Source organism: Bacillus massiliigorillae (genome assembly GCF_000380245.2).
GTDB classification, from domain to species: Bacteria; Bacillota; Bacilli; order Bacillales; family DSM-1321; genus Bacillus_AD; species Bacillus_AD massiliigorillae.
In genome coordinates this window covers 377,271-492,613 of the sequence record NZ_HG428741.1, presented here as the reverse complement: position 1 = coordinate 492,613, position 115,343 = coordinate 377,271, and the positions used below count along the sequence as shown (strand labels likewise).

General features: G+C 35.9%; 114 protein-coding genes, 1 other RNA gene, 3 pseudogenes and 3 other annotated features (1 of these 121 only partly in view). Of the genes and pseudogenes, 13 read left to right on the top strand and 105 right to left on the bottom strand.

Going from position 1 to position 115,343, the window contains the following annotated elements:
* From rpoD to rpsU, 23 genes are all read right to left on the bottom strand, one after another.
* On the bottom strand, window positions 1–1,087 hold the 5' portion of the coding sequence (gene rpoD, locus TX86_RS02265) for an RNA polymerase sigma factor RpoD (protein ID WP_042345861.1). The gene continues 41 nt to the left of window position 1, outside the view; the window shows 1,087 of its 1,128 coding nt (coding positions 1–1,087); the start codon lies at window positions 1,085–1,087; the stop codon falls past the left edge of the window.
* Between the two features lie 51 nt (window positions 1,088–1,138).
* Window positions 1,139–2,968, bottom strand: a complete 1,830-nt coding sequence (gene dnaG, locus TX86_RS02260) for a DNA primase (protein WP_042345859.1) — start codon at window positions 2,966–2,968, stop codon at window positions 1,139–1,141.
* A gap of 53 nt (window positions 2,969–3,021) precedes the next feature.
* Window positions 3,022–3,480, bottom strand: a complete 459-nt coding sequence (locus TX86_RS02255; protein ID WP_042345857.1) for a YaiI/YqxD family protein — start codon at window positions 3,478–3,480, stop codon at window positions 3,022–3,024.
* Window positions 3,481–3,887: 407 nt separating this feature from the next.
* Window positions 3,888–4,697 carry a pyruvate, water dikinase regulatory protein gene (locus TX86_RS02250; protein ID WP_042345856.1) on the bottom strand — a complete coding sequence of 270 codons (810 nt, stop codon included), beginning with the start codon at window positions 4,695–4,697 and terminating at the stop codon, window positions 3,888–3,890.
* A 19-nt stretch (window positions 4,698–4,716) separates the two neighbouring features.
* Window positions 4,717–5,352 carry a transcriptional regulator CcpN gene (gene ccpN / locus TX86_RS02245; protein WP_195892850.1) on the bottom strand — a complete coding sequence of 212 codons (636 nt, stop codon included), beginning with the start codon at window positions 5,350–5,352 and terminating at the stop codon, window positions 4,717–4,719.
* A 191-nt stretch (window positions 5,353–5,543) separates the two neighbouring features.
* Window positions 5,544–7,616: a glycine--tRNA ligase subunit beta gene (glyS, locus tag TX86_RS02240; RefSeq protein WP_042345852.1), complete on the bottom strand. Its 2,073-nt coding sequence runs from the start codon at window positions 7,614–7,616 to the stop codon at window positions 5,544–5,546.
* A complete protein-coding gene (gene glyQ / locus TX86_RS02235) occupies window positions 7,609–8,499 on the bottom strand; it encodes a glycine--tRNA ligase subunit alpha (protein ID WP_042345850.1) in 891 nt (296 codons plus the stop codon). The genes glyS and glyQ overlap by 8 nt, the downstream gene beginning before the upstream one ends.
* A gap of 68 nt (window positions 8,500–8,567) precedes the next feature.
* Window positions 8,568–8,747, bottom strand: a binding site (T-box leader).
* A gap of 96 nt (window positions 8,748–8,843) precedes the next feature.
* On the bottom strand, window positions 8,844–9,596 hold the full coding sequence (recO, locus tag TX86_RS02230; protein ID WP_042345848.1) for a DNA repair protein RecO: 753 nt from the start codon (window positions 9,594–9,596) through the stop codon (window positions 8,844–8,846).
* Window positions 9,597–9,632: 36 nt separating this feature from the next.
* Window positions 9,633–9,776 carry a YqzL family protein gene (locus TX86_RS26045; RefSeq protein WP_081707535.1) on the bottom strand — a complete coding sequence of 48 codons (144 nt, stop codon included), beginning with the start codon at window positions 9,774–9,776 and terminating at the stop codon, window positions 9,633–9,635.
* Window positions 9,777–9,877: 101 nt separating this feature from the next.
* Entirely contained in the window at window positions 9,878–10,798 is a 921-nt protein-coding gene (gene era / locus TX86_RS02225) for a GTPase Era (RefSeq protein WP_042345846.1), read from the bottom strand.
* Window positions 10,788–11,189, bottom strand: a complete 402-nt coding sequence (locus tag TX86_RS02220) for a cytidine deaminase (RefSeq protein ID WP_042345843.1) — start codon at window positions 11,187–11,189, stop codon at window positions 10,788–10,790. The genes era and TX86_RS02220 overlap by 11 nt, the downstream gene beginning before the upstream one ends.
* 213 nt (window positions 11,190–11,402) lie before the next feature.
* Window positions 11,403–12,002, bottom strand: a complete 600-nt coding sequence (locus tag TX86_RS02215; RefSeq protein ID WP_042345840.1) for a hypothetical protein — start codon at window positions 12,000–12,002, stop codon at window positions 11,403–11,405.
* 77 nt (window positions 12,003–12,079) lie between these two features.
* Window positions 12,080–12,460, bottom strand: coding sequence for a diacylglycerol kinase family protein (locus TX86_RS02210; protein ID WP_042345838.1), 381 nt, complete (start codon window positions 12,458–12,460; stop codon window positions 12,080–12,082).
* The gene (gene ybeY / locus TX86_RS02205) at window positions 12,441–12,911 is read right to left on the bottom strand and encodes an rRNA maturation RNase YbeY (RefSeq protein WP_042345834.1); all 471 of its coding nucleotides are present in this window, start codon (window positions 12,909–12,911) and stop codon (window positions 12,441–12,443) included. The genes TX86_RS02210 and ybeY overlap by 20 nt, the downstream gene beginning before the upstream one ends.
* Window positions 12,912–15,065: an HD family phosphohydrolase gene (locus TX86_RS02200; protein WP_042345831.1), complete on the bottom strand. Its 2,154-nt coding sequence runs from the start codon at window positions 15,063–15,065 to the stop codon at window positions 12,912–12,914.
* Window positions 15,066–15,511: 446 nt separating this feature from the next.
* On the bottom strand, window positions 15,512–16,474 hold the full coding sequence (locus tag TX86_RS02195; RefSeq protein ID WP_042345829.1) for a PhoH family protein: 963 nt from the start codon (window positions 16,472–16,474) through the stop codon (window positions 15,512–15,514).
* Between the two features lie 3 nt (window positions 16,475–16,477).
* Window positions 16,478–17,668 carry a sporulation protein YqfD gene (yqfD, locus tag TX86_RS02190; protein WP_042345827.1) on the bottom strand — a complete coding sequence of 397 codons (1,191 nt, stop codon included), beginning with the start codon at window positions 17,666–17,668 and terminating at the stop codon, window positions 16,478–16,480.
* A 196-nt stretch (window positions 17,669–17,864) separates the two neighbouring features.
* Window positions 17,865–18,149 (bottom strand): sporulation protein YqfC, encoded by a 285-nt coding sequence (yqfC, locus tag TX86_RS02185; RefSeq protein WP_042345824.1) that lies wholly within the window; start codon window positions 18,147–18,149, stop codon window positions 17,865–17,867.
* Between the two features lie 73 nt (window positions 18,150–18,222).
* On the bottom strand, window positions 18,223–18,765 hold the full coding sequence (locus TX86_RS02180; RefSeq protein WP_042345821.1) for a YqfB family membrane protein: 543 nt from the start codon (window positions 18,763–18,765) through the stop codon (window positions 18,223–18,225).
* A gap of 40 nt (window positions 18,766–18,805) precedes the next feature.
* Window positions 18,806–19,786 (bottom strand): flotillin-like protein FloA, encoded by a 981-nt coding sequence (gene floA, locus TX86_RS02175; RefSeq protein WP_042350061.1) that lies wholly within the window; start codon window positions 19,784–19,786, stop codon window positions 18,806–18,808.
* A gap of 8 nt (window positions 19,787–19,794) precedes the next feature.
* Window positions 19,795–21,117 (bottom strand): NfeD family protein, encoded by a 1,323-nt coding sequence (locus TX86_RS02170; protein ID WP_042345819.1) that lies wholly within the window; start codon window positions 21,115–21,117, stop codon window positions 19,795–19,797.
* 233 nt (window positions 21,118–21,350) lie between these two features.
* Window positions 21,351–21,797: a GatB/YqeY domain-containing protein gene (locus TX86_RS02165; RefSeq protein WP_042345817.1), complete on the bottom strand. Its 447-nt coding sequence runs from the start codon at window positions 21,795–21,797 to the stop codon at window positions 21,351–21,353.
* Window positions 21,798–21,811: 14 nt separating this feature from the next.
* Complete coding sequence (gene rpsU / locus TX86_RS02160) at window positions 21,812–21,985, bottom strand: 30S ribosomal protein S21 (protein WP_003152957.1); 174 nt, start codon at window positions 21,983–21,985, stop codon at window positions 21,812–21,814.
* A 220-nt stretch (window positions 21,986–22,205) separates the two neighbouring features.
* Between rpsU and TX86_RS02155 the strand changes: the two genes are divergently transcribed.
* Window positions 22,206–23,126 (top strand): Na/Pi symporter, encoded by a 921-nt coding sequence (locus TX86_RS02155; RefSeq protein ID WP_042345815.1) that lies wholly within the window; start codon window positions 22,206–22,208, stop codon window positions 23,124–23,126.
* A gap of 286 nt (window positions 23,127–23,412) precedes the next feature.
* Here TX86_RS02155 and TX86_RS02150 read toward each other — a convergent pair whose 3' ends face one another.
* The 14 genes from TX86_RS02150 to gpr all read right to left on the bottom strand — a co-directional run bounded on the left by TX86_RS02150 (window position 23,413) and on the right by gpr (window position 39,677).
* Window positions 23,413–23,742 carry a DUF4190 domain-containing protein gene (locus TX86_RS02150; RefSeq protein WP_154663032.1) on the bottom strand — a complete coding sequence of 110 codons (330 nt, stop codon included), beginning with the start codon at window positions 23,740–23,742 and terminating at the stop codon, window positions 23,413–23,415.
* Between the two features lie 187 nt (window positions 23,743–23,929).
* The gene (gene deoC / locus TX86_RS02145) at window positions 23,930–24,601 is read right to left on the bottom strand and encodes a deoxyribose-phosphate aldolase (protein ID WP_042345812.1); all 672 of its coding nucleotides are present in this window, start codon (window positions 24,599–24,601) and stop codon (window positions 23,930–23,932) included.
* A gap of 27 nt (window positions 24,602–24,628) precedes the next feature.
* A complete protein-coding gene (gene mtaB / locus TX86_RS02140) occupies window positions 24,629–25,984 on the bottom strand; it encodes a tRNA (N(6)-L-threonylcarbamoyladenosine(37)-C(2))-methylthiotransferase MtaB (protein ID WP_042345811.1) in 1,356 nt (451 codons plus the stop codon).
* Window positions 25,985–25,990: 6 nt separating this feature from the next.
* Window positions 25,991–26,743 carry a 16S rRNA (uracil(1498)-N(3))-methyltransferase gene (locus TX86_RS02135; RefSeq protein ID WP_042345810.1) on the bottom strand — a complete coding sequence of 251 codons (753 nt, stop codon included), beginning with the start codon at window positions 26,741–26,743 and terminating at the stop codon, window positions 25,991–25,993.
* 388 nt (window positions 26,744–27,131) lie between these two features.
* Entirely contained in the window at window positions 27,132–28,070 is a 939-nt protein-coding gene (gene prmA, locus TX86_RS02125) for a 50S ribosomal protein L11 methyltransferase (RefSeq protein WP_042345807.1), read from the bottom strand.
* A 22-nt stretch (window positions 28,071–28,092) separates the two neighbouring features.
* Window positions 28,093–29,226: a molecular chaperone DnaJ gene (gene dnaJ / locus TX86_RS02120; RefSeq protein WP_042345806.1), complete on the bottom strand. Its 1,134-nt coding sequence runs from the start codon at window positions 29,224–29,226 to the stop codon at window positions 28,093–28,095.
* Between the two features lie 413 nt (window positions 29,227–29,639).
* Window positions 29,640–31,481 carry a molecular chaperone DnaK gene (gene dnaK / locus TX86_RS02115; protein ID WP_042345805.1) on the bottom strand — a complete coding sequence of 614 codons (1,842 nt, stop codon included), beginning with the start codon at window positions 31,479–31,481 and terminating at the stop codon, window positions 29,640–29,642.
* Between the two features lie 36 nt (window positions 31,482–31,517).
* The gene (gene grpE, locus TX86_RS02110) at window positions 31,518–32,117 is read right to left on the bottom strand and encodes a nucleotide exchange factor GrpE (protein ID WP_042345803.1); all 600 of its coding nucleotides are present in this window, start codon (window positions 32,115–32,117) and stop codon (window positions 31,518–31,520) included.
* Window positions 32,118–32,283: 166 nt separating this feature from the next.
* Window positions 32,284–33,315, bottom strand: a complete 1,032-nt coding sequence (gene hrcA, locus TX86_RS02105) for a heat-inducible transcriptional repressor HrcA (RefSeq protein ID WP_042345801.1) — start codon at window positions 33,313–33,315, stop codon at window positions 32,284–32,286.
* Between the two features lie 87 nt (window positions 33,316–33,402).
* On the bottom strand, window positions 33,403–34,542 hold the full coding sequence (hemW, locus tag TX86_RS02100) for a radical SAM family heme chaperone HemW (RefSeq protein ID WP_042345799.1): 1,140 nt from the start codon (window positions 34,540–34,542) through the stop codon (window positions 33,403–33,405).
* Window positions 34,543–34,621: 79 nt separating this feature from the next.
* Window positions 34,622–36,457 carry a translation elongation factor 4 gene (gene lepA, locus TX86_RS02095; protein ID WP_042345798.1) on the bottom strand — a complete coding sequence of 612 codons (1,836 nt, stop codon included), beginning with the start codon at window positions 36,455–36,457 and terminating at the stop codon, window positions 34,622–34,624.
* 422 nt (window positions 36,458–36,879) lie between these two features.
* Window positions 36,880–37,209, bottom strand: a complete 330-nt coding sequence (locus tag TX86_RS02090; RefSeq protein ID WP_042345793.1) for a YqxA family protein — start codon at window positions 37,207–37,209, stop codon at window positions 36,880–36,882.
* A 29-nt stretch (window positions 37,210–37,238) separates the two neighbouring features.
* On the bottom strand, window positions 37,239–38,441 hold the full coding sequence (gene spoIIP, locus TX86_RS02085; protein ID WP_336469843.1) for a stage II sporulation protein P: 1,203 nt from the start codon (window positions 38,439–38,441) through the stop codon (window positions 37,239–37,241).
* 117 nt (window positions 38,442–38,558) lie between these two features.
* On the bottom strand, window positions 38,559–39,677 hold the full coding sequence (gene gpr, locus TX86_RS02080; protein ID WP_042345789.1) for a GPR endopeptidase: 1,119 nt from the start codon (window positions 39,675–39,677) through the stop codon (window positions 38,559–38,561).
* Window positions 39,678–39,929: 252 nt separating this feature from the next.
* Here gpr and rpsT point away from each other — a divergent pair, with 252 nt between their 5' ends.
* Window positions 39,930–40,193: a 30S ribosomal protein S20 gene (rpsT, locus tag TX86_RS02075; RefSeq protein WP_042345788.1), complete on the top strand. Its 264-nt coding sequence runs from the start codon at window positions 39,930–39,932 to the stop codon at window positions 40,191–40,193.
* Between the two features lie 80 nt (window positions 40,194–40,273).
* On the opposite strand, the gene holA is transcribed toward rpsT, so the two are convergent.
* Entirely contained in the window at window positions 40,274–41,305 is a 1,032-nt protein-coding gene (gene holA / locus TX86_RS02070) for a DNA polymerase III subunit delta (RefSeq protein ID WP_081707534.1), read from the bottom strand.
* A gap of 369 nt (window positions 41,306–41,674) precedes the next feature.
* Between holA and TX86_RS26040 the strand changes: the two genes are divergently transcribed.
* Window positions 41,675–41,809, top strand: a complete 135-nt coding sequence (locus TX86_RS26040) for a YqzM family protein (RefSeq protein ID WP_042345785.1) — start codon at window positions 41,675–41,677, stop codon at window positions 41,807–41,809.
* A 76-nt stretch (window positions 41,810–41,885) separates the two neighbouring features.
* On the opposite strand, the gene TX86_RS02060 is transcribed toward TX86_RS26040, so the two are convergent.
* The 3 genes from TX86_RS02060 to TX86_RS02050 form a co-directional block, all read right to left on the bottom strand.
* On the bottom strand, window positions 41,886–44,183 hold the full coding sequence (locus TX86_RS02060) for a DNA internalization-related competence protein ComEC/Rec2 (protein ID WP_042345783.1): 2,298 nt from the start codon (window positions 44,181–44,183) through the stop codon (window positions 41,886–41,888).
* 15 nt (window positions 44,184–44,198) lie between these two features.
* Window positions 44,199–44,759, bottom strand: a complete 561-nt coding sequence (locus TX86_RS02055) for a ComE operon protein 2 (protein WP_042345782.1) — start codon at window positions 44,757–44,759, stop codon at window positions 44,199–44,201.
* A gap of 95 nt (window positions 44,760–44,854) precedes the next feature.
* Window positions 44,855–45,472, bottom strand: coding sequence for a helix-hairpin-helix domain-containing protein (locus TX86_RS02050; RefSeq protein ID WP_230203633.1), 618 nt, complete (start codon window positions 45,470–45,472; stop codon window positions 44,855–44,857).
* A gap of 104 nt (window positions 45,473–45,576) precedes the next feature.
* Between TX86_RS02050 and comER the strand changes: the two genes are divergently transcribed.
* The gene (gene comER / locus TX86_RS02045) at window positions 45,577–46,404 is read left to right on the top strand and encodes a late competence protein ComER (RefSeq protein WP_042345780.1); all 828 of its coding nucleotides are present in this window, start codon (window positions 45,577–45,579) and stop codon (window positions 46,402–46,404) included.
* A gap of 171 nt (window positions 46,405–46,575) precedes the next feature.
* On the opposite strand, the gene TX86_RS02040 is transcribed toward comER, so the two are convergent.
* Genes TX86_RS02040 through TX86_RS02005 form a run of 8 tightly spaced genes read right to left on the bottom strand, consistent with a single transcriptional unit; the run spans window position 46,576 to window position 51,619 of the window.
* Window positions 46,576–47,322: a class I SAM-dependent DNA methyltransferase gene (locus tag TX86_RS02040; RefSeq protein WP_042345777.1), complete on the bottom strand. Its 747-nt coding sequence runs from the start codon at window positions 47,320–47,322 to the stop codon at window positions 46,576–46,578.
* A complete protein-coding gene (gene rsfS / locus TX86_RS02035) occupies window positions 47,319–47,678 on the bottom strand; it encodes a ribosome silencing factor (protein WP_042345774.1) in 360 nt (119 codons plus the stop codon). The genes TX86_RS02040 and rsfS overlap by 4 nt, the downstream gene beginning before the upstream one ends.
* A 2-nt stretch (window positions 47,679–47,680) precedes the next feature.
* Window positions 47,681–48,253 carry a bis(5'-nucleosyl)-tetraphosphatase (symmetrical) YqeK gene (gene yqeK, locus TX86_RS02030; protein ID WP_042345772.1) on the bottom strand — a complete coding sequence of 191 codons (573 nt, stop codon included), beginning with the start codon at window positions 48,251–48,253 and terminating at the stop codon, window positions 47,681–47,683.
* Window positions 48,243–48,812 carry a nicotinate-nucleotide adenylyltransferase gene (locus tag TX86_RS02025; protein WP_042345770.1) on the bottom strand — a complete coding sequence of 190 codons (570 nt, stop codon included), beginning with the start codon at window positions 48,810–48,812 and terminating at the stop codon, window positions 48,243–48,245. Before TX86_RS02025 ends, yqeK begins: the two co-directional genes overlap by 11 nt.
* Complete coding sequence (yhbY, locus tag TX86_RS02020) at window positions 48,809–49,108, bottom strand: ribosome assembly RNA-binding protein YhbY (RefSeq protein ID WP_042345768.1); 300 nt, start codon at window positions 49,106–49,108, stop codon at window positions 48,809–48,811. The genes TX86_RS02025 and yhbY overlap by 4 nt, the downstream gene beginning before the upstream one ends.
* 2 nt (window positions 49,109–49,110) lie before the next feature.
* Entirely contained in the window at window positions 49,111–49,944 is an 834-nt protein-coding gene (aroE, locus tag TX86_RS02015; protein WP_042345766.1) for a shikimate dehydrogenase, read from the bottom strand.
* A 47-nt stretch (window positions 49,945–49,991) separates the two neighbouring features.
* Entirely contained in the window at window positions 49,992–51,101 is a 1,110-nt protein-coding gene (yqeH, locus tag TX86_RS02010) for a ribosome biogenesis GTPase YqeH (RefSeq protein ID WP_042345763.1), read from the bottom strand.
* On the bottom strand, window positions 51,098–51,619 hold the full coding sequence (locus TX86_RS02005; RefSeq protein WP_042345761.1) for a YqeG family HAD IIIA-type phosphatase: 522 nt from the start codon (window positions 51,617–51,619) through the stop codon (window positions 51,098–51,100). The genes yqeH and TX86_RS02005 overlap by 4 nt, the downstream gene beginning before the upstream one ends.
* Before the next feature lie 381 nt (window positions 51,620–52,000).
* Here TX86_RS02005 and TX86_RS02000 point away from each other — a divergent pair, with 381 nt between their 5' ends.
* The gene (locus tag TX86_RS02000) at window positions 52,001–52,141 is read left to right on the top strand and encodes a sporulation histidine kinase inhibitor Sda (RefSeq protein ID WP_042345759.1); all 141 of its coding nucleotides are present in this window, start codon (window positions 52,001–52,003) and stop codon (window positions 52,139–52,141) included.
* A gap of 67 nt (window positions 52,142–52,208) precedes the next feature.
* On the opposite strand, the gene TX86_RS01995 is transcribed toward TX86_RS02000, so the two are convergent.
* Window positions 52,209–52,988, bottom strand: a complete 780-nt coding sequence (locus TX86_RS01995; RefSeq protein ID WP_154663031.1) for a phosphatidylserine decarboxylase — start codon at window positions 52,986–52,988, stop codon at window positions 52,209–52,211.
* A 128-nt stretch (window positions 52,989–53,116) separates the two neighbouring features.
* Here TX86_RS01995 and pssA point away from each other — a divergent pair, with 128 nt between their 5' ends.
* Entirely contained in the window at window positions 53,117–53,656 is a 540-nt protein-coding gene (gene pssA, locus TX86_RS01990; protein ID WP_042345756.1) for a CDP-diacylglycerol--serine O-phosphatidyltransferase, read from the top strand.
* A 139-nt stretch (window positions 53,657–53,795) separates the two neighbouring features.
* Here pssA and TX86_RS01985 read toward each other — a convergent pair whose 3' ends face one another.
* Window positions 53,796–55,583 (bottom strand): M3 family oligoendopeptidase, encoded by a 1,788-nt coding sequence (locus TX86_RS01985; RefSeq protein ID WP_042345754.1) that lies wholly within the window; start codon window positions 55,581–55,583, stop codon window positions 53,796–53,798.
* Window positions 55,584–55,719: 136 nt separating this feature from the next.
* Entirely contained in the window at window positions 55,720–55,956 is a 237-nt protein-coding gene (locus TX86_RS01980; RefSeq protein WP_042345752.1) for a hypothetical protein, read from the bottom strand.
* Window positions 55,957–56,148: 192 nt separating this feature from the next.
* On the opposite strand from TX86_RS01980, the gene sigK reads away from it, so the two are divergent.
* Complete coding sequence (gene sigK / locus TX86_RS01975; protein ID WP_042345750.1) at window positions 56,149–56,862, top strand: RNA polymerase sporulation sigma factor SigK; 714 nt, start codon at window positions 56,149–56,151, stop codon at window positions 56,860–56,862.
* 347 nt (window positions 56,863–57,209) lie between these two features.
* Here sigK and mtnN read toward each other — a convergent pair whose 3' ends face one another.
* Both mtnN and TX86_RS01965 read right to left on the bottom strand, forming a co-directional pair.
* Complete coding sequence (gene mtnN, locus TX86_RS01970; protein ID WP_042345748.1) at window positions 57,210–57,908, bottom strand: 5'-methylthioadenosine/S-adenosylhomocysteine nucleosidase; 699 nt, start codon at window positions 57,906–57,908, stop codon at window positions 57,210–57,212.
* A gap of 20 nt (window positions 57,909–57,928) precedes the next feature.
* On the bottom strand, window positions 57,929–58,570 hold the full coding sequence (locus TX86_RS01965) for a class I SAM-dependent methyltransferase (RefSeq protein ID WP_042345746.1): 642 nt from the start codon (window positions 58,568–58,570) through the stop codon (window positions 57,929–57,931).
* Window positions 58,571–58,697: 127 nt separating this feature from the next.
* Between TX86_RS01965 and TX86_RS01960 the strand changes: the two genes are divergently transcribed.
* Window positions 58,698–58,907 carry a DUF2536 family protein gene (locus tag TX86_RS01960; RefSeq protein ID WP_042345744.1) on the top strand — a complete coding sequence of 70 codons (210 nt, stop codon included), beginning with the start codon at window positions 58,698–58,700 and terminating at the stop codon, window positions 58,905–58,907.
* A gap of 37 nt (window positions 58,908–58,944) precedes the next feature.
* Here the strand turns inward: TX86_RS01960 and TX86_RS01955 are convergent, their stop codons facing one another.
* The 17 genes from TX86_RS01955 to TX86_RS01880 form a co-directional block, all read right to left on the bottom strand.
* Complete coding sequence (locus TX86_RS01955; protein ID WP_042350053.1) at window positions 58,945–59,628, bottom strand: YrrS family protein; 684 nt, start codon at window positions 59,626–59,628, stop codon at window positions 58,945–58,947.
* 98 nt (window positions 59,629–59,726) lie between these two features.
* Window positions 59,727–61,490, bottom strand: coding sequence for a peptidoglycan D,D-transpeptidase FtsI family protein (locus tag TX86_RS01950; protein WP_042345742.1), 1,764 nt, complete (start codon window positions 61,488–61,490; stop codon window positions 59,727–59,729).
* 51 nt (window positions 61,491–61,541) lie between these two features.
* Complete coding sequence (gene greA, locus TX86_RS01945) at window positions 61,542–62,018, bottom strand: transcription elongation factor GreA (RefSeq protein WP_042350051.1); 477 nt, start codon at window positions 62,016–62,018, stop codon at window positions 61,542–61,544.
* Between the two features lie 183 nt (window positions 62,019–62,201).
* Complete coding sequence (gene udk, locus TX86_RS01940) at window positions 62,202–62,837, bottom strand: uridine kinase (RefSeq protein ID WP_042345741.1); 636 nt, start codon at window positions 62,835–62,837, stop codon at window positions 62,202–62,204.
* Between the two features lie 3 nt (window positions 62,838–62,840).
* Entirely contained in the window at window positions 62,841–64,109 is a 1,269-nt protein-coding gene (locus TX86_RS01935; protein WP_042345739.1) for a peptidase U32 family protein, read from the bottom strand.
* A 31-nt stretch (window positions 64,110–64,140) separates the two neighbouring features.
* On the bottom strand, window positions 64,141–65,070 hold the full coding sequence (locus TX86_RS01930; protein ID WP_042345737.1) for a peptidase U32 family protein: 930 nt from the start codon (window positions 65,068–65,070) through the stop codon (window positions 64,141–64,143).
* Between the two features lie 79 nt (window positions 65,071–65,149).
* Window positions 65,150–65,794 carry an O-methyltransferase gene (locus TX86_RS01925; RefSeq protein WP_042345735.1) on the bottom strand — a complete coding sequence of 215 codons (645 nt, stop codon included), beginning with the start codon at window positions 65,792–65,794 and terminating at the stop codon, window positions 65,150–65,152.
* A 195-nt stretch (window positions 65,795–65,989) separates the two neighbouring features.
* Window positions 65,990–67,120: an endolytic transglycosylase MltG gene (mltG, locus tag TX86_RS01920; RefSeq protein ID WP_042345733.1), complete on the bottom strand. Its 1,131-nt coding sequence runs from the start codon at window positions 67,118–67,120 to the stop codon at window positions 65,990–65,992.
* Window positions 67,121–67,371: 251 nt separating this feature from the next.
* Window positions 67,372–68,028: an HAD family hydrolase gene (locus TX86_RS01915; protein ID WP_042345732.1), complete on the bottom strand. Its 657-nt coding sequence runs from the start codon at window positions 68,026–68,028 to the stop codon at window positions 67,372–67,374.
* A gap of 190 nt (window positions 68,029–68,218) precedes the next feature.
* Entirely contained in the window at window positions 68,219–68,533 is a 315-nt protein-coding gene (locus TX86_RS01910; RefSeq protein ID WP_042345729.1) for a DUF1292 domain-containing protein, read from the bottom strand.
* A gap of 15 nt (window positions 68,534–68,548) precedes the next feature.
* Complete coding sequence (gene ruvX, locus TX86_RS01905) at window positions 68,549–68,968, bottom strand: Holliday junction resolvase RuvX (protein WP_042345727.1); 420 nt, start codon at window positions 68,966–68,968, stop codon at window positions 68,549–68,551.
* A 2-nt stretch (window positions 68,969–68,970) separates the two neighbouring features.
* Window positions 68,971–69,240 (bottom strand): IreB family regulatory phosphoprotein, encoded by a 270-nt coding sequence (locus TX86_RS01900; protein WP_042345725.1) that lies wholly within the window; start codon window positions 69,238–69,240, stop codon window positions 68,971–68,973.
* An 84-nt stretch (window positions 69,241–69,324) separates the two neighbouring features.
* Entirely contained in the window at window positions 69,325–71,958 is a 2,634-nt protein-coding gene (gene alaS / locus TX86_RS01895; RefSeq protein ID WP_042345722.1) for an alanine--tRNA ligase, read from the bottom strand.
* Window positions 71,959–72,034: 76 nt separating this feature from the next.
* Window positions 72,035–72,271, bottom strand: a binding site (T-box leader).
* A 53-nt stretch (window positions 72,272–72,324) separates the two neighbouring features.
* Window positions 72,325–73,395: an AI-2E family transporter gene (locus TX86_RS01890; protein WP_042345719.1), complete on the bottom strand. Its 1,071-nt coding sequence runs from the start codon at window positions 73,393–73,395 to the stop codon at window positions 72,325–72,327.
* Window positions 73,396–73,525: 130 nt separating this feature from the next.
* Window positions 73,526–73,657, bottom strand: coding sequence for a DUF3918 family protein (locus tag TX86_RS26035; protein ID WP_195892849.1), 132 nt, complete (start codon window positions 73,655–73,657; stop codon window positions 73,526–73,528).
* A gap of 18 nt (window positions 73,658–73,675) precedes the next feature.
* The gene (locus TX86_RS01885; protein ID WP_042345717.1) at window positions 73,676–73,864 is read right to left on the bottom strand and encodes a YrzR-like zinc ribbon domain; all 189 of its coding nucleotides are present in this window, start codon (window positions 73,862–73,864) and stop codon (window positions 73,676–73,678) included.
* 13 nt (window positions 73,865–73,877) lie between these two features.
* Window positions 73,878–74,351: a PRC-barrel domain-containing protein gene (locus TX86_RS01880; RefSeq protein WP_042345715.1), complete on the bottom strand. Its 474-nt coding sequence runs from the start codon at window positions 74,349–74,351 to the stop codon at window positions 73,878–73,880.
* 250 nt (window positions 74,352–74,601) lie between these two features.
* On the opposite strand from TX86_RS01880, the gene TX86_RS01875 reads away from it, so the two are divergent.
* Window positions 74,602–75,651 carry a Cj0069 family protein gene (locus tag TX86_RS01875; protein WP_042345713.1) on the top strand — a complete coding sequence of 350 codons (1,050 nt, stop codon included), beginning with the start codon at window positions 74,602–74,604 and terminating at the stop codon, window positions 75,649–75,651.
* A gap of 383 nt (window positions 75,652–76,034) precedes the next feature.
* Here the strand turns inward: TX86_RS01875 and recD2 are convergent, their stop codons facing one another.
* From recD2 to TX86_RS26940, 13 genes are all read right to left on the bottom strand, one after another.
* Window positions 76,035–78,449 carry an SF1B family DNA helicase RecD2 gene (gene recD2, locus TX86_RS01870; protein ID WP_042350049.1) on the bottom strand — a complete coding sequence of 805 codons (2,415 nt, stop codon included), beginning with the start codon at window positions 78,447–78,449 and terminating at the stop codon, window positions 76,035–76,037.
* A gap of 34 nt (window positions 78,450–78,483) precedes the next feature.
* Window positions 78,484–79,149, bottom strand: a complete 666-nt coding sequence (locus TX86_RS01865) for a tetratricopeptide repeat protein (protein WP_042345710.1) — start codon at window positions 79,147–79,149, stop codon at window positions 78,484–78,486.
* Between the two features lie 84 nt (window positions 79,150–79,233).
* Window positions 79,234–79,797: a DUF4825 domain-containing protein gene (locus tag TX86_RS01860; RefSeq protein WP_042345708.1), complete on the bottom strand. Its 564-nt coding sequence runs from the start codon at window positions 79,795–79,797 to the stop codon at window positions 79,234–79,236.
* A 112-nt stretch (window positions 79,798–79,909) separates the two neighbouring features.
* Window positions 79,910–81,025, bottom strand: coding sequence for a tRNA 2-thiouridine(34) synthase MnmA (gene mnmA, locus TX86_RS01855; protein ID WP_042345706.1), 1,116 nt, complete (start codon window positions 81,023–81,025; stop codon window positions 79,910–79,912).
* A gap of 21 nt (window positions 81,026–81,046) precedes the next feature.
* Window positions 81,047–82,192, bottom strand: coding sequence for a cysteine desulfurase family protein (locus TX86_RS01850; RefSeq protein WP_042345704.1), 1,146 nt, complete (start codon window positions 82,190–82,192; stop codon window positions 81,047–81,049).
* Window positions 82,193–82,419: 227 nt separating this feature from the next.
* Window positions 82,420–82,839: a cysteine metabolism transcriptional regulator CymR gene (gene cymR / locus TX86_RS01845; RefSeq protein ID WP_042345702.1), complete on the bottom strand. Its 420-nt coding sequence runs from the start codon at window positions 82,837–82,839 to the stop codon at window positions 82,420–82,422.
* Window positions 82,840–83,118: 279 nt separating this feature from the next.
* Window positions 83,119–84,441: an S-layer homology domain-containing protein gene (locus TX86_RS01840; RefSeq protein ID WP_042345699.1), complete on the bottom strand. Its 1,323-nt coding sequence runs from the start codon at window positions 84,439–84,441 to the stop codon at window positions 83,119–83,121.
* Window positions 84,442–84,634: 193 nt separating this feature from the next.
* Window positions 84,635–85,918: a replication-associated recombination protein A gene (locus TX86_RS01835; protein ID WP_042345697.1), complete on the bottom strand. Its 1,284-nt coding sequence runs from the start codon at window positions 85,916–85,918 to the stop codon at window positions 84,635–84,637.
* 36 nt (window positions 85,919–85,954) lie between these two features.
* Window positions 85,955–86,722: a tRNA threonylcarbamoyladenosine dehydratase gene (locus tag TX86_RS01830; protein ID WP_042345695.1), complete on the bottom strand. Its 768-nt coding sequence runs from the start codon at window positions 86,720–86,722 to the stop codon at window positions 85,955–85,957.
* 311 nt (window positions 86,723–87,033) lie between these two features.
* Window positions 87,034–87,219: non-coding RNA, 6S RNA (gene ssrS / locus TX86_RS26030), on the bottom strand.
* 62 nt (window positions 87,220–87,281) lie between these two features.
* Window positions 87,282–89,057: an aspartate--tRNA ligase gene (gene aspS / locus TX86_RS01825; protein WP_042345693.1), complete on the bottom strand. Its 1,776-nt coding sequence runs from the start codon at window positions 89,055–89,057 to the stop codon at window positions 87,282–87,284.
* 15 nt (window positions 89,058–89,072) lie between these two features.
* On the bottom strand, window positions 89,073–90,344 hold the full coding sequence (gene hisS / locus TX86_RS01820; protein ID WP_042345690.1) for a histidine--tRNA ligase: 1,272 nt from the start codon (window positions 90,342–90,344) through the stop codon (window positions 89,073–89,075).
* A gap of 66 nt (window positions 90,345–90,410) precedes the next feature.
* Window positions 90,411–90,652 (bottom strand) — a binding site (T-box leader).
* A gap of 309 nt (window positions 90,653–90,961) precedes the next feature.
* The gene (locus TX86_RS26940; protein ID WP_042345689.1) at window positions 90,962–91,138 is read right to left on the bottom strand and encodes a hypothetical protein; all 177 of its coding nucleotides are present in this window, start codon (window positions 91,136–91,138) and stop codon (window positions 90,962–90,964) included.
* Window positions 91,139–91,267: 129 nt separating this feature from the next.
* On the opposite strand from TX86_RS26940, the gene TX86_RS01810 reads away from it, so the two are divergent.
* Window positions 91,268–92,542 carry an N-acetylmuramoyl-L-alanine amidase family protein gene (locus TX86_RS01810; RefSeq protein WP_052343506.1) on the top strand — a complete coding sequence of 425 codons (1,275 nt, stop codon included), beginning with the start codon at window positions 91,268–91,270 and terminating at the stop codon, window positions 92,540–92,542.
* 246 nt (window positions 92,543–92,788) lie between these two features.
* Here the strand turns inward: TX86_RS01810 and dtd are convergent, their stop codons facing one another.
* From dtd to TX86_RS01775, 7 genes are all read right to left on the bottom strand, one after another.
* Window positions 92,789–93,226 carry a D-aminoacyl-tRNA deacylase gene (gene dtd / locus TX86_RS01805; protein WP_042345686.1) on the bottom strand — a complete coding sequence of 146 codons (438 nt, stop codon included), beginning with the start codon at window positions 93,224–93,226 and terminating at the stop codon, window positions 92,789–92,791.
* 10 nt (window positions 93,227–93,236) lie between these two features.
* On the bottom strand, window positions 93,237–95,432 hold the full coding sequence (locus TX86_RS01800) for a RelA/SpoT family protein (RefSeq protein WP_042345684.1): 2,196 nt from the start codon (window positions 95,430–95,432) through the stop codon (window positions 93,237–93,239).
* 386 nt (window positions 95,433–95,818) lie between these two features.
* A complete protein-coding gene (locus TX86_RS01795; RefSeq protein ID WP_042345682.1) occupies window positions 95,819–96,331 on the bottom strand; it encodes an adenine phosphoribosyltransferase in 513 nt (170 codons plus the stop codon).
* The gene (gene recJ / locus TX86_RS01790; RefSeq protein ID WP_042345679.1) at window positions 96,322–98,685 is read right to left on the bottom strand and encodes a single-stranded-DNA-specific exonuclease RecJ; all 2,364 of its coding nucleotides are present in this window, start codon (window positions 98,683–98,685) and stop codon (window positions 96,322–96,324) included. Before recJ ends, TX86_RS01795 begins: the two co-directional genes overlap by 10 nt.
* Window positions 98,686–98,780: 95 nt before the next feature.
* Window positions 98,781–99,674: a cation diffusion facilitator family transporter gene (locus tag TX86_RS01785; protein ID WP_042345677.1), complete on the bottom strand. Its 894-nt coding sequence runs from the start codon at window positions 99,672–99,674 to the stop codon at window positions 98,781–98,783.
* A gap of 103 nt (window positions 99,675–99,777) precedes the next feature.
* Window positions 99,778–102,036: a protein translocase subunit SecDF gene (gene secDF, locus TX86_RS01780; protein WP_042345676.1), complete on the bottom strand. Its 2,259-nt coding sequence runs from the start codon at window positions 102,034–102,036 to the stop codon at window positions 99,778–99,780.
* Between the two features lie 504 nt (window positions 102,037–102,540).
* Complete coding sequence (locus TX86_RS01775; RefSeq protein ID WP_042345674.1) at window positions 102,541–102,840, bottom strand: post-transcriptional regulator; 300 nt, start codon at window positions 102,838–102,840, stop codon at window positions 102,541–102,543.
* A gap of 121 nt (window positions 102,841–102,961) precedes the next feature.
* Between TX86_RS01775 and spoVB the strand changes: the two are divergent.
* A pseudogene (gene spoVB, locus TX86_RS01770) lies at window positions 102,962–104,489 on the top strand (stage V sporulation protein B).
* Between the two features lie 3 nt (window positions 104,490–104,492).
* Here the strand turns inward: spoVB and TX86_RS01765 are convergent.
* Entirely contained in the window at window positions 104,493–105,146 is a 654-nt protein-coding gene (locus tag TX86_RS01765; RefSeq protein WP_042345672.1) for a DUF421 domain-containing protein, read from the bottom strand.
* 137 nt (window positions 105,147–105,283) lie between these two features.
* Between TX86_RS01765 and TX86_RS01760 the strand changes: the two genes are divergently transcribed.
* Entirely contained in the window at window positions 105,284–105,670 is a 387-nt protein-coding gene (locus tag TX86_RS01760) for a TIGR04086 family membrane protein (RefSeq protein WP_042345670.1), read from the top strand.
* A 55-nt stretch (window positions 105,671–105,725) separates the two neighbouring features.
* Here the strand turns inward: TX86_RS01760 and yajC are convergent, their stop codons facing one another.
* The 13 genes and pseudogenes from yajC to TX86_RS27115 form a co-directional block, all read right to left on the bottom strand.
* Window positions 105,726–106,001, bottom strand: coding sequence for a preprotein translocase subunit YajC (gene yajC, locus TX86_RS01755; protein ID WP_042345669.1), 276 nt, complete (start codon window positions 105,999–106,001; stop codon window positions 105,726–105,728).
* Window positions 106,002–106,040: 39 nt separating this feature from the next.
* The gene (gene tgt, locus TX86_RS01750) at window positions 106,041–107,180 is read right to left on the bottom strand and encodes a tRNA guanosine(34) transglycosylase Tgt (protein WP_042345666.1); all 1,140 of its coding nucleotides are present in this window, start codon (window positions 107,178–107,180) and stop codon (window positions 106,041–106,043) included.
* Window positions 107,181–107,209: 29 nt separating this feature from the next.
* Entirely contained in the window at window positions 107,210–108,238 is a 1,029-nt protein-coding gene (gene queA / locus TX86_RS01745; RefSeq protein ID WP_042345663.1) for a tRNA preQ1(34) S-adenosylmethionine ribosyltransferase-isomerase QueA, read from the bottom strand.
* Window positions 108,239–108,294: 56 nt separating this feature from the next.
* Window positions 108,295–108,501 (bottom strand): DUF2905 domain-containing protein, encoded by a 207-nt coding sequence (locus TX86_RS01740; protein WP_042345661.1) that lies wholly within the window; start codon window positions 108,499–108,501, stop codon window positions 108,295–108,297.
* Window positions 108,498–109,499, bottom strand: a complete 1,002-nt coding sequence (gene ruvB / locus TX86_RS01735) for a Holliday junction branch migration DNA helicase RuvB (protein WP_042345659.1) — start codon at window positions 109,497–109,499, stop codon at window positions 108,498–108,500. The genes TX86_RS01740 and ruvB overlap by 4 nt, the downstream gene beginning before the upstream one ends.
* A 12-nt stretch (window positions 109,500–109,511) precedes the next feature.
* A complete protein-coding gene (gene ruvA, locus TX86_RS01730; RefSeq protein WP_042345657.1) occupies window positions 109,512–110,114 on the bottom strand; it encodes a Holliday junction branch migration protein RuvA in 603 nt (200 codons plus the stop codon).
* Window positions 110,115–110,248: 134 nt separating this feature from the next.
* Window positions 110,249–110,758 carry a BofC C-terminal domain-containing protein gene (locus TX86_RS01725; protein WP_042345655.1) on the bottom strand — a complete coding sequence of 170 codons (510 nt, stop codon included), beginning with the start codon at window positions 110,756–110,758 and terminating at the stop codon, window positions 110,249–110,251.
* Between the two features lie 120 nt (window positions 110,759–110,878).
* Window positions 110,879–111,196, bottom strand: a complete 318-nt coding sequence (locus TX86_RS27700; RefSeq protein WP_439096836.1) for a CZB domain-containing protein — start codon at window positions 111,194–111,196, stop codon at window positions 110,879–110,881.
* A 165-nt stretch (window positions 111,197–111,361) separates the two neighbouring features.
* A pseudogene (locus tag TX86_RS27695) lies at window positions 111,362–111,829 on the bottom strand (methyl-accepting chemotaxis protein); the annotation flags it as partial.
* Window positions 111,830–112,336: 507 nt separating this feature from the next.
* The gene (locus TX86_RS27690; RefSeq protein WP_439096835.1) at window positions 112,337–112,681 is read right to left on the bottom strand and encodes a CZB domain-containing protein; all 345 of its coding nucleotides are present in this window, start codon (window positions 112,679–112,681) and stop codon (window positions 112,337–112,339) included.
* 147 nt (window positions 112,682–112,828) lie between these two features.
* Window positions 112,829–113,284 (bottom strand): annotated as a pseudogene (locus TX86_RS27685) (methyl-accepting chemotaxis protein); the annotation flags it as partial.
* Window positions 113,285–113,811: 527 nt separating this feature from the next.
* Window positions 113,812–114,768: a phosphotransferase gene (locus TX86_RS01710; RefSeq protein WP_195892848.1), complete on the bottom strand. Its 957-nt coding sequence runs from the start codon at window positions 114,766–114,768 to the stop codon at window positions 113,812–113,814.
* The gene (locus TX86_RS27115; protein ID WP_230203667.1) at window positions 114,758–114,952 is read right to left on the bottom strand and encodes a hypothetical protein; all 195 of its coding nucleotides are present in this window, start codon (window positions 114,950–114,952) and stop codon (window positions 114,758–114,760) included. The genes TX86_RS01710 and TX86_RS27115 overlap by 11 nt, the downstream gene beginning before the upstream one ends.
* A gap of 5 nt (window positions 114,953–114,957) precedes the next feature.
* On the opposite strand from TX86_RS27115, the gene TX86_RS27680 reads away from it, so the two are divergent.
* A partial coding sequence (locus TX86_RS27680; RefSeq protein ID WP_439096717.1) for a hypothetical protein occupies window positions 114,958–115,343 on the top strand: 386 nt, incomplete at its 3' end.

Sequence of the window (115,343 nt, the reverse complement as noted above, 5' to 3'; positions counted from 1 at the left end):
GTCTTAACTTTCTTAATGCTTTCGCTTCAATTTGTCGAATACGTTCACGAGTTACACCGAAAACTTTACCAACTTCTTCAAGTGTACGTGTTCTACCATCATCAAGACCGAAACGTAAACGTAATACGTTCTCTTCACGATCTGTTAATGTATCCAGTACATCTTCTAATTGCTCTTTTAATAATTCGTATGCTGCATGTTCAGATGGAGACGTTGCATCTTGATCCTCAATGAAATCACCTAAATGTGAATCGTCTTCTTCACCAATTGGTGTTTCTAACGATACAGGCTCTTGAGCGATTTTTAAGATTTCACGTACTTTATCTGGAGTAAGATCCATATCTTCAGCAATTTCTTCTGGAGAAGGTTCTCTACCTAAGTCCTGAAGTAACTGACGTTGAACACGAATCAATTTATTGATTGTTTCAACCATATGAACTGGAATACGAATTGTACGAGCTTGGTCAGCTATTGCACGAGTGATTGCTTGACGAATCCACCAAGTTGCATACGTACTAAATTTAAATCCTTTACGATAATCGAACTTTTCAACCGCTTTAATTAAGCCCATATTACCTTCTTGAATTAAATCTAGGAATAGCATACCTCTACCCACGTATCTCTTCGCAATACTTACTACTAGTCGAAGGTTAGCTTCTGCAAGACGACGTTTCGCTTCCTCGTCACCTTCTTCAATTCTTTCTGCAAGAGCAATTTCCTCTTCACCTGAAAGAAGATCCACACGACCAATTTCCTTTAAGTACATACGAACAGGATCATTAATCTTAACTCCTGGAGGAACACTTAAATCATTTAAGTCAAACTCTTCTTCTTTAGCTAATTCTTTCATATTCGGATCACTTTCATCATCATCGTCATCAGAAAGAACTTCAACGCCTTGTTCTTGTAGGTAATCAAAATACTCTTCGATAGCCTCAGAGTCTAATTCAAATGTTGATAACTTTTCACTTGCTTCTTCATAAGTTAGACGACCAGTTTTCTTACCTTTCTCAAGTAATTGTTCTTTCACCTGTTCAAGTGTAAGTTCATTTTCTACGTCTTTGGAACGAGCTGATTTATCAGCCATGTGTTCCCCTCCTTCCAAACTTTCGACACATCATACGATAATTCATATATTTTACAAACTTTTAAGTTGTTGTCTCTCTAAAGCAATTTCAGAAGCAATTTTTGCTGCTTCGATATGTTCACCTAATCGAATAGCCTCAGCCTTTTTTGCTTCTTTTTCTTTTATCATTAACAACTTTTGCTGTTTCAACACCACATTCACATAATCTTTTAGCTCTTGATCGGATGGATCTGGAGAAATAGACATCATTTCTATCTGTGATACTATTTTTCGCAATTGCTGATCAGGAATGTACGATAGGAAAAGACTTACGTCTGGGCTTTCACTATCTTCATAATAACCATACAGATAAGTAATTATGGCTTGATGATCATCAACATTTAATAAAGTATCACCTAAGAACTGTTTAATCTTATATGCTGTTTCCTTACTTTGCAACATATGCGCAATAAGCATTAGCTCTGCTTTCATGTGAGCTGGATAAAGTTTTTGCTCACGTTGCAAAACAATACCGCTACTTGAAGGCTCACGACTATTAGTTTGCGGCAAATTTCCTCGTTTTTTTTCAGCAAAGAAAATATTCTTTGCTTGAGCATTTAAAGCATCAAGAGATAATGAGAACTCAGAAGAAATTTGGCGCAAATAATGCTCTCTTTCTACCGCATTCGGAATTTTGGTGATTTCCTTTAATACCTGTTCAATATAAGCTATCCGATCTCCTTCATTATTCATGTTTCGACCTTTACGTAAATATCTCATTTTGAACGATATATAAGTGTGGCTATCACCGATAATTTCCTGCATAAAACTCTTAGATCCGTACTTTTTTATATATTCATCCGGGTCTAATTCGTCAGGCATAATCGCTACTCTTACAGTTAATCCAGCTTGCGAAATTAATTCTGCAGCGCGATTTGCCGCTTCAAAACCTGGTTTATCAGAATCGTAACAAATCAGAACTTCATTGCAATTTTTTTTCAGCAGATGTATGTGATCTTCAGTAAGCGACGTACCCATAGTAGCTAAACCATTCATAACGCCTGCTCTAGAAGCAGATATCGTATCTGCAAAACCCTCAAATAAGACGGCTTGTTCTTTTTTTCGAATAGTAGGCCTTGCCTGATGAAAATTAAACAATACTTTACTTTTATTAAATATTGGCGTTTCAGGACTATTTAAGTATTTTGGTTCATCATCTCCAAGTGCTCTTCCGGAGAAAGCCACAACATCTCCTTGATGATTCCTAATCGGAAACATAATTCGATTACGAAAACGATCAAAGCTTTTTTGATCATCTTCCCTTCTTACAATAACACCTGCTTGATCTAATAAGTTTTCATCAAACCCTCGTTTCGTTAAGAATTTCTGAACGAAATCCCACGAATTGAGCGCATACCCAATTGTATATTTCTCAATATCTTCTCGGGTGAAACCTCGATCAAGTAAATACTGTAAGGCGCTTTCACCTTCCTTTGTATTCACAAGCAAATGATGGTAAAATTTACATAATAGTTCATGCACTTCAATCATCTTTTTATTAGCAGAAGGCTGCTGCTCTGTGTGTGTGGAATTATTCGTTTCAATTTCTAACGGTAAATTCCCTCTATCAGCCAGCTCTTTAGCTGCTTCTAAAAATGAATACCCTTCAATATCCATTAAAAAGGTAAAAACATTACCTCCAGCTCCACAACCAAAACAATGAAAAATTTGTTTATCTGGAGAAACAGAAAAAGAAGGTGTGTTCTCACCATGAAAAGGACAAAGTCCAAAATAATTTCGACCTTGTTTTTTTAGCTGAACGTAGTCGTTAATAACATCAACGATATCAACAGCATCTTTAATCATATTCAATTGTTCTTCAGATATTCTATTGTTAGTCATTGGACCACACCAGTTTCTTTTTAGGTGATAATCTATATATTCGATAAATCTGCTTATTTCCCTGCAAAGTTCGACAAAATTTTCACTAGTGAATTATGGAAATTTTTTCGGTCATTTTCAGTAAAAGCCTTTGGTCCTTTCGAGTAAACACCTTTCCTTCTCTTCTTCGCAGCTGTATGCCGCATAAACAAGAGTGAGTCAATATTGTACTCATTATAAAATATTCCCTTTGGAGAAAGAACACAAACCCCTTTTCCAAGTAATGCTGCCGCCAAACCAATGTCACTAGTTACAGCAATATCATCTTTCTTTGCCATATTCATCATATATAGGTCTGCTGCTTCCTTATCCCAATCAACGTAAATCCAACGTGCCTCAGGATATTTATTCGTTTTGTTCTTAATAGATGCTACGAAAACAACATCCACTTGGAATTCCTTAGCACAGGCTATACATTCATCTTTCACAGGACAAGCATCACCATCTACGATTATGGAAGGTTTATAAGTCATGTTTTCTTATTTCTCCATTTTTCTTCAATTTCCTGCTTAAATTCTCATAAGTTTTTAAAAGAGACTGGAAATGTCGAATTTTTTTTGAAGAATCTCTTGACATTCTTATGATTATTAGTTTATTCCTACATAAGCAACTCTAAACCTAAAGATTATTCTTTTTATCACAATTTTTCATTATAGAACATAATACAGTAAAAATCTAGACATTTAATCGATTTTCCTCAACAAAAAAAGGCGCTATGCAAGGCTTCGGACCATCTGTTATAGAAAACCTATTTTCAGTCTCCAAACAAATCATCTTAATCCCTTAGCATAGCAATGTAAAGTAAAAACTATAGCAGCAAAATAATATACTTTTTCTCCTATAAAAAAGGTACACCTACATGTACCTTTTTTACAGATTATTATCTTTTGTTGTTTTGAATCATTGTGATAATATTATTAGCTGTTTCTTCTACCGCTTTATTCGTTACGTCGATTACTGGGCATTTTAACTTATCAACTATTGTTTCGAAATACTGAAGTTCTTCTTTTATTCTGCCTAGGTTGGCATAAATCGCATGATCGCCCAGACCTAAAGTCTTAAGTCGCTCTTTACGAATATTATTCAATTTTTCTGGACTAATTTTTAAGCCGATACACTTTTCTGGAGCAACAAGGAATAATTCTTCTGGTGGCTCTACTTCAGGCACTAGCGGTACATTGGCAACTTTAAATCGCTTATGTGCTAAGTATTGAGATAGGGGTGTTTTGCACGTTCTAGACACACCAACAAGTACGATATCCGCTCTTAAAATACCTCTTGGATCACGACCATCATCATACTTAACGGCAAATTCAATAGCTTCTACTCGTTTAAAATAATCTTCATCTAGTTTTCTTACCAAACCTGGCTCGTAAACTGGGCTTAAATTCAGCGTATCTTGCAGTGTATCCATTAAAGGACCAATAATATCATATGTGATAATACCTTCCTCAGCAGATCTTTTCTTCATATATTCTCTATCATGAGGTCTAACTAATGTATAAGCAATAATTGCTTCATTTAGTTTAGCTAGTGAAATTACTTCTTCAATGTCCTCACGATGTTCTACATATGGTATACGTTTAATCGTAATATTAGAATTAATAAATTGACTTACAGCTGCTTTTGTAACTAATTCAGCTGTTTCCCCAACTGAATCTGAAACTACATAAATAATTGGTGAACTCATGTATTGTCCTCCCCAAATCTTAAATTTCCTCTGTAGCTAGAGAAACAAGTGCTTTAGTTATATTTGTCTTTGTAATTCTTCCAGTAACTTCATAACCACTTTCCGTTTGTTTCACTACTGGAAGAGCATCGATTTGTTTCTCAATCAATTTCTTTGCAACTTCTATTATTAAATCTTCTTTCATACACATTGCGATGTTCGGCATTCTTGTCATAATAATATTCACAGGAATAGTCGTTAAATCCTGCTTACCAATACTTGCTCGAAGTAGGTCTTTTCTTGATAATACACCTACTAGATGTGCATGTTGATCAACAACAAATAAAGTACCTACATCCTCTAAAAACATCGTACAAATTGCATCGTATACCGAAATACTATCAGAAACGACCACCGGAATCGATTGGAAATCTTTCACATACAATTTAGAAAGATTATCCGTCAAAAGCTGTGTACCAGTTTTCCCACTATAAAAATAACCTACACGTGGTCGAGCTTCAAGAAAGCCTGCCATTGTCAAGATAGCCAAATCAGGTCGTAAAGTCGCTCTCGTTAAATGTAGTTGCTCCGCAATACTTTCACCAGTAATCGGACCGTTTTCTTTTACAATTCGAAGAATATGCTCTTGCCGTTTATTCAGTTCGATTTTATTCACCACCTTACTGCATTACACAGAATTAAGCTATACTATATATAATTATTATATACTAATTATTCATTTGTAAAAAGGGGCTGTGCAAAAAGTGATTTCTCACTTTCCACACCCCCTTTTAGTTTATACTGTTGCTTTATCCCGCTCAACAAATGCTCGGTGAGGATATCCCCACCGAGCAAAGTTTAATTTTATTAGATAGATAATATTTTATTCATATGAGCAAAGCTACTAATAAGATTGCTAATTTCTTTCATTAATGATAAACGGTTATAACGAATTGACTCATCTTCAGCCATTACCATTGTATTCTCGAAATATTGCTCAATGTCACCTTTTAAAGAAACAAGTAACGCAAATTGCTCGCTTTCAGATTGAACAGTTGCGTACTGTTCTTCAACATTTTTAAATGCATTGTAAAGATTTTTTTCTTCTTCATTTTCAAATAGCTCAGGTTTCACAACAGGTACTTCTGTTAGCTTAACAGCGATATTCATGACACGGCTTAATGCTTCCATGCTCTCTTTAAATGTCGCACTATTTTTTTCTTGTTCAAGAACTAACGCACGGTTCACTAATGAAGATACAACACCAACTTCACCTGCTAACACTGCATCTACTAAATCATATCGTACTTCTTTTTCATTTAATAAGTGCTTAATACGAGCATTGAAGAAGTTGATAATTGCTTCTCTAATCTCTTTGACACTGCTTTTGGCAATTCCAGCGCTCTCAACAAGTGCTAATGACAAGTCTACAAGTGTTTCAAGACGAATGCTCCAGTTTTTCTCAACTAAGATTTGTACAATACCACTTGCTTGTCTTCTCAATGCATAAGGATCTTGTGAACCTGTTGGGATATTTCCAATTGCAAAGTTAGACGTAATTGTATCCATTTTCTCCGCTACACTTACGATAGCCCCAACTTCACTCAGCGGAACATCATCTTCAGCGTGACGTGGCATGTAATGCTCATTTACAGCTACTGCTACCGCTTCTTTTTCCCCTTTAATACGAGCGTATCTTTCACCCATATATCCTTGTAATTCAGGGAATTCATATACCATGCCTGTTACTAAATCGAATTTCGCAATCTCAGCCGTACGATCAGCATCTTGTTTTGTTTCTGCATCAACTGAAAGCTCGTCACTCAAGCTATTTGTTAATGCACGTACACGACTTACTTTCTCTGCCAATGTACCAATTTCTTCGTGATACACAATTGTTTCTAACTTCTTCAAGCAAGAAGCAATATCTTTTGTTTGGTCTTCACGATAGAAGAAGTCAGCATCAGCAAGACGAGCACGAAGTACCTTTTCATTACCTCTTGCCACAATGTCAATACCTTCACTATTACCGTTACGCACCGTTACGAAGAAAGGTAGTAATTCACCATTTTGATTCATCACTGGGAAGTATCTTTGGTGCTCCTTCATTGACGTAATTAGCACACGGTCAGGTAATTCTAAGTATTCTTCTTCGAACTTTCCAAATAGTGCTGTAGGATATTCTACCAAGTTATTTACTTCTTCTAGTAAATCTTCATCAACAGGAATAACCCAGCCATTTTCTTGTTCTAATTGTTTTAATTGAGATAGAATCATTTCTTTTCGTTTCGTAGCATCTGCAATAACATATTGCTCTTTTAACATCTCTTCATATGAAGCTGGCGTTTCAATAACAATTTTTTCTCCTAAGAAACGATGACCTAATGTTGTATTACTTGTAGCAACATTTGTAATCTCGAATGGAATTACTTCTTGACCGAACAAAGCAATCATCCACTTAATTGGACGTACAAAGCGTAAATCTTGGTCAGCCCAGCGCATGTTTTTTGGGAAAGAAAGAGATGTAATAATATCTTTCAAATCAACAAGTAGCTCTTTTACTTGTTGGCCCTTTGTAAACTTTTGCACGTGAACGTATTCAACACCTTTAATTTCCTTGAAATAGATGTCTTCTACCGCTACTCCTTGACCTCTTGCAAATCCAATCGCTGCTTTAGACCAATTGCCTTCAGCATCAAGAGCAATTTTCTTAGCTGGTCCTTTTGCTTCCTCTTGTGTATCTTCTTGCATTTCAGTTACATCTGTAACTAAAATCGCAAGACGACGAGGAGTTGAATATTTTTGAACTGCTGTATAACTAATTTTTTTCTCTTTTAACCAAGCTTCTACTTTATTTGATAACTGCTCAATTGAATCAGTAACGAAACGAGCAGGAAGTTCTTCTAAACCAATTTCTAGTAATAAATCTTTCTTATTCATGAGTATTTTCTCCCTTCTGCTTTAAGATTGGGAATCCTAACTTTTCACGCTCATCATAAAATGTTTTCGCTACTTTTCTAGCTAGGTTACGACAACGAGCGATATAACCTGTACGCTCTGTTACTGAAATTGCTCCTTTTGCATCTAGAAGATTAAAAGTATGTGAGCATTTTAGAACATAATCATATGCTGGGTGCACAAGACCTGCTTCCATTTGTGCATGCGCTTCTTTTTCATACATATTGAAAAGCTCAAATAACATTTCTGTATTACTTGTTTGGAAAGTATATTTTGAATGCTCAAATTCAGGTTGACCGAAAATATCACGAATTGTGAAGCCTTCTGTCCACTCAAGATCAAAAACATTTTCTTTATCTTGAATGTAAGAAGCTAGACGCTCAATACCATACGTAATCTCTACAGATACTGGTTTACACTCAAGACCACCAACTTGTTGGAAATACGTAAACTGCGTGATTTCCATTCCATCAAGCCATACTTCCCAGCCAAGACCCGCACAACCTAGTGATGGGTTCTCCCAGTTATCTTCAACGAAACGAATATCATGCTCTAATGGATTAATTCCTAAAGCACGTAAAGAATCTAAGTATAACTCTTGAATGTTATCAGGAGATGGCTTCATGATAACTTGGAACTGATGATGTTGATATAGACGGTTTGGATTCTCACCATAACGACCATCTGCCGGACGGCGTGAAGGCTCTACATAAGCTACACTCCAAGGCTCAGGTCCAATTGCTCTTAAGAACGTATATGGACTCATCGTTCCTGCACCTTTCTCCGTATCGTATGCATTCATTAGAATACATCCTTGATTTGACCAATGTTTTTGTAAAGTTAAAATCATATTTTGTATATTCATACGGCACCTCCGTTTTTATTTACATAGAAAAAAGAACACAAAAAAACTCTCATTCCTATGCTTCTTCGCATAGGGACGAGAGTTACCCGCGGTTCCACCCTAATTGCAGTCTATATAATAAACTGCCTCTTTTCGTGTTTCATTTGCTCCGGAACGCCCTTCTCTGAATATTTATAACTCGGCTTGCACCATACCCGAGCTCGCTTCTATAAAAAATGTCAGATACTCTTTTCCATCATTGCAATATTTACTGTTGTTATTTACATAGCATTTTATCCAAATAACTAACCTTTTGTCAACATTACGATTAAATTTTACCGTTTAGTTTGAACTTTTCTTCACAATCACATTAATCCATCGAGCTTATGCATTTGCTGCAAAAACTTCTTCGACTTTAAATGCAAACCAGAATATTCATCATAATACGATTCAATTATTAGCTTTAATTCTTTTTTCGTTTCGGGTTTTAGTGAAATGCTCCCTAACCTCGAAAGGTCAAAATAATAAAATAAACGCAGCAATTTCACTGTCGTTGGGCTTGTCGGTATACGATAACGATCTTTCTCCTTGCATCGGTGACACAAGAAACCACCTTCTTTTACCGAAAATGAAAATTCTCCTTCTGTTGAATCACAAGAGACACAACGATCAAGTACTGGAGGAATGCCTAACACACTCAGCATTTTCATTTCAAAAATAGCTGTAAGAACCTCTGGATCGTACCCTTCATTAATATAATTCAACATTTGATAAAGCAATTCAAATAAATACGGATTGGACTTCTTATCATCCGTTCCTTTATCAAGTAGCTCAATTATGTAAGAAGCATAAGCTGTACTAATAATATCTTCTCGGATATGCCGGAAAGATTCAATCGACTCTCCTTGAGATAGACTTCCTAATCCAGATGAGGTTTGAACAAGAAAATAGCCATAATAGAAAAGTTGAGTGACGGAAGAGAGCCTACTATTTGGCTTATTAGCCCCTCTTGCCATCACTCCAATCTTACCCCATTCGCGAGTATAAATTGTGATAATTTTATTGTTCTCTCCATAATTCGTTCGGCGAATGACAATGCCTTCACATTTTTGGATCAAGACAAGTCACCTTCTTCGACTAAAGCCAAGACAATATTATGAAAGTGTTGAATTCATTTCTGCTAGTTCGTCATCCTTACTTTCAAATGGGTCTTGATTGTCCAACTGAATTTCTTTAAACAAAAGATACGTGTCTACGCTACCTGTTTCTTTGAAGATCTTCCAGGTAAAATCCAACATCTTAAATCCCACCTTTTTAGTTTTTCACTAGCAATAGTAAATGCAACTATAATATTATCTTGACCTTTCTCTATTTTTTCATGTGCTACAAAAATTACTAATTAATAATCATCATTAAATCCATAGTCTTTTAATACAGACATTTTGTTGCGCCAGTCTTTTTGCACTTTCACCCATAGCTCTAAATAAACTTTTGAGCCTAGTAGAAGTTCAATATCTTTACGTGCTCGTTGACCAATTTCTTTCATCATACTGCCTTGCTTACCAATCACGATTCCTTTTTGTGAACTACGTTCTACAATAATTGTAGCCATAACTTCCACGATTTCTTTGCCTTCTTTTTTCTTAATGGAATCAATAACAACAGCAATGGAATGCGGCACTTCTTCACGAGTTAAATGTAGAACTTTTTCACGAATAAGCTCTGAAATAATAAATCTTTCCGGATGATCTGTTACTTGATCAGCTGGATAGTATTGTGGCCCTTCAGGAAGTTGTTTTTTAATCGTTGTAAGCAGCGTATCAACATTATTACCTTCAAGTGCAGAGATAGGAACAATCGCTTGAAAGTTCAGCTTTTCTTTATATTTGTCGATTAGTGGTAGCAGTTCATCAGGGTGTACTTCATCGATTTTGTTCACAACAAGAAACACTGGTGTTTTAACATCTTGTAGCTTCTCAATGATGAATTCGTCCCCACGTCCAAATCCTTCAACAGCATTTACCATAAATAAAATAACATCTACTTCACGCAAGGCATTAATTGCACTCTTCACCATGAAGTCACCAAGCTTATGCTTTGGCTTATGAATACCTGGTGTATCAATAAAAATCATTTGCGAATCATTTCCTGTTAATACACCTTGTACTTTATTTCTCGTTGTTTGAGGTTTATCACTCATAATCGCAATCTTTTGTCCGATTACACGGTTTAAGAATGTCGATTTCCCCACATTTGGTCTACCTATAATAGAGATAAACCCTGACTTAAATTTTTGTTCTGTATTACTATTACTTGTCATCTAAATCCTCCGGTGAAAATGCTCCTGGTAATAATTGATCAACTGTTATTTCTTGAACATCACCTTCTAAGTTCGTCAAATAGACAACCATATCTTTCGGACAAAGTTCTGAAATAACTTGGCGACAAGCTCCACAAGGTGGTACAGGTCTCTTTGTATCAGCAACTACTGCAAGTGCACTAAATTCTTTATCTTCTTCCGCATAAGCTGCAAATAGTGCAGTTCTCTCTGCACAATTACATAAGCTATAAGCTGCGTTTTCTATATTACAACCATGATATACTTTTCCGTCTTTTGTAAGCAATGCAGCCCCTACCTTGAACTTTGAATAAGGTACATATGCTTTCTCACGTGCTTTTTTTGCTTCTTCCATAAGTTGTTTTGAATCCATAACTAAACTTCCTTTCAAAAAGGGCATATTTTTATTTTACAATATTTTTAATTATCACGGAGTTATTAACTGAAAATGTAATATACTTGTTATACTTTACACACTTTTCAAAATTACTCCAGATAAAAGGCATACATTTTATTTTAACTAATTTTGTGCATATGTACACATAAGACTTTAATTCTTTTCCTTTTCAAAGCAATAAATTACACTTTAACCCTCCAAACCTAACAAATACGTCAAATCATTCTCTATTAACACTTCAGATAAACTTTGAAGATTCTCATCCTTTTCCAGATCTTTGCTGTGCAAACGATAATTATCAAGTGAAATTAATGTTTGATAGCCATCAAACATCAATGTCCTTGCAATGCTAGCAAACGAGCTAACTGTTTTGGTACTTGCGGAAATCGTAGTCGCCATAATTAAATCAATAATCAGCTTATGCTTTGGAATAGTATGAAGACACTCCAAAATTTCATGATAGCATTCCCAAAAGGTTCGCTCATCTAATGCCCTACCTCGTTTATAAGGAAGAATAACCACTTTATCAAACAATGCTTCGTTCTGTAAAAACAAGCTGATTCTGTCTTGATCAAGCCAAATACTATTACAAACGAGAGGGATGGTCGAATCTTTGTCCTTAATACATCTTGCATGATTGATTATGTCCTCTACATCCATTGCCTCAAGCCATACTTCTCCGTTAATCTTAGTTTCCGGAAATACCAGTTTTGTTCCCTTTTTCACATTCAAGCAGCTATCTCCTTTAATAACTAATTCACTTCCATCATACCAGTTAATTTTTTTCAATCTAATTCCCCCCTCATATAAAAAAGAAAGCATTACAAAATCGTAATACTTTCTTTTCATCCAGTTCTTCTATTCAGTCATGATATAAAATCATAAATCTTAGGTAAAAAGATAATGACACCAACAACCATTGAATAGATGGCGTATATTAGCACAGCACCCGCTGCGAGATCTTTTGCCTTTTCAGCAAGTATATGATAATCACTCGTAATTAAATCAACTACTTTTTCAATCGCTGTATTGACCATTTCTAGCACTATGACCCCTGCTATACTTGTGATCACAAATAACCATTCTATAGACGAAATAGAAAAAAATACACCTGCTACTACAGCTACTACAGCTGCAATGTAATGAATGATTATATTCCGCTCTCGAAATGACGTTAAAATCCCCTGTAAGGCAAAACCAACACTGCGTATAAAAGAGATTTTTCGATTATCCCCTGGATAGGCCATAGTTTTCTAATATTTCCTTTTGCTTATTAAACATAACGATTTCATCCTCTTTCTCGATATGATCATAGCCTAATAAGTGCAAAAATCCATGTAAAGCTAGAAATCCAAGTTCACGCTCAAAAGAATGTCCATATTCTTCCGCCTGTTCCTTTGCGCGATCGATAGAAATGATAAGGTCTCCAAGTACTCTAGTCGAATCTCCTCCAATAATCGCTATTTCATCTTCTCCTAGTTCTTCCATAGCAAAAGAAATAACATCTGTAGGAGCATCCTTACCACGATATTCTTTATTAATTTCTCGAATTGCTTCATTATCTACAAAAGTTACTGACACTTCACATTCTTCTTCAATACCTTCTGCTTTTGCAGCAAACGCTAGAATTCCTTGGATTAATTCTATTTCTTCTTCTTTTACTTTATTCAACTCATCTATAAAATCTATAGAAAGCATTTACTTCACCTGTTTCTTTTCATTTTTCACATCTGGATATTCAATTCTTGAATGAAATATACCATTCAATGTTTCACATAGTGTTTTCTCAACAATATCCAATTCTTTAATCGTTATATCACACTCGGAAAATTGATCATCATTCAAACGATCATGAATAATACTCTTAACTAGCATTTCAATTTTCTCACGAGTTGGGCTTTTCATTGATCGTACCGCAGCCTCAACACTGTCAGCAACACTAACAACCGCTGACTCCTTCGTTTGTGGCTTCGGTCCTGGATAACGATAATCTTCTTCTTTCACATCATCGTTCAGTTCTTTCTCTTTGTAGTAGAAAAACTTTAATAGTGTTGTTCCATGATGTTGTTCAGCAATATCAATAATTTCTTGTGGCATTTTATATTTCTTTAATATTTTTGAGCCATCTACCACATGAGCAATTATTATATCCCTGCTTGCTGCAGGCTGTAATTTATCATGTGGATTCTCGATATTCATTTGATTTTCAATAAATAGCTGCGGGCGTTTTGTTTTACCAATGTCATGATAATAACACCCTACTCTCGCCAGAAGGCCATTGGCACCAATGGCTTCACTAGCTGCTTCAGCTAAATTGGCGACCATCACACTATGATGATATGTACCTGGTGCTTCTATTAAAATTTTTCGTAACAAAGGATGATTTGGATTCGATAATTCAATCAATTTCATCGTCGATAGTATTCCAAAACTTCCTTCAAATAACGGTAATAACCCAATGGCTAATATAGACGAAGAAATGCCCGAAACAAATGCAGCTAATATATGAAATACATATTCTAAATTAGCTACTTGCAAATCCATTATTAAAACCACTGCAAAAATAATTAATACATTAACAAGTGATAACAGAAAGCCTGCTTGAAATAACTTTGAACGAAAGTTTTTTGTTGAAAGTAAGAGCAATGAGGCAATTCCACTTAATAATATATAAATACAAATTGAAAAATTAAAATTAGTAGTTGTATTTTCATTAAAAATTATCGCTCCGAATATACTCAAAATAATCGTAAATACAAGAGAATAACGATTATCTAGTAAGATCTTCAGTATCATTGTGCCCATTGCGGCGGGAATAAAGAACCTTAAATCTACACTTTCATTAGAAAATAAACTTACTGTTTTTAATATAGCGATAGCAATAATAAAAACCAAGCTAAAAATCAAGATTTGATTATGTCTTTGCTCATTTTTTATTTCCATTTTATGATAAAAATAAAACATACATCCGAACACTAAAACCACTAAAATACCTAAACCAAGAAACGGCAATACGGAGTGTTCATTGTTTAGTAATCCTGTTAGCTTTAAATTTCGGTAAACTTCACGATCCACTAGTTGCCCTTTTTCAACTAAAATTTGCCCTTGAAGAATTTTAACAGGTTCTACGCTTTCTAACGCAGCTTGTCGCTGTTCTTCCGTTTTCTTAAGATCGAAGAAGTAGTTTTGTGTAATGGCATACCTTGCTAAAGAAAGGGAAGCCTTTTTTAAATCAGTTGGCATTGATATATATTTAATTTCGTCCTCAACAGACTTTTTAGCATTTTCAACTTCTGTAGCTGCTATTTTCTCACGCATTACTGTGTTAATAGCAGTAATCGTTGTATCTTTGGCATTTTGCAGCTCTCTATCAGATGCATTTAAGAGTGCTTTATATACATCATCTGTAAGATCTTTATTTACATCATCAGCCAACTTCTTCTTTAATAAAGTCAAATTATTATTTGATAATTCTTCCTTTTCTTCTTTCGTCAGCACACTAGAAACATTTTTCTTTTCACTTTCTTTTTTAACTTCAGCAGCAGCATCAAAGATGGATGATATTAAATCTACCCGATTTTCTCCATATTCCTTTTTAGTAGTATAAACATCGTCTACTTGCTTAACAGCATCTTGTTTTTCCTGCTTTGTTTTTTCAACATCTTCGACTGTTTTTGGTGCTCTAAGCGTTTCATTCGCAACCTGAAGTAATTGAACATCTACCTTTTCCGGCTTCACATTTGAAAACATAACTCCATAAGAAACGAGAGCAAGAATGACAAAAAGAAGCACTTGGAAAACCGTATGTTGAAGCAATTGCTTCACTTTTGACATTAATTGATTAATATCCATAATCGCAATATTCCTCCAAATCACCTTTTAACATGCCAATACAAAGTCATTAGTGAATTGTTTCATCATAAAAAGCATAGCAGTTTTTAAGCTAACTTTCATTATGAAAAAGAGTTCATTCGATACCTTTATAATAGATTGTTCAAAGTTTGTTGACATTCACAAAGTTGCATATCTAACTTTTTAATAAATTCGAATAACACTTTATTTCGTAAGTACATCAAAGTTTAACATAAATATGAAAATAATGTCATATCAAAAAGAAAAACCGCTTCACTGTATATGAACAGTAAGCGGTTTTTATAGATTATATATTATAAAATTTGGCACACTGTCTAAACTTACACCTGCTATGCTCGTCTTATTTCTGCCTCATAGCTCTTTTTGGATTTGAAGTAGAACAAGAAGTATAAACATCAATCCAAAAAGACCGGTGACGATTTTTCTTATGAATTATGTTTTTGGTAAGCTTCAACAATTCTACCTACTAGTCGGTGACGCACAACATCACTTCCATCAAGATAAATAAAGCTTATACCTTCTACTTCACTTAATATCTCCGTTGCAGCTACTAATCCAGATTTAGCTCCTCTCGGTAAATCAATTTGAGAACGATCACCTGTAATAATCATTTTTGAGCCAAAACCTAATCGAGTTAAAAACATTTTCATTTGTGCTTCTGTTGTATTTTGAGCTTCATCTAGAATAACGAAAGCATCATCTAAAGTTCTTCCACGCATATAAGCTAGTGGTGCTACTTCGATAATACCGCGATCAATTAGACGTTGCGTATGCTCAGCACCTAAAACGTCATGTAAAGCGTCATAAAGTGGTCTTAAGTAAGGATCTACTTTCTCCTTCAAGTCACCTGGTAGGAAGCCTAAGCTTTCTCCCGCTTCAACAGCAGGTCTCGTTAAAATGATTTTATTCACTTTACCATTCTTTAGAGCTGACACGGCCATTACTACTGCTAAATATGTCTTACCAGTACCGGCAGGACCAATTCCAAACACAATATCATGTTTACGAATGGCAGTAATATAATGCTTTTGACCTAACGTCTTAATTCGAATCGGCTTACCCTTTACCGTTTTTGCTATTTCTTCATCATACATATCTTGAAAGTATTCTAAAGTCCCTTTTTTTGCGAGAGAGATTGCATACGAAACATCTCGTGTACTAATTGAGATTCCTTTTCTAATTACTAAAAGAAGCGATTTAATTATGTCATTTGCCAGTTCAACTTTTTCTGAATCTCCACCAATTAAGATGGATTCGCCTCTTGTCACAATGGATATCTCTAGCTCTTCTTCAAGAACCTTTATGTTACTATCACCTGTTCCAAGAAGGGATAACGCTTCATTCGGTGTTTTTAAATTTACTTCAACCATTTTTTGTTCTATTGTCATTCCCTAATCTCCTTGAATAATTGGTCGTTCAATTGCGATATTTTCTAGTACTTGGTAATGTATAGATAATATAACTTTACCACTCTCAAAACTTTCGCGCAAAACTTTTCGACCAATCACTTCACTATTTTTAGGAAGCATTTTTTTTAAATCATTTTCAGCTACTTCGTGCCCTCTTAGAATCGCTTCTTTTTTTGAATATTCCCTAACAACGCTTTCTTTATCACGAAATGTAACTGTTTTATAAGAAAAAGGTAGCTTCCATCCAAGGAAAAATAAGGGCTTATCCGTTATATCTTTCTCATAATTCACAATTGTAGTCTTTTTGAAACCCCAAATTGGCAGGGAAAATGTCTTCATTTTGACATAATGTTTTGTTTCTTCTTTTCCGGAAAATACTGAGAATTCAGTCTTTAAAGGAATTGCCACATCTGACTTATACCAAACCTCTCCCCAAACACTTCCTTTAGCTGGAACAAGCACTGAAGACTTATCATTATTACTAATATTACTCGAAACAAGCACTTGCCCCTTATTAACATAATCATTCACACTAACGGCCGCTTTACCTTTTTCAACAAATATTTTCCGCACGATTGCTTTTTTATTCGCTATAATATTTTGCCGCGAGTCCATCTTGGCTCGTTTAGGCTCTTTCTTTTCTACTACTTGAAGATGGAAGGTTGTCCCTTTCAACTCCACTCCAACCCACGTAATCTCATCTATACTGCTTGATAACTTTTGCTGAATGGTACCAGATTCATCCATGTTAAATTGAAACTTTCCTGTTTCTACACCCATTTTCGTTAATTGTTGCCGTATCTTATGTTCCGTTTCAGGTTTTGCACCTGATATTTCAATACCCCATACTACATTGGATAAGAGAAAAAGACATGTAAGAAAAAGAAAAAAGCCTATTAGAAATCCACTATTAAAAAGCAATCTACGCCACAAAAAAGGTACTCCTGAACGTTTAAGAAAGGTAGCTTTACAATCATATTTACGAATTATTACACGCATTTTCTTCACATTATATAAGGCAATTGTAAAACAAATAGCATCAGTACCCATTTTTTTCATATTCCAAATACGTATCCGTTTTCTTACCATATCATTAACAAACGCTTCAACTTGTTGCCCATATGCTTTTACTTCCACATTTCCCGCATAGAAGTTTGTCCATTGATTCTTCATGGGTTTCCTCCCGAATATATTCATTTCTATTTTTTTCTCTTGTGGGAATTAAGAACTCATCAGAAGACGAATTCTTAATTCATTAAGTTCCATTCTTACAATGGGGATATCGCCCTCTAATGGTGGCTAGAACGTCATTAAATGTCCTTTAATATCCTCTCGTACTCATTTAAAAAGAAAGCTCTTAACGATACCATTAGGACGAAATGAATGTAACTGAGCTAATGACACCTTCTAATAGTATCTCTTCAGGAAGAATGGCTTTAATGACAAAAGTCTCCCCTTTTATCGAAAGTTGCCCTTGACTCAACCCTAACCGAATTTCATTATCTGAAAATGCCACTAATCCTCTATGATTTTCTATATATATATGTAGCTGACCAATCATCGTAATTCGAGGTAGGTCCATCATGACATCCTTTGGAAGATCAATGGTGTTAGTTAGCATTTGTCTGACTTTCTGACTCCATTTTTTTGCCATAAAAAAGAACCCCCTTTCATCTCATATGTATGAAATGAAACGGGGTTCTAGCACTTTTTTATAATATACATCCTTATTTTTTCAAACGCTGAAGCGGCTTCTTACATCTAGGAGGTCCTAACACCTCAGACATAATCATTCCATTTACTAATTCATTTTTATGAAAAGCATTTAATCCATTATTGCTTTGTATAGCTGATGGATTACTTTGCTTAATTGCGTTTGCTTTAGCCTCTAATGCAGCAGCTTGCTTCTCCCACTTCGCTTGTTGCTCAAGCAACTCTTGATACGAATTAGATATCTCTTGTTCAACATCTGGCTTAACATGAGTCGCCGAGCTTACAAGCTCTTTGACCTTCTTTGGATTTAAATCTTCTAATGCTTGTTTTACTTCTTTCATCTTTGGTGCATTTAAATCTTCCAGAACTTGCTTTATTTCTTTCACTTTACGCTTTTGCACAGGTTGAGCAGTAGGTCTTGGCGTAGGATCAAATTCAGGACGTTTATGCTTCGGTTTATCCTTTTTTTCCTTCCCAAACAAGGAACTAACAATACCCAAAATAATGAATAAGAAAAAAATATTTTCACTAAAAAAGGAAATAATCCTTTCTATCATAAGGAGTAAGCCTCCTTTCTAGAAGCGTTTTTTACAACTACTATTTCTTAGGTTGATCAGACAGCTTGCTGATAGAGCCTCTCATGTCTGTATCTGCATTTAAGTTTTGGATATTCATATAATCCATGACACCTAAATTACCTTCTTTAAGCGCTTCAGCCATCGCAAGTGGTACTTGTGATTCAGCTTCCACAACTTTCGCCTTCATTTCTTCTACTTTTGCTCTCATTTCTTGTTCTGTCGCTACAGCCATTGCACGTCTTTCTTCCGCTTTCGCTTGAGCAATCTTTTTATCTGCTTCTGCTTGGTCTGTTTGTAACATCGCACCAATGTTTTTTCCTACATCAACATCGGCAATATCAATCGATAAGATTTCGAATGCTGTACCTGAATCTAAACCTTTAGATAGAACAGTTTGTGAAATGCGATCAGGATTTTCTAAAACTTGCGCATGACTCTCTGAAGAACCAATTGTAGATACAATCCCTTCACCTACACGAGCAACGATTGTTTCTTCACCAGCACCACCGACTAGACGTTCGATGTTTGCACGTACTGTAATTCTTGCTTTGGCTTTTACTTCAATCCCGTTCATTGCTACACCGGCAATAAATGGTGTTTCAATTACTTTAGGGTTAACACTCATTTGAACCGCTTCTAACACGTCACGACCTGCTAAGTCAATAGCAGCTGTTCTTTCAAAGCTCAATTCGATATTCGCACGTTGTGCAGCAATTAAAGCATTTACTACACGATCAACGTTACCACCAGCTAAATAATGACTCTCTAATTGATTTGTCGACACATCTAAACCTGCTTTATGTGCTTTAATAAGTGGATTTACAACTCGACTCGGAATTACACGACGTAATCTCATCCCAATTAAAGTAAAAATACTTACTCGTACACCTGCAGCCAATGCTGAAATCCACAGCATAACCGGTACGAATGTGAAAAATATAGATAAAATTACGATACCAATAAATACTGCAACAATCAGCATAATTGTTTCTGGACCCATTATTTCAATCATCCTTCCTTCTTCTCTACTTGTCTTACAACAATTCTAGAACCTTCTGTTTTAACTACTTTTACAGGTATATCCTTCGCAATGAAGCTACCCTCAGATACTACATCCACTCGCTCATCATCAATTAAAGCGATTCCTGATGGTCTTAGTGGAGTTAATGTAACACCTTCACGCCCGATTAAATCAAGGCGATTCACATTGGACACATAACCACTTTCAGCACTTGTTGAATCAGTTAAAATCATTCTTCTTAAGAATTTCATTTGTTTACCAAACACCTTTACCATTAAGATTGATACTGATAAGGATACCACAAGAGCAATTAAGATCGAAACAGCCATATGTGTATTATTATCACCCGCTATAAACAAGCTACCAATTATACTTAGGCACCCTAATGCCCCAACAATACCGCCCGGTAAAAATAATTCTAAACCGAGAAGTGCGAGCCCAAGAAAAAATAATATAACGGTTTCATAGCCTGTAAGACCAGCGACTAAATGCCCGTAAAAGAATAAACCTAATGATGTAAGTCCGACTAGACCAGGTAATCCAAATCCCGGAGAAAATAATTCAATTACAAGTCCCAATGCACCTATTGTAAGCAGAATCGGAATAACTACAGGGTTTGTTAAGAATCTGGCTGCTTTTTCTGCAAAGCTTTCATCTATACTTCTAACATCGGCATTCTCAAGACCTAAATGCTTCAAGACACCATCCAAATTATCAACTGTACCTTCACTATATCCAACATCAGCCGCTTGTTTATTCGTTAACGTAAGCAACTTACCTTGCCCGGCACCAAGATCTGTTAGTGTATTATTTACATTAGCCATCGCTTCTGCATATTTAGGATCTCTATTATTCAATTCCGCTGCAGACTTCATAGAAGCAAGCCAGCTCGATTGTGCTTTCTTATCCGCTGCATTACCTTCATGATCAATAATTGCAGCTGAACCCATTGTTGAGCCAGGTGACATATAAATCTCACTTGTATTTAACGCAATGTATGCACCTGCAGACAACGCCTGCTTATCAATCCATGCAACCGTTTTTACATTCGAGTTCGCAAAAAGCCCACCTATATCCCATGCGGCATCGACTGCTCCTCCAAGCGTATTAATATGGAAGATTACCGCTTCTGCACCATTCTCTTCTGCAACATTTAATGCCCTTTGTAAAAATGCATGCAATCCTTTTTCAATCGTATCTTCAACAGGCACTACGTATACTTTTGGTTTAGCGGCACTCGTTTCAGTCGGGAAACTGAGCCAAGAAAAAGCTAAAAGTGAAAGTAATACTATGGAGAACCATTTACGCATTCTTATCCCCCCCTTTCAAAGGTTAATATGCGATATGTATGTTTACGTTTACAAACCAAAAAAGGTTTCATATTTTTTAATAAAAAGCATATTTAACAAGACATCCTAAAGAAAAATCCTGTAACTTTAATATTACAGGAATTCCAAATAAAAATATATGCTTTTCACGTGCCAATTACTTGTAAGTCAACATTCAAAAGCCACAAGCAGTTGCTTGTGGCTTTTAAACGAGTTTAAGATAGATGTTGTTGTACTAATTTATTAACAAGAGAGCCATCTGCTTTGCCTTTAACTTTAGGCATAAGTGCTCCCATAACTTTACCCATATCAGCTTTTGAAGTAGCTCCAACGCTTTGAATGGTTTCTTTAACAATTTCAGAGACTTCTGCTTCTGAAAATTGCTGAGGCATATAAGCTTCAACGTATTTAATTTCAGTCTGAATTTTTTCAACGAGGTCATCGCGACCAGCATTTGAAAACTCTTGGAGAGAGTCTTTACGTTGTTTTAATTCGCGAGAAAGGACAGTTAATTCTTCTGCTTCTGTTAATTCTGCATTGCCTAGTTTAATCGCTTCATTTTGAAGTGACGACTTAACCATACGAATAACAGAGAGCTTGTCTTTTTCCTTGTTCTTCATCGCTTGTTTCATGTCAGTGTTCAATCGTTCGAGAAGACTCATATTACCACCCTCTCTTAGAATTTACGTTTTCTAGCAGCTTCAGACTTCTTCTTACGCTTTACGCTTGGCTTTTCATAAAATTCGCGCTTTCTTGCTTCCTGTAATGTACCAGTTTTTGATACAGAACGTTTAAAGCGACGAAGAGCATCTTCAAGTGATTCGTTTTTACGAACTACGGTTTTAGACATCTCTATCCCTCCCTCCGAACACAACACACTAACTCAAGGTGTAACATAATTCATATCATGTACTTATCGATTATAATATAAGGATAATATAAGGTCAACTACTTCTCTAAAAATTGATACACGTAAGTATCTTGCTTTTTTTATTTCTCTAAAAAAACATATGATTTTTAGGCATGTCCTAGAATAAACCACAATATGATTGTCCTAAGGGGTGGGACAGATGCGAGAAATATTTCTTTTTACCGTATACATCATTTTATTTTTATTCGCCATGACAATTTTACGAAATGGGCTCTTTAATCTTACTGGTGAACGTTTAACAAATAAATTACAATCTTTGACGAATACTCCAGTCAAAGGTTTCTTTACAGGTATGCTTTTCACCGCTTTATTGCAAAGTAGCTCCGCCGTTATGGTCATGACTGTAGGGCTTGTTTCTGTTGGTGGTTTAACCTTTCAACAAAGTCTTGGGATCATTTTAGGAAGCAATATAGGAACTACAGTAACAGCGGAATTTATGACTTTTTCGATTGATCAATGGATTCTTCCCGGAATTGTTCTAGGCTTATTGCTCATCATTGTGAAACACCATATCATTCGACATCTCGGCTTTGCTCTACTTGGATTATTTCTCATTTTTTTCGCCATTGAAGGCTTCAAATCACTTTCACAACCATTAGCTACATATGATTTTTTTGCGAGTACATTACAATCTATCGAAAACCATAACTTATACGCTATTTTTATCGGAGCTTGTATAACTGGAATTATTCATTCAAGTACAGCAACAATCGGAATTGCAATGGGATTTATTGCTGGCGACCAACTATCTATTACCGCTGGAATAGCCTTAATGCTTGGCTCAAATATTGGGACATGTGTGACAGGCTATATCGCAAGCCTTGGTGCTGGAAAAGATGCACGACTTACAGCCTATGCACATATTTGGTTAAATATACTTGGCGTTATACTTTTTTACCCTTTTATCGACGAATTGCGTATGGCCGCAGCTTATTTCACTTCTGATGAACAAATACAATTAGCCCATGCCAGTGTTATTTTCAATGTTATTTGTTCATTACTGGTACTACCTTTCGTACATACATTTACGAAGTTTATACTTTTTGTTCATCGGAAATAAGAAAAACCGTAACCGGTCTTTTTGGATTGATGTTTATTCTTCTTGTCCTACTTCAAATCCAAAAAGAGCTATGCGGCAGAAATAAGACAAGCTGTTCTTGAAAACCCGCACTTGGTTTTCAAAACAGGTTGACTTATTTCCGAGCATAGCAGGTGTAAGGTTAGACAACACAAATTTTATATACATTCTATTCTTACAGACACAGACGACGAACAGTTAGAAAAAGAGGAGGCATGACACCATTAGTCACGCCTCCTCTTTATGTTACCTTAAAAATTAAGCACCATTAAAAAAACGGTACAATAAGCATACGAACAATGATTGAGAAAGCACTGATTCCAATGGACCAAGATCCTAAGGCCATACTGCCTCTGCGAATAGCAAGAAATCCTACGATAATCCCTAATGTCCCCCAAACCAATGGAGCATAGAACAATGAAAGAATAGCAAGAATTAAAGCTGAGATACCAAGCCCTTTTCCTCCGACTCTTTCTGTATTATCCGAATCTTCTTGTCCAAGCCTATAAGGAGCTGCTATTTCAGCGGCTGTTTCTTCATTATAATTCTGGTCGTCATTTTTATATTCATCCTCAAATCCATTATTATAATTTCCCACGATGTACCTCCTTAATTTTTTTAGGTGCACCGTTATTATTCACTTCATTTTTTAAAATTAAAGCATTTAAAAGCTGCATAAAAGGGGAAAAATTATTAATTTTAGTAAGATTAGACAACACAAAAAAGGCTCAAATTACACTAGCATAGCGCAATTTGAGCCTTTTTCTTATTTAAAATCCCAAAAATTAATAATCACTATTTGCAGTTAAACCTTTTATGATTGAAACTCCTGCACTAGCACCAATTCTTGTTGCACCTGCAGCAATCATCGTTTCTGCATCTTCTGTATTACGAACTCCACCAGAAGCTTTGACACCGATGTCTGGTCCAACTGTTTTTCTCATTAATGCGATGTCTTCTTTTGTAGCTCCGCCAGTTGAGAAACCAGTAGATGTTTTAACATAATCCGTTCCAGCTTTCACAGCTAATTCACAAGCGCGAACTTTCTCTTCATCAGTAAGAAGGCAAGATTCGATAATAACTTTTGTTAAAGCTTTACCTTTTGCTGCATCTACAACTGCTTTAATATCTCTCTCAACTAGTTCATTATTACCATCTTTTAACGCACCAATGTTGATAACCATATCTACTTCAGTAGCGCCATCTTTAATTGCTTGTGTAGTTTCAAATGCTTTAACTTCTGATGTATTTGCACCTAATGGGAAACCAATTACAGTACATACATCAACGCCTGAGCCTTGAAGTAATTCAGCGCATTTCTTTACCCATGTAGGATTAACACAAACTGAAGCAAATTTATATTCACGAGCTTCCTCACAAAGCGTTACAATTTGCTTTTCAGTAGTATCTGCTTTTAATACAGTGTGATCAATCATTCCTGCGATTTTATTATTCATTGTAGTTCTCCTTTTTAATAAAAATTGTTATTGTGCTTTTGACAATGAAGTCGCTTCTTCGTCTTTCATCACTTTAACAAACTGTCCTTCATTATAAGGATAACCCGCTTTTGTAATCTTTATTTTAACAATTTCCCCAACCATCTCTTCGTTACCAGTGAATACGACTTTCAAATAGTTGTCTGTATAACCAACATATAAATCCTCGTTTTCGCCTTCTGAAAAACGTTCTTCAGGAATGACTTCTAGCACTTCATTTTCAAAGTTAGAAGCATATTCCTTCGCTAATTGATCACTTAGAGCAATTAATCGATGAACACGATCATTCTTCACATCTTCATCCACTTGGTCTTCCATTCTTGCCGCTGGTGTCCCAGTACGTTTTGAATATGGGAATACATGCAGCTCAGAGAATTGATGTTCTTTAATAAAATCGTATGTTTCCATAAACTCTTCTTCTGTTTCCCCTGGGAATCCAACGATTACATCGGAAGTAACAGCAAGTCCAGGAAGTGCATCTTTCAACGCACGTAATCTTTCACCGAAGAATTCCATTGTATATTTTCTACGCATTCTTTTCAATACAGTATCTGAGCCAGATTGAAGCGGTATGTGTAAATGACGCACAACTTTTTTCGACGTTCTTAACACTTCAACTACTTCATCTGAAATCTGACTAGCTTCTATTGAAGAAATACGAATACGTTTTAACCCTACTACATTTTCTTCTAAATCACGTAGTAGCATTGCAAGATTATAATCTTTCATATCCTCACCATATCCACCTGTGTGAATACCTGTTAAAACAATCTCTTTATAACCTGCGTCTACTAGCTGCTGGGCTTGACGAATTACCTCATCTGGTTTTCGAGAACGCATTAATCCACGAGCCCACGGAATAATACAGAATGTACAGAAGTTATTACAACCTTCTTGGATTTTCAATGAAGCACGTGTACGATCTGTAAATGCAGGCACATCTAGCTCTTCATATACACGTGATTTCATGATGTTACCTACACCATTAATCGGCTCTCGCTCTTGTTTAAATTGTTCAATATATGGAATCATTTTGTTTCTGTCTTGTGTTCCAACTACAACATCTACCCCTGGAATTGCTAGAATTTCAGCAGGTGACGTTTGCGCATAACAGCCCGTAACACAAATAACCGCATCAGGGTTTTTACGAATCGCACGACGAATAATTTGACGGCTCTTCTTATCTCCTGTATTGGTAACTGTACACGTATTTATGACATATACGTCTGACTTCGCTTCGAAGTCTACACGTTCATAATTCTCCGCTTTAAACAGCTGCCAAATTGCTTCTGTTTCATAATGATTTACTTTACAACCTAATGTATGAAAAGCAACAGTTGCCATTTATCTTCACCCCATTAATTCTAATTGATATGAAACAGCTGAAAGTACATATAAAGGTGCTGTTTCTGTTCTAAGTATTCTTGGTCCTAAGCCGCATGCTGTAAAACCAGCATCTCTTAATGCTTCAACTTCTAACTCCGTTAAACCGCCTTCAGGGCCAAATACTACTATAACAGAAGCCCCCGGTTTCATCGTTTGAAGCGCCTTACTAAGAGCACTACTTTCATTTTTTTTAGCTTCTTCTTCATAAGCAACAAGAAGCACATCAAACTCTTTTGCTCGTTCAAGCAATTGACGAAGATTGAGTGGTGTTTCAACTTGCGGTACAACAGTACGATGTGATTGCTCGGCAGCTTCTTTCGCAATCTTCTGCAGACGCTCTACTTTCTTCGCTGCTTTCTTCGCATCCCATTTCACAATTGAACGATCAGCAATAAAAGGGATAAAGAAATGAGCTCCTAACTCCGTACCTTTTTGCACAATGTACTCTAATTTATCCCCTTTAGGCAAACCGCTCACGATAGTTACTTGAACAGGTAATTCTTTCTCTTCATTCAACCATTCTATAACAGTCCCCAAAACCTCTTCATTGGTAATGTTTTCAATACGTACTAATGCACTGCCCTTATCTCCAAGTACACAAATAACCTCTTCTCCATCAGTCATTCTTAATACTTTTGCGATATGATGATAATCACTATCTTTAATTGTCACAACATCGTCTTTTATTTGCTCAACTGGAACAAAATATCGTTGCATGCTTCCTACACCTACTCCGTCAAATTTCCGTTTTAAAAAATGAACAAGTGGCACTCTGAAAAACCGTCACCGGTCCTTTTGAATTGAAGATTTCACTTCTTGTTTGACTTCAAATTCAAAAGGAGACATGCGCCAGACATAAGGCGGGCTGTTCTTGAAAACCTGCTTATGGTTTTCAAAACAGCATGACTTATGTCCAAGCATGGCAGGTGTAAGGTTAGACATCGAAAAACCGCCACCGGTCCTTTTTACCCCTTTAAAGCAAAAAGGAGCCACACGCAAGACTAGCCGAGCCGTTCTTGAAAACCCGCTTTTCGATTTTCAAAAACGGATTGGCTCAGGAGACCCTCGTGTGGCAGGTTCATCTTATTATAATTAAAAGAAAAGCTTACTTCTTCTTTGCAATGAAAGCTACCCAATCTTCCATTACCATTGTTTCCATGATTTCGAATCCAGATGCAATAAGAGCTTCTTTCACTTCATCTTTTTTCTGTAAAATAATACCTGAAGAAATAAAGTATCCGCCTTGCTTTAATCCAGTTGCTACATCATCCGTAAATCGCATGATAACTTCAGCTAAGATATTTGCTACAATGACATCTTGAAGTCCAGTTACACCATCTAGCAAGTTATTTTGCGACACATTTACTGTATCTTGTACTTTATTCAACTTAATATTAAGTTTCGCTGATTTAACAGCTACCTCATCTAAATCTAAAGCTTCAACATGAGATGCTCCTAACATAGCCGCAGCAATACTTAATACGCCTGAACCAGTTCCAACATCAACAACCTTGTCTCCACGATTCACCATTTTCTCTAAAGCTTGAATACATAAGACTGTTGTTGGATGCGTTCCTGTTCCAAATGCCATTCCTGGATCAAGTTCAATAATCAATTCATCGCTAGATACAGGTTCGTACTCTTCCCAAGTAGGAACAATAGTGAATCTTTCCGAAATCTTAACAGGGTGATAATATTTCTTCCACGCTGTAGCCCACTCTTCTTCATTCACTTCACTGATTGTTACAGAATTTAATCCTAAATCAATATCATAAAGCATTAAGCTATTAATCGCTTCTTTAATACCTTCCACCGTTTCACCTAAGAAACTATTCACAGGAAGATATGCTTTCATTAAAACGCCTTCTTCAGGATAATCATCAGGATTAAGTTGGTAGATCTCACCAAACTGATCTTCTCTTTCTTTAAAAAGATCTTCCCTATCTTCGATTACAACTCCGCTTGCACCCGCTTCGTGTAAAATATTTGAGATCGGTTCGACCGCTTCACTTGTTGTATGGATTGCTATTTCAGACCATTTCATTTACTACCAACTCCTGTTTGAATTATTCTCCTTTAAAAGCGCGCTTCATTTTTGCAAAGAAGCCCTCTGTATGCTCATCAGTAGTCTCTCCACTAACTTCAGCATACTCTCTTAACAATTGCTTTTGCTTATCACTTAACTTCTTAGGTGTAATCAACTTCACGATAATATGTTGATCTCCTTGACCGTAACCACGAACGTTAGGAATACCTTTTCCTTTTAAACGGAATCTAGTACCTGTTTGCGTACCAGCAGGGATTTTCAATTGAACTTTTCCATGTAATGTTGGAACTTCAATTTCATCTCCTAATGCCGCTTGCACGAACGTTAATGGTACTTCGCAGTACACATCGTCTCCATCTCTTTCAAAGAACTCATGCTCTCTTACATGGAACACAACGAATAAATCACCTGAAGGACCACCATTTACACCTGGTTCACCTTGTCCAGATACACGTAATTGTTGACCATCATCGATACCTGCGGGAATTTTAACGTTGATTTTCTTTCTTTTCTTAACTTTCCCTGTACCAGAACATGTAGTACATTTGTTTGGAATATCTTTACCCGTTCCATGACAGTGACGACAAGTTGTACGGTTTACAATTCTTCCAAATGGGGTATTTTGTTCAATATTAACTTGACCACTTCCACCACAATGAGAACAGTTTTCTACCTTTGTACCTGGTTTAGCCCCAGTACCTTTACATGTATCACAATTTTCCTCGCGAGGAATTTCAATAGTTGTTTCTTTACCAAAAACAGCATCCTCGAATGAAATTGTCATTGTATATTGAAGGTCATTCCCTTTTCGTGGTGCATTTGGATCTCGTCTACTTCCGCCACCGCCAAAGAACGTGCTGAAGATATCTTCAAAACCGCCAAAGCCCCCACCAAAATCTTGACCACCAAAGCCGCCACCACCAAAGCCTTGATTTGGATCAGTATGTCCAAATTGATCATAATGTGCGCGCTTTTGTTCATCGCTTAAGATTTCATAAGCTTCTTTGATTTCTTTGAATTTATCTGCAGCATCCGCTTCTTTATTAATATCAGGATGATATTGTTTTGAAAGTTTACGATATGCTTTTTTTATTTCATCTTTTGAAGCGCTTTTGCTGACCCCTAACACCTCATAATAATCTCTTTTACTCATAAGCTTTCAACTCCCGGTTCTTTCACATAAATGTTATTTTATCACTTACTTTATAGTGGTTGCAATAATGAAAACCGTCACCGGTCCTTTTTCATGAAGCACTTACTTCTTGAATAAACTTCAATGGAAAAGGAGCCACACGGCAGAAATAAGACGAGTCGTTCTTGAAAACCCGCTCTTGGTTTTCAAAACGTATTGGCTTATTTCCAAGTGTGGCAGGTGTAAGGTTAGACACCACGGAAAATTATATACATTCTTTTATCACATGCACTAGTAATATATTGTAAAAATCCAAAAAGTGTTTTCACAAAACGAAGGCTAATATCGCCGGAGAATGATCTAAACTCTAAAAAAAAGTCAAAGCCCTAAACGATGACTTTGACTTTTTTTACATTCGTTGTTACTTACAAAACTTACTTTTTATCTTTATCGTCTACTTCAGTAAACTCAGCATCTACAACGTCATCGTCTGCTTTTGCTTCACCTTGACCAGCTTCAGCACCTTGAGCTGCTTGTTGAGCTTTTGCTGCTTCTTCATAAAGCTTCATAGTAAGATTTTGAACGATTTCTTGAAGAGCATCCTTCTTAGTGCGGATTTCTTCTAAATCATTCTTCTCAATTGCTTCTTTAAGAGCATCTTTAGCAGCAGTTGCAGATTCAATTTCAGAAGCATCTACTTTACCTTCAAGATCTTTCACAGTCTTTTCAGTAGTAAATACTAATTGATCAGCTTCATTGCGTAAGTCTACTTCTTCCTTACGTGCTTTGTCAGCCTCTGCATTTTCTTCAGCTTCTCTAACCATACGTTCTACTTCTTCATCTGATAAGCCTGAAGAAGACTTAATTGTAATAGTTTGCTCTTTGTTAGTACCTAAATCTTTAGCACGAACATTTACGATACCGTTTTTATCAATATCGAATGATACTTCGATTTGTGGAATTCCACGTGGTGCTGGTGGAATATCAGTTAATTGGAAACGACCAAGTGTTTTGTTGTCGTTAGCCATTGGACGCTCACCTTGAAGTACATGGATATCAACAGCTGGTTGGTTATCAGCAGCAGTCGAGAATACTTGAGACTTACTTGTTGGAATTGTTGTATTACGATCAATAAGTTTCGTGAATACGCCACCCATTGTTTCAATTCCTAGAGAAAGTGGAGTTACATCAAGTAATACTACGTCTTTAACATCACCAGTTAAAACGCCACCTTGAATTGCAGCACCCATTGCTACTACTTCATCAGGGTTAACACCTTTATGTGGGTCTTTTCCAGTTTCTTTACGTACCGCTTCAACAACAGCTGGAATACGAGTAGAACCACCAACAAGGATTACTTTATCAATTTCAGATGTGCTTAAGCCAGCATCTTTAACAGCTTGACGAACAGGTCCCATTGTACGCTCGATTAAGCTATGAGATAACTCTTCGAATTTCGCTCTTGATAGAGTTACATCTAAGTGTAATGGACCAGCTGCACCAGCAGTGATGAATGGTAATGAAATTTGCGTAGAAGTTACACCAGAAAGGTCTTTCTTCGCTTTTTCAGCAGCATCTTTTAAACGTTGAAGAGCCATTTTATCTTGACTTAGATCGATAGCATGTTCTTTCTTGAATTCCTCTACTAGGTAATCGATGATTACTTGGTCAAAGTCATCTCCACCAAGACGGTTGTCACCAGCAGTAGATTTAACTTCAAATACACCATCACCAATTTCAAGAATTGAAACGTCGAAAGTACCGCCACCAAGGTCAAATACAAGAATTGTTTGATCTTCGTCTGTTTTATCCATTCCATATGCTAGAGCTGCAGCAGTTGGTTCGTTGATAATACGTTCAACTTCAAGACCTGCGATTTGACCAGCATCTTTCGTAGCTTGACGCTCAGCATCATTGAAGTAAGCAGGAACTGTGATTACAGCTTTCGTTACTTTCTCACCAAGATATTCTTCTGCATAGCCTTTTAAGTGTTGAAGAATGATAGCAGAGATTTCTTGTGGAGAATAGTCTTTGCCTTCAATATTTTCTTTATAAGTAGTACCCATATGACGTTTGATAGACATAATTGTGTTAGGGTTTGTGATTGCTTGACGCTTAGCCACTTCCCCAACTTGTCTTTCACCGTTTTTAAATGCAACAACTGAAGGAGTTGTGCGGTTACCTTCTGGATTTGGGATAACTTTTGCTTCTCCACCTTCAAGTACAGATACGCAAGAGTTAGTAGTACCTAAGTCAATACCGATAATTTTACTCATGTCAAAATTACCTCCTAAATAATATGTAATTCTCTTTTATTGATTTACTTTCACCATTGACGGTCTAAGAACACGATCTTTGAGCTTATACCCTTTTTGAAACTCTTCAACCACAATATTTGCCGCAAAATTTTCATCACTTACTTGCATAACCGCTTGATGGAAATTCGGATCAAATTCTTGGCCAACAGCTTCAATTGGTTCAACGCCTTCTTTTTGAAGTGCATCCATCATACTTTTGTACACCATTTCCAGACCTTGAAGCATACTTTTCGTTTCTTCATTTTCTGTTGGTACAGCAAGGGCTCTTTCGAAATTATCTAACGAAGTAATTAGTTCGCTTGCTAAACTTTGGACTCTATATTTTTGAGCAGCCTCTAAATCTAATTTAGAGCGTCTTCTTGAGTTATCGAAATCAGCTTGTAATCGAAGATAACGGTTTTCCATTTCTTCCATTTTTGCTGTTAAACTACGAGTATTTTCCTCTGCCTTTGCAAGTTGTTGTTCACAAGTTAATTCTTGTTCAACTTCAACTGTATCTTCTGATGAAGTAGTTTCTTCCTCAGCAAAGATTTCTTCTACACCAGCATTGTCAGCTACTGTTTCTTCAACTTCTTTTTTGTTTTGTTCTGACATGATACTCACCTCCCTATGAAAGCCATATCTATGTTTTTTATTTAAAACTTATAGCAACTTGCAGTTTACTAAAAGATTTATATACTAACGGAATCATCTACTTCTTAAATTCTGAACAGAGAAAAAGGCAAAGCGATGCCACGCCCTTCTCTCAATATCTCCACTTCTATCTATTTTGATACAATTTAGTCAAAACAGTAGAGAAGTCTTGTGAGAATAATTTTAAAAGTGAGATAACACGCGAATAGTCCATTCTTGTAGGTCCTAAAATAGCAACTGTGCCAAACTGTTTTTGACCTATCGAATATGTTGCTGTAATTAAGCTGCAATTCTCCATTGCTGGATCATTATTTTCACTACCAATTTTGACATGAACACCGAGTGGATTCTTAACAATCAATTGATACAATTCCTTCTCATGTTCAATCATTGATAATAGAGATCGGACCTTTTCAATATCATTGAACTCTGGTTGACTTAGCATATTCGTTTTTCCGCCGAAGAAGATTTTCTCATCCGGAACCACTTGTAGCGTTTCTGCTAATGATGTAACCATCTGTTCATAATTGTTTATGTGTTGTCTAAATAAGGCTGCAACTTCATTTTGAATTCTTACGCCTAGTTCTACTAAAGGAACACCAACTAATTGATCATTTAATATATTCACGATCTTCTCAATTTGACTTCCGTCTATGGATGTTGGTAACTGAATTAATTTGTTTTCCACATGTCCTGTATCCGTGACGATTAAAGCAACCGCTGTTTCACGATCAATTGGTACAAGTGAAATTTTTTTCAATTTATTATCTCTAACCTTTGGACCTAAAACAATTGCCGTATAATTCGTGATTTCTGATAATATTTGTGCAGATTTTTGGACAACCTTTTCTAATTCATAAATCTTATCAACGAAAACAGACTTTAGCTTTTGCATTTCCTCATTTTGAACTAGTGGAGGAGAGAGCAAATGATCGACATAATATCGATACCCTTTTTCAGAAGGAACTCTTCCTGAAGATGTGTGTGTTTTCTCAATAAAACCTAATTCTTCTAAGTCAGCCATATCATTACGAATAGTTGCAGAACTAAACGTAATATCACTTTTTTTCGATAAACTTCTTGAGCCGACCGGCTGTGCAGAACGAATAAAGTCATCAATGATTACTTGTAGAATTAATAACTGACGATCTGTTAGCATGTTTGATCACCTCTGTTAGCACTCCTACACAACGAGTGCTAAATCTACTTAATAACTTATCAAAATCACTATACAATGTCAACGGTTTTACCCAATTCCTATAAACGATTGAAACACTTCATTTCCGAGCAATTTCCCCGCTCTAGTCAAAGAAATCCGTCCATCCTTAATCACAACTAGTTGCCGCTCTAACAGTTCCTCGATTTGTTCTTTAAATACATCCATTAAATCCAGTTTAAAGCGTTCTTTAAACAGTTGAAGTGAAACACCTTCCATCTTTCTTAACCCTAGAAACATTTCTTCTTCCATACGTTCATTGAGTGGTACTGGATGAACGCTCATACGTGGTAGTTCTCCATTTTCGATAGGAGTCATATATTTTTTCAATGGACCGTAATTCGCGATACGCTCTCCATTCACATAGCTATGAGCACCAGCTCCAAAACCGTAATAATAGTCATTATCCCAATATGTCGTGTTGTGGCGACTTTCATAGCCCTCTTTCGCAAAATTACTAATTTCATAATGATGTCGCCCATGCTCTTCCATTGTATCCATTAGTATTTCATACATTTCCGCTTCTAAATCTTGACTTGGCAATCGAAGAGCATCTTTTTGCATCAAGTTGTAAAATACAGTCTTTGGCTCAACGATTAATGAGTAACTAGAGTAGTGAGGTAAATCTAGCTCTAAAGCTAACCTTAATGACTCTTTAAAGTCTTCCTTCGTTTGTCCAGGTAATCCGTACATTAAATCAATTGTAATATTTTCAAATCCTGCTTCACGTGCTTTCGCAATCGAATCAAATACATCTTCCGGACGATGTGTTCGCCCAATACTCTTCAAGATTTTCTCTTGAAAAGCTTGCACACCAAAACTAATTCGATTTACACCCGCTTGCTTAAGTATACGCATCTTATCGATTGATAAATCTCCAGGATTCGCTTCAAATGTGTATTCCACTGATTGACGATCAAACGGGAGAACTTCCTCAATAGAATCACATAGCACTTGTAATTGCTCTTCATTCAAGGACGTCGGTGTACCACCACCCACATAAATCGTCGAAAGCTGATCTGTTGGTTGCTGTTGTAATGTTAACTCCATTTCCTTTTTCAACATATGCAAATATTTCTCTACTGGCTGCCCTTTTAAAAACATTTTATTAAAGTCACAATAATGACATATATGTTCACAAAACGGGATATGAATGTATGCACTCTTCATTTCTTAACCAACTCCTTCCATTCTCTTCTCTATAGAAAAAAGGCTAGTGAAGGTCAACCTTTTCTAGCCTTTCAAAATTTTATTTTTTTGTATTTGTATCGTCCATTTTTAATACTGCCATAAAAGCTTCTTGCGGAACTTCTACAGAACCAACTTGCTTCATACGTTTTTTACCTTCTTTTTGCTTTTCAAGAAGTTTACGTTTACGTGAAATATCTCCACCATAACATTTTGCAAGTACGTTTTTACGCATCGCTTTAATCGTTGAACGAGCCACGATTTTTTGACCGATTGCTGCTTGGATTGGTACTTCGAATTGTTGTCTTGGAATTAAATCTCTTAACTTATCTACAATTACCTTTCCACGTTCATAAGCAAAGTCACGGTGTACGATAAAGCTTAGTGCATCGACCGTTTCATTATTTAATAGAATATCCATCTTCACTAGTTTAGACGGTTTATATCCAATTAATTCATAGTCAAAAGATGCATATCCTTTCGTACTTGATTTCAATTGGTCGAAGAAGTCATAAACAATTTCAGATAACGGAATTTCGTAAACAATACTAACACGTGTTTCATCTAAATATTGCATATCGATGAAATCACCGCGTTTTTCTTGGCAAATTTCCATAATTGCGCCAACGTAGTCTTTTGGAGCCATCATTGTCGCTTTTACATATGGCTCTTCTACGTTTTCGATTTTTTGAGGATCTGGCATATTAGAAGGGTTATCAACTGTTACAGTAGAACCATCTGTCATTTGTACATGGTAGATAACACTTGGTGCAGTAGTAATCAAATCAATCTTGAATTCTCTTTCGATACGCTCTTGAATAATTTCCATATGAAGCAATCCTAAGAATCCACAACGGAAACCAAATCCAAGTGCTTGTGATGTCTCAGGCTCGAATTGTAATGCTGAGTCATTCAACTGGAGTTTCTCTAATGCTTCACGTAAGTCATTGAAGCGAGCCGAATCAATCGGATATAGACCACAATATACCATTGGATTTAAAGTACGGTAACCAGGAAGAGCTTCAGTAGCACCGTTTTTCGCATTGGTAATGGTATCCCCTACGCGTGTATCACCAACGTTTTTAATAGCGGCTGTTAAGAATCCAACATCCCCTACGTTTAATTCATCCACAATTGTAGACTTCGGAGTGAACACACCTACTTCAATTACTTCAAACTCTTTACCTGTAGCCATCATTTTAATTTTATCTCCAGGCTTAACGCTTCCTTCTACGACACGAATGTATGCAACTACACCACGATATGCATCGTATAAAGAGTCAAAGATTAGAGCTTTTAATGGAGCATCTGGGTCACCTTCTGGCGGTGGCACTTGAAGAACAACTTGCTCTAGAATATCTTCAATTCCAATTCCAGCCTTCGCTGAACATAGAACCGCTTCCGATGCATCCAAACCAATTACTTCTTCAATTTCATTACGAACTCGTTCAGGGTCCGCACTTGGTAAATCAATTTTATTTATAACTGGAAGAATTTCTAAATTATTATCTAAAGCTAAATACACGTTCGCTAATGTCTGAGCTTCAATCCCTTGCGCAGCATCTACGACTAATACAGCACCTTCACATGCAGCTAAACTACGAGATACCTCGTATGTGAAATCGACGTGACCTGGCGTATCTATCAAATGAAAAATATATTCTTCCCCATCAGAAGCTTTATATTTCAATTGTACTGCATTCAACTTAATAGTTATTCCACGCTCACGTTCTAAGTCCATAGAATCGAGCAATTGAGCTTTCATTTCACGCTGAGCTAACGCATTTGTTTTCTCTAAAATACGGTCAGCTAAGGTAGATTTCCCATGATCAATATGAGCGATAATGGAAAAGTTACGGATTTTCGATTGTCGTTTTAATTTTTCTTCTCTATTCATTTAATCCACTCCTGTATGTCGACACAAATACACTATTTTTCATTATAACCTGTCAAAAAGCAACATTCAACATGAAAAGCGGAAAGTGGTCACTTAGCGACGTATGGACCGGAGCACTCTGATACGTGATAAAGGAAACACGAAGAACGTAGTGATTCGATGTTGACTTATCGTAGAGAAGAGTGTGAAGTCCACTAGTCGCTGACCACTTGGAGCTAGACACATCGAAAAGCGGAAGTGCCCCGTTTTGCTCCGTATGAACTGGAACCCGCTGACTTATCGTAGGGAGATAAGCAAAGCCCAAAGCAAAAAGGAGACATGCTCACTCACAAGACGAACTGTTCTTGAAAACCTACTTTTGGTTTTCAAACAGAACGACTTACGACCGAGCATGTCCATTTCACTTATTCAACAATCTCCCACTAATCCGGTACAACAAAATCTAGCGCTTTATTAAATAGAGTTTTCGAACTTTCCGTAATTTTCTTTCCTAGGTTTGAAAACGCATTAAACGCTTTTATTTCTTCTAGCTTCTCTTTCTTCTCTTGTAAATCATAACTATTAATTTCTTTTCCAAGAATAGAAGCATCTATTTCCCCGTCTCGTTGTTCCACAGAGACAGCACTATATAATTTTGGATCATCGTAGCCTCGCATATTCAACATCCCAATATTGGCTTTTTGCATGCCTAATAAAACGCCTACAAAAAATATAATAAGTACCAATAGAAATTTCAAAAAAAAGCGAAACATACAATCACCCTGCTTGTATTATTTAAATTCTAGTTTTGAATTACACCGTTAACTTCCTTTATTCCATTTTCTGCTACATAATAATCACTAAACACGTCAGCAAATGCCTGCATAGATGCTTGTAATTCTTCAAATGTATTATCAACCCCACCTGCTTCAATCAACATCGCGCGCTCTGATAAATCTTGATTATAAACACCATTATTCCCAGGCCCACCTTGTTTAAAAACCCCTCGCGATAAACCAGGGTATTTTTTTTCAAGTGCCTGATGGAGCTTAGATGCTAGAGCAAAATTTTTCTTATATTGAGCATTCTCCCCACCAACTATAAAGGCAAGCTTGGCATACACTTTTCCTTTGATAGTTATTGTAGTATTTTTCTTCGGTGCGGAATCACGATGAACATCAATGAGATAGTTTAAATCCTTATTCTTCGCCATCGCATCTTGTACAACTAGTCTGGATTCAGCATAGGCTTTTGAATACTTTAATCCCTTATTTGACAATCGTTTAATAATATCCGTATCATTCTCAGTTGCACCTATACCATTACTTTCCAAGCTACTTTGTAGTAATTGACCTACTTTGGTTACATTAATTTTCGAATGCTCCGCTCGATCAGCATTCGTTACACCCTTCAAATAAGGAGTATAGGACTCATACGTATGTGTATGATAAATCAAAACAACTTTCTTGCCATTCGTTATATTACTTTTCTTGTTAGAGTTCGAATCTTTCAATGGAGTATCAAGATTATCTACGTTTTGTAAATCAGCATCATTTTCCGCCACAACTTTATCATCTGGTGGAGATGACTCGTAAGGCATATTCGTATAATCCGTTCCTTCACCAGCCACTAATATCTCCGAATCAAAATGAGCAAATCCAGGTAACTCTCGTCCCAATAAACTTCTCGGGTCGTCTAACGAGATATTCGCTGAAAGCTTCAATAACTGTTTTTCCAAAGAGTCTTTCTTGTCAGTCTCTTCTATTGATGCTGCAAAATAACGATTTTCAAATGATAGTAACGAAAATAACATCTTTCCAGAAAAAATACTTGTAGCATCGTTTACTGATTTGGAAGATGGACGATATTCAGGATTCACTGATGTTAGTAAACCACTTAACGAAAACACAAACAGTAAGAGGACTATAACAGCTAGAAATATTTTTACTAGTAGAGATCCTTGAATAATCGTAAACGGGCTATAGTGATAGTGTTTTTTCATCATTTTCCCCTTTCACAGCTTGTCTATTAAATAAATATGACTTTGCTAGAAAAGGTAGAACTAAAAATATCAGCCCTAAAAATTACAATTTCAAGTTAGTATAACCTCATTAATTTTCTATTACTTCGTATGATAGCCCGTATTCTCCTGATTTACTGCCTCATGTAGTGCAGCATTTAATCCGTTTGCAATTAAGTTCGACATATCCTCCATGAAAACATCCACTTCTTTTGGCGTTACCATTAAATTATGACCAAGAGGAGCTAATACTTCATGGATAAATTTTCGCTTTTCTTCTTCCGGAAGAGTTCCAATAACGCCCATAAAGGTTTTTCTTTCCTCTTCTCCCGGTAAATCATCGTCAGTTAATTTTTTTCTTTTTCCAAAGTTTAGTCCGGCAGGAGCAAGTGCTCTTGATGGACGATTTCCTTCTTTCAATTCTTTACCAAAATGCTTCAAAATATAATCAATCGTATCACTCGTAATTGTAACTGCATCTACAACTGTCGGAATTCCAATCGCAATGACAGGAATTCCAAGTGTTTCCTTACTTAATTCTTTTCGCTTATTACCTACACCTGACCCAGGATGAATACCTGCATCAGAAATTTGTATAGTAGCATTCACTCTTTCTAGTGAACGAGCAGCAAGAGCATCAACAGCAATAACAAAATCCGGCTTCGTCTTTTCGATAACGCCAGAAATAATATCACTCGTCTCAACACCCGTAATTCCCATAACACCTGGTGCAATGGCACTAACTGGACGATAACCTTCCTTTACTGTTTCCGGCTCTAGTTTAAATAAATGCCGAGTTATAATTAAATTTTCTACAACTGATGGACCAAGAGCATCGGGGGTAACATTCCAATTTCCCAATCCAACAATAAGAGCACTTGCATCTTCTTTAATTTGTAGCTTTTTTAGAAAATACGAAAACTCTTTGGCAAAAACCTCTTCCACTCGTTGTTGTGTGTCACTATCACCAGAACGAATTCCTTGTACTTCAATCGTTATGTAATTCCCTTCTTTTTTTCCGATTTGTTTTGCACCTTCAGCCGTTACTTCAATTAATGAAACAGTAATATCATTTTCCGTTTTTTCTTTAATAATAACGCCAGCTATTTGTGATATATCCTTCTCTCCAGCTACCGTTCTTTCTTCAATCAACATTTCATTTGCTTCTAATGCTAAATCTGTTCTTATAGCATATTTACTGTAATCTACTTTCTCTTCCATAGGCACTGCCTCCCAAACCAAAGTTCTCTTATTTTTCCATATTTAATTACAATTATTCTTTTGTGGTTATTAAAAAATTTCTTTCAAGAGAAAAACCTTTTACAATCAACAATAAAATAGTGTACAATGCATATTAGTATTGCAATATAAATGTCAGTCTGATAGAATGATTTTTGTTGCTTAAACAAGAAATTTAAAAGTCGAGTTTATTTTATATAGATCTCGATTCCTAATATAGGAGGTGACACCGGAATGCCTAACATTAAATCTGCGATTAAACGTGTAAAAACGAATGAAGTAAAAAGAGCTAACAATATTACTGCTAAGTCTTCAATGCGTACAGCTGTTAAAAACGCTGAAACTGCAATTGCTAACAATGATGCAAACGCTAAAGACACTCTATTAGCTGCTGTAAGAAAATTAGACAAAGCTGCTTCTAAAGGTCTTATCCATAAAAACGCGGCTGCCCGCAAAAAATCTCGCTTAGCTAAAAGACTAAACAGTCTTAACGCATAATTAAAACGATCCTTTGGATCGTTTTTTTTGCAAATAAAAAGACGTGGCATAAACCACATCTTTTTATTCTCTCTTAAATTCTACCGATTATTCACTCGACTTCCACTTTGTAAAATTATCAACTCTAATAATAATGCTTTATCCATTTGCCCTGTTTTCATTTTGTAATCCGCATCCGCAATATTATTTAAGAAAGTCATTAATTCTTTCTCATGGAAATAACGAGCTTTTTCCAATGCTAATTTGACGCGGAAAGGATGAATTTTTAAGTGCGTGGCTATTTTTTGCTGACCGTAACCATTTTGAGCTAAACTTTTTGCCACATACATAATGCGTACTTGCGAAGCCATAAGCGCTAACACTTTAATTGGCTCCTCATTTTGACGCAGTAACGATTGCAATAATTGTATAGCTTGCGATGCCTTACGGTTCATGATGAAATCAATTAATGTGAAAATGTTTTGTTCTAATGATTTTGAAGCTAAATCATTCACTGTTTGTACAGTAATCACTTTCTCTTCAAACACGTATAACGCCATTTTCTCGATTTCATTCGAAAGTAACAACAAGTTCTGTCCCGCTGTCTCCATTAAAGCTTGAATTGCATCACGTTCAATCTGCACACCATGCGTAGCAGCTTGCCCTTCTATCCACTTTATAAGCTCTTGATCTTTTAATTTATTTGCTTCGACAACTGTTGCATATTTCTTCAACTGTTTTGTAATTTTTTTTCGTTCATCTAGTTTTTCATATGGCGCTGCAATAACCACAATAGAAAACGGAGAAGGATTTTCTACATAATCGAGAAATAATTGAATATTATGCTCTACTTTTTCTTTTGTTTTTTCTGCTGTTAAAAAATAAGGATTATGTAAAATCACTAATTTCCGCTCACCCATGAAAGGAAAGGTTTCTGCTTCCTCAAGAGCAATGTGAATCGGTGTTTCTTCTAAATCAAAGTTCGAAACATTAAATTCCACTTCACTTTCTTCTAATGCATTTTCCATTAAAGTCGAAAGTGTTTTTTTTATAATAAATGGCTCAGGGCCATACAGTAAATATAAAGGAGCGAATTGCTTCTTCTTCATTTGTTTCCATACTTCTAATGCCAAACTAATCGCCTCATTTTGCTTGTATTAACATAATGTTAGCGATGATTGTTTTAATTATCAAGTAGGAATAATAGGGAGCATTTTGGACATAAGTATAAAAGTACCTTTATCGAACATAAAGGGGTCATCCTCATCTCATCAAGACGACCCCTAATCTATATAAACGCAGAATGCTAAGCCCCGGGAAAACTTGACTTTCTGCGGTATACCAAATCATTACTAGTAACGGTGGTGTAGTCATTATTCTTTCCAGACAAAATCAAACTATATGTGACAACTCTTACTAGTTGTGGAAAACGATTTAGTGCCGTATAGATTTTTTTAGTGTAATCGCTTATACTATTTAAGAATATATGGGAGGGATGGAAAATGAATACATTTGAACAAGATGTGCAATCAAAGCGTAATGATGCCACTGATTCAGCAGTAGGATTTATAGTTTCTTTCGGGTTTTTCGCCACAATGTTCATCATCGCAACAGTGATTAAATACGTTGCAGGTTAAAACAGTACATAGACCTTCCATTCAATAATGGGGGTCGTTTTTTTATCATCTTGGGCTCTTCGAATACAATCCTATACTATGGCAATGTGACCGAAAAGGTTCCTCTTCCCCATAAATATTTATACTGTATAGCTCCGTTCTGATCCGTGCGTAGAAGGTGGATATTGCGCTCCTGCAACAATTCTAGCACTTCTGGGCTTGGATGATTATAGCGATTGTTTCTCCCGGCCGATACAACCGCTACCCGAGCATTAAGTTGATTTAGAAAAAGAGGCGAACTAGAATGCTTACTTCCATGATGCCCTACCTTCAATACATCCACTTCTAACTGAGGATACCTTCTTATAAGCTCTTGTTCACCTTCCTCACCTAAATCCCCCGTAAATAACCACCTTACTCCATTTATAGTCGCTAACAACACAAGGGAACTTTCATTTGAATTACCTGTGTACTTAACTGGATGCACTACACGAAAAGTATCCTTTCCCCTTCTCCACCCCTCTCCATCTTCTAATAAAGTCATTTTACTTCTCTCTTTAATAGCTCCTTCCCACATCGCAGTAGCAATAAAATCCTTCCTTAATGCTTCCGGAATCACAATCTCTTTTACTCGCATCGCCTTCATGACAGCATTAGCACCACCAATATGATCTTGGTCATCATGCGTCAAAATGAGTTTATCGATTTTACGAATACCTTTGCTTTTCAAAAAAGGAACAACAATATCTTCACCAGGTTCAAAAGACTTTCGCTTCTTCCGCCATTCATCTTGAGAAAATAGTAATACACCGCCTGTATCAATTAAATAGATCCCTTTCCCAAAAGGCCGTTTAATTAAAATGCTATCTCCTTGACCAACATCAATTACAACTACTTCACCAACTGGTGACAAACTCACTTTGTGATAAAACACAAATAAACTTAATAACAACAAAGAAACACAAATAAAGATAGGTTTACGATTCTTTTGTTCCCAAAAGTAAAAGAGCAGCAAAATCACACTCGTCAAAAACATCGTAAATAAAAAGGATGGTTTTCCAAAAGAAAGAGAAGCGAATGGGATACGAGACAGTAACACTGCCGTATCGTTACTGATGATAAAAAAACATTCAAGTAACTTTAACAAAAGAGAAGAAAAAGGAGCATGTAAAACAGAAAAGAGGAATGCAATAAATGTTACTGGTAATAATACAACCGTATACAACGGAATATACACAATATTCGCTAGAAATCCCCATACAGAGAATTCATGAAAGTAATATAAAATGATTGGCAGTGAACATAACTGACAAATAACTGTTACGATTAGTGATTGAACTATTTTATTATGATGCTTAACACTAGCTAATATTTTCGCACTCATTAACAACGCAAAGGTAATAAAAAACGACAACTGAAAACCTACTTGTTGTAAATAAAAAGGATTAATAAACATTAAAAGGAGAAAAATACTACTTAACAAAGAAACGGATGAAACTTTTATTCTGCAAAGAGACAGAATTAGAAATGCCATAACCATTACACATGCACGGACAACAGAAGGAGCACCACCCGCAATCACTCCATATATCGGAAGCAAAACAATTAAAATACTTTGTGTCGTCTCTCTCGTTAATCCTAGGCGTATGCCTATATAAAATAAACAAGCCGTTATAATTGCCACGTGCAAACCTGAAATAGCTAGTATATGAACGAGAGACAATGATTTATAAGCATTGTATGTTTCTTCCTCAATCCAGTCACTTTCTCCGAATAACAACGCTGCTGAAAATCCTTTTGCCTCTGATGGAAAATACCGTTCTATATGCTGTAAGCTTTTTAATCGAATACTTTTGATTTTTTCAATTAGTTTTGGTTTCATATTTTTACATGCTTTCAATGGATTTTGTTCAGACTTAAGAATCCAATTAATCTTTTGATTCCACAAATATTGTCGATAATTAAAAGCATTTTCATTGCGATGATTATCAGGTTGTTCTAACTGCCCTGAAATAGCACAAGTTAAACCAAGCTTATATTGATCAGAAACAGCTTGCTTTTCTTCAGCTGATTTAAAAGAGTAGCGTAATACTATTTTTTCTTCAGAAGAGGTTGTAACAATTGTTTGAAGCGTTGAACCATTGATATCTGGAAGCTCTGTCATCCGAACGATAAGCGATTTATTAGAGGTCGTTACAGTAGTTTGATTAAAATAGGCATGAAGATGCGAGATGAGGAAATATAAAACAATAGTAATGAGTACATACGAAATGACTTTTTTGGATGAGGTAAACAAATAAAGCAGAAGAATAAATAGGAAGATTACAAAAAAGGTTTTCCAATCATAAAAGGCCGAAACACCTAGAATAGCTGCTACGGCCAGTAATAAAATCACAAGCAATCACCTCTGCTATTGAAAAAGTTTTTCCTTTTGTTCTTTTAAAGCACGAAGTTTCTCTTCATCTGCGTGTAGATTTTCTAATTCTTTAAGCATCTCTTCAAACAATTCAACTTTCTCGTGAACTTTTGAATCTAATGCCGCTTGTTCAAACGGAACATGCTCCACTTGAACACCAGCTTGCTGGAATAATTCAATTGCATACGGATGGTTTTTATAATCTTCAGCATAGTAAACAGCTTTAATTCCCGCTTGTATAATCGATTTACAGCATTGTAGACAAGGAAAATGAGTTACATACATTTCTGCCCCACCCGTTGGAACACCAAATTTAGCGCATTGTAACAACGCATTCATTTCAGCATGGACAGTTCTAACACAATGATTATCAATCACATAGCAGCCTTTATCGATACAATGATCGCCTCCTGCAATCGAACCATTATATCCCCCTGCAATAATACGCTTATCACGAACAACTGTAGCGCCAACAGTTAAACGTGTACAAGTACTTCTAAGAGCTAACAAATGACTTTGCGCCATAAAATATTGATGCCAACTAATTCGACTCATCCTGCTTCCCTCTTTTTCTAATAAAAATAAGTTTGTTACAGATTATTCTACAACGTTTGCACGATTTTGAATAGAAGTCTATACGGAGGTACATTTTATATCGTAACTTGATCTTTCAGTTTTTCAAACGTTTTGTCGCCTATTCCACTAATTTCCTTCAATTCGTCAATACTTGAAAAAGAACCTTTTTCTGTACGATACTGGATAATTGCTTTCGCTTTAGCTGGACCAATTCCGGAAATAGTTTGTAAGTCCTCTTCGCTTGCTGAGTTAATATTTACTTTTCCTCCACCTTGTGAGGTGCTAGGGTTACCACCAACGGCTATAGAAGCATTCGTTTGAGGAGGCTGTTCTCCTATATTTGGCACATAAATTAACATTTGATCTTCAACTCGCTGCGCTAAATTAACAGCATTACGATCAGCTTTCGCAGTAAAGCTTCCTGCCTTTTCAATTATATCCAACACTCTGTCATCCTTCCCTGCCATGTATACACCCGGACGATTGACAGCACCTTTTACATCCACTTTCTTAATAACTTCTTCCTGTACATTCGCTTCTTTTGTTACCGCCTCCTTAGCAGGGGCTTGTTCTAATAAATTTTCTGCAGTTAATACATCTTCCTCACGATTAGTAAAAAAATACATCATGACAAGCAGTATGAGAATACCGACAGCACCACCAACTATTAACCATATTTTCTTTTGCGCCATTAACTTCACAAGCTTCACTTCCTTTATTACATGATTATTTCGCATAATTTCCATTTGTATTTCATATTGTTTTATGAAGTAAGTGCGGAAGGGAGGAGGATTACATGATAGTTGGAATCATCGGAACAGGTAATATGGGCTCTATTCTCGCAGATGCCTTACTACAATCAAATTCTGTTCAGGCGTCTTGTTTAAAGGTGTATAATCGTACGCAAACCAAAGCACTCAACTTACAACAACAACATCCACAAATTGAAATTAGCACGAGTATTCGTCAAATCACTCAAGACTGCCAATTGATTTTTGTTTGTGTTAAGCCTGGTGATATGTATCCTCTTTTTGTAGAAATGGAAAAGGTCATTAGTAAAGACAAATGTGTTGTATCCATAACTAGTCCTATTAGTACAAAACAAATGGATACGGTATTATCTTGCAGCACTGCTCGCTTCATACCGAGCATTACTAATAAAGTGTTATCAGGAGTATCATTAATTACATTTGGGGCCTCTTGTAAAGAGGAATGGAGACAAATAATTCGTACGCTTGCTAAAAACATTTCAGAAGGAATTGAAATTGAAAACAATATTACAAGGGTATCTTCAGATATTGTCAGTTGCGGACCAGCATTCTTTAGCTATTTAGCACAATGTTTTATCGATGGTGCGACAGCCACAACAGGCATCGACAAGCAAACAGCTACAATATTAACGGAAAAAATGTTAATTGGATTTGGAGATTTGTTAAAAAGCGGACAATATTCTTTACCCACACTACAAGAGAAGGTTTGTGTAAAAGGAGGTATTACAGGAGAAGGTATCAAAATACTAGAAAGCGAAGTTGGCGATATGTTTCAACAATTATTCCAAACAACACATCATAAATTCGCAGAGGAAATTTCAAAAATCGAAAAACAATTTCACGAACAATATTAAATTTCGACAAAAATCTAACAACTCCTGCTAAATTCCTCAAAAATATTTCAGGAGATAAGATTTCAGAAAAAAAGAGTACATTACAGCATATTTTACGCTTACATCTCATTTGAATTAGCTTTAAGTAGCCTTATAACAAATCAAAAAGGCGTCTTTTAAGACGCCTTTTTTCTATTCTTTCACAGAAACAAACATAATTCTTTCACTATGTTCATTTGGTTCTTCATTCTCAAGATCTGCTATTACTTCTTTAATCGTAAATCCAGCATCTTGTAGCCATTGTTCAAACGTGGAAATTGGATAAGTACGTTGATAATGATCCTCTTCGAAACGATCATAAAGGTCTGTTTCATCATCCCTTACAAAGAATGAAAGTTCATGCTCAACACTGTAAGGCTCTTCACCTTCGAATGAATTCCAAATATACGAAACATCTTCTCCTGCATCTGCAAAAGTTGCATTCGCAAAGATTTCCTCCATCTTATATACGGAATGCACATCGAACATAAATAAGCCGCCAGCTTTCAGTTGCTCAAACACACATTTAAATGTAGATTGCACATCGTGTTCACTTTCTAGGTAATTCAATGAATCACAAAAAATCACAATACTATCGAATGACTCACCCATGTCTAACTCAATCATATTTTGATGATAGAAGGGAATTGTCACATTGTGTCCCTCCGCTTTCGCTCTTGCAATAGAAAGCATTTCTTCGGATAAATCCACACCCGTTACATGATAACCCTTTTCGGCAAGACGAACAGAAAACTCCCCTGTACCACAGGCTACATCTAATACACGATTTCCTTTAATATCATATTGAGCCATCTTTTCAATAAAACGCTCAATCCACTTATCATAGGGTACATCCTGCATCAATGTATCATATACAAAGGCAAAGCGTTCATAACTCATTGTTGTAGCTCTTGCTCAATTGGGAACAATGGAGCATCTCCCCATAAACGTTCTAAATTGTAATAGCTTCTTTCATCACGATGGAAAACATGAGCTACTACATCACCTAAATCAACTAGAACCCACTTCGCTTCATCCATACCTTCAATGCGCTTAACTTCTACACCATTTTCTTCTGCTTTTTCTTTCATTTCACGCGCAATTGCTTGAACTTGCTTATCTGAATTTCCGTGGCAAATTACAAAATAGTCTGCAACAGAAGAAATACCATGCATATCTAACACCATAATATCTTCTGCTCTTTTATCATCAGCAGCTTTCGCCACAGTAACTAATAATTCTTTTTCGTTTAACAAACCTATTCCTCCAATATCTTTTTCTGTACAAGATCATTATATGCATATACTGTATCAGGATAAATGGTAGCGTTTTTCGACATCAGGAAATTGATTGTATTACGCAACGCCGCTACAACCGCCTCATCTAAATCCTTCTTGGCAATTTGACGAACATCATCAACTCCAGGAAACTTTCTCCCTGGCTCAATATAATCCGCTAGAAACACTATCTTCTCTAATTTCGTCATTTGTGCTCGTCCTGTTGTATGGTACAAAATCGCCGATAATACCTCTTTATCCTGTATTCCCGCTTCTTTCTGTACTAAATACGCACCAACAGGAGCATGCCATAATTCATGATGAAAAGAGAGTAGTTCCTTAGCCATTTGTTGTTCTACTATAATTTGTCTCATTTCTTCTTTCGGGCGAAATTTAGCATAATCATGGAAAATACCCGCTAATTCTGCTTTTTCTACATTCGCGCCGTATCTTTCAGCCAATTTAACAGCTGTATCTGCTACTCCTATTGTATGCACATAACGCTTCTCTGTTAATTGCTCTTTTACAATCGCTAAAGCTTGGTCACGTTTCATATAAAGAGTTCTCCTCGATATACTCCTCAACAGCAGGCGCTACTAAATATTTAATAGAAACACCATTTTTTACTTTCTTTCGGATTATCGATGATGATAAATAAATAAGTGGTGCATCAATCAGTTCAATAGGATAAGTCGTATTGGTTGTAAATGGAGGTCTTTGAACTCCTACAAACTGTACTAATCCTACTAGTTCGTCAATTCGATGCCACTTTGGCAAATACTCAATCATATCGGCACCTATTATAAAGTAAAATGCTGTATCAGGTTCTTTTTCTTTTAATTTTTCCATTGTATAAAAGGTATACGAAGCACCTGGTGAATCTAATTCAATAAGCTCTAATGTAAATTTTGGATTATCTTTAATCGAGAGACGCAACATCTCTACGCGATCCTCATTTGAAACTCCTTGGGTTTTCTCTTTGTGAGGAGGCGTATGATTCGGCATAAATCGAATTTCATCTAGTTCTAAAGCTGTTAGAATCTCATTGGCAACGATCACATGTCCAATATGTGGCGGATCAAATGTTCCACCTAGGATTCCTACTTTTTTCATTTTTTCACTGGTAGCTCTAGTTGTTTATTTTCTTTTGACTCTTTATAAAGAACAACAGTAAGACCAATTAATTGTACTAATTCAGCTTTTGTTCCAGCTGCCAGTTCTTGTGCTACTGTATCTTTATCAACATCACAGTTTTGTAAAATACTAACTTTAATTAATTCACGAGCTTCTAGTGCTTCTTGAATTTGTTTAATCATATTTTCATTTACGCCACCTTTTCCTACTTGGAAAATTGGTGTTAAATGATGTGCTTTCGAACGTAAAAATCTTTTTTGCTTTCCTGTTAACATGGTTAACCTCCTAATTTCTTCAAAACAATTGCTTTCATCCTTTCAATATTTGGCTCTACTCCTGTCCAAATACGAAACGCTAAAGCTCCTTGATGTATAAACATTGGCAAACCATTCTGTATAGAAGCACCTTTCTTCTTAGCTTCTGATAAAAATTTCGTTTCCAAAGGATTATAAATAATATCACTAACAAATGCATCATTACGTAAATGTTGAAGAGAAATCGGCATTTCATCCACATTAGGCTTCATACCAATCGATGTTGTGTTAATGATTAAATCATACTCATTCAAACGCTCTGCTGCTGCTTGAATAGTTAAACTATTAGATTTTGCTTCATAAGGATTTTCAATAATAATTTGTTGAGCACGAGAAACAGTGCGATTCGCAATATCAATTTCACGTATACCTTCACTTACTAACGAATAGTAAATCCCTCTCGCAGCCCCACCGGCACCAATAATAAGTGTTCTCTTCTCGATTAATGATTCGTGCAACTCCTCTTTCAAGCCAGCCACAAAACCTAATCCATCTGTATTGTACCCGATAAATTGACCATTTTCATATTTTACCGTATTGACTGCTCCAATTGCAGCAGCAAGCTCATCTACTTGATCAAGAAAAGGGATAATAGCTGTTTTATGTGGAACAGTTATATTAAAACCTTTAACCCCTATTGCTTTCATCCCTTTAACTGCATCTTCTAAATGATCGGGTCTTACATGAAAAGCATTATAATAAGCTTCCAGTTCTTGATCTGTAAATGCATCATTATGCATGTCTGGTGACATTGAATGTGAAATTGGATCACCAATTACCCCGTAAATTTGTTTCAATTCCCCCACCCACTTGTTCATTTATTTATATGAATTCATTGTACATCTTAAATTAATGACTTACGAATCATTACAGATACACCTTTAGGAACATGAGCGACAATCTTAGCGCCTGGTTCATTGATTGTAATCCATCCTAAACCTGAGAATACGATATCCATTTTTCCTTCTTTTAATGAGAAATGGTGTGGAACAAGTTCTGGTATTTCTCCATCTACTCGGTCTAAACTTGGCGTTAATAGTTCACCAGCGTGATCTTGATACAATTGATTTGCTTTTTCTAGCTTTGTACGATGAATACCTAATTCATTTGAAACATAACAAGTAAATGATCTTCTACCACCAGAAAGATAATCAAATCTCGCTAGCCCACCAAAGAACAACGTTTGATTTTCGTTCAATTGATATACCTTAGGTTTAATTTCTTTTTTCGGTGTTATATACTTTAAATCTTTTCCATCTACATAGTGAGCCATTTGATGATGATTAATAATACCTGGTGTATCCATCAATGCGTGTCCATCATCTAGAGGAATTTCAATAATATCTAAAGTAGTACCTGGGAAATGTGAAGTAGTGATAATATTTCCTTCTCCACTAACTTCTTTAATAATGCGATTAATGAACGTTGATTTACCAACATTTGTACAACCAACTACATACACATCTTTACCTTTACGATACTTCTCAATTGCAGCAACTGCATCTGCAATACGAGAACCTTTAGCTGAACTTACAAGCATAACATCAACAGGCTTTAATCCTAGTTCACTTGCGCTGTTCTTCATCCAATGAATTAGCTTATTTGGCTTCACCGATTTAGGCAACAAATCAACTTTATTTCCGATAAGAAGTACTGGATTATTGCCAACAAAGCGATGTAAGCCTGGAAGCCAACTACCATTAAAATCAAAAATATCTACAATTTTTACAATTAGTGCGTCATTCTGACCAATTTCATGAAGAATCTTCAAGAAGTCGTCATCTGTTAACGAAATATCTTGTACTTCATTGTAATTCTTTAAACGAAAACAACGTTGACAAATGATTTGTTCTTTTTCAAGAGCTGATTTTGGCGCATAGCCCATCCCTTTTGGATCATCCGTTTGAATTTGGATGCCACACCCTATACACGATACATGTTCTTGTGCTGTCACTTTTTGTCCTCCCACTGTAATAATCCTTGTTTCTTAAATATAGTAAGAATACGTCTTTCAACCATTCGATTAAATTTTGTCGCTAAGCCATCTGATTGAGCAACTGGTACCACCAAAATTGTGTGAAAACCACCTCGATTACCACCTAGCACATCTGTTAATAATTGATCACCAATTACAACTGACTCTTCCTTTTTTATACCCATATCTAAAATTGCTTTATTAAACGCTCTTACCAAAGGTTTTCTTGCTCTATGAATGAAAGGAATTTGAAGTGGCTCCGAAAACGCACCTACCCTTTTTTCATCATTATTAGAAACGATTGTCACCTTAATACCACTTTCCTCCATCCTTTTAAACCACTCTATTAACTTAGGTGTAGCATTTGGACGGTCCCACTCCACTAAAGTATTATCTAAATCTGTTATGATTCCTTTTATTCCCTTATCAACTAAACTTTGAGGAGTGATCTCAAAGATACTTTTTACGTGCTCATTCGGTAAAAACAACTTAAGCATTATTCTTTACACCTCTACCTATATCATAAAATTCACCGTAATACATCATACCTAATTTTCTCGGTTCTTTCAAAGTAACCTTTTATTATTTTATTCCTGACCAAAAGTATTAAAAAATTTTTCGACAAAATCCATCTATTTACCTACCTGTGGATAAAGTTATGCACAATTCGCACAGCGATTTACTTCAAAAAATTACATATATAAACAAATTAACCACAACTTATCCACCGCAACCTGTGGATAAGAGAACGATTGTTCCAATTGTTTATATTTGGTAAAGTTTCTTTATAGACACTTAAACTATCTAATATATGATGGTTATGGATAAATATGCCTAATATTTTTCAGTGGAGGTGAATAGCCATTTGGCTGACTCAAATGAATAGACTGTCTGATGATTTATTAATTGAATCATATCTAAAAGCTAAACAGCTTAAACTTAGTAAGGAATTTATTCGATTAATTGAAATTGAAATTCACCGACGTGCTTTATCTCACAGGGTTAAAGTATCATCATGATAAATATGAGATATTTTTTATAGATCAAGCCTGATTTGTTCAAAAAAAGAGCAACCAGGCTTTTATTTTATTTAAGAAATCCTAGAACTTCTCCATACTTAACCTGTGAAGATGCCTGCAATTCTTCATTAATTTCGAACGTATTCTTTTCAAATAGAAGAACAACTGTCGATCCAAAACTAAAATAAGCTAATTCTTCCCCTTTTTGTAGCTTATCACTATCATTTGTTATTTCAATACTATTTACAAACATTGCTCCTACTTTTACAACAGAAAGATAACCAAAGGCATGTTTAATCTCTGTAATTACTCGAAAATTCTTAGATAAAGTCGATTTCCCATATTTCAATCCTAATTTATTCACAGGATACGACAGCTTCCCAAGCGACCATCGTTTCACGACTTCACCATCAACTGGAGAATGAATACGATGATAATGACTCGGACTTAAATATAAGATCATATATTTTCCACCGATATACTTCTCAAGGGCAGCATTATCTCCAAGCATTTCTTGAATGGAATATACTTTCCCTTTCACCAAAATATTACGGTCACTTTGAATATCACCATAATCTTCATATACCGCATCCACCGGACTAACGACTGTATTAGTTTCTTGATTTATCTGGCGAGCTCCCTCTTTTAACTGTCTTGTAAATAAATCATGTAGCGTTTCAAAATCGCTTCTATTTCTCTCTACTTCTTCCCAATTCAACTTATATAACTTGTCATAAGAAGGAATAATTGCCCTACTCAATTTCGATTGACTAAATTTCATTAACATCATGGATGACGCCTTATGATTAGTCAAAAAAATAAAAAACCTATACAAAAATGTTTTCAATGAAAAATCCTCCACAAAGTAAAATAAACCTATTACCCCTTGCATAATGTGCAAAGAATAAAATATTATTATACAATAAGCATGTATTAATTGTCTCATCCCATCCGGTTAAAAAAGGAGTGAGCAGATTGTTCTTGTCGGGTGTTTTAGACCAAACCATTAAGAAATTAAAATCTCAGACCGCTAATCTAATGACCTTAATGAATCTTTGTCTGGGTGGTTTTGCCATTTTGACAGGTATTAATGGCCATTTAAATTATAGCTTATTATTAATTTTCGTAGCAGCGCTTGCTGACCGATTCGACGGCATGATTGCCAGAAAATTCAATATAGAATCAGAGCTTGGAAAACAACTTGATTCTATGAGTGATATTATATCATTCGGAGTCGCTCCTGCACTGCTGATTTATCAAGCAGTTCTCGTTCATATGGGAGCGCCGGGAATGTTCTTTACAGTACTATATATTGGTTGCGGAGCTTTTCGCCTTGCCAAATTTAATATTACTGAAAGCAAAGGCTACTTCACTGGTCTACCCATTACAGCAGCTGGCTGTTTAGCAACATTAAGTTACTTAGGAATCCCAGCATTTCCTCCAGTATTTTACCTTTTATTAATGTTCTTATTAGCCCTCTCGATGGTTAGCCCATTTAAAATTAAAAAAGTTTAATATTTATTAAAAAATCGTCTCTTTTATTTAGAGACGATTTTTTTATTTATACATTTTATTATCTACCAAAGCACTGCATTTATTTATCCGTTCAAACTGGCAACTAAAACTTAACAAAGCTTGAACGAGTAATGATATATTACTCGGTTAGTTCTAAAAATAATTCAATATCTTTTACACATGATTGAACTGCACGTTCCCAATAATCAACCTTCGTCATATCTTCTTGGAAATGTTTCATTGCTAAATCTTCCACTGTCATACAACCAGTATCTTTGAGTAAGGCAATATATTTCTCTTCGAATCCTTCCCCAGCATGCAGGGCTTTTTCATAAATCCCGCGAGAAAATAAGAAACCAAAAGTATATGGGAAATTATAAAAAGGAACAGAAGAAATATAAAAATGAAGCTTAGAAGCCCAAAACTGTGGATGATATTCATCAAGTGCATCACAATAAGCCTCTTTTTGTGCTTCCAGCATTAATTCATTCAATCGTTCCGAAGCGACTGTTCCATGTCGACGTTCTTCATAAAATCTCGTTTCAAACAAGAAACGAGCATGAATATTCATAAAGAATGCAATAATTCCTTGAATTTTATTTTCAAGCATCGCTATTTTTTCTTCTTTTTTGGTCGCTTCATTCACTGATGCGTCAGATACAATCATTTCTGCAAATGTAGAAGCTGTTTCCGCTACATTCATCGCGTAATTTCCATTGAGAGGATGTACATCACGCATTGCATAAGAATGGAAAGCATGTCCTAATTCATGAGCCAATGTCGATATATTATCGGGCGTTCCTGAATAAGTCATGAAAATTCGTGATTGCTTACTCTCTGGGAAATCGGTACAAAAACCTCCAGGACGTTTATTAGAACGGTCTTCAGCTTCAATCCATCGATTTTCAAACGCCTTTTCCGTAAAGGATGTCAATTGTTTACCAAATGTTGAAAAGTGCTTAAGAATAAATTTAGCACCTTCATCATACGATAACTGCCCCTCAGACGTTGTTTGTAGCGGCGCATCTAAATCATACCAACTTAACTTATCCACACCTAATAGTTTAGCTTTTCTTTGCAGGAATGCCACCAAATGATGTTTATTTTTCGTAATAGCTTCCCACATACTATTTAATGTTTCTTCTTTCATTCGACTGATCTCAAGTGGTTCTTTTAAAACATTATCCCATCCACGCTTCTCATATACGGTTAAACGATAACCAGCTAAATGATTAAGCGCATGAGCAAATAATTCTTCTTTATCACTCCATGCTTTCTCCCATTCCTTAAAAATCCGCTTTCTTACACTACGATCAGGATGTGAAAATTTATTCGCTGCTTGCCCTACGGATAACATTTCGGTTTTACCATTCTCTTCAAATGGGATGTTTATGAAGCCCACCAAACTGTCATATAATTCACTCCACCCATGATAACCATCAATACCTAGCTGCTCAATTAACGTCTCTTCTATTACAGAAAGCTTTTCTTTCGCATTTCTTCTTCGTTCATTAAGGATAAATTGTAATTCTTGAAAGTTATCATCTTGAAACAACTGTTGAAAAGAATCTTCATCCATTTGCTCCAGCTTTTCATCAAACTTCGCTTGCAAACTTGTATATGTTGCAAATAACGTTGTGATTTGCGAACGCCATCTCTTTGAACCATAATCTTTCATATCCTGTGCTTCCAAGCAACCAACAAAGCTGTCACTTTGATTCAATTTCATTCCAACGCTAGTGTTTAATTGTAAAATAGTATGTAAAACATCTGCATCTTCTTTATTAGAAGCCACTTCCCAAGCCGTAATGGTTTGATCTAATTGCTCCAATTCCACTTTAATTGTTTGTACGTATGCCCCAAATTGTTCAGAACTGCTACCTCCAGGAAAAAACACATTCAAATCCCAAACAGGTGAATAAGTCATTTGCTTCTCCTCCTTATTTTTAGATATATATATTCTATCATTTGCCTTGCATTCACACCAAAAGTAAAAGACACATACACTTGTAACCAATACGCATCTAACAGAAATAAAGCTTATGAGAACATAAGCTTTACGACTAACAACACTCCTCATCCCAACAGCCGACATTCCACAAACCGTTAAACAACCACCAGCCACCAAATATTAGCACAATCACAATAATGATGATAAAAAAGGCGTATCCAACGCCTCCTCCCCCATAATATGGCGTAGGTCCTGGCGGAAATGGTGGTGGAAACGGTGGTGGAAACGGTGTAGGTGGTGGTAAAGGACAGCCATATGCGGCATATCCATAACCATTTCCATATCCCATATCGCAGCCTCCTTATATAATCTTTCTATAATAAAATATGTAACTAAGCCTTCATTGTTCCTATTTTTGCTTGTCCTCACCACATTAAGTACAAGCCTTTTTTCTAAAACAAATATTGTACAGACACGATTACATGCCCAACAACATACTATTGTTTATAGGCGAATATCTGAAATAAGTGGGGGTGATCTTTTGTCAGGATTATTCATAGCACTTGGATATATTTTCAAAGAACTTGTCATACTTGTATCATATGTGAAAAACAACGCTTTTCCACAACCTTTGTCTGCAAAGGACGAACAAAAGTACTTAAAGTTAATGAGTAAAGGAGATTCAGATGCACGCAACATTTTAATTGAACATAATTTACGGCTTGTTGCTCATATTGTAAAAAAATTCGAAAACACAGGCGAAGAAACCGAAGATTTAATTTCAATCGGAACAATTGGACTCATTAAAGCTATAGAAAGCTATTCCGATGGTAAAGGAACAAAGCTAGCAACATACGCTGCGCGTTGTATCGAAAATGAAATTCTTATGCATTTACGAGCCACGAAAAAAACAAAGAAAGACGTTTCCCTTCATGATCCAATCGGGCAGGACAAGGAAGGAAATGAAATTTCCTTAATCGACGTCTTAAAATCCGAATCCGAGGATGTAATTGATACCATTCAATTAAATTTAGAAATTGAAAAGGTCAAAAAATATATCGATGTACTAGACGAAAGAGAAAAAGAGGTCATTGTCAATCGCTTCGGACTTGGTCCTTTCAAAGAAAAAACACAACGAGAGATTGCGAAAGAATTAGGTATTTCCCGAAGCTATGTTTCACGAATCGAAAAGCGTGCACTTATGAAAATGTTTCATGAATTTTATCGAGCGGAGAAAGAACGGAGAAAACTGTAAAGGCGGCTTCAATTTAGATGAAACTACTATAACACCTCGAAAGTCGATTTCTAGGCGTTTATCATTAAAAAAATAGACCCTTATATGTTTTTACAACATATAAGAGTCTATTTTAAATCAAACATTCTATTCATTTTAAACATCAACTACACTAACTTCTGTTGCAATAACAACGCCTATTACCGATGTAATAATTAAAGAAAACACAATCATTAACATATTGAATTCCTCCCATCATTTATGAACATACTTTACCACATTATCCATATATATCCTTAAGTCATTTATGAACAAATTGGTAAAATCCAAATAGAAAAAAGCTACCATAATACGGTAGCTTTTTTTCATTATGCTTTCATTTCATCTAAGAAGTTGATTACAAGTTGTGATGAATTCACTGCTGCTGTTTCTAAGAACTTATCAAATGAAATATTTGATTCCTTACCAGCAATGTCTGATAGAGCACGGATTACTACAAATGGTGTTTTGAATTGATAAGCAACTTGAGCAATAGCTGCCGCTTCCATTTCTACAGCGATTAAATCTTGAAACTTTGTTCTTACGAATTCTACACGCACTGGATCATTCATAAATGAATCTCCTGTTCCGATTTGCCCTTTTGCCACTTGCATCCCTTGAATATTTTTAGCTGCTCTTTCAGCTACTTCAATTAGCTTCTCATCCGCTACGAATGTAGGGGGCATTTGAGGTACTTGACCATATGCATATCCAAAGATTGTAGCATCCACGTCATGATGAACTACATCCGATGAAATAACTACATCTCCAACTTCTAACTCTGATGCATAACCGCCTGCAGAACCTGTATTAATGACAGCTGTTGGCTGATATTTTTCTAATAAAATTGCTGTAGACATTGCTGCATTTACTTTACCGATGCCTGATTTTAATAACACAACATCTACTCCATTTAATGTACCAATGTTAAATTCACAACCAGCGATTACTTCTTGTTGTACATTCTCCATTTTATCTCGTAATATTTGTACTTCTTCTTCCATTGCTCCAATGATTGCGATTCTCATCTAGTTAAAACACCCTTCTCCTATAATTTAATGGCTTCTAAAATCCAAACAAACTGATTGCTTCGTTTGAATGAAACTGTAAATCCATTGTCTTCAAAAACTGTTTGCAAATAAGGAATTGTTGTATAATACTCGGTTTGAAGATCTTTAGCTAATTGCATGAATCCTTGTTTTTTTGCGTCCTCAATAGCTATATAATGAGCTTCTTTACTCTCATACATCGTATCTGCAAACACTATTTTACCATTTACGCCTAGTAACTTACCATATTCTTTCACGGCATCTGCTTTTTCTTGATCTGTTAAATGATGAAAGGCGTACGTACTTACAACCGAATCGATATTTTCTAAACTTGGATATTGCAAAAAGTCACCATCAACAAATTCAATACGCTCACTCTGTAGCTTCTGTTGCGCAATCTCCCTCATCGGGATAGATGGCTCGATAACGATAACTTCATGACCTTTATCAAGTAATTTGGCTGTTAAATTACCCGTCCCTGCACCAAACTCAAGCACTTTACCAACTGAAGCTCTTGCAACTGTATCCAAAATATCATCATACCCACGAAAAACTTCCTTATATTCTTCATCTTTCCCAGAAACTGTTTGATCATAATCCTTTGCCCATTCTTCAAATATATACAAAAATTCTTTTCCCATGTTTTTCTCCTCATCCCCATTTTTCTTATTTACATACTATGATTTAAAACTGTTTTTGCGTTAAGAAAAAACGATTCGAACATGATATAATTTTTTGTAGAATTTATAGTCTTGGAGGAAAAATACAATGAATATTTCATTCGATATGATGGAAGATAAAGTAGAATTTTTTGAAGCAACCAACTTAAAAGATTTAGAAAAACAAATTCAGGCACAAATAGATCTTAATAAAAGCATTCTGCTAAGTGTACATTCCGTATCACATCAAATGTATGTAAGTGAAGATGGACGTAGATTATATAGTGCAGTTGTACATTTCAAAAACAAAAAAGCATAACTACCCTTTATTAGGAAGGAGTAATTATGCTTTTTCCTTATTTTAGTTTTTCAACCTTTGTCGGTTTCCAACCTTCTTTATCAACCCACTCAATGTATACTTTATATTTCGCACTACGATCTTTTGGAGTTATTGTACCTACTGCTTTATTCGGAGCTCCTCCATTCCCTAACCATATTACAGTCATATCGCTTTCAGGAATGCCAGCACCATAAGATAATGCTTTCTCCATCTCTTTCCAATCAACAGAGTTGTCATCATACTTAGTTACATGTTCACCTGTTTGTTCTGTTCCTACAGGCTTCCAGCTATCATTAACTCGAGTTTCCATTACTCCAGGGTCACTGCTATCAACGATTTTATCTTCTTCCTCTGGCTTATTCTCATCTTCTTTATTCTTTTCATCAGATTTGTCTTCATCGTCTTTATCTGATGATTTATCATCGTCATTTACTTTCGACTCATCATTTGATTTGTCATCTTTATCTTTGTTGTCTTTCACAGTGCCTTTATCATTATCGTTGTTTTTTTCTTCATGTGATGTTTTTTCATTTGGAGAAGCTGATTCATTATCATCATTTCCTAAGAAAACATTAGCGCCAACGATAATAATTAAGAGAATCACAACAACAAGAAGAATATTATAAATAGTATTTGCTTTTCTTTTTTTCCCTACCTTTTCAGAACGAGAAGCTACTCTAGAGGGTTTATCGTCTCTCATTCCTATCACCCCACTTTTTAAATTCAAATTATATTGTAACATGGCTTGTTTGCTCTTTTGAAGTAAATATGCATATTCAAATTATTTATGGTCCTTAATTACTTGATTTTCTCTATTTCCATCATTTTTTGAATGTAATCCTTTACTACTTTTGTAGCACTGCCATTTGCTAAATTTTCGTCTGTATCAAGTTTTACAGCTACAATAGCATATTTAGGATTGTCGGCAGGAAAATAGCCACCAAACCAACTATTAACTTTCCCATTCGCTATATCTGTTTGAGCAGTCCCTGTTTTGCCTGCCACTTGAATAGGTAAATTACGCAATTGTAAAGCAGCTGTACCTTTTTCGTTTTGAATAACTCCTCTTAGAAGCTGCTGTAATCGCTTTGCAGTCGCTGGAGCAATTTTATCTCCTTTAATATCCATATCCTCAAATTCAGCCGCTGTCGTGCCATTAGCAAATTCAATCTTACTTACTGCCTTCACCATCTTCTTTTCACCATTACGAGCAATCGTGGCCATCATATTTGCCACTGCTAAAGGTGTAGCTTGCACATCTTTCTGACCAATAGCTGTTTGCGATATGAAATTGAGATCCTTCTTATTCGTTTCATCTAACCAAACACGACCATCGTCTTCTAGAAATAGTTGCTTTATTGAAGAATGATAAATGGGACCGTTCCAACCAGACTCCCCAATTAATTGTAGTCTTTTCGCATACTGTTCAAGCAAATTCGGATCTTTCTTTGATAATCTAATGGCTAAATCTGCAAATGTTCGATTACAACTTTGAGCGAAACTATTCGAGAAATTTAACATACCAAGCGGTTCTGAGCGCCGTTTATCTACCGAGCCATTAATCGTCATATTACAATTGAATAGTTCGTTCTCATCCACTACTTTTTCCTCAAGAGCTGACGCCGCTACAACTGTTTTAAAGACAGAACCAACTGCAGCTTGCTTAAACATAGCATTCTTTGCTCCATCACCCTCATTTGGATCTTTACCTACATGTGGTCGTGAAACAGAAGCAAGGATTTCACTTGATGCTATATCTAATAAAATAATTCCACCTTTTTCAATCTTGTTACTATCGACTATTTCTTCTGCAGCACGCTGTAATTCAAGGTCTATAGTTGTATTCACTTTAACAGGATATAATGGATTACCAGGTGCTAAATATTTCACGTTTATACCAAATAAGGGCCCTCCCATTCCATCAACATGATAAACAAGTCTTGACTCACCTTCAGAAAGTAAAAATTCATCAAGTGTTTGCTGTAAGCCTTTATCACCAATCTTTGTCTTAAGAGAAAGATTCCGATCACCATAACGCTTCTCTTTTAGCTCTGATGAGCCATTTAAGCCTCCAATTAAATGTTCGGCTACTTTTGTCTCTGTCGGCATATCTCGAACAGTAGCAAACACACCAGGCGTTTTTAAATCGTTAATATCATCCATTTGACTTTCGGTAAGAATAATTGGTTTATCTCCAATCGTAAATAGAAACGGTTCTTTTGCCTTTTGGACAGCTTCTTTTAATTCTGTTGGTGAAACATTGATGATTCCAGCTAATTCTTCTACTGGCCAAGTCATCTTCTTCAAGAACGGAAATAAAATGAGTGTATTTACTTGTTCATAATTCAATAAGTTATTAGCTCGATCGTAGAATTTTCCTCTCCCATCATCCAACATAATGCTCTGAACTCTTTGATTAACACTTTCTTCTATTAAATTCACATGATGCTTTGAAAATGATTCTGTGCTCACAAGCTGAATTTGTACAAGTCTTGCTATTAACATACATAACAAAAATAAAAACATACTAGCAATCCCTATAGCTCGTTTTTCCTTCAGCATAAAAAAACACCTCGTCACTAGTCTAGACGAGGTGTTTTCATTTAAAACCTATTATTTAACAGAAACAATACGAACATTCATTTCGCCAGCAGGCGTTTGAACTGTTACTTCATCACCAACAACTTTACCGATTAGGCTTTTTGCGATAGGTGAATCATTTGAGATTTTACCTTCAAATGGATCTGCCTCAGCACTACCTACAATTGTATACGTTTCTTCGTCACCATCAGGAAGCTCTACGAATGTAACAGATTTTCCTAATGCTACATTGTCTGAATCTAATTCGCTTTCTTCAATGATTTTTGCATTACGAATCATATTTTCAATAGTTGTAATACGACCTTCAACAAATGCTTGTTCTTCTTTTGCAGAATCGTATTCTGAGTTCTCTGATAAATCCCCAAAGCTACGTGCAATTTTAATACGTTCTACTACTTCCTTACGCTTGACTGATTTTAAGTTTTCAAGCTCTTGTTCTAATTTTTGTTTACCTTCTTTTGTCATCGGGAAAACCTTTTCAATTGCCAAAACCATTCACTCCTTCTGCGGATTCCAACGAGCCTGCTCGTTTTCTATACAATTATGTAAAAATACATAATTGCGCGTCCTTATAAAAAGGGCGCGCATTTTTACTCTTGATAGAATGACACACAATAACTCAATTACCATAATCATCCTGTAATTAATATATACATTATACAAGTCATGTTATTACAAAATTGTCTTTTGTTCAAGGATTGTTTTAATTTTTGTTACCATTAAATCAATCGCAACATGATTTTGTCCGCCTTCAGGGATAATAATATCTGCATATTTCTTACTTGGCTCAATGAATTCATTATGCATAGGACGTACAGCTGTCACATACTGATCAATAACAGATTCTAATGTACGACCTCTTTCTTGAATATCTCTTACTAATCGACGAAGAATGCGAATATCTGCATCAGTATCCACAAATAGCTTCATGTCCATAAGGTTGCGAAGTCCTTCATCTTCTAGAATAAGAATCCCTTCTAGAATAATTACATCTTTCGGTTCTACTTCAATAACTTCTTTCGAACGAGTATGAAGAGCATAATCATATACAGGCTTTTCAATGCTTTCGTAATTTAAAAGCTTATTAATATGTTGCACTAACAAATCATTGTCAAATGCAAATGGATGATCATAGTTCGTCTTTAATCTTTCCTCAAAAGGTAAATGACTTTGATCCTTATAATAATAATCTTGCTCCAGCATTAAAATAGAACGGCCTGTAAAGCTTTCAATAATTGCTCTTGTAACACTTGTTTTTCCAGAGCCTGAACCTCCCGCAACTCCTATGACGATCGGCTTTTGTTTCATAAATTAGTTCTCCTTCCGCATCATGTTGAATGGATGAACTGGTGTCGTCATCTTAAATTTCACAATTTGTAATGGATGACGCGCTGCATCTAGTTCATTTCCTTTTTCATCCCAGATTTTATCAATTTTATATGTGAAGTTATCAATCTCTGGTCCGAAAAATTCTACCTCATCGCCCGGTTTGAAATAGTTTCTTTGTTGTAAAGTAACCATTTCTGTTTCTTTGTCGTAATCAAGAACCATGCCTACAAACTCAAAAGTCGTCTTCTTGCTATGATTTCCAAACATCTGCTCCTTATACCCTGGGACCCCTTCAAAGAACGCAGGAGCAGTATCACGGTTGGCACATTTATCAAGTTCTTCTAACCACTCTTTTTGTATAACAAAGTTTTCTGGATCAGCGCAATATGCATCAATTACTTTGCGATACACACTTACAACTGTTGCAATATAATGAATAGACTTCATACGTCCTTCAATTTTTAAAGAGTCAATACCAAGCTCAATCATTTGTGGAATCGATTCAACTAGCTTTAAATCTTTCGGACTCATTGCGAAATGCTCATCATCTTCATTGAACAGCGCTTTTTCACCTTCAGCCGTATTTTCATATAAATCATAATCCCAACGGCATGATTGACAGCAACCCCCACGATTTGAATCGCGTGCTGTCATATGGTTTGAAAGAGTACATCTTCCAGAGTAAGCAATGCACATAGCACCGTGGATAAATGTTTCAATTTCAATATCGATTTTCTCTTTCATTTCACGGATATCATCAGCACTTGCTTCACGTGCTAATACAACACGGTGCATACCCGCTTCTTTCCAAAACTCAACAGCTTTCCAGTTAGAAAGTGATTGCTGTGTGCTTAAATGCACTTCTACATTCGGTGCTACTCTACGGCAAGTTTCAATAATTAACGGATCAGCTACAATAATTCCTGTGATACCTGTTTCTTGAAGCCCCTTTAAATATTCTTCCAAGCCATCAATATTTTCATTATGTGCATATATGTTGGTTGTTACATATATTTTTGCACCATAAAGCTTTGCAAATTCTACGCCTTCTTTCATTTCTTCAAATGTAAAGTTACCAGCGTTCGAACGCAATCCATATTCTTGTCCACCAATGTATACAGCATCTGCTCCATACCGAACGGCAATTTTCAACTTTTCTAAGTTTCCTGCTGGAGCTAAAAGCTCAGGCTTTTTCACGATTACTCGTTTTCCATCGATAATCTTTGAAATTTTATCAGTAATAGCTTTCAAGGCTATTCCTCCATTTCATTTATTCATTTCATTAATAAACTGTTTCTTTAAAGAAAAATCCTGTATCTAATTTACGATTCGCTGGCTGTAAGCTTTCTGCTTCTTCTAATAAGCCATCTTTCATATCATCATAAGCATCAGTATCTTCTACACATGTATCGATTGCTTTTCTATAAAGCTTTGTTACAGCTACTAAATATTGTTGGTCTTTTAAAATCCCATCAATCTTAAAGCTATCAATACCTGCCTCAATCATTTCTTGTAACTCATCGATAATACAAATATCGTTTGGACTCATAATGTGAGTTCCGTTGAAATCTTCAAAGATTGGATACTTATTATTACGCTCAGGGTCATGTAAGAACATATTCTTATTCTCTTGACGATTTTCAATCGCTAGAGCTTTTCCTTGATACTCATAATAGTTTCCAATTAATGTACGACGAGACTGGAACATACAAGTCATCCCATGAACTTGTACTTCTAACTCAACCTCAGCATTTTCCTTCATTTCAACAATAGCATCCATGTTAATTTCACGAGCTAGAACAGCACGTTTTGCGCCTTTACTTCCCCAATAATTACATGTGTACCAGTTAGTAGCTGTCGTTTCTGTATTCCAATGAAGCTTCATTTCAGGAGCTACTTCTCTTGCAACCATTAGCACTGCTGGGTCACCAAAGATAATTGCATCTGCTCCCGCATCTTTCACAAAAGCAACATAGTCTGGTAACTCATCGACTAAATTGTTATGGAAGATTGCATTCATCGCAACATAGACTTTTTTACCATGTTGATGAGCAAGCTCAATAGCTTGTACTACATCTTCACGTGAAAACTCGCCAGCAAGACGTAAACCATATCGCTGTTCACCCACAACGAAAGCATCTGCTCCTGCCTCAATTAAAGGCAAAATATCAGCAACACTCGTTGGAGTTACTAATAATTCTGGTGTTTTCATCTTATCCACCTCTTTATTAAATAAAAATTATATATAAAGAAGAACCGAAATAGGTCCTTCTTAATCTAACTCAAGCAAATTAAGCTTTTTTCTTAGAAATTGCCATCCCATCGCCAATTGGCAAAATAACGGTATGATAATCAGCATGATTCATTAACCAGCTATTGTAATTCTTAATTTTACGAATTAATGCTCTTGCTCTACGATGAGATATAGTTTCTTCAGGAACAATAACTTGCCCTTTATATAGGACGTTATCCGAAACAATGATACCACCCTCACGTAAAAGTGGTGAATATAATTCAAAGAACTTCACATACTGTCCTTTAGCTGCATCGATAAAAATAACATCAAATGGACCATATTCCTCTGCACTTGGAGCTAGTTCCAATGCATCACCTTCAAGCAACGTAACGATATTTTCCTTACCTGCTTCTTTTATAAAAGTTCGTGCCATACGAATACGTTCTGGATGTCTTTCTAATGTAACAATCTTTGCATTAGGAAGGGCATCTGACATTCTCAGTGATGAATATCCAATCGCACTTCCAATTTCCAATATAGAAGATGGATTATGAATTCTAAACAGTTGCAGCAATGCTTCGATACCAATCAAATCCATAATCGGAACATGATTCTCCTCCGCATATTGCTCCATCTTCGTAAATAATTCATTTCTAGAAGGTGTAAGATTAACAAGATACTCATTAATGGTTGTACTCATCATAACAGCTCCTTCCTATTGTGTAATTTTCGTATATAGTATAAGCCTCGATATTCATTGTAAATGAGTTATATGTCTATAAACCAAGAAAAAACTCGGCATAGGCCGAGGAAAAGTCATAAGCTATCTCTGTACAAGACAAACTTTTATTATTGTAACATACTCATACTGGAAAAGGGAAATAGACGTTTTAGATTATTTTTTATCTGTTATATGCTCCGCTTTTAATTTCTTATGCTCTTCGAATGTTTTAGCATAGAACACATCACCGTTTTTATTAGCTAAGAAATATAAATAATCTGTATTAGCAGGCTCTAATGCCGCTTGGATAGATGTTTCACCAGCATTGGCAATTGGACCAGGTGTTAAACCTTTATTCACATACGTATTATATGGATCTTCTATTTTTAAGTCCTTCAATAATACTCGGTCCTTATGTTCCCCTTTTGCATACAGAACAGTTGGATCCGTTTGTAATGGCATGCCGACTTTCATACGATTATAAAAAACTGATGAAATCTTACTACGGTCTGTTTGCGATGTAGCTTCTTCTTCAATCAATGAAGCCATCGTTAAAAGCTTATGAGTAGACATTTTCTTCACTTGCATTTGGTCGTGATATTTTACTAAAACAGATTCTGTTTTCTTAATCATATCTGTCACGATTGTTTCTACTGAAGGTTTTTCTTCTGTATACTCATAAGTTGCCGGATATAAGTATCCTTCTAAAGGATATTTAATATCTTTACCCCAAATATCTGCAGTAAGAAGCTCTGGGAATTTCGCTTGCATTTTCTTAATGAACTCTTTATTATTCAATTCATTAAAAACAAATTTTTCATCTTGATTTGTCTTATCAGCAATAATTTTAGCAATTTCTTCAAGCTGCTTTCCTTCAGGTATTAGTATTTTTATTTTTGCTTCATGAACAAGCTTACCTGACTGAATTGTTTTAATGATTTCATCAAACGTCATTGATTGAGATAACTCATAGTTACCAGCTTGGAAATCAGATTCATTTTTAAATTTAATATAATACTTAAATACACGTGCATTTTTTATAATCTCATGATCTTCTAAAATCTGAGAAATGGTTGATGTTCCTGAACCGATAGGAATTTCAACTTGCTTGACCGTTTTATTATCCGGATCTACCGGTTTTAATGCGGAGTTTATATAGAAGAATAAACCAATTCCAACAACCAATATTAGTACAAAAATTGAGATCGCAGTAATCATCACTATTTTTCTCACTGTTTTTGCCTCATCCTGCCTTTCAACCAGCTTTTCCATCATTATTTCCTTTTTCGAATGCTTTTCATCCATTAACGTTCCCCCTAGAATACAAAGGTAACAGTCTTTATTCTCGAATTAATTGATAATGTCGATTTGACTCCCTTCGTTCCAATCACTTCAACATTATACTAAAAATCATACAAAATTACACAGCATTCTACATTTTTTTCGGCAAAGGTTACTTCCATGAAGTACTCTGTACTCACAAAAAAAGAACCACCTTATCATTTTGTGATTCTTTTTCAACGCTTTTTGTGGATGACATGATTACATTACTTCGTCTATTTTTCTTGATTTTGAATTAAGGATATAATATCATGCAACGTCTTTACTTCATGTGTAACAGCCTGCAGAACTGTAGAGCAAGGAGTAACTAAATCTTTCACAAATACCGTTTCGATACCTGCAGCTTGAGCAGCTCGCAAACCGTTTTCACTATCTTCTAATACAATCGCTTCAGATGGTTGCACTCGTAATTTTAAAAGCGCTTGCTCATAAATTTCTGGATGCGGCTTCGAGTGCTCTACTTCATCTCCATAAACAGTCTTGTCAAAGAACTGAAGTACACCCGCCTTTTTTAACATATATTCCGCTTCCTCACGATATGTTGATGTTGCTAATCCAACTAAAACATTTTCCTTTTTAAGATAAGATAATAATTCAACTAAACCAGCCTTCTTTGGCACATCGTAGTCTTCATAATACTTCATTGTCTTTTCACGCTTCTTCAACATAAACTCATCATAAGGAAAGTCTTCATCATATATTTGACAATATTCTTTTCTAGCTAATTCTCTGTTCATACCAATAATTCTTTTATTTAAATCTTTATCATATTCATAAGGATAATCATTCATTACTTCCTCGATTAATCGCAATCCTAACGATTCACTATCGAACATTAATCCATCCATATCAAAAATGACCGCTTTAATCAAAACACTACCTCCAAAACCATTTTTTACACATATGTACAACTATATTCTATGCAAGCATCAAAACCCTATCAATGGGAATTGTAGTAAAGAGATTAAGATAGACGCACCTACAACAAGCTTAGTAAAAGTAAAAAAGGTTGTTCGATAAGCGGTATTCAACCACTTTTCGAACAACCCTTTTGAAATCATTCTATTCTTCGTCTTCTTCGTTCTCAATCATGAAAGTGTTATATACTTCTTCAACAATATCCCACTCAGCATCTGTTTCGATTGGTTGTAAACCAGCTTCACGAGCATCTTCATCATCACTCTCAAGTAGAACCGATGCATGAACCATGATTTCACCATTCTCATCTTCTTCTTCACCAATTGGATAGTATAAGATGTATGTTCTATCAAATTCATCACAGTAGAAAGAGAATAATGTTTGATGAAGCTGTTCGTTACCTTGCTCATCAATAATTGTAATTTGTTCGTTCACTTTATTGTATTTATTGTTGCTCATTTGTTTGCACCTCTGTTAGTTATTTCGACTGTCCAAATATCCTTGTAAAATCATGATTGCCGCCATCTTATCGATTACTTTCTTGCGTTTTCCTCGGCTTACATCAGCCTCTAATAAAACGCGCTCTGCAGCCATCGTTGTTAGGCGCTCATCCCATAATACTACTGGAACTTTAAATTTCTTTTCAATAGTTTTTGCGAACTCTTGGCAGATTTCTCCGCGCGGTCCAATTGTACCATTCATATTTTTAGGTAATCCTACGACTACCTGTGTGACTTCATACTCTTTGATTAGTTCTTTTAATCTTTTATAGCCGAAATCTTGTACTGCCTCATTAATTTTAATTGTTTCGATGCCTTGAGCCGTCCAGCCCATCGCATCACTTATAGCGACCCCAATTGTTTTAGAGCCAACATCTAAACCCATACTACGCATTATTACTTGTCACCACGATTATGCTTTAAATAAGATTTTACTAGCTCTTCAATAATCTCATCTCTTTCAAGCTTTCGGATAATGTTTCTTGCGTCTTGATGTCTAGGAATATAGGCTGGATCACCAGATAACAAGTAGCCAACAATTTGATTAATCGGATTATATCCTTTCTCTTGCAGCGCACTATACACTTGCATCAAAACTTCTTGAACATCTCTTTCAAATGGTTCTTCTTGAAAATGAAACTGCATCGTTTTATCAAAGGAACTCATTTGGAACACCTCGCTTCTTCCGAGCCCTTCTAGTAAAAAGCTCATAAGATTATTAAATTTATTGTACACTAATAATTTACGTATTTAAATTGATTTTACCCATTCTTCTACAAATTTAAGCGCAGAATCTACTTCATTTGGATTTTTTCCGCCAGCTTGTGCCATATCTGGACGACCGCCACCGCCACCGCCGCAACGAGTAGCTACTTCTTTAATTACTTTACCAGCATGGTAGCCTTGTGGAATTAAGTCGCTTGTTACTGCTGCAATGATATTTACTTTTTCACCTTGTACAGATGCTAATACAATGACACCAGATTCGATTTTTTGCTTAAGCTCATCAGCCATTGTACGTAAATTATTCATATCAGTAGCTTGTACTTTAGCTGCTAATACATTTACACCATTAATTTGTTGTACAGAAGAAATAAGGTTACCAGCTTCAATGTTACCTAATTTCGTTTTTAGTGACTCATTTTCACGATGAGCTTCTTTTAGCTCTGCTAATAATGATTCAACACGAGAAGGTACATCTTTCATGTTTGTTTTTAATTCTGTTGCAGCTTCTTTTAAAATATTGATTTGATCATTCATTTGTTTATATGCTGCAGCACCAGTTACTGCTTCAATACGACGAGTTCCTGCTCCGATTCCACTTTCAGAAACGATTTTGAATACGCCGATTGTTGCTGTGTTCTCAACATGGCAACCACCACATAGCTCAATGCTGTAATCAGATACTTGAACAACGCGAACTACATCACCATATTTTTCTCCGAATAGTGCCATTGCACCCATTGCTTTTGCTTCATCGATTTTTTTGCTTTCGATAACTACAGGCATGCTTTCCCAAATCTTTTCGTTTACGATTTGCTCAATTTTCTCTAGCTCATCAGGTTGCACTTGACCAAAGTGAGAGAAGTCAAAACGTAGACGATCTTTTTGTACAAGAGAACCAGCTTGGTTTACGTGAACACCTAAAACATCTTTTAACGCTTGGTGTAAAAGGTGAGTCGCTGTGTGGTTCTTCGTAATGTGACTACGATTATCTTTATCTACAATTGAGATAACTGTAGAGCCTTCTTTTAACGTTCCGCTTTCCACTTTCACTCTATGCAGGTTTTGTCCGTTTGGTGCTTTTTGAACATCAAGTACGTTTGCCTTCACATCTTCACTTGTCATGAAACCAAGGTCTGCGATTTGACCGCCGCTCTCAGCATAGAACGGAGTTGTACTTAAAATCACTTGAACTTCTTCACCCTCATGTGCTTCAGCTAGTTTTTCACCGTCTTTAACGATAGCGATTACTGTACCTTCTGCTTCTAATTGAGAATATCCTACGAACTCACTAGCATCTTTAATATCACCAAGTACGCCGCCTTGAACTTGCATTGAATCTACATCTTGACGAGCTGCACGAGCGCGTTCACGTTGTTCTTCCATTTCTTTTTCAAAGCCAGCATGGTCAACATTCATACCTTCTTCTTCTGCGTACTCTTCTGTTAATTCTACAGGGAATCCGTACGTATCGTATAAACGGAAAATATCCTTACCAGAGATTGTATTGCTACCTTTGGCTTTTTCTTTCTTAATAACTTCACTTAAGATTTGTAAGCCATCATGTAAAGTTTCGTGGAAACGTTCTTCTTCGTTTTTCACTACTTTTGCAATGAAGTCTTTTTTCTCTAGTACTTCTGGGTAGAAATCTTTCATAATTTCGCCTACTACTGGTACTAATTCAAACATAAATGGTTTATGAATACCAATTTGTTTTGCGTAGCGTACCGCTCGACGTAATAGACGGCGTAATACGTATCCACGACCTTCATTTGATGGAAGCGCTCCATCACCAACAGCAAATGTTACAGTACGAATGTGGTCAGCGATTACTTTAAACGCTGTATCTGCTTCAGCATTTTCACGGTATTTTGCACCTGAGATTTCTTCAGTTGCATGGATGATTGGCATGAATAGGTCTGTATCAAAGTTTGTAGGTACATCTTGAACAACAGAAGCCATACGCTCTAGACCCATACCTGTATCAATATTTTTCTTTGGAAGTGGAGTATATGTTCCATCTGGATTATGATTGAATTGTGAGAATACTAAATTCCATACTTCTAAATGACGCTCATTTTCCCCACCTGGGTATAATTCTGGATCGTTAGGGTCATCACCGTATTCAGGTCCACGATCGTAGAAGATTTCCGTATTTGGACCACTTGGACCTTCACCAATATCCCAGAAGTTTTCTTCTAGACGAATGATTCTTTCTTCTGGAATGCCCACTTTCTTATTCCAAATTTCAAATGCTTCATCATCTTCAGGGTGAATTGTTACAGCTAGTTTTTCTGGATCAAAACCAATCCACTTTTCATCTGTAAGGAATTCCCAAGCCCAAAGAATTGCTTCCTCTTTAAAGTAGTCACCAATTGAGAAGTTACCTAGCATTTCGAAGAAAGTATGGTGTCTTGCTGTTTTACCAACGTTTTCAATATCATTTGTACGAATTGATTTTTGAGCGTTTGTAATACGAGGGTTAGTAGGAATAACACGACCATCAAAATATTTCTTCAATGTTGCTACACCTGAGTTAATCCATAATAATGTTGGGTCATCATGTGGCACAAGAGAAGCACTTGGCTCAACACTATGACCTTTTTCTTTAAAGAAATCTAAATACATTTGGCGAATCTGTGCGCCTGTTAATTGTTTCATCTATATTTCCTCCTTATTTTAGAAAAAACCTGCAACGGTTTATGTATTTTTTAAACAAAAAAAACCCTCATCCCAAAAAAGGGACGAGAGTAACTCGCGGTACCACCCTAATTATGAACAAATAACACTCCAAGTATTTGCTCATCACTTTAGACGCTTTAACGCAGCGAACGGTAGGGATTAGCTACACTCCAGACTAGCTTTCTGTTATCCTTCATCTAGAATTTCTTTCAGCCTTAGGAAATTCCTCTCTTTCGCACGAAGTTCACGCTTAAGATGGTCTATAACATACTCTGTCCTTCATCGTTTTTTACAAATTCATCTATATTGGATTATAGGGACAACTTTACTATTTGTCAATTGGGATCATCGTCCGTGTCGTTCCTTCATAAAATGTACTTTTGCGTGTATAATCGCTACCTTTAATATGGCTAATATCGGTACAGCAATGATTAGCCCAATAACTCCACTCACCTCGCCACCAATAAACAAACTCAGCATAATAAGTAGCGGATGCATATGTAAGCTTTTTCCAACAATAAGTGGTGAAAGAATGTTTCCTTCAACAAACTGTAAACCAAATACAATAACAGCAACCCAGATCACATGATTTGGATTTGTCGCAGCTGCAATAATGATAGCTGGAACTGCTCCAATTATAGGACCAAAATACGGAATCACATTAGTTATACCTATAATAATTCCAAGTAACAATGAATATTTCACCTTAATCAACCATAATAATAACGCTGAAATAGCACCGATAATTAAACAAACAATTATTTGACCACGAATATAGTTCCCTAATGATTGTTCCACATCAAGAAGAAATGCTTTACTCTGTTTTCGAATTCTTGCTGGTGTAATATACCAAGCTGCTCTCTTCATTGTTTCCCAATCTTTCAAAAAATAAAACGCTATTAAAGGAACAATTGCAAAAATAATGACATAATCAAATAATCTTACTAAGTAATTCATCATATTCGCTAATAAAGCTTCTACTTTCTTCTCAAAAAAAAGAATTCCTTCTTCAATTCTTCCTTTATATTCAACTGGCCAATTTGATGTTTTTTGATTAATGGATTCTACTAATGATGTATACTTATCTGCAAAATAAGGTGTACTTTTCATTAAATCATCCAATTCATGAATGATGACAGGTATTCCCTTATAAATAGCAAAACCTAAACCACCAAAAAATAAGAGATATATTACCAAAATACTAATACTACGAGGACAGCCTCGCTTATGAAGTTTTTCAACAACAGGATGCAGTAAATACGTAATAAAAGCTGCTAATACAAATGGCAATAAAGAAATTCCAATGATTTCAATTACAGGAAGCCATATTGGTTTCAATTTAAAAAATACTAAAATTACGATGAATAATAATAATAAAAAGCCCAGCCTGTAAAACCACATCATACTCAATTTCATTTACATAGCCTCCTTACCAATAGGTTTTGTAAGTAAACGAATTTCATTCAAAAAAGAAAAAAGGCAACCACTAAAAGAATTTCTTTTAATGGTTGCCTTTCTTCACTAGTCAATGCTTGTTAAAAATGTGTTAGAAAAGTGATCTTACTTTTCTTTTCATTTTTTTCATTGACTTTTTCGAAAAGTTTTTCGAGTTGAAATAGGATGCAGCTGCAATTCCTGCTCCAAAACTCATCATTGAAGAAACTGACATTCTTCGCATGAAATTCACCTCTTCCATTTACATGGTAAATCGGCGATCGTCTTCAGAGAATAAATCATCTAAAGAGCTTAAACTTCCATCCTCTTCAACTTGATGTGTATGAATGACTCCTTTAGCAATTGACAGTTCTATTAAACAATTCCAGCAATAGTATTGGCTAACGCCAATCTTGCCTATATCTTTACTTCCACAATTCGGACACTTCATTAGTACTAACTCCTCAATACATTATTGGAGAAATCTCTATGGTATCTCCCCCTAATGAAGGAGGTTTCCTCGCATGCACTGTTTTTTTACCATCGGTTATATCTGAGAAAAAACCATTGGAAATTTCATATGCTACGATTGTGCCCACTTGCTCAGAAAAATATACATCGTCTAATAGCCCCATTTCTTCTCCATAATCATTCATAATCATTTTATTGGCTATAGCCCGCTGATGCTGAAGAGTATACACCTTATTATGATTCATGGTAGAAGACTTCGGAATCTGCCTTACAGTTATGCCTTTAGAAGCAAACGATACAACATCTCGTAAAGAGACTAAACAAGTTTTCTTGAAAAGGGTTTTCCTATTCATGAGTAAGCCCATAACGGACCCTTCATTAGAAATCACCAAGTCACACACATGACCCTGTACTTTTCCAACTTCATCATAAACCGGCAACCCCTTCAATAATGAGAACGTCCGCAAAGTACACCCCGCCTTTCCGAACATTAATAGTATGGTTTTTCATAGTCATTTTAATGATTGTAAGTTTTACAAAACACCCTAATATTTTCTAACATATTCAAGAAAAAATCTCGTATACAAAAGAGAATTCATAGCAAAAAACTGAATTTACAATTATTCACAACCTTGTCATGAAATAGGTAAATCATACTAACAAAAACAAGTTATGATATGAGTGTAAAGTATATTTTTTGCTAAAGGGGGACCATTAATGAAAAAAAATGTAGTATTTTTCGAAGTACAAGGTGGTAGTGATAAGGGACCAGATGGATATCGCAGAGATACACTGCCTATGGTCAACGCATTGAAAGAACGTGGTTGGGATGCTGAAGTAATCTTCTTTGAGTTAGAAAAGAAAGATGAAATATATAATCACGTTAAAGAGAATGCTTGCTCTTATGTATCAAGAATTAACCCTGGTAATTTAAAGAGCGAATCAGACTATTTCGCTATGCTTCGTCAGCTCTGTGAAGATGGTATCATTGGTATGCCTCATCCAGATGCAATGATTGGCTATGGAGCGAAAGATGCCCTTGCTAAATTAACAGATTTAAGTTTAGTTCCTACTGATACGTATGCTTATTACACAATGGAAACATTTAAAGAGACGTTCCCAAAATCCCTCGTATTAAATGAACGTGTATTAAAACAAAATCGTGGATCAACTGGTGAAGGTATTTGGAGAGTACAACTAATTGACGAATTACCTGAAGGCACCGTAGAAGTCCCCCTTACTGCAAAAATTAAATGTACTGAAGCAAAAGATAATCACGTTGAAACATGGGAATTAGGTACATTCATCGATTTCTGTGAACAATATATTGTTGGTGAAAACGGTATGCTCATCGATATGGCATTCCTACCTCGAATTAAAGAAGGTGAAATTCGTCTGTTCATGCTTCATAATAAACCGATTAATGTCGTTCATAAAAAACCAGCTGATAGTGAAGATGCATTTAGTGCTACATTATTCTCTGGTGCGCAATATCGATACGATTCTCCTGAAGAATGGAAAGACCTTGTTGAAAGCTTCTTAGCACAACTTCCAGACATCACCTCACGTTTAGGCAACTATGACCTCCCACTTATATGGACAGCTGACTTTATTTTAGATTATGATAAAAACGGGAATGATACGTATATTCTCGGTGAAATGAATTGTTCTTGTGTTGGATTTACATCTCAACTAGAGCTTGCAAATAATGTTGCAGATGAAATTATTGAAATTGTTGAAGCAAAAGTAGGCGCACAATTAATTTAATTAGCTCAATTATAGAAAAAACAAAATAAATCTATTCACTTGAACTCCATCTTAATTGGAGTTTTTTTTATTAGAAAAGCGCAAGCGCCCGTTTTGCGACGTATAGATTGGAACACTTCGACTGAGATAAAGGAAACACCGATATGTGGAGAACGCCCGTTTATCGGTGACAAGCATAAGGCAAGCGGGCTAGAAGGTCGCTTTTAACCTTCTGGACTGATTGACTTATGACCTCGAGCCGATGGCGTTCGGAACTAGACAACACGATGAGGCGGTAGCCGTTTCGATGTTGACTTATCGTAGGGAGATGGGCGAAATCTACTAGTCGCTGGGCGCTGGAGCTAGACACCACACAAAAATGTATACATGCTCACTTTGCTTTTTTACTTACTTTCCATAAAATCATAAGGTGTTAAATCCTCCATACCAATCATCGGATCCGTATTTAATAAATCGCGCAAATAATCTTCTGTTGAACTACTTTGCCCTTCTTCTCGTACTACATCAGGAATAGAAGAAGAACTTGATTCAACAGAAAACGCTTGGCGCAATTTCTGTATTAAAGTTGTGTTCCGATCGTGGTCTTGGGTTCTTTCCACACCCATGCGTAACGCTTCTTCTTCACCACATAAAATTAGAAATTGTTTACTACGCGTAATACCAGTATAAATTAACTTTCTTCTGAGCATACGGTAATAACTCTTCACAACAGGCATAATCACAATGGGAAATTCGCTTCCTTGCGACTTATGAATGGAACAGCAATATGCATGGGTAATTTGCGTTAAATCTTGCTTTGTGTAAGCTACTTCTATCCCATCAAATGATATGTATAACATATCTTGTTTCTCTGTATTTTCCTTTGCATATGAAATCGATATAATCTCCCCCATATCACCGTTGAAAACATTGCTTTCAGGCTGATTAACAAGCTGTAATACTTTATCACCTATACGATATACACTATCTCCAAACGCAAGCTCTCTTCTTTGTCCATCACTATTAGGATTAAAGATTTCTTGTAATAATTTATTCAATGCATCAATTCCGGCAGGACCCCGATACATTGGTGCTAGCACTTGAATATCCTTCGCCGTATAACCTTTCTTCTTGGCATTTGCTACAACCTTTTCTACGACCTGTGCAATCTGAGCTGTTGTACAAGGAAAGAACGAGCGATCTTTCTGCTGAGCGGTTATATTTGCTGGCAAACGACCTTTCTTCATTTCATGAGCTAATTCGATAATAGAAGAGCCATCTGCTTGACGGTAGATACTTTCTAACTTGATGATTGGTACACATTCTGATTCCAATAAATCTTTCAACACTTGCCCTGGGCCGACAGATGGGAGTTGATCCTCATCACCAACAAATATAACCTGAACAGTATCAGGTAGTGCTTTCAATAATTGATGACCTAACCAAGTATCCACCATCGACATCTCATCAATAATAACAATTCTACCTTCAATTGGATTCTCTTCATCATAACTAAACCCTTCGCTACCATTCCATCCTAATAAGCGATGAATCGTTACTGCTGGAAGACCTGTTGACTCCGTCATTCGCTTAGCTGCTCGACCTGTTGGTGCTGCTAACACAAACGGAAATTGATCTTTATCCTTATACGCATGTCGATCCATGGATACCCCATGCAATTCACTATATAACTCAACAATACCTTTAATAACGGTTGTCTTTCCAGTACCAGGTCCACCTGTTAAAATCATCATCGGTGACATTAAAGCCGTTTGAATACCTTCTTTTTGTGCTGGTGCATATTCTACTTCCAATCTTTCTTCAAGTTCACCAAGTGCTAATAAAAACTCCGATTCAGGAAAAGCATCACTGTACTCTGTTTGTGCCATAATACGTTTAATATGTGTCGCAATACCTTTTTCCGAAAAATATAGAGAGGGCGAATAAACACGCATATCCTCAATAATAATTTTTCCTTCTTCCGCAAGTTCATTTACCCCTGTTGAAATAGATTGAAATTCGATTGCATCGCGCTTATTACCTTCTAACAGTTCCTGAACACTCTGCAATAGCTGCTCAGCCTCTATGTAGACATGCCCTTCTTGCAAACATTCCGTCTCCAATGTATACAAAATACCAGCTTTAATTCTGTCTTTATGACTACCACTAATCCCCAAGTGAAACCCAAGCTCATCCGCTCTACCAAAGCCTACCCCTTCAATATCTTCTACCAGCTTATACGGATTCTTTTGAATAATACTTAAAGTTTCTTGCTTGTAGACTTGATAAATTTTCATCGATAACTGTGGACCAAAGCCATATTGATTAAGAGCAATCATCACTTGCTCAAGCCCTTGATGCTCAATTAATGTATCATAAAGGTTTTTTGCTTTATCACCAGATAATCTTGGTACTGAATCTAGAAGGGCTGGATCAGCAAGGATTTTCGAAATAGCATTATCACCGATAAAATCAACAATGTTTTCAGCTGTTTTCTTACCGATTCCTTGGAAGAGGGCACTAGATAAGTAGTTAACCACACCTTCCTTAGATTGAGGCATATCCTTTTGAAAATGGTCGACAGCGAATTGAACACCAAACTTTGGATGTTCTTTCAGTTTTCCATAGAAGATATACGTTTCATGCTCATAAATAGGAGGAAAATAGCCGACAATCACTACTTCTTTTTCATCGTAAACAGCATTTGTTTCATCGACACGAATACGCACAACAGAGTATAAATTTTGCTCATTATGAAAAATCGTAACGATATGACGTCCCTTCATATAAATCTTCGTTGGTTCTTCAAATAAGTTCATTTCATCCTGTTGCACAACTCTTCCCTCCTTCTCATTATTGTTCTGCTAACAACTGCTCCATAATCTTCTTACCATTTGCAGCTAGCATATGGTCACTTTGTGCTTCAAGTGCCTTTGTAAAGCACTCTAACGCCTTCTCAGCATCTTCTAAATGCCCTGCATAAGCAACCCCTAAATTATAAAGTGCATCTGCATGCTTAGGATCTCTCTCTAAAACTTCCTCTAATACTTTAATTAGCTCTTCATATAACTCTGCATTCGCTAAACATAATGCATATTGAAAGCGAGCATCATTATCTTCAGGATTTAGTTCAACACTACGTTGAATATATGGCATAGCAAGCTTTGGTTGATCTAATTGCTGCAATGTCATTCCTAACATGAAATAACAATCACTATTTTGTAAGCCTACTTTTATCGCTTTCTCAAACTGATCTTTCGCTGCCATCAATTTATCATTATCATAATACAGGTTTCCTAGTGCATAGTATGCAGCACCTGCATTTTCATCAATAGAAATTGCTTTATTATAAAAGTTCTCCGCTTTGGCTACTTCACCAACAGCAGTTAACACATTTCCAAAGTTAATATACGAAACAGCATCATTCGGATTTTCTTCAATTGCTTCAGAAAATACCTTTGCTGCTTCCTCCCATTTACCTTCTTGCATGTATTGAATGCCTTGTTCATTTTTGTTCATAACTATTCACACTCCATTTTTTCTATAAAGAAGTATATCATATTTCCTTTCATACGTTACTTAGAAGGACGCATGAAGCACAAATTATGATTGAATGGGATGGTTTTTAAAGAATTCCTTCAGCTTAGCATCATCACCAATTGTATCTTCTAAAACTTCTTTATTCCATGCTTTCTCATCTTCAGCAAATTTACGTACATCTTTTCCATAGAAATCATCAATTTGTTTTCTTGTTACTTTAAATGATTTAGGAGCTGTAGTATATAATTTAAATTCAACCTCATCAACATTTTGAATTAAAATAAAATATGTTGTAGCGTTATTTAAGAAGGCTCTTTGTGTGACTTCCTCATTCCAATAATCTTCAAAATCGTCACCCTTAATATTTGATCCTTCTTTTATTCCATAATCAATGGTAATTCCATATGGCTTCTTATCTGTTTGTAAAGATACTCGTTTCACATATTTTCCACCTGGCAATAAATAACTCAAGTTCACTACTGAACTTGAATCTCCAATATAAGAATCTTTAAAAGTTAATAGCTCTTCCACCGTATTCTTTTTCGTTTCTTCCTTCTTAGATTGACATCCCATTAGTGCCATACTAAATAAGAAAACCGAGCAAATTAGTAAAATTGAACGTTTCAATTGATTTACACTCCTTTTATCGTCTATCAATTATTGTATTATAGACAAAAAACCTCAGCTCATAATCAGAACTGAGGTTTTCTCATTGAATCTGCTATTAAGCACAGTCTCATTATCCTACATAAGTAAGCTGTTCACCATTTTTGTATATCGTATCAATCGTTCCGCCACCAAGGCACTCATCACCATCATAAAATACAACAGCTTGACCTGGTGTGATAGCGCGTGTAGGCTCATCAAAAATAACCTCGACACGATCATCTGCTAAGATTTTCACCGTCACGCCATTATCAGTTTGACGATATCGGAACTTAGCCGTACATTTGAATTCTACTGACTTTGGTTGATTCGATACCCAGCTCACGTTCACAGCTTGAAGGGAAGTAGAGTATAATACTTCATTTTCAAACCCTTGAGCTACATATAGCACATTGCGTTTTAAGTCTTTCCCAACCGCAAACCACGGATCACCGCTTCCACCGATTCCAAGACCATGACGTTGACCAATTGTATGATACATTAAGCCATCATGTTTACCCTTCACTTCTCCGTCCATTGTTTCCATATTACCAGGCTGTGCAGGTAAATAATTGCTAAGGAATTCTTTAAAGTTTCTTTCTCCGATGAAGCAAATTCCAGTAGAATCTTTTTTCTTCGCAGTCGCTAAGCCTGCTTCAGCAGCAATTCGGCGTACTTCAGGCTTTGGAAGATGTCCAAGCGGGAACATGACTTTTTCCAATTGTGCTTGTGTAAGTTGATTTAAGAAATACGTTTGGTCTTTATTATCATCAACACCACGAAGCATCTTGTATTCTCCATCACAATATTCAACTCGTGCATAATGACCTGTAGCTAAATAATCTGCTCCAAGGCTAATGGCATGTTCAAGAAACGCCTTGAATTTAATTTCTTTGTTACACATTACATCAGGATTCGGTGTTCTTCCTGCACGATATTCATCTAAGAAATACGTGAATACCTTATCCCAATACTGCTTTTCAAAGTTTACTGCATAATAAGGGATGCCAATTTGTTCGCAAACTTTCATTACATCTTCATAGTCTTCCGTTGCTGTACAGAAGCCATTTTCATCTGTATCATCCCAATTTTTCATAAAAATACCAATTACATCATAACCTTGTTGTTTTAGTAAAAGAGCGGCTACAGAGGAATCAACTCCTCCAGACATTCCAACTACAACGCGGGTATCTTTTGGTGCTTTCGTCATTGCTTTCTTACCCCACTTTATTTATTGTTTCGTAAGACGCTTTACAATTCTCACTATTTCATTCGCAACCTGTTTTACTTGGTCACTCGTATTATTTAAACCGAAACTAAATCGAATTGAATTCGTCGTTTTTTCATGATTTTTACCGAACATCGCTACTAATACATGTGATGGATCAATAGTTCCTGCTGTACATGCTGAACCACTTGAAGCAGCAATACCCATAATATCAAGATTAGCAAGCATAACCTCAATATTTGTTCCTGGAAAACTAATATTCAACACATGAGGCAACGAATTCTCAAGTGTACCATTCACAGAAAAAGCCATTTGCTCTTCTGTAAAAATATGAATCATTTGCTCTTTAAATTGCTTGTATAACTGTTGCTTCTCTACCATCATTTCTTGTGCAATTGTAGCAGCTTTCGCAAATCCAAGAATGGCAGGAAGATTTTCTGTTCCAGCTCTTCGCTTTTTCTCTTGTTCTCCACCATGCATTACAGGTTCAAGGGCAATTCCATCTTTACAATAAAGAAAGCCTATTCCTTTTGGACCATTGATTTTATGAGAGGATACAGAGAGCAAATCAATTTTCATTTCTTGTACATTAATTGGCATAATACCATATGCTTGAACAGCATCTGTATGAAAATACGCTTGGTGGTCATGTAACATTTCACCAATAGCTTGTACATCTTGAAGCGTTCCTACTTCATTATTTCCAAACATAATAGAAACCAGTATTGTATCATCTCTTAATGCATTTTGTAAGTCTTCTAGCAATATTTGCCCTTGGTCATTTACTGGTAAATACGTTACTTCAAATCCTTGCTTCTCCAAATGTTGACATGTATGCAATACAGCATGATGTTCAATGGCTGTCGTAATTATATGTTTACCTTTATTCGCATATGCATAAGCTACACCAGTAAGTGCATGGTTGTCACTTTCAGTACCACCACTAGTAAAAATGATTTCATTTTCTTTAGCTGCAATCGTTTTTGCTAATTGTCGGCGCGCTTCATTGATGGCCTTACGCGCTTCTCTTCCAAAGTAGTGAATGCTTGATGGATTACCATAGTTCTCTTGCATCGCTTTCATCATTTCATGTGCTACATCTGGATGCATAGGAGTTGTAGCGGCATGATCGAGATAGATTCGTTCCACTACCTCTCCCTCCTTTATTTATGTTTATTAATAAAAAGACAGTGATGATTTTTCTCTGTCTAACCTTTCACCTGCCATGCTCGGAAATAAGCCAATCTGTTTTGAAAACCAAGTGCGAGTTTTCAAGAACAGCTTATCTTATTTCTGCCTCATAGCCCTTTTTTATTGGGAGTATTTCAAGAAGCAAAAGCATCAATCAAAAAAGACCGGTGACGGTTTTTCTTTATTTAAATATAATACATATAAGATTCGATATTATCATCTTCATTGTAGTTTGCTAAATCTTCTAGAGTTGTTGTGTCTAGAACATCTTTTACTGCATCACGAATTCGAATCCATAGCGCTCTTTTTGCAGGTTCTTCATCTTCAATACCTTCTACTGGACTAATAGGTCCTTCTAACACTCTGATAATATCCCCAGAAGTGATTACATTTGGATCCTTCGCTAACACATATCCACCGTATGCGCCTCTAATACTTCTAACTAGACCAGCGTTTCTTAGCGGAGCAATTAATTGCTCCAAATAGTGCTCGGATAAATCATGTCTTTGGGCAATCGACTTTAATGAAGTAGGCCCTTCTCCATGCTTCTTTGCAAGTTCTATCATAATCGTTAAACCATAACGTCCTTTAGTAGAAATTTTCATATATATAGCACCCCAATTAAATTTATTACATAATGTTTATGTACGACCGTAAGTTATCCAATAACCTGAATTAAATAGACTTTTGAAATTATATCATACTTAAGTATAACAATGTATTTACTTCTATTATACCGTATTGTAACAAACTACAAACATTTTAAACTCACACATGTAAAAAATTCCCTGAATAATAAAAACGATAGAAAAAGAAGCCATGCTCAATTTAAACATGAGCATGGCAAATGAATATTCTTATAATGAATTTCCTACATGAGTAACTTATTTTGCAACGCTTTGCAATGCTCTTACTGCTACTGCCGCAAATTGACCTCTTGTAGTAGAAGAGTATAAATCAAATGAACCGTTGCTACCTAACATTAACTTATTAGTAGCTACTGCTTGAACAGCATTGTAACCCCAGTATGTCTTAGGAACATCTTTAAATACAACTGGCTTACCTTCTGCTTTCAACTTAAATGCAGTTGAAACTACTTTCGCTAACTGTATTCTAGTAAGGCTATCGTTCGGATTAAATTTCTCTGCTTTCGTAAATACACCAAGTGCAGTTAATTTAGCAATCGCCATATAAGCTGGATGGTTTTTGGGTACATCTTTGTATCCTGGATCAACAGGAATTTCTTTTGTCATTGGAATCGAGCTGTATAGAATCATTGCAACTTCTGCTCTCGTAATAGCTTTATCTGGATACACAAATCCTTTTTCATCTACTGATAACACATTATTGGATACTAAATATGACAGTTCTTTCTCAGCCCAATGACCTTTTATATCAGCTGGAACCGTAGGCTCTGGTTTTGGTTCTGGATTCGGCTCAGGCGTTATTTGCTTAGCAATAGCCTCTAATAATGCAGCGCTCATGATTTTATATCCATCAATATTTGGATGAATATCTGTCGCATTAGGCAAGTTCTTCTTTAACGCAGCCATATCATCTCCGCCCATTTGCTCATAAACTGAAACAAATGTTGCCCCACCAAGAATAGTAGCTTCTGAGACTGTTTTGTTTAATGTTTTTGCAAGCGAAGCAAGTTGAGTAACTTGAGCTTGATCTGGAAGGTACGGGAATGGGAAATAAATACCCATAACATATACTTTAGCCTCAGGATTTAAAGCTTTAATTGTTCCTAAGATTTTTGCATAGTTTGTAGCAACTTCTTGTAATTTAGCAGGTAATTTTGTTACATCAAAAGTAATGGTTCCTGCAGCAAGGTCAATTTTTGCTTCTTGTAAAATATCATTTGCTCCGGCAGAAATAGTAATTAAGTTTGCTTTTTTGACCGCTTCTTGTAGCTTAGAATCTGTTGTTAATTTGTTTAACACATCCGTAGTTTTATCTCCTGAATCGGCAAAATCCTTTGAATAGCTACCAAGGATACTTTTTTCTTTAAATGTATTTGCTGTGAAATCAGAAAAACCTAAATCAATTTTTTTGTCCGGTGTTTGCCCCTTCGCCAACGAATCACCGATTGACAAGTAATGAACTTGATCCGTCTGTGCAGCTGATGATGGTGAGCCTGCTAGACTCATAAATAATGCAAAAATCAAAATAAAACTCAAAATACTTCTCGATACTCTTTTCATCTTTCCACTCCCTACCTTTTTTCTATTTTCTTGCAATAAAGAATATGACTTTGTAACTATATGAAACTATCAACGAAAACATACAAAAAAAAGTGACACCATTCATAATGTAAAATTATTTCATGGTGTCACTTTCATTTTGCTACGCAGTCTTATTTAGTTAATTTTAACAAAATAACCATGAAATGTGTGATTATTTTTTTGATTGATTTCTTAAACCGTTCAATCGTTCATGAATCATAGATAGTTTTTTTTCTTCCCCCGCTTGTTTCGGTTGATAATACACGGCATCTTGCAATTCTTTCGGTAAATATTCTTGATACACCCAGCTATTCGGATAATCATGCGGATATTTATAGCCTATTCCATGTCCTAATTCCTTCGCTCCTTGATAATGAGCATCCTTTAAGTGTGCAGGGATATCACCTGTTCTACCTTTTCGAACATCTGCAATAGCAGCATCTAAAGCAACATAAGCTGAATTAGACTTAGCTGATAAGCATAACTCAATAACAATATTCGCTAAAGGAATTCTAGCTTCTGGTAAACCAAGACGTTCTACTGTCTGAATAGCTGGTAACACTCGCGCACACAATTCTGGATTCGCTAACCCAATATCTTCGTAGCCAATAACTAGTAAACGACGACAGATGGCTACTAAATCTCCACCTTCTAAAAGTCTAGCAAGATAATGTAATGCCGCATTAACGTCACTACCTCTTATACTTTTTTGAAAGCTAGAAAGCAAAGAATAGTAAATATCACCTTTGTTATCATGTGAAAATCCTTTATTCTCGATGCTCTGATTAACCACATCTTCTTCTATAATAATACTGCCATCATCACTTCGGTCAGATGCCATAACAATATCTTCAAGCAAATTCAATGCTGTTCGTCCATCACTTGTCGTCGCTGCTATTTTATCCAATAAAACATCTTCAATGGTTATGTTCATTTTTCCTAATCCTTTATTAGGATCTATAACCGCTCGCTCTAATAATTTTTTGATAGCTGACTGCGACAAAGGCTTTAGTTGTTTAATTTGTCCACATCGAGATCGAATCGCACTATTTACACTATGAAAGGGATTTTCTGTCGTGGCACCAATTAATACAAATACACCTTCTTCTAATGCTTTCAAAAGAGAGTCTTGTTGGCTTTTATTAAAACGATGAATTTCATCAAGAAATAGAAGTGCATTTCTCGTTAATCGCGCTTCTTCGATGACATTTTCAACATCCTTCTTCCCACATGTTGTTGCATTTAAGGCATAGAAGTCTCTCTTCGTACTTCCCGCAATAGCATATGCGAGTGAAGTTTTCCCCGTTCCCGGCTCGCCATATAACAACATCGAAGGAACATGTCCATTTTTTATCATTTTAAAAAGTGCAGAATTAGGGCCGATAATGTGCTCTTGACCAACAACTTCTTCAATAATAGAAGGTCTTAATCTATGTGATAAAGGTTCATGATACATGACTAACGAAACCTCCTTCTGAGCATAATTCTCTCGTTACTTGTCGTCACTCATACGAACAATTTTAACGTCTTTCACAATTTCACGAACAACCCAACTTGCCGCAATTAATCCTGCTACAGATGGAACAAAAGCGTTTGAAGACGGTGGCATTTTCGCTTTACGGATATTCGCCTCTTCATTGCCCACTTCTTTCACAACATCCTCTCTAATAACAATCGGACTTTCATCAGAGAAGACAACTGTAATTCCTTTTCTAATGCCTTCTTTTCGTAATCTTGTACGAATAACTTTCGCCAATGGATCTGTATGTGTCTTAGATATATCCGCAATTTGAAAACGTGTTGGGTCCATTTTATTTGCCGCACCCATACTTGAGATAATCGGAATATTTCGCTCTAAACATTCTTTCATTAGATGGATTTTATATGAAATCGTATCAGAAGCATCTACTACATAATCCAATCCATAGCTAAAAAATTCCTCATACGTTTCTTCCGTATAAAACATTCTTAAAGAAATAACTTCACATTCAGAATTAATATCTGCGATTCTTTCTTTCATTAAATCTGCTTTAAATTGTCCAACTGTTGATAGTAGAGCATGAATTTGTCGATTCACATTCGTAATATCTACATCATCCTTATCTACTAATATTAAACGTCCAACTCCAGAGCGTGCTAAAGCTTCCGCAGCAAATGAACCAACTCCACCCACTCCTAGTACAGCCACTGTTGTATTCTTTAATTTTTCCATTCCTTCTTTTCCAATAGCTAACTCATTTCGAGAAAACTGATGCAACATAACTCCCAACTCCATCTTCCTAAATTTTATGTATTTTCATTTAATTCCCAGAAAGAACATACGTTTTATATGTATTATAAATGATATTACAACAAATAACAAAATAAAGAAAAAACGGCACCGGTCCTTTTTCATGAATGCTTTTTCCCTTGAGTTTAACTTCAATGGAAAAGGGCAGGTATAAGATTTGGCACCATGCCCTAAATCATGTACTTTCTTATTTTTGAACAAAAAAACGGAGCATCTCTTCAAATGAGATTCTCCGTTCTTACTCAAAGCGCATCTCGCGCATTTAATCCATAAAAAGGCGTAAGAGCCCCGATCATGCCGTTTCCGCCTTCGTTTTGAACCCGCTCTACGCAGGTGGGTGCTCCGTTTGCAATATTGTAAGTCCACAACGAATGAGGCATTTACGCATTTGCAAAACCTAGAGCTCCCGAAACTATAAGTGTTCGGTCAAAACTTATAGGTGAAGATAACGTACATATCAGGACTCTTACTTGATGAATGTATCATATCACATTGAAACAATCGTTTTCAAGCGATACTGGGTGATTCTTTAGTCCTTTTTTTGTCCAGTTAATGCCAATCGTAATTCGATTAATTGGTCCACACTTACTGGGCTTGGAGCTTCTGTTAGAAGACAACTTGCACTAGCAGTTTTAGGGAATGCAATTGTATCTCTTAGGTTTGTTCTACCAGCTAGTAGCATAACAAGACGGTCTAAACCAAGAGCGATACCACCATGCGGAGGAGTACCATAATCAAATGCATCTAATAAGAAACCAAATTGCTCTTGTGCTTCTTCATCAGAGAATCCAAGTACTTTAAACATTTTCATTTGAATATCTCTTTCGAAGATACGAAGTGATCCACCACCAAGCTCGTAACCATTTAATACGATATCATAAGCTTGTGCACGAGCATTTTGAGGTTCTGTATCTAACTTATCAATATCTTCTCTAAATGGCATAGTAAATGGATGGTGAGCAGCGAAATAACGACCAGATTCTGCATCATACTCAAGTAGTGGCCAATCTGTTACCCATAAGAAATTGAATACATTTTCATCAATTAAATCTAGGTCTTTAGCAAGCTTACCACGAAGTGCTCCTAACGCATCAGCTACAACCGTTTTGTTGTCTGCAACAAATAGTAATAAATCTCCATCTTGTGCTTTTAAAGTAGCTGTAAGTGCAGCACCTTCTTCACCTTCAAAGAACTTCGCAATTGGTCCTTTTAAGCCTTCTGCATCTACTTTTAACCATGCTAGACCTTTTGCTCCATAAACAGCAGCAAATGCACCTAATGCATCAATATCTTTACGAGAGTACTTCTCTGCAGCACCCTTCACATTGATTGCTTTAACTTGTCCACCAGTAGCAATGGCACTTGCGAATACTTTAAAGCTAGAATCTTTCACGATTTCAGATACATCCACTAATTCAAGACCAAAACGAGTATCTGGCTTATCAGAACCAAAACGACTCATAGCTTCATCATATGTCATGCGAGGTAAAGGTAATGTAATATCAACACCTTTTACATCTTTCATAACCTTTTGCATCATGCGCTCTGTCATACCCATAATGTCCTCTTGACTCATAAAGCTAGTTTCAATATCTATTTGCGTGAATTCAGGTTGACGATCTGCACGTAAATCTTCATCACGGAAGCAGCGAGCAATTTGATAATAACGCTCAAAGCCAGCAACCATTAATAATTGTTTAAATAATTGAGGACTTTGTGGCAATGCGTAGAATTCTCCATCATGAACACGGCTAGGTACTAAATAGTCACGCGCTCCTTCTGGTGTACTTTTCGTTAACATTGGCGTTTCAACATCTAAGAAACCTTCTGTATCTAAGAAGTTACGAACTGTTTTTGTTACATCATGACGCATTTTGAAAGTTTCATACATTTTTGGACGACGAAGGTCAAGATAACGATATTTTAAACGAAGGTCTTCTGATACATCATCTTTATCATCAATTAAAAATGGTGTTGTTTTTGCCTCATTTAGAATTGTTACTTCTTCAGCTGTTACTTCAATTGTACCTGTTTTTAAGTTTTTATTAATTGTTCCTTCAGCACGAGCAATAACTGTACCTGTAAGACTGATTACATATTCATTACGAATTTTTTCTGCTATTGCTAAAGCTTCTTGTGATACATCAGGATTAAATACAACTTGAACGATACCAGTACGGTCGCGAAGATCAATAAAGATTAATCCCCCAAGGTCTCTTCGTTTTTGTACCCATCCTTTTAGTGTTACTTTTTCTCCAATGGCACTTTCTAAAATTTCGCCACAAAAATACGATCTGCCAAACATCCCTAATTTCCTCCCTTATTGCTGTTCCTTTTTGAACTCTTCGATGAAACTTGATAAATTAAGCTCTTTTTGCTCACCAGATTCCATGTTTTTCAATGTAATCTTATTATTATTTAGTTCATCGTCGCCTAGTACCGCTACAAAACGTGCTTTGGCACGATCTGCCGCTTTGAACTGTGCTTTTACCTTACGATTGTTATAATCTTTATCTACAGAAAAGCCATTTTGGCGTAATTCATTTACTAATTTCACACTATAGTCTTTTGCAGCATCACCAAGTGCAACCACATAAATGTCAGTTGCTTGTTCAATAGGCAATGTCACACCTTCTGCTTCAAGTGCTGCAATTAATCTTTCAATACTCAATGCAAAGCCGATTCCTGGAACTTCTGGGCCACCGAAATCTTCTACAAGACCGTGATAACGACCACCACCACAAAGTGTTGTAATCGCTCCAAAGCCTTTCGCATTACTCATAATTTCAAAGGCTGTATGATTGTAGTAATCTAAGCCACGTACAAGTGTTGCATCAACTGTATATGGAATATTCATAGCATCTAAATGTTGTAATACTTTATCAAAATAAGCACGAGATTCATCATTCAAGTATTCAAAAATAGAAGGAGCTGTGCTCATTAATTCATTCTCACGGTCTTTCTTACAATCCAAAATACGTAGAGGATTTTTCTCTAAACGATTTTGACAATCGCTACAGAATTCACCGATATGAGGCTTAAAGTGTTCAATTAACGCTTTACGGTGTGCTGTACGGCTTTCAATATCACCTAAAGAATTAATCACTAGCTTCAACTCTTTAAGTCCAAGCGCTTTATATAAATTCATTGCTAAGCTTACTACTTCAGCATCAATGGCTGGATCAGCACTTCCGATTGCTTCTACACCAAACTGAACGAATTGACGGAAACGACCTGCTTGAGGTCTTTCGTAACGGAACATTGGACCGTTATAGAATAATTTCACTGGTTGTGTTGCCCAACCAAACATTTTATTCTCTACGAATGAACGTACAACAGCCGCTGTACCTTCTGGGCGTAGCGTTAAACTACGATCACCACGGTCAGTAAACGTGTACATTTCTTTCTGTACAATATCCGTTGTTTCACCAACACCTCTTTGAAATACTTCCGTATGTTCAAAAATTGGTGTGCGAATTTCATTATATTGATATTTCCTGCACAAGTCTCTTGATACGCTTTCAATGTATTGCCAAATCGCAGCTTGTTCAGGAAGAATGTCTTGCGTTCCCCTAGGGATTTGCATACTCATTAATTTTCCTCCTCTATGGTTCACATACATACAAAAAAACCCTCGTCTCTTGTAACTTAAACTATTACAAGGGACGAGAGTTGTTATTTCCCGTGGTACCACCCTAATTCAAAATGCTTATCTAGAAGCATTTCCTTAGAAAACAGTTAACGCCTGTTCACGTTCTTCTCCTACTAAAGCTTACTCTTTCAGAGAGAAACCTACGAAGTGTTCGTTCATTAAGCGACGATGTAGGAAAGCTTACAGCCTACGACTTTCCCTCTCTTTACCCGACCATCTTAACTACTTTTCTCCATCATTGGTTTTGTATATAAAATGAATACTATGTAATTATTATTATTTTACTAATAATAATTGTCTCTTCAAGTATTGTCAAGAATTTACCCGAAATATTCATAACTTGTTGTCAATGTTTTCTTACTAACTAACTTTATCTCGTTCTAACAGGCGCTATGACTCCCACTTCAAAGCGAAAGTGAATTCAAAGATGACTAAGTGAGAGATTTATCGCCAATAAGAGCCCGATTGGTTCAACTAATTATCGGCGTATAAAAAACGTCCCACCGATTAAAGTTTCACTTTATCATTTTTTTGCCTTCTAAATAACGGTATAATACCTATGAACGACCGAGATATTTTTTTAACTTTTTAACATCACGAACGTGTAATCCAAACTCGCTCGCTAGTTCAACCATATTACTTCTATGTTCTTTTTGGATAAAGTCATGAAAATCAACACCGAATAATTGATTCGTTCCAGAATGACTCAAGCTGTTCTTTTCATTACATTTCATTTCTTTTCCTCCTAGTAATACTGCAATAGTCATTATCTATCCTGTCCTTTTTCGCAGAATTATTATCATAGGAGAATAGGAAATTTCATTGGTAAAAAATAGTGTAGATAATTCAGAGGTGTATTTATATTGAAAGTTAAATTTAGCCTAATTATTATGACCCTTCTTCTCCTATTTGCTTCTAGCAATAGTAGTTATGCTAAAGGTGAAAGCGTCACCGTAAAAGAACCAAGTGTAAACGCAAGAAGTGGCCCAGGCACGAATTATGAAATCGTCGAGCATTTAAAAAAAGACGAAACATTTACTGTACTAGACCAAAAAGATGATTGGATTAAAATACAATTATCTAAAAAAAAATCAGCATGGGTTGCAAATTGGGTTGTAACAATAAGTGAACCAAAGAAGCAGCTGAAACCACCCTATGCTACGATAACTGCTAGTTCAATCGCTGTATACAGTAAACCTTCTTTCCAAGGTGAAAAAGTAACAGATGTTCAAAAAGATAACGATTATAAAATTATAAAAGAGAAAAATAATTGGTTTCAAATTAAATTACCAAATGAGAAAAAAGGTTGGGTTCCTAAATGGTATACGCGCAGTCAATTAAAAGAAACGGTCGATTCTTCTACAGATATGCAAGTTACTGCTCTTTTCGATGATGTACCATTGCGTAAATCAACTTCACCTTACAGTGAAATAATAAAAACCGCTTCCAAAGGTGATGAATTTACAGTAACCGCTATAAAGAAGAATACATATGAAGTAAAGTTATCTTGGGGTAAAAAAGCATATGTTGCTGGATGGCTTGTCCAAGCTTCAAAACATACACCTCAGATCAAAATGGTTAGCGAACAGCATGACTTCACGGGAAAAACAATTGTTATCGATCCTGGTCACGGTGGCAATGATGGTGGGACAATTGGAGCTAGTCAAACACTGGAGAAGAACTTAACATTGCAAACAGCCCAGTTACTCGAAAGACTATTAGTAAATTCAGGAGCGAATGTTATATTAACTCGTAATAAAGATGAATATCAAAGTCTATCTTCAAGAGTAAAGTATTCCAATAAGCTTCAACCTGACGCATTTATTAGCATTCATTATGATAGTGCGGAACAAAGTGATTTGAGAGGCGTGACTCCTTATTACTATCATAGCTATCAAAAGCCTCTGGCACGTTCTATTTATTACAGTCTACAAGATAAAAGTAAACTAACCATTCGAGAGGAACGGTTTGGTGATTATCATGTTTTAAGGCAAAATAGTCAGCCCTCTGTCCTACTAGAATTAGGATATTTAAGCAATAAAGAAGAAGAGGAAATCGTTACATCATATGCGTATCAAGAAGCAATTGTTACCGCCGTTTATAATGGTTTAGGTAATTATTTTGCGGGTGGAAAATAAGAAAAACCGTCACCGGTCCTTTTTGATTTAGAATTTACTTCTTGTTATAGCTTCTAATCAAAAAGAAGACATGTGCAAGGCTAGACGAGCTGTTTCTGAAAACCTGCTTTCGGTTTTCAAATCAGAACGGCTTATGATCAAGCATAGCAGGTGTAAGGTTAGACAACGTTCAAAATTATATTATCCCTCTATTAAGTAAAAGGGCGTTCGAAAAGTAATCTTAAAAAACTTTTCGAACGCCCTTCTTTATTTTTCAAGTATAAGTGTCACAGGACCATCATTCACAAGTTGAACATCCATCATTGCTCCAAATATGCCCGTTTCCACTTTTACGCCTTTTTGTCTCAGCGTTTCATTAAATAGATTATACATTTCAGTTGCGTGATCAGGTCTTGCTGCCGCCATAAAGTTTGGTCTTCGTCCTTTTTGACAGTCACCATATAACGTGAATTGCGATACAGATAAGATATCTCCACCTACATCTAATAATGAGTGGTTCATCTTACCATCTGCGTCTTCAAAAATGCGGAGATTCACTATTTTATCAGCTAAGAAATTCACCGCTTCTTGTGTATCTTCATGTGTGACACCAACAAGTAGAACTAATCCTTTATCAATTTTCCCAACCGTTTCTCCATCAACTGTTACGCTTGCTTCTTTAGAACGTTGCAACACTATCTTCATGACGAACTCCTTAATTCATGATCCTTCTAACTGCATACACATCAGGTATTTGTTTAATACGATCCACTACTTTTTGTAAATGACTCACGTTTTGAATCGAAATAGACATATTAATAAGTGCCAATTTATTGCGATCTGTTTTACCTGAAACAGCTGAAATATTTGTCTTTGTTTCCGTTACAACCTGAAGGACTTCATTCAATAATCCTCGACGGTCATATCCATTTATTTCGATATCAACATTGTATTCCTTCGTATCTGCAAAACCTGTATCCCACTCTACAGGTATTAAACGAGCTTCCACATCTTCTCCAATAATATTCGGACAATCACTACGGTGTACAGAAACACCACGACCTTTAGTAATAAAGCCGACAATATCATCACCAGGTACTGGATTACAACATCTTGATAAGCGAATTAATAAATTATCAATTCCTTTAACACGAACACCGGATTCTCGTTTACGTGGTGAAGTATATGTCTTCAACGTTGAATTTGCTTCCGTGATAGTTGTTAACTGCTCTTGCTCTTTCTTTTTACGCCACTTTTCAGTTAAGCGATTAGCGATTTGTAAAGCCGTAATACCATTGTAGCCAACAGCTGCATACATATCATCATGGTTCGTAAAGTTGAATTTTTCCGCCACTCGTTTAATATTCTCAGACGTTAAAACTTCTTTTAAATCGAATCCCATATTTTTAATTTCTTTTTCTACTAATTCTCGACCTTTTTCAACATTCTCTTCACGTCTTTGCTTTTTAAAATACGCACGTATTTTATTTTTTGCTTGTGAAGTTTGTGTGATTTTCAACCAATCTTGACTTGGACCATATGAATGTTTAGATGTAAGAATTTCAATAATATCGCCTGTTTTCAACTTATAATCAAGCGGTACCATCTTACCATTCACTTTTGCCCCGATCGTTTTATTACCGATTTCAGAGTGAATACGGTATGCAAAATCAATTGGAATAGAACCAGCAGGAAGTTCGATTACATCGCCTTTTGGTGTGAATATGAAAACCATGTCTGAAAACAAATCAATTTTTAAAGATTCCATGAATTCTTGTGCATTCGATGCATCATCTTGGAATTCAAGAATTTCTCTAAACCATGACATCTTCTCTTCTAGAGGCTCTTGAGCCTTCACTTCTTTTCCTTCTTTATATGCCCAATGCGCTGCAATACCATATTCAGCTATTCGATGCATTTCAAATGTTCGAATTTGTACTTCAAGCGGATCACCTTTTGGACCAATCACTGTCGTATGCAAAGATTGATACATATTAGGCTTTGGCATTGCAATATAGTCTTTGAATCTACCAGGCATCGGCTTCCAACAAGTATGAATAATACCAAGTACTGCATAACAGTCCTTAATACTATTGACCTGAATACGTACTGCCAATAGATCATAAATTTCGCTAAACTGCTTGTTTTGCAAAGCCATTTTGCGATAAATACTATAAATATGCTTTGGTCGGCCATATATTTCAGCTTTAATTTGTACTTCATCTAAACGGTCTCGTACTTCATCCACAACTTCTTCTAAATATTCTTCACGCTCATTACGTTTCTTCTTCATTAAGTTAACAATACGATAATATTGCTGTGGATTTAAATACCGTAGTGCAATATCTTCAAGCTCCCACTTAATAGTTGAAATACCTAGACGATGAGCAAGAGGAGCAAAAATTTCTAACGTTTCATTCGAGATTCTACGTTGCTTTTCAAATGGCAAATGCTTTAGGGTGCGCATGTTATGAAGACGGTCCGCTAATTTAATTAATATAACTCGAATGTCTTGAGCCATCGCCACAAACATTTTGCGGTGATTTTCTGCTTGCTGCTCTTCATGTGATTTATATTTAATTTTTCCTAGCTTTGTAACTCCATCTACAAGCATGGCAATTTCCGCATTAAAGTTGTCTTCAATATCTTGTAATGTTACATCTGTGTCTTCGACAACATCATGAAGAAAACCAGCTGCAACCGTTGAAGCATCTAGTTCAAGATCGGCTAATATACCCGCTACTTGAATAGGATGAATAATATATGGTTCCCCTGATTTTCTATATTGTTCTTTATGAGCATCCTCAGCAAACAAGAATGCTTTCTCAACTATTGCAACATCTTCCGGCTGCAAATACGCTTTTGTTCGTTCAATTACTTGTTTTGAAGTTACTATTTGTTCGTTCGCCATGAAACCACCTTAAATGTATAGTAGAAATGCTCGGTCAATTACCGTTAACCGTAATAAATCTGTTCCGACTTCTCTATATCAAATGATTATAATATTTTAATGTATTATTTCTATTATCGAGAAAAAATGAAAGAATGTAAAGTGGTTAATCCTTCATTTTTCCATTCTACTCTTATGCAAAGGCTTTCATTTCAAAAAAATACGTAAGAAAGTTATATACCATTATTTTCACTTTTATTAAAATTAAACATCAATGCTCTATAAAGAACCTTTATGAAATGAGAATAGCTTTTAACTTCTCGCTAGAAATGATAAAAAACCTCGTCATAATTGACAAGGTTTTTTTATCGTTTCATATTGAAGTCTCTATATTAGTTCGAGATTTCTTAAAAATCCATTAATGTTAATACATTATAACCATCTAACTTAGAACGTCCATCTAAGTCTTTTAATTCGATTAAGAATGCAATACCAGCAACAATTCCGCCTAGTTCTTCAACAAGTTTGATTGTAGCTTCAATTGTTCCACCTGTAGCTAATAAATCATCTGTTATTAGAACACGTTGCCCAGGTTTAATCGCATCTTTATGAATAGTTAATACGTCTTTACCGTATTCAAGTCCATAACCGACTTTAATCGTTTCACGAGGTAATTTACCTTCTTTACGAACTGGCGCAAAGCCAACTCCTAATGAATAAGCAACTGGACATCCAATAATGAATCCACGTGCTTCCGGTCCAACTACTAAATCGATTTGCTGTTCTCTAGCATATAATACGATTTGATCAGTAGCATAGCGGTAAGCATCACCGTTATCCATTAAAGTTGTAATGTCTTTAAATACGATACCTGGTTTTGGCCAATCAGGTACGATTGTAATAAATTGCTTTAAATCCATGACTTTGTTTCCTCCTTGAGTTCTTTCCCTTCAAGAAACACTTGCATTATGTTATAAAGTTGGTCATAAGAAGAGTAAAGAAGCTCATTTTCCAATTTAATTTGTTGCTGTTTTTTTATATAAGATGGAGCTTCGCTCACATCTCGCTTTTGTGCTTGTTTGACTATAGAAATAAATCCATTGTCAATTGTAACAAAACCTAGTTCCAAAAACACCCTACAGATGAAATCAACTGTGTCAATTGACCAACCTTTATGTTTGGCAATATCAGCACTATATCGTTTCACATCAAAGGAGCCTTTTTTCATAATCAACGCGTACATCCATTTAAAATGATCACGCGTTGGTAGTGTACTAAAGAAATGTTGTTGACTCTGAAAGAAATGCGTGTATATTCGCTCAGGTTTCTTACCAGCTAATAAGCCTTTTAGCATTTCTTCATCGCTCGGCATGTCAACGAGCACTACATTATTATTCGTTAGCTCCTCTGAAGCAGCCTGCTCTTTATTCTCTATAAGAACTATTTCACGCTGTTCATCTGGCGATATTTGTTGCAATACCTCACGACTAAATACAATTAGCTTTGTATTAGCTGTTGGAACATTATTTAATATTTGCGATATATTTTTATTACCACGTACATCAAATAGTTGCCAATGGTCTACAACAACATCCTGTAAAAATATTTGTGGTTTTCTTATATTATTCCATTCATTAATGGATAATTCTCCGATGACTGATAATGTAGCATTACGAGTAATTTCATCGCAATAATCCCCCATCCCAAAACCGACTGCATCTAATGATAATTGTCCATCCTTAAACATCGCTTTCAGATGGTTTCCTTCTGCTCCAATTCGTTTAATAGAAGCAAGCTTAACATCAGGAAGCAAGATACGAGGCTTAGGATTAGCCATTCCAAACGGAGCTAATTTACCCATTTCAGCTATTGTTTCAATGTTGGCATCTTCTAGTGTAATAGCAGCATCAATATTCGTAATAGGAATAAAATCTTCTGCGGTTAACACTTCATTAGCTAACGAATTTAATCGCTGTCTTAAATCATCTACGTCATCTATTTTTAAAGTCATTCCAGCAGCCATTGGATGACCACCAAAATGCGGCAAAATATCTCGACATTTTGATAAATTATGATACAAATCAAAGCCAGCAATACTGCGGGCAGACCCTTTCGCTAAGCCTTTTTCTCGATCATAACTCAACACAATTGTAGGACGATAATATTTTTCAACTAACTTAGAAGCAACAATCCCAATAACTCCAGCATTCCAACCTTCTGCACCAACAATGAGAACACTATTTTGATCAATCGGATAATGCTCTTCTACCTGCTTAAAAGCATCCTTCGAAATTTCAGAAACAATAGTTTGTCTTTCCTTATTTAAAGAATGAATCTCATCAGCAATTGCAGAAGCAAATGTTGCATCCTTTGTCAGTAATAATTCGACAGCAGGATCTGCATCTCCTAATCGACCAGCCGCATTAATTCTTGGAGCAATTCCAAAACCGATACTATCTTCATTTAAGTTATTGACATCGATTCCTGCTTTTTGAAACAAAGCTAATAAACCTGGGCGATTTGTTTGCTTCATTTGTTGAATACCTTTAGCAGCAATTAACCGATTTTCACCTTTAAGTGGTACTAAATCTGCAATCGTTCCAATTGCAGTAATTTCAAGAAGTGATGTCGGTAACTCTCCTAATAGAGCGTGTGCTAATTTAAATGCTACACCAACACCAGCTAAGTCTTTACATGGGTAAACACTATCTTCTAGTTTAGGATGAAGAATAGCAAATGCCTCTGGTAATTCTGGACCTGGCTCATGGTGATCAGTAATGATGTAATCCATTCCAAGTTCCCCTGCCAATTTAGCTTCAGCTAAAGCAGAAATACCTGTATCCACTGATATAATCAAATCTGTACCATTATCTTTCGCTAGTCGAAATGCACCTTCATTTGGTCCATAACCTTCTGTAAATCGATTAGGTATATAGAAGTCGACATTGGCATTTAAAGAAGTAAGTGCTTCCATCAGAACTGTTGTACTACTTACTCCATCTGCATCATAGTCACCAAAAATTAATATATTTTCACTTTCAGCTATAGCACGATGAATTCGCTGTACAGCTTTATCCATATCTTTCATTAAATACGGGTCATGAAATTCTAGATTTTCTAAAAATAAAAATGACCGTGCAGCATCAACAGTATGAATACCACGGTTCACTAATAATTGTGCGACTAACGGTGTAATATGTAATGCTTTAGTCAACTGCTCTACAGTAAGCAAGTCGGATTGTTCAACATTCCAACGAGTTTTTGACTGTAACATAAAATCACCCCTCAACCTTCATTATTATACAGAAGTGATTGAAGGGTTGCAATGGATTTAACACTTCCATACTTTGTATATAACAATTCTTGCCTTTAGTCTTCTCCTAAAGGATTAATATGAACAAAAACATCATGAATCTTTGCCTGCTTCAATAACTGTGCTTTAACTCGTTTTCCAATAGCATGTCCTTCTTCAACCGTTAAATGTGGATCTACCGCTATTTTCAAATCAACAATCACATAATGCCCATGTTCTCTTGCATGAAGAGAATTAATTTTCTTTACATCCAGATCCGCTAATATAACTGTCCTAAATGGCTCTACTTCATCATCTGGTAATACATGATCGAGCGTCGTATGAATAGCTTCTCTCCCAAGTGTGTATGCCATCTTCAAAACTAGCACCGAAACAAATAATCCAGCAAGTGGGTCGCCATATGTTAGCCACGGTAAACCGACCTTCTTACTTAACACGGCTGCACCTACACCAATTAATGCTGCAATTGAAGAATAAACATCTGAACGATGTTCGTAAGCATTTACAATCAAAGCCTGACTTCCAAGTTTTGTTCCTAAATTATATTTATAACGAAACATCGCTTCTTTCACGATAATCGATAGAATTATTACATAGAGTGCCATCGATTTTGGTGGCTCAACTACTGTGAAAAAAGACTCTAATGATGACTTACCTATCTTAATACCTACGAGAAAGAGCAATACTGCTACAATGATGGCTGCAATCGATTCGGCTTTCCCATGTCCATATGGATGATCTTCATCTGGAGGTTGTTTTGCAGCTTTTAGTCCAACATAAACTGCCAATGAACCAATTACATCCGAAGCTGAATGAACCGCATCTGCTATTAGTGCTTTACTATGTGACATAACACCTACAATACCTTTAATAATAGCCAATGCTACATTTCCGACGATTCCTACCATCGCAGCAAATTCTGCTTGTTGAAAACGATCTTTATTCGCCACATTTTTTCCCTCCCATAGGCAACTTTCACCTCATTATTGTTCCCTACAGAGACAAAAAAGAGGTTGTAAAAAAGTAGTACTTTTTTACAACCTCTTCATTTAATTAAACTTGCGCTTCATCTGTTCTCTTTTTCTTCTCAACATGCGTGATTAAAACGCCTTTTTTCTTCAGTTCTTTAATTTTGAAATCTAACCATAACTGTGTAGCGATGAATACAGAAGAATATGCACCAACTACTAGACCAATCAATAACGCAATTGCGAATGTAAAGATTGATTCACTGCCGAAAATAACAAGTGCAATAACTGTAATAAGAACTGTCAAGATGGTATTAACTGTACGTACCATCGTTTGACGAGTACTAACATTAACAACCTCTTCCAATTCTTTAACCGTTTTAATTTTACGTTTCTTCTGCATGTTTTCACGAACACGGTCAAATGTAACAATTGTATCATTTATTGAGTAACCAATTATCGTCAGAATGGCAGCAATAAAGTTCAAATCTACCTCTAAGCGTAACACACTGAATATAGTGATGATTACAAATGCGTCATGAAGTAATGCAATTACGGCTGGAAGACCCATTCTCCATTCAAAACGAATCGAAACATATAGGATAATTCCTAATGATGCAATCAATACCGATTTAAATGCATTTTTCGCTAGCTCTTTCCCTACGGTTGGAGACACAGCACTAATATTAGGTTCATGACCATATTTATCTTTAAAGTAATCTTTCACTTTAAGAATTTCTGCTTTATCAAGAACATCTTGCGTACGAACAACCGCTACTTCATTCTTATCTCCTGATAAAACAACATCCTCTTTGTTGATTTTCAAATGATCTAATTCTTTTTCAACTTGTTGTGTTGTAAGTGGCTTGTCAGCTGTAATTTCAAGACGTGTACCACTTGTAAAGTCGATACTTAAATTCAACTTAAAAACAATCAAGAAGATAATACCGATAATAGTAATAATCGATGAGATTGTATAGAAAATTTTACGTTTACTTACAAAGTCAATACGATCGAATTTCGTCGGTAACGATAAAACATCCACAGACTTATGAATCGGGTGAATATCTTTCTTCTTAACCCCAAACCAACCTGGACGTTTATCAAGCAATCCACTTTGAACACATAGCGCTAATAATAGACGTGTAACGAATACGTTCGTAAAGATACCCATGATGATACTGATGATTAACATCGTTGCGAAACCTTTTACAGAACTTGTCCCAAAGTAGAACATAACTCCTGCTGCAATCAATGTCGTTAAGTTCGCATCAATAATCGTAACAAATGATGTTTTGTTACCATTTTTATTCGCTGACTTAATACTCCTACCTATACGAATTTCTTCTTTAATCCGCTCATAGGTGATAACGTTGGAGTCTACTGCCATACCAACCCCGAGAATTAATGCCGCTATACCTGGAAGCGTTAATGTTGCATTCATCCAATCAAAAATAAGTAAAATCAGATAAATGTAAGCTGATAATGTAATAGTTGCAATTAAACCTGGGAAACGGTAGAAGAATAGCATGAATAAGAATACTGCAGCAATACCTACTACACCTGCAAAAATTGTATCATGCAATGCTTGTTCACCAAATTTAGCTCCAACTGAAGTTGAGTAAATTTCTTTTAAATCTACAGGTAAAGCACCTGCTTTAAGCATATTTGCTAAGTTTTGCGCCTCTTTAACTGTGAAACCACCCGTAATTAATACCGTATCTTGATTAAATACTTGGCTTACTCTAGGAGCAGAAACTAAATTATCTTGTGTTTCTGGTTTTTGTAAAGAATCTTTACCTTCTTCAAAGTCCAACCAAATAGCAAGTACGTTTGTTGGAGCTGGCATTGAAGAAATTTGTTCTGTCACTTTTTTAAATTTCTTAGGGTCTTTCAGTGTAACTTCTACAACAGGCCGATTTTCTGAATCGAACGATTGCTTTGCGCCACCTTCTTTCAAATCTTTACCTGTCATCATTTCTTTATCGTTATAATCTCTAAAGGAGAGCTTCGCTGATGTCGAAAGGATTTCCCGTGCTTGATTTTGGTCTTTTACACCTGCTAACTGAACACGAATACGATCCTTACCTTCGATGGAAATAATCGGCTCGTTAACACCTAAGACGTCAATCCTTTTCGTTAGAGCACTAACTGTATTTTTCAGGACATCTTCGGTGACTTTACTACCGTCTTCCGTCTTTACTTGATATAAAACTTCAAATCCGCCTTGAAGATCCAAGCCAAGTTTTATATCTTTTACGATTCCTGATGAAGTCGTTCCTATCAATGAAAAAACTGTAATAACAAGGATAAAGAACGCAACAATTCTTGATCTTTTTACCATTATGTAAAAGCCTCCTTACAACTTTTAGGCCTTTTCTTGCAGCATGAAAAAAAAGTAATGTATTTTGGATATCTCTCTATTCAAAAAACAATTTCATCATTGAAAGATCGGGCACACACTATACTAAATTTTACTTTTTTGAATTTTCCTAACAAAATTCCAATTCTAACAGATTATTCAGAAAAAATCCCAAAACTACCAAAAAAAGCTCCAACATTATTATGAGTTAAATTATAAGCAGTGTCAATTTTTGATTTATTCATAATATGAAAAAACACCGACAATCCTTTGAATTGACATACTTAAGTCTTATTCATTAACTTTTTGATATTTTCCCGTGGATTCCAGCAATCAAATTTATAATGAGTTTTGGTTTCAAACCCTAGCCTTGAACAGTAATAGGCAATTTTTCGATTATCCTTCTCTACTTTAAAATGCCTGCACGTCGCACAACAATGAAAATCCTTTGTACTCATTTATACTCCCCTATTTGTTACATTTACTCTATACAAATAAATCTTTATAGGATTCTAAGTCCCTATTAGTAGCATTCCTCTGAGAATCTTTAAATGCCTCCATTGTAGCATAGTGCATGTATTCTCCCACACTTACAGAAAGGATGTCATTAACAAGCTGATGAAGCATTCTACTTTCTTCTGTCTTCCATTTCTTCACCTTCATATAGTCCCATAACTGCTCTATTCTTACATCTTTATAACCTAACAGAACAAATTCTTCTAGTTTACTATGCAGTGCTGGTAGTAGTGTATGGCGATATTGCTCAAAAGTGTTGCTCATCTCCATTGCTCATCATTTCTCCTTTATATTAAAGAATATATTGTATGACTGTCATGCTTTGTCCACTATGCTGCATATAAATTATTGTAGAGTATTCGAACAATTTTGAGAAGGCAGGTAATAACAAATGTCAAAGTTTTTTCAAGGAACACTTATACTGCTTGCTGCCGGATTTATCACAAGAGTTCTAGGCTTTATTAACCGCATCATTGTAGCAAGAGTAATTGGAGGAGAAGGTGTCGGCCTATATATGATGGCACTTCCTTCCCTCTTTCTAGTTATCACATTTACTCAATTAGGACTACCTATTGCAATTGCAAAATTTGTAGCAGAAGCAAATGCAGTAGGTGATGAAAAAAAATAAAAAAATCCTTGTCGTATCGCTTAGTGTTACACTTGGACTTTCTTTATTATTTACGCCTGCCCTACTATTGCTTGCACCTTGGCTATCTAAAACATTATTTACTGATCCAAGAATATACTGGCCGTTAATCGCCATCACACCAATTATCCCTATTGTTGCCGTTTCAGCTGTAATACGAGGATACTTCCAAGGCAAGCAAAACATGAAGCCCGCTGCCGTATCGCAAATTCTTGAACAAGTTGTACGTATCGGCCTTATTATTACCCTGACAAAAATGTTCCTTCCTTATGGGATTGAGTACGCAGCCGCGGCGGCAATGTTTGCATCTATAATAGGAGAACTAGCATCTTTGTTATACTTGCTTACTTCCTTTAAGTTAAAAAAGCATTTCCGTGTTCGAAAAAACTTTTTCAAATATGTATCTAGTGGAAAAGATACTTTAAAGCAATTGTTCAGCATTGCATTACCTTCAACCGGTAGCCGATTTATCGGCAATGCTGCGTGGTTTCTAGAACCAATTGTAGTTGCACAAAGCTTAGCAATCGCCGGTATTTCAAGCTCATTAGCGACACAACAATACGGAGAACTTACCGGATTTGCCTTACCTTTACTCATGCTTCCATCGTTTATTACCTTTGCTTTATCTACATCTCTTGTTCCGGCTGTAAGTGAAGCTCACGCTATCGGCAATCATGACCTGGTTACACATCGACTTCATCAAGCATTAAGAATCACTTTTATAACTGGATGTTTAGCTCTTGTCGTGCTCTTTGTTTTCGCTGACCCAATTATGCAACTTATGTACGGTAAAACAAATGCTGCTATTTACATTACTTATTTAGCACCTATTTTTATCTTTTCTTATTATCAAATGCCTTTACAATCCGTATTACAAGCTTTAAATTTAGCAAAAGCCGCCATGTACAATAGCTTAATAGGAGCTATCGTGAAATTAGCATTCATCTTTGCACTGTCTTCACAACCTCAATTCGGTATCATGGGAACAGCTATAGGCTTTGCAGCTAGTATCGTTCTCGTAACATTTTTACACTTCGCTACAATCACTAAAGTAATCAATCTTTCGATAGAAGTACGCAGCTATGTTCTTACGGTTATTGTAACCTTTATTTCCGGTTGGATTGGTCATATTTGCTACCAATACTTAACGATTCCCGCATCTTTGTACATATCAATCCTCGTAACTGGCATATGTTTCATCGCATTAGCTTTGAGTTTTAAAATAATATCAAAAAATGAAATAATGCTTATAGTACCTTTTAAAAAGAAATAAACATCAATAATCTTTTTCATCTATATAAAATTTTCCATTATGTATCATACAAAATGAAATATCATGAACAGAATCATATCCACGTTCACGTAATTGCTCCAGCAACCAATCGTTCGTTTGATTGATTTGTTGTAAATGTCGAGGTTGAATTTCACCATCCAAAATAAGCGGTAATGGAAAAGTCACCTGCGCTTCATCTAGTTGTTTCGACTTTTTCATTACTGTCAAATCTCCTGAAGTTTCAAGGATAGCGAATTCAACCTCATTCAAATCAAATACATCTCGAGCTCGTAATTGTTGTAATAAATCGTCAAAATTATAACGTTCTTTTTTCATAGCTCTTTCATCTATTTTTCCATTATGAATAATAATTGTCGGTTTTCCTTCCAAAATTTCACGTAGTTTTTTACTCTTTAACGAAATAAAAGCAATCGTTATCTGAATACCAAGCAACAATACCATTGGAACGAGAGCTTCAAACATACTAATTTCTAAATCAACTATAGCAACGACACCCGTTTCCGCAATCATCATGAATATCACTAAATCTAATACACTTAATTCGCCGATTTCCCGCTTACCCATTACTCTAAATATCAAAAAAAGAATAAAGAACATAATGATTGTTCGCAAACCAATATACAATAATGATTCCATTGTAGCTTTCACCTTGTTTCTTAATATATCTAACCACTTACTTTGCTTTAAAACATTAGTTTCCCTACATGTTCTAATTATTATGCATACTTCATATGCTTGTACTAAAGTCTGTCTACTGACGAAAGGAGCATACTATGGAAACGAGAAAGTTAGGATCAGCTATAATATATGGCACCATTAGCATTTTTGTTTTTGCGGTTATTTTCAGCTTGATATTCTCACTTCTTTTACGTTTTACTTCTCTAACCGAATCTTCTCTTTCTTATATGATTTTAATCCTATCATTTATTTCAATTTTTATTGGTGGAGTAATCTCTGGAGGAAAAGGTAAGAAGCAAGGTTGGATGCTTGGTGGAGGAACTGGTTTATTATACACGCTTATTCTCTTGCTGTTTCAGTACCTTGGTCATGATTCTGCTTTTACAACGAGAGAATGGATACAATCACTATGCTATATTCTAACGTGTATGATGGGTGGAGTTTTAGGAGTTAATCTTTCCGGAGGGCCTTCCGAAAAATAACGAACAAAAAAAGCTATCTCGAATAATCGAAATAGCTTTTTTTATTAAAATAAAATTAAACTGTAGCTTTTGCTTTCTCTACTACATCACGAATTGCTGCGCGGTCGTATGTAAGACGGCTACCATCACCACATTTAATAACAACTGTGCTCTCATCGATTGCATCCACGAAACCGTGTAAGCCACCGATTGTAACGATTTTGTCACCTTTTTGAAGTTCGTTTTGCATAGATGCTACTGCTTTTTGCCTCTTTTGTTGAGGACGAATTAATAAGAAGTAGAACAACACGAACATTAACAATAAAGGACCAATTGTTGCTAACATTTCCATTATATTCACTCCTTTCATTTTTGATTTATTTTAGTATTGTTAGAAATTCTTCGCATTCGGCTTATTGAAACCATATTGTTCGAAAAACTCTTCTTTGAAGTCACCAAGTCGATCATCCATAATCGCTTGTCGGACTTGCTTCATTAAGTTTAACAGAAAATATAGATTATGATAAGTAGTTAATCGAATTCCGAAAGTTTCGTCACATCGTATTAAGTGACGAATGTATGCTCTACTATAGTTTCGACACACATGACAATTACAATTCTCGTCAATCGGTCCGAAATCACGAGCAAACTTAGCATTCTTAACAACTAATCGTCCATTACTAGTCATTAATGTCCCATTTCGTGCAATTCTAGTCGGTAAAACACAATCAAACATATCAATTCCACGAAGAGCACCATCAACTAGTGAATCAGGAGAACCAACACCCATTAAATAACGCGGCTTATCTCTTGGCAATAACGGTGTTGTATATTCAAGCATCCTATTCATAATATCTTTAGGCTCTCCTACTGAAAGACCACCAATTGCATAGCCTGGGAAGTCTAAAGATACTAAATCTCTTGCACTTTGCTTACGCAGTTCTTCAAACTCTCCACCTTGAACAATACCAAATAAACCTTGATCATTTGGGCGTGCATGAGCTTTTAGGCAACGCTCAGCCCAACGAGATGTTCTTTCTACAGACTTTTTCATATAATCGAAAGTCGCTGGGAATGGAGGACATTCATCGAAAGCCATCATAATATCTGAGCCTAAAGCGTTTTGAATCTCCATCGCTTTCTCAGGAGATAAGAATAATTTATCTCCATTTAAGTGATTACGGAAATGAACGCCTTCCTCTTCAATTTTACGGAAGTCACTTAAACTGAATACTTGGAAACCACCTGAATCGGTAAGAATAGCACGGTCCCAATTCATAAATTTATGAAGCCCACCAGCTTCTTTAATTATGTCATGTCCAGGGCGTAACCATAAATGATACGTATTACTTAAAATAATCCCTGCCCCTAATTCTTTTAAATCTTCAGGTGACATTGTTTTAACTGTTGCTAAAGTACCTACTGGCATAAAGCATGGTGTATCAAATGAACCATGCGGTGTATGCACTCTTCCAAGCCTTGCTCCAGTCTGCTTACATGTTTTAATCAATTCATAGCGTATTGCTGTCAAATTTGTTTCTTCCTTTCTTTTTCGCTTACTCAAAGAATAAACATTGCATCGCCAAAGCTAAAGAATCTATATTCTTTCTCAACTGCTTGTTTATAAGCTGCTAACACATGCTCACGTCCTGCTAAAGCACTGATTAACATCATTAATGTCGATTTTGGTAAATGAAAGTTCGTAATCATCGCATCAATTGCTTTAAACTCATATCCTGGGAAAATAAAAATACTCGTCCAACCACTTTCTGCTTTGAACACGCCATCATGTCGACTAGCGATGGTTTCTAATGTTCTTGTAGATGTTGTACCAACTGTAATAATGCGCCCACCATCCGCTTTCACTTGATTTAAAAGCTGAGCCGTTTCCTCTGTCATGTGATAATATTCCGCATGCATATCATGATCACCAACATCATCTACACTAACAGGGCGGAATGTCCCGAGTCCCACATGCAACGTGATAAATGTCACATGTACACCCATTGCACGTACTTCATCTAATAAACGGTCCGTAAAATGTAAGCCTGCAGTAGGTGCAGCAGCAGATCCACGTTCTTTCGCATAAACAGTTTGATAGCGATCTTGTTCAGCCAACTGCTCTTTAATATATGGAGGTAACGGCATAGTGCCAAGTTGATCTAACACTTCATAAAATACACCATCATAGTCAAACTTGACAATACGTCCACCTTGTTCAAGCTCATCCAAGCAAGTAGCACGTAAAGCACCATCACCAAAAATAACAGTTGTTCCTACTTTAACACGTTTAGCAGGTTTCACAAGTACTTCCCATACATCTTCTTCATCTTGCTTCAAAAGAAGCATTTCCACTTTTGCCCCTGTGTCTTCTTTCAAACCAAAAAGACGTGCCGGCAAAACCTTCGTATCATTCAAAACAAGGCAATCACCTGGTTTTAAATGCTTCGTAATATCACTAAATACCTCGTCAGTTGTTTCTCCTGTTTCCTTATTCAATACCATTAAACGGCTAGCTTCTCTATTTTTCAAAGGCGTTTGAGCAATCAATTCCTCTGGTAAATGGAAGTCAAATAAATCGACCTTCAACTTTGTCACATCCTGTTTTCATCTACTGTTATTATTTTTAACCAATACCATTATTTTTATCTAAATTTACCAATAATATAAAAGATCGCTGATAAAACTACACTTACTAGAATACACGTTACAACTGGAAAATAAAAAGTTGCATTTTCTTTTTTTATGATAATATCTCCTGGTAGCTTACCTAACTTAATGAATTGCATCAAAAAGCCAAGTACAAGCAGAACACCTCCGATAATCATGAGTACCTTCGGCAGCGAACTCATAAAGGTGGTACCTCCATACCGAAATGCTCGTAAGCACTTGCTGTAGCTATTCTTCCTCTTGGCGTCCGTTGTAAAAAACCGATTTGCAGAAGATACGGTTCATAAACATCCTCAATTGTTGAAGACTCTTCACCAATACTTGCCGCAATAGTTTCTACACCAACTGGGCCACCTCGAAATTTCTCAATAATACCTTTTAACAACTTATGATCAATATGGTCTAAGCCTAATCGGTCTACTTGCATAAGCTCAAGTGAATAATGAGCTAATTCAACAGTTACGTCACCAGTTCCTTTTACTTGTGCAAAATCACGCACACGACGAAGCAAGCGATTGGCAATTCTCGGTGTCCCTCTAGACCTTCGAGCAATTTCAAGCGCAGCAACATCTTCTAAATCGGTTTGTAATATTTGTGCTGTCCGAACAACAATGTCTTTTAGTTGCTCTTCTGTGTAATATTCTAAACGACTTAACACACCAAAGCGATCTCTTAATGGAGCAGATAGAGAACCTGCACGTGTTGTTGCTCCAACCAATGTGAAAGGTGGTAAATCAAGGCGTACACTTCTTGCTTGTGGACCTTTCCCTATCACAATATCTAAACAATAATCTTCCATTGCTGGGTATAAAACTTCCTCCACCGTTCTTGGTAGTCGATGAATTTCATCTATAAATAAAACATCACCTGGCTCCAACGCTGTAAGAATAGCAGCTAAATCACCAGGCCTTTCGATTGCTGGACCTGATGTGGTACGGATATTGACACCCATTTCATTAGCAATAATTGCTGCCAGCGTTGTTTTTCCTAAACCTGGAGGACCGTAAAGAAGAACATGATCAAGCGTTTCTTGTCTCATCCTTGCTGCTTCGATAAAAACTTGTAGATTCTCTTTTACCTTACTTTGTCCGATATACTGATGCAGTTGTTGCGGACGTAAGCTCGATTCAAAAGAAAGTTCTTCTGATTCTGCTTCAGACTGAACAATGCGCTCATCCATACTTCCCACCTCCTATTTTAAAAGCAACTGTAATGCCATTTTAATATATTCTTCTGTTGTTTTGCTTTCTTTTTGCAATGTTTTACTTACTTTTGTAATTTCTCTATCCGAATAACCAAGAGCTTTCAACGCTTCCATCGCTTCTTCAAGCTGATCATTAGAAGTGGAAGACGCTACTACTCCCTCATTAAACAGGTTAGGGAAATAATCAGGTACAATATTTTCTAGCTTACCTTTTAAATCAAGAATCATTTGGCTAGCCGTTTTCTTTCCCACACCCGGGAATTTAACAAGGAATTTATCATCCTCATTTTCAATGGCTTGAACCACTTGTTCTACTTGCCCAGAAGCAAGAATAGCAAGAGCCCCCTTCGGACCAATACCTGTTACATTTAGTAATTTCTCAAAAAGACCTTTTTCTTCACGCGTTCTAAATCCATACAAAGCAATTAAATCTTCTCTTACATAATGATAAGTATGAATCAATTGCTCTTCACCATTCACAGAAAAAACAAAAGGATTAGGTGTCATAATACGATACCCGATCCCCCTATTTTCCACAACGATATATTGCGGTGCAATGAATTCAACCGTTCCTTTTATATAATCATACAATTCTCGCTCTCTCCTATCGTTTACTGTAAATCATTTTATCATAGTTTATAGATGTTTATAAATAAAAATGGAGGCTGCCCCAAAAGCGATTTTCAATCACTTTTAGGACGCCTCTTTACGCTTTGAAGATGCATTTATTCCATATACGGCTCAAACGTTTCTAAAACTGACTCGTACTGTTTCTTATCTTTTACTCTAATTCCTTCTACAAGATCATGATGCGTTTTGGCTTCTAGCATTTCGACATCGATATGAAAGAAAGATTGAATAACATCTGACTGTGTTGGTTTTCCATTAAAGATTGATAACGTTCCATCTTCCGTTATACCAAAGTAACCATTCGCCTTTAGCAATGGAGAAATATCATTTGTATATTTTTGAAGAACAAGTTCTTTATCCGTTTGCACAACCAGCTGCCAAGCTTTGAATTCCGAAACAATTTCTTCAACTGATAAACCTTCTCTGAATAGTACTTCCTCACTCTTTTCACCATCAAAATAGATTGTTTGCAAAATCACTTTTTTTATATCATTCGTATAAAGTGTAGGCTGATCATGAGAATCCCATGCTGAAAGGAAAAATACAATAATGATACTTAATAAAAAAGTAAAATAAATCTTTTTACTAATACGCCTTTTATACATGTTGTCACCTCAAGGTTTAGCGATTTGATTTATTCATCATCTGTATCATTCCCATATTCATGAATTCTATCCATATTGCTAAAAAATGAGTATCGTTACACTAGTATACTTAAATAGATACTATAATTTTATATTTTTTATTTCTTTACTCATATTCATGAACGCTTCCAACACTCTTTCAGAAGATGCTAGCAGCTTCTCAACATTTATAATTGTTTTATCTCTTACCAATTGATTCGCATCCATATGAAATTGCCTATGCTCATTATAGAGTTTGGAAAAAGATCGTGCTTGTTCTAATTTTTCTTTATTTGTATCACACCATATACCAAATTTACATTCATGATGATTAGCAACTGAAGTCAAAGTACTAATATTTTGAGTAATATTTCTCAAAAAATTCGCATGATCATTAAGCCTAGCTGCGAGAATACTCATCATATCCTCCTCTTCATACAATTTAATAAACGGCACCATAATTGTATATAAATTAGTGATTGTTTCAGTTGGTATTCCACCGATTTTTGATGATTCATAGAGCTGGTTTGAAATATCCACAATTGAACTAGACGTTTCAGTTTGTTTCGCTAATGCTGAATTTAGCTCTTGAAGCGCCGCTAGGTTTGTTTGCTCAATTTCTATTACATTTTCTTTTAGAGCTTCTCCTACGCCAGACATCGACTCCATATAATTACTTAACTTTTCTTGAAGAGAATGCAGTGAACGATCGGCATCTCGCGAGCTACTTTCAACATTTTTAGCTACCTCTCCAACTTTCACAACAGAATCCTTCGTTTGTTCTGAAAGTTTACGAACTTCCTTAGCCACTACATCAAAGCCTCTACCGCTTTCTCCGGCCCTAGCTGCTTCTATTGAAGCATTTAAGGATAGTAAATTCGTCTGTGTAGCAATAGTCGCTATATCACTTGTTATACTGTCAATATGAGTAATTTCTTGCCGCAAATGAGCTGAGTTTTGCACAACACTTGAAATGGATTCTTGAAATTCATCTTCTAATTTCTGAAAATGTGCGAACTCAGATACATTCTTTCTAATAGTTAATTGCTCCATCACTTCACTAATTCTAGTAGAGGATGCTGAAATTTCTTCTGATGAGGCTAAAGTTTCTTGACTAACAGTATTTAACTCTGAAGCTAAAGCAACAGCCTGCTCATTTTTAAAATTTGATTCTAAATAAATTAATTCTGTATGCGCAATCGAATAGGCTAACAAAGCCTTTGTCATTTCATTTTCACCTTTTAAATTGATTAATTCCTTTAAATAAGGAAGTTCTGTAACTTGCTTTAACTCTTTCTCTACCTTTTCAATATCATTTTCGGATGTATTATTCTTTTTCCAAAACAACAACTTCCACCCCTTCATTCGTAAAATACTGTTCATATCAGTATTATTTCAAAATTCTATCTTTCACGACAAATCCCTTTCTAATAAGCCATAAAATTTTCTTTAAATTATCAATTCCACAGTTAAGAAGCCAACTTATATGACATAGTATAAATTAGCTTCTTATCTTCCTGCGTGCATCATTCAATTTTTATCATTTACTAGTATTACAAACTATAGTGATATCTTCCTTGCATCCTTACTTAAATTCATAAACGATTCTAATAAACTTTCAGAAGTAGCTAATAACTTTTCCACATTTTGAATGCTCTGATTGGATACTAAAGCTCTTGCATCCATATGTAATTGCTTATGTTCATCATACAATTTAGTAAATGAATGAATCTGTCCCAACTTCTCTTTATGTTGATCACACCACTTACCAAATACACAGTCATGATGATTTGGCACACTTTTAAGCGTTTCCATATTACGAACGATATTTCTTAGAAAATTCGCATGGTCATGTAACCTAGCTGCTAAAATACTCTTTATATCTTGACTTTCATTAATCTTCATATACGGCTCCATAATTTTGAATAAATTCATAATATTATTATTTGTATCCACGCTAAATTCAGAAGAGTTAAATAATTCATTTGAAATATTCACCATAGATATAGTCGTTTCCGTTTGCTTTTCCAAAGCAAAGTTCAAATCTTGAATTGCAAAATTTGATTGCTCAATTTCCTTAACATTTTCTTGAAGAGCATTTCCGACAACCGACATAGTCCCCAAATAATCCTTCAATTTCTCTTGTAATGACTGCAGAGACGTATCTGTTTCTTTTGAGCTAGTCTCAACGTTTTTTGCTACTTCATCTACTTTCACTACCGATTCTTTCGTTTGCTCAGAAAGCTTTCGAACTTCTTGTGCCACAACATTAAAACCTCTACCACTTTCACCCGCTCTTGCTGCTTCAATTGAAGCATTTAGCGAAAGTAAATTAGTCTGTGTCGCTATCGTCGCTATATCATTTGTAATAACATCAATTTGCCCAATTTGTTTTCTTAGATGTAATGAATTATCTACTACCATAGAAATAGAATGTTCAAATTCTTCTTCTATTTGCTGGAAATTCGATAATTTAGCCACATTTTTCCCTATTGATAATTGCTCCATAGCTTTACTAATCCTTAAAGTAGATGCTGAAATTTCTTCAGAAGAGACTGATGTTTCCTTACTAACGTCAGCAAGTTGAGAAGCTAATTCAACAGCCTGTTTATTTTTCAAATTAGTCTCATAATAGATTAATTCGGTATGTGCTAAAGAATAGGACAACAACGCTTTCGTCATTTCATATTCACCTGTCATCTCCTGCTGTTGTCGATTAACAGGTTCATTCATAACAGGCAAAGGTACTGTTTCTTGCTTTTCATTAGTTTCTGCAACTTGCTTTGACCAAAACATAACAAACACCATCCACAAAATTTATATTATATATTAACAATATTCTCATATTAAATTATAGAAAATTCACAAAAAGATAAACCTCACCTTATTCTAGTATGTACATACAAAAAAATCCACCCTTTGTATAAATTGTCATACAATGGTGGATTTTATCGTCATAAATTTGTTAATTTTTTTAAGAATTCACCTCTAATATTTTCCTCTTATCATTATTCTAAAATACATAACATGAGAAGTTATAACATTTTAGCGATATCTTTATACATATTAATTCGCTTAGGCCATTCTTCAACACTTAATTGCCAAACCGAATGCATATAACCTTGATCCCTTAATGAATTTTCCTTAATCAATCTATTCCATTCTCGAAAAATATCCGTAGGAAATAATAAAGCATATAAAAACGCTCGGTTGTCTTTATACGACTTTAATTGCTTATATGTCCATAATTCCGAGCTATCCCCTATATGCGGCATTATCCGATTGCAGTATTGTAAATAATCTATGCTCGGAGGGGCTTTACTAATTAAATCAAAGTCTATGAGATATAATGATCCATCTTTTTTCAAAAAGAAATTATGATGCGCTACGTCCCCATGAACAATACATGTAGGCTCACTATATAATTCACTCTCATACTTAGCTAACCCATTTAATGATCGTTTTCCCCACTCAAGCCAAGATTCAAGATACGATGAATTAACATACTTTCCAATCGTCCGTTTATTTTCCTCAAATTCCTCTAATCGCTCCTGCCATTTTTGTAATTGCTTAAAATAGTTTACAGGGATGCTGTCATAAAATTTTCTAGTAGTGGAGTGAAAATCCTCCAATAACTTCAAACCTTTCTTTCTGTTTTCACTAGAATGAAAGGTAAACTTATCTCTCGACGATGATAAATATTGAATCCAAGCATAAGTATCACCATCATATTTAAATGTAGGTATATTTTTAAACTGATACGTTCGTTCAAAACCGTTTTCTTTCAGCTTTCTTACTAATAGCTTTTGTGATTCATATTTTTTCCGATTATAAAACCCTTTTAATAAATACTTCTTTCGATCCGTATGCACAATGAACACATTACTTCTCAATTTCTCCACTTTATGCAAACTTGCTTCCACTTCCCTTAATGCAGCACGGAGACGTGCGCGAAATACACTGTCTCCTTCATAATATCCACTATAACTCACTGCTTTCATCCGCATATCTTGGCATAGTAAAAGCTTCAAAAGCCCCTGTTTGCTGCTGCTCATCTGAAAACAATGGTTCATCATCCATTATTGGTATTGACTGTTGATCAAAAGGGCTCATCATTTGCTCCATATTCGATTCTAACCTCTGTCCATGCATTGCTTGCATTTGTGGTTGAAACATTTGTTGTGGCATCGTCATTTGATTTGGCTGATATGTCTGCTGTGGCATCGTCATTTGATTTGGCTGATATGTCTGTTGTGGCATCGTCATTTGATTTGGCTGATATGTCTGTTGTGGCATCGTCATTTGATTTGGTTGATATGTCTGTTGTGGCATCGTCATTTGATTTGGTTGATATGTCTGTTGTGGCATCGTCATTTGATTTGGTTGATATGTCTGTTGTGGCATCGTCATTTGATTTGGTTGATATGTCTGTAATCAGTACAGGTGTTGGACAGTGCAGTTTATGTATAATAAATGGTCGACCTTGTGCATCTACTGAATTCATCAAAATGTCTTCACATTCTTTAGATATCTCATACTTGTGGGTCGTTTTGGTCATCTGTCCAAG

What these genes read in the sequence shown, in the direction of transcription:
- TX86_RS02210 (WP_042345838.1), bottom strand. Translation starts at nt 12,460, where the DNA reads ATGGCCTATCCAGGGGATAATCGAAAAATCTCTTTTATACGCAGTGTT.
- comER (WP_042345780.1), top strand. Translation starts at nt 45,577, where the DNA reads ATGATAGTTGGAATCATCGGAACAGGTAATATGGGCTCTATTCTCGCA.
- dnaG (WP_042345859.1), bottom strand. Translation starts at nt 2,968, where the DNA reads ATGACTAACAATAGAATATCTGAAGAACAATTGAATATGATTAAAGAT.
- yhbY (WP_042345768.1), bottom strand. Translation starts at nt 49,108, where the DNA reads ATGTTAACAGGAAAGCAAAAAAGATTTTTACGTTCGAAAGCACATCAT.
- yajC (WP_042345669.1), bottom strand. Translation starts at nt 106,001, where the DNA reads ATGGAAATGTTAGCAACAATTGGTCCTTTATTGTTAATGTTCGTGTTG.
- TX86_RS02255 (WP_042345857.1), bottom strand. Translation starts at nt 3,480, where the DNA reads ATGACTTATAAACCTTCCATAATCGTAGATGGTGATGCTTGTCCTGTG.
- TX86_RS02180 (WP_042345821.1), bottom strand. Translation starts at nt 18,765, where the DNA reads ATGATAGAAAGGATTATTTCCTTTTTTAGTGAAAATATTTTTTTCTTA.
- TX86_RS01985 (WP_042345754.1), bottom strand. Translation starts at nt 55,583, where the DNA reads ATGACTTATTCACCTGTTTGGGATTTGAATGTGTTTTTTCCTGGAGGT.
- TX86_RS02005 (WP_042345761.1), bottom strand. Translation starts at nt 51,619, where the DNA reads ATGCTTAAGTTGTTTTTACCGAATGAGCACGTAAAAAGTATCTTTGAG.
- TX86_RS02195 (WP_042345829.1), bottom strand. Translation starts at nt 16,474, where the DNA reads ATGACAATAGAACAAAAAATGGTTGAAGTAAATTTAAAAACACCGAAT.
- TX86_RS01725 (WP_042345655.1), bottom strand. Translation starts at nt 110,758, where the DNA reads ATGTATAAAAGGCGTATTAGTAAAAAGATTTATTTTACTTTTTTATTA.
- mtnN (WP_042345748.1), bottom strand. Translation starts at nt 57,908, where the DNA reads ATGAGAATCGCAATCATTGGAGCAATGGAAGAAGAAGTACAAATATTA.
- lepA (WP_042345798.1), bottom strand. Translation starts at nt 36,457, where the DNA reads ATGAATAGAGAAGAAAAATTAAAACGACAATCGAAAATCCGTAACTTT.
- hisS (WP_042345690.1), bottom strand. Translation starts at nt 90,344, where the DNA reads ATGAGTATGCAAATCCCTAGGGGAACGCAAGACATTCTTCCTGAACAA.
- TX86_RS01930 (WP_042345737.1), bottom strand. Translation starts at nt 65,070, where the DNA reads ATGAAAACACCAGAATTATTAGTAACTCCAACGAGTGTTGCTGATATT.
- TX86_RS02170 (WP_042345819.1), bottom strand. Translation starts at nt 21,117, where the DNA reads ATGCGTAAATGGTTCTCCATAGTATTACTTTCACTTTTAGCTTTTTCT.
- gpr (WP_042345789.1), bottom strand. Translation starts at nt 39,677, where the DNA reads ATGGAAGAGAAAGTAGATTACAGTAAATATGCTATAAGAACAGATTTA.
- TX86_RS01795 (WP_042345682.1), bottom strand. Translation starts at nt 96,331, where the DNA reads ATGGATTTAAAGCAATTTATTACAATCGTACCTGATTGGCCAAAACCA.
- hrcA (WP_042345801.1), bottom strand. Translation starts at nt 33,315, where the DNA reads ATGCTAACAGATCGTCAGTTATTAATTCTACAAGTAATCATTGATGAC.
- TX86_RS27700 (WP_439096836.1), bottom strand. Translation starts at nt 111,196, where the DNA reads ATGAGTATTCTCGCAGCTAGGCTTAATGATCATGCGAATTTTTTGAGA.
- TX86_RS01890 (WP_042345719.1), bottom strand. Translation starts at nt 73,395, where the DNA reads ATGAAATTGAGTATGATGTGGTTTTACAGGCTGGGCTTTTTATTATTA.
- TX86_RS02050 (WP_230203633.1), bottom strand. Translation starts at nt 45,472, where the DNA reads ATGGCGCAAAAGAAAATATGGTTAATAGTTGGTGGTGCTGTCGGTATT.
- udk (WP_042345741.1), bottom strand. Translation starts at nt 62,837, where the DNA reads ATGAAACAAAAGCCGATCGTCATAGGAGTTGCGGGAGGTTCAGGCTCT.
- TX86_RS02025 (WP_042345770.1), bottom strand. Translation starts at nt 48,812, where the DNA reads ATGAAAAAAGTAGGAATCCTAGGTGGAACATTTGATCCGCCACATATT.
- cymR (WP_042345702.1), bottom strand. Translation starts at nt 82,839, where the DNA reads ATGAAAATTTCTACTAAAGGACGTTATGGTTTAACGATTATGATAGAA.
- TX86_RS27115 (WP_230203667.1), bottom strand. Translation starts at nt 114,952, where the DNA reads ATGTTTCAACCACAAATGCAAGCAATGCATGGACAGAGGTTAGAATCG.
- TX86_RS02090 (WP_042345793.1), bottom strand. Translation starts at nt 37,209, where the DNA reads ATGTTTCGCTTTTTTTTGAAATTTCTATTGGTACTTATTATATTTTTT.
- TX86_RS01960 (WP_042345744.1), top strand. Translation starts at nt 58,698, where the DNA reads ATGAATATTTCATTCGATATGATGGAAGATAAAGTAGAATTTTTTGAA.
- floA (WP_042350061.1), bottom strand. Translation starts at nt 19,786, where the DNA reads ATGGGTCCAGAAACAATTATGCTGATTGTTGCAGTATTTATTGGTATC.
- grpE (WP_042345803.1), bottom strand. Translation starts at nt 32,117, where the DNA reads ATGTCAGAACAAAACAAAAAAGAAGTTGAAGAAACAGTAGCTGACAAT.
- TX86_RS02200 (WP_042345831.1), bottom strand. Translation starts at nt 15,065, where the DNA reads ATGGATATTAATCAATTAATGTCAAAAGTGAAGCAATTGCTTCAACAT.
- TX86_RS01765 (WP_042345672.1), bottom strand. Translation starts at nt 105,146, where the DNA reads ATGGAATCATTATTGTATATTGGTTTGCGAACAATCATTATGTTCTTT.
- ruvX (WP_042345727.1), bottom strand. Translation starts at nt 68,968, where the DNA reads ATGCGTAGTATGGGTTTAGATGTTGGCTCTAAAACAATTGGGGTCGCT.
- TX86_RS01865 (WP_042345710.1), bottom strand. Translation starts at nt 79,149, where the DNA reads ATGAACAAAAATGAACAAGGCATTCAATACATGCAAGAAGGTAAATGG.
- TX86_RS27690 (WP_439096835.1), bottom strand. Translation starts at nt 112,681, where the DNA reads ATGAAGATTAATGAAAGTCAAGATATAAAGAGTATTTTAGCAGCTAGG.
- mnmA (WP_042345706.1), bottom strand. Translation starts at nt 81,025, where the DNA reads ATGACGAAAGCACCAAAAGATACCCGCGTTGTAGTTGGAATGTCTGGA.
- TX86_RS01775 (WP_042345674.1), bottom strand. Translation starts at nt 102,840, where the DNA reads ATGGAGATGAGCAACACTTTTGAGCAATATCGCCATACACTACTACCA.
- rpsU (WP_003152957.1), bottom strand. Translation starts at nt 21,985, where the DNA reads ATGTCTAAAACCGTAGTTCGTAAAAACGAATCACTTGAAGATGCTCTT.
- hemW (WP_042345799.1), bottom strand. Translation starts at nt 34,542, where the DNA reads ATGAAGAGTGCATACATTCATATCCCGTTTTGTGAACATATATGTCAT.
- TX86_RS26035 (WP_195892849.1), bottom strand. Translation starts at nt 73,657, where the DNA reads ATGCGAAGAATGTCAGTTTCTTCAATGATGAGTTTTGGAGCAGGAATT.
- TX86_RS01800 (WP_042345684.1), bottom strand. Translation starts at nt 95,432, where the DNA reads ATGGCGAACGAACAAATAGTAACTTCAAAACAAGTAATTGAACGAACA.
- TX86_RS02155 (WP_042345815.1), top strand. Translation starts at nt 22,206, where the DNA reads ATGCGAGAAATATTTCTTTTTACCGTATACATCATTTTATTTTTATTC.
- prmA (WP_042345807.1), bottom strand. Translation starts at nt 28,070, where the DNA reads ATGAAATGGTCTGAAATAGCAATCCATACAACAAGTGAAGCGGTCGAA.
- mltG (WP_042345733.1), bottom strand. Translation starts at nt 67,120, where the DNA reads ATGGATGAAAAGCATTCGAAAAAGGAAATAATGATGGAAAAGCTGGTT.
- yqfD (WP_042345827.1), bottom strand. Translation starts at nt 17,668, where the DNA reads ATGAAGAATCAATGGACAAACTTCTATGCGGGAAATGTGGAAGTAAAA.
- era (WP_042345846.1), bottom strand. Translation starts at nt 10,798, where the DNA reads ATGACAAGTAATAGTAATACAGAACAAAAATTTAAGTCAGGGTTTATC.
- dnaJ (WP_042345806.1), bottom strand. Translation starts at nt 29,226, where the DNA reads ATGAGTAAAAGAGATTATTATGAGGTGTTAGGGGTCAGCAAAAGCGCT.
- dtd (WP_042345686.1), bottom strand. Translation starts at nt 93,226, where the DNA reads ATGAAGATAGTGTTGCAACGTTCTAAAGAAGCAAGCGTAACAGTTGAT.
- mtaB (WP_042345811.1), bottom strand. Translation starts at nt 25,984, where the DNA reads ATGGCAACTGTTGCTTTTCATACATTAGGTTGTAAAGTAAATCATTAT.
- TX86_RS01950 (WP_042345742.1), bottom strand. Translation starts at nt 61,490, where the DNA reads ATGCTGAAGGAAAAACGAGCTATAGGGATTGCTAGTATGTTTTTATTT.
- ybeY (WP_042345834.1), bottom strand. Translation starts at nt 12,911, where the DNA reads ATGCTTTCTATAGATTTTATAGATGAGTTGAATAAAGTAAAAGAAGAA.
- spoIIP (WP_336469843.1), bottom strand. Translation starts at nt 38,441, where the DNA reads ATGATGAAAAAACACTATCACTATAGCCCGTTTACGATTATTCAAGGA.
- TX86_RS26040 (WP_042345785.1), top strand. Translation starts at nt 41,675, where the DNA reads ATGAATACATTTGAACAAGATGTGCAATCAAAGCGTAATGATGCCACT.
- TX86_RS01965 (WP_042345746.1), bottom strand. Translation starts at nt 58,570, where the DNA reads ATGGGAAAAGAATTTTTGTATATATTTGAAGAATGGGCAAAGGATTAT.
- dnaK (WP_042345805.1), bottom strand. Translation starts at nt 31,481, where the DNA reads ATGAGTAAAATTATCGGTATTGACTTAGGTACTACTAACTCTTGCGTA.
- TX86_RS01740 (WP_042345661.1), bottom strand. Translation starts at nt 108,501, where the DNA reads ATGAGTTCGCTGCCGAAGGTACTCATGATTATCGGAGGTGTTCTGCTT.
- TX86_RS02220 (WP_042345843.1), bottom strand. Translation starts at nt 11,189, where the DNA reads ATGGATTCAAAACAACTTATGGAAGAAGCAAAAAAAGCACGTGAGAAA.
- secDF (WP_042345676.1), bottom strand. Translation starts at nt 102,036, where the DNA reads ATGGTAAAAAGATCAAGAATTGTTGCGTTCTTTATCCTTGTTATTACA.
- TX86_RS01910 (WP_042345729.1), bottom strand. Translation starts at nt 68,533, where the DNA reads ATGAGCAACAATAAATACAATAAAGTGAACGAACAAATTACAATTATT.
- TX86_RS01925 (WP_042345735.1), bottom strand. Translation starts at nt 65,794, where the DNA reads ATGAGTACAACCATTAATGAGTATCTTGTTAATCTTACACCTTCTAGA.
- TX86_RS02000 (WP_042345759.1), top strand. Translation starts at nt 52,001, where the DNA reads ATGAATAGACTGTCTGATGATTTATTAATTGAATCATATCTAAAAGCT.
- TX86_RS01830 (WP_042345695.1), bottom strand. Translation starts at nt 86,722, where the DNA reads ATGTTGCATCAGTTTTCTCGAAATGAGTTAGCTATTGGAAAAGAAGGA.
- aspS (WP_042345693.1), bottom strand. Translation starts at nt 89,057, where the DNA reads ATGTTTGGCAGATCGTATTTTTGTGGCGAAATTTTAGAAAGTGCCATT.
- recJ (WP_042345679.1), bottom strand. Translation starts at nt 98,685, where the DNA reads ATGTTACAGTCAAAAACTCGTTGGAATGTTGAACAATCCGACTTGCTT.
- TX86_RS01840 (WP_042345699.1), bottom strand. Translation starts at nt 84,441, where the DNA reads ATGAAAAGAGTATCGAGAAGTATTTTGAGTTTTATTTTGATTTTTGCA.
- alaS (WP_042345722.1), bottom strand. Translation starts at nt 71,958, where the DNA reads ATGAAACAATTAACAGGCGCACAGATTCGCCAAATGTATTTAGATTTC.
- glyQ (WP_042345850.1), bottom strand. Translation starts at nt 8,499, where the DNA reads ATGAATATACAAAATATGATTTTAACTTTACAAAAACATTGGTCAAAT.
- TX86_RS01900 (WP_042345725.1), bottom strand. Translation starts at nt 69,240, where the DNA reads ATGAGTTCCTTTGATAAAACGATGCAGTTTCATTTTCAAGAAGAACCA.
- rpsT (WP_042345788.1), top strand. Translation starts at nt 39,930, where the DNA reads ATGCCTAACATTAAATCTGCGATTAAACGTGTAAAAACGAATGAAGTA.
- TX86_RS26940 (WP_042345689.1), bottom strand. Translation starts at nt 91,138, where the DNA reads ATGAAATGTAATGAAAAGAACAGCTTGAGTCATTCTGGAACGAATCAA.
- TX86_RS01955 (WP_042350053.1), bottom strand. Translation starts at nt 59,628, where the DNA reads ATGAGAGACGATAAACCCTCTAGAGTAGCTTCTCGTTCTGAAAAGGTA.
- recD2 (WP_042350049.1), bottom strand. Translation starts at nt 78,449, where the DNA reads ATGAACTTATTTGAAGAACCAACGAAGATTTATATGAAGGGACGTCAT.
- yqfC (WP_042345824.1), bottom strand. Translation starts at nt 18,149, where the DNA reads ATGGCAAAAAAATGGAGTCAGAAAGTCAGACAAATGCTAACTAACACC.
- deoC (WP_042345812.1), bottom strand. Translation starts at nt 24,601, where the DNA reads ATGAATAATAAAATCGCAGGAATGATTGATCACACTGTATTAAAAGCA.
- TX86_RS01875 (WP_042345713.1), top strand. Translation starts at nt 74,602, where the DNA reads ATGAAAAAAAATGTAGTATTTTTCGAAGTACAAGGTGGTAGTGATAAG.
- TX86_RS02055 (WP_042345782.1), bottom strand. Translation starts at nt 44,759, where the DNA reads ATGAGTCGAATTAGTTGGCATCAATATTTTATGGCGCAAAGTCATTTG.
- TX86_RS01835 (WP_042345697.1), bottom strand. Translation starts at nt 85,918, where the DNA reads ATGTATCATGAACCTTTATCACATAGATTAAGACCTTCTATTATTGAA.
- TX86_RS02040 (WP_042345777.1), bottom strand. Translation starts at nt 47,322, where the DNA reads ATGAGTTATGAACGCTTTGCCTTTGTATATGATACATTGATGCAGGAT.
- ruvB (WP_042345659.1), bottom strand. Translation starts at nt 109,499, where the DNA reads ATGGATGAGCGCATTGTTCAGTCTGAAGCAGAATCAGAAGAACTTTCT.
- TX86_RS02250 (WP_042345856.1), bottom strand. Translation starts at nt 4,697, where the DNA reads ATGAGTTCACCAATTATTTATGTAGTTTCAGATTCAGTTGGGGAAACA.
- glyS (WP_042345852.1), bottom strand. Translation starts at nt 7,616, where the DNA reads ATGAATAAGAAAGATTTATTACTAGAAATTGGTTTAGAAGAACTTCCT.
- TX86_RS02165 (WP_042345817.1), bottom strand. Translation starts at nt 21,797, where the DNA reads ATGAGTCTTCTCGAACGATTGAACACTGACATGAAACAAGCGATGAAG.
- TX86_RS26045 (WP_081707535.1), bottom strand. Translation starts at nt 9,776, where the DNA reads ATGTTGGATTTTACCTGGAAGATCTTCAAAGAAACAGGTAGCGTAGAC.
- TX86_RS01760 (WP_042345670.1), top strand. Translation starts at nt 105,284, where the DNA reads ATGGAAACGAGAAAGTTAGGATCAGCTATAATATATGGCACCATTAGC.
- TX86_RS01885 (WP_042345717.1), bottom strand. Translation starts at nt 73,864, where the DNA reads ATGAAGTGTCCGAATTGTGGAAGTAAAGATATAGGCAAGATTGGCGTT.
- yqeK (WP_042345772.1), bottom strand. Translation starts at nt 48,253, where the DNA reads ATGAAACGTGACCAAGCTTTAGCGATTGTAAAAGAGCAATTAACAGAG.
- TX86_RS02135 (WP_042345810.1), bottom strand. Translation starts at nt 26,743, where the DNA reads ATGCAACGATATTTTGTTCCAGTTGAGCAAATAAAAGACGATGTTGTG.
- TX86_RS01980 (WP_042345752.1), bottom strand. Translation starts at nt 55,956, where the DNA reads ATGGGATATGGAAATGGTTATGGATATGCCGCATATGGCTGTCCTTTA.